We start from the raw sequence: 115,343 nt of genomic DNA, 5'->3' as shown, positions 1-115,343 counted from the left end.
TATACAGCCGAAGTTTTAAATACTGAATTTAAATATGTACTTGAAGGCGACATGCAGTATTCTGCACGTGTGAAATCTGTCTCTGATAGTATAGACGATTCTAAATGGAATGGTATTGCATTTAAGACCAGTGTCAACAGCTTGTACCTTGATCCACAAATAGGAGATATAGGATCTACTGAAATAATTCTCAGATGGCCTGCCGGTACTTATGCCTCACGAGTTGTGCTTACTCCGGCTAGCGGAACAGCTATTACTCATACCATATCCCAAGAAGAAGTAAATGCCGGAGTGATTAAGCTGACAGGGTTAAGTCCTGAAACTACTTATAGAGCAATTCTCTATGGACAAGAAAAGCAAAAGATCGGAGATAAGAGTGTAACCACATTGAAAGAAGGAACGAAATTTATAGGCCCTGACGATGATCTGATCGGTGAATTGGCTGCAGCAAACGAAGGAGCAGCATTCTTACTCTTGCCGGGTAATTATCTTACAGACGGAACAGTATTGAATATCACAAAAAGTGTTTCAATTTCTGGTGCGGACATAAATAATAAGCCTATAATTCATGCTCAATTTGACATTGAATCTATTAACTCTTTAGATCTAAAATCTTTGATCATGGATGGAACGAAGAGCGATAACACATTATTAGATAACCCTATTCGCTTTGCAACAATGTCCGGTACATATGGCAACATAACTATTGATGGCTGTGAAATACGAAATTATGAAAAATCTTTAGTTGCAGAAGTAAGCGGTATGCTTGGAGTTATCGAGTCTGTCAAGATTAATAATAGTATAATAACGAATATATTGACAAATGGTGCTGATGGGATCGATATTCGTAAAAGCTTATTGAAGAAACTTACGTTGACTAATAGTACATTTAATAATGTTGCTGCTGCCCGTGATTTTATCCGTGTCGATAATGACGGTTCTACGACCCATCCGGGAAATGTTGATATCAGTATAGAGAACTGTACTTTGTATAAAGTTTCGAATACTAGCGGTAAACGATTACTGTATGTTCGATTCAAAACAAATACAATAGCTGTAAAAAATACGATCATTGCTGAAACTGTTGCTACTTTCACAAACCAGAGTGCGACAAGCCAGCCGGAATGTTCAAAAAATAATTACTTCAACGCTCCTAACTTCATTGCCCCTGCAGTTCCTGCATCTGGAGTAAAATATGATATTTCAGGAAATCATACAACTCTTGATCCTCAGTTTGAAGATGCAGCTGCAGGCAACTTTAAGGTTAAAAATCCGAATGTAAATGTCGGAGATCCAAGATGGATTGATTAAATAATAATTTTGGTATCAGGCGTAGAGATGATCTCTATACCTGATACTGAAAACTAAATAATATATTTTGAATTGCTAAACTTATTTTTCTGCTGAGAAATACTTTTTTGGTAGAGTTTGAATAGTCCTAAAGTTTAGAAAAAGCAAAACCATAATAATGAGAAAACTAAAGATGATCCAATTTTTTATGCTGTCTTTATTGATAATAATTCCTCAATTGGGATATGCACAAAAAAACGACTATAAGTACGAGTATCTATACGAAAATATCCCTTTCAGAATGAACCATGTCGAAAGACCTGTGTTTCCGTCCAATGAGGTTTCTATAGCAGATTTTGGAGGGGTTTCTGATGGAATAACTTTAAATACAGAAGCCTTTGAGAGGGCTATGTCCTCTTTGTCTCAGAAAGGAGGAGGTACTCTTCATGTTCCTTCCGGAGTTTGGTATACAGGGCCTATTGTGTTCAGATCGAATATAAATCTTCATTTAGAAAAAGGTGCACTGATCCTTTTTTCTGCTAATTTTGACTTATATCCTCTTGTCAATACAGTCTTCGAAGGGCTTGATACTCGCCGTTGCCAGTCTCCAATATCAGGACGAAACCTTCAGAATATAGCTATAACAGGCAAAGGATCTATCAATGGCTCCGGAGAAGCATGGCGTCCGCTAAAAAAAGGAAAAGTAACAGACAGTCATTGGAAGAGGGTTGTTGCATCCGGAGGAGTAGTCAAAGATAAAAACTATTGGTTTCCTTCTAAAGGGTCTCTGAAAGGCTTGGAAATAAGTGACATGAATGTTCCGAGAAAAGATTTGACAGAGGCTGAGTGGCTCGAAATAAAAGATTTTCTTCGTCCGGTAATGGTTAGCTTTATCGAATGTAAAAATGTATTGCTCGAAGGAGTGTTATTTGAAAACTCTCCATGTTGGAATATTCATCCGCTTATGTGTGAAAATGTAATAGTAGACAATATATTTGTTCGTAACCCCGGATATGCGCAGAATGGAGATGGGCTCGATCTTGAGTCGTGTGTAAACTCTATTATTGTAAACAGTGTATTCGATGTGGGAGATGATGCTATCTGTATTAAATCAGGGAAAGATGAGGATGGTCGTCGTCGCAATCGCCCTACTGAAAATGTGTTGATAGATAATTGCAAAGTTTTTCAGGGGCACGGAGGTTTTGTTGTCGGTAGTGAAATGTCAGGTAGTGTAAGAAATATATCTGTTTCTAATTGTCAGTTTCTGGGAACTGATGTTGGGCTGAGATTTAAGAGTCGTCGCGGACGTGGAGGAGTGGTTGAAAATATCTATATTAGCAATATTAATATGTTTGATATTGCTACCGAATCGTTTCTTTTCGATTTATATTACGGAGGTAAGTCGGCAAGCGAATCTCTCGAAGATGGGGATATAGTTCCTGTAGATCTCGAAAAATCTGCTGTAGATGAAACTACACCATCGTTTAAGAATATCTATGTAAAAAATCTCACTTCGCGTAATGCTCGTCGTGCAATGTTTTTCAACGGCCTACCCGAAATGAAAATAGAGAATATTAATGTAGAGAATGTGACTATAACTTCCAATATCGGAGCAGAGCTTGTGGAATCGAAAGATATAAATTTCAAAAATGTAAAGATTTTACCAAAACAAGGGGCGGCTTTAATCTTAAAAAATATAGAAAACTTTAATCTTTCAAGCTTCGAGTATCCTTCATCACTCAAAGAAGTGGTTAACATAAGTGGTAAAAATAAGAATATTCAATTACCGAAAACTTTGAATAAGAATTTGATAAAAGAAACAAAATAAAAAAGGTTATGAAGGTAAGGTTGCTTATATTATTATTGTCTGTGGTCTCTATTGTAGCAATAGAGGCTCAGACAAAATATTATGTTCGTTTGGCCGATTCTGAAATTAAGCGTAATCCCGAGTCGTGGATGCTCGATTTTTCAGCAAAACCTAAATGGAACTACTGTCATGGATTAGAATTGCAGGCAATATTTCAAGTCTGGCAAAAGACTTTCGACCAGTCGTATTACGACTATGTATATAGCTTTGCCGATCTTATGGTTGCTCAGGACGGACAGATAAAAACCTATAAACCTTTAGAATATAATATAGATCGGGTAAACTCGGGTAAATTTCTTTTTCCTGTTTACGCATTAACAAAGCAGGAACGTTTCAAAAAAGCCATAGATCTGATGAGAGAGCAAATGCGTACCCATCCTCGTACATCGGCAGGAAGTTTTTGGCACAAAAAGATATACCCGCATCAGGTATGGCTCGACGGCCTTTACATGGCAGGTCCTTTTCTTGCCGAATATGCAAAAACATTCAATGAACCGGAACTATTTGACGATGTTGTCTTGCAAATCCTTGATGTGCATAAATATATGTATGATTCAGCTACAGGGCTTTACTATCATGGTTGGGATGAAAGCAAGCAACAGCGTTGGGCTAACCCTAAAACAGGCCTGTCTCCTAATTTTTGGTCAAGAAGTATCGGTTGGTATATGATGGCGATTGTAGATGTACTGGATTATCTTCCGGAAAATCATCAGGAGAGAGGCAAATTGATCGGATTGCTTGAAAACTTATCGTCTGCCATAGAAAAATACAGAGACGAAAATACAGGTATGTGGTATCAGGTAACAGACCAGATAGGCCGTAAAGGGAACTATTTGGAGTCAAGCGCATCGGCCATGTTTATTTATTCTTGGGTAAAAGGTGCTCAAAAAGGATACTTGGACAAAGACTATCTACAAAAAGGAGAAAAAGCCTATGGGCAGTTTGTAGATAGATTTATAAAAGAAAATGAGGATGGTACTATATCTCTCACCGATGGCTGTGCTGTTGCCGGATTGGGTGGTGATAAGAATTATCGTGACGGCAGTTACAAATATTATATTGGCGAACCCGTGAGAGACAATGATCCTAAAGCTGTAGCTCCTTTTATTATGCTGAGCATATTACTCGACAGATAAGCTAATGACAATAATTAATGACGCATTTTGCAGTGCAATATAAAAGAACTCCGAGTTACTCCTTTTACTCTGTGGTTTAAATTAAAAAATAGGAGCAAATGTGACATTAAATTCTTTTTACTATTTAATTGAAAATCCTAAGATGAAAATATTATCGGTTCTAACATTACTGCTTATTTCTTTATCAGCCTTTGGGCAGACTCCTGCTTTTCCCGGAGCCGAAGGAGGAGGAATGTACACTGTTGGTGGCAGGGGAGGAAAAGTCTATTATGTAAATACGCTGGAAGATACTATTGCCGGAAATAAAAAGACACAAGAGGGTTCTCTTCGCTGGTGCCTTAAACAGTCCGGAGCAAAAACAATACTATTTAAAGTTGCAGGTATTATACGGTTAAAAAATAAACTTCATGTTACGGATAGTACTACTATTGCCGGACAAAGTGCACCGGGCGATGGTATCTGTATTGCAGATTATCCGGTAAGGGTAGATGGCAACAATATTATAATTCGTTATATGCGATTTCGTATGGGAGATTTGCAGAAAGTAGAAGATGACGCATTATATGGATATAGGAATAAAAATATTATTATAGACCATTGTTCCATGAGCTGGAGTACCGATGAATGCTCTTCATTCTATGATAATGAAAACTTCACTATGCAATGGTGCATAATTTCGGAAAGCCTTCGTGCCTCTGTACACCGAAAAGGCAGTCATGGATACGGGGCAATCTGGGGAGGACAAAAAGCGTCTTATCATCACAATTTATTGGCTCATCACGATAGTCGCAATCCTCGTATGTGCGGGAGCCGTTATAGCAATCGTCCGGATCTGGAACTTGTAGATTTCAGAAACAATGTGATATATAATTGGGGCAGTAATAGTGGATATGCAGGCGAAGGCGGACGATATAATTTTGTAAACAACTACTATAAGCCTACAGCAACATCTTCTCACAAAGGGCGTATATTCGCTCCCAATGGCGATGATGGAAAAAATAAACAGGAAAAGGATACATGGGGTAAGTTTTTTGTAGAAGGGAATTTTTTTCCTGACAACGAAAAAGTTACTAAAAATAATTTATTGGGATTGCAACCCAATCCGTCGAGTAAAAATTTGATGGAATTAATATCTGTTATTCCTTTCAATGTGCCATATGTTACCACTGAGAGCGCAGAGGGGGCATATCAGAATGTTCTTCTCAAAGCTGGTGCAAGTTATAAAAGGGATAAAACCGATGCGCGGGTGATAAATGAAGTGAAAAAAGGGCTGACTCCTAAAAGAGCATCCGGAAAAGCTGATACCAGACCGGGAATGATAGATACACAGGGTGATGTAGGAGGTTGGGAAGACTATTCTTTCGATTCCTCACAGGTTCTTGTAGATTCCGATATTGATGGTATTCCTGATGGATGGCTCGAAAAGAACTATCCGGGATGTAAAGCAACTGATTTGAATAAAGAAGGCTATACTTACCTTGAGGTTTATCTGAATAGTCTTATCTCCAAATAATAAGGTCACAAAGACCTTTTGTTTTCTTCTTTTGTATAGCTTGGGCTATACTTTAATATTGTTGTGTAAAATATTTCTATTGTTTAAATTGTTGCCATGAAATATATATTTTCTTTCGTCATCTTATTTTCATTTTTGTTAGGTCTTTCAGCTCAGGAGAAGAATGAAGTTGTTGTAGACCGTAATGGAACAGGAGATTTCCGAAATATACAAGAAGCTATAAACTCTGTACGGACAGCCGACCCCAGAGGGCAAATTACTATTCGTATCAAGAAAGGAGTATATAAAGAGAAGTTGATTTTACCTCCTCACGTAACAAATGTGAGACTAGTTGGTGAAGATCGAGATCATACAATAATAAACTATGACGATCATGCCAATATAAATAAAATGGGGACTTTCAAGACCTATACTTTTCTGCTTAGTGGCAATGATATTATTTTAGAAAATCTTACTGTCGAAAACTCTGCTGAACCTCTAGGACAGGCAGTTGCCATTCATATAGAGGGAGACAGAGTTATATTCCGTAATTGCAAATTTTTAGGGAATCAAGATACTGTCTATGTTGGCAGAGATGGGGCTCGTCAGTATTTCGAGAATTGTTATATAGAAGGTACTACCGACTTCATTTTTGGCCCGTCTACAGCATGGTTCGAAGGGTGTACTATCCATTGTAAAAAAGATTCGTATATCACGGCAGCAAATACACCTCAGAATATAAAATATGGATATATTTTCAATAACTGCCAAATAACAGTTTCTGATGAAGTTAAGGCTATGTATCTGGGGCGTCCCTGGCGTGCTTATGCCATGGCATTGTTCATGAATTGTTCTTTGCCGCAAGAAATACTTCCGGCAGGTTGGGATAATTGGAAAAACCCGGACAATGAAAAAACTGTTCGGTATATGGAATACAACAACACAGGAAAAGGAGCCGATACTTCGCAGCGGGTAAAATGGTCACAGATACTTACTGCCGGCCAAATAAAAGAATATACAGTAGCCAATGTGCTTGGTGGTTGCGACAATTGGAATCCCAAAGCATTATTGAAATGAATAAAATGAAATTTGTTGTTTTTTTGTGCCTTATTTCTTGTGCCTGCTTACTCTCAGCTCAGGTACGCATTTTGTCTATTGGAGATTCTACAATGGCCGATTATGATGAGGCTAAGAATAGCGAAGAGAAGGAAAAAAGAGGATGGGTGCAGATGTTGCCGATGTTTTTTACCGAAGATGTAAGAATAGACAATGCAGCTAAAAATGGCAGGAGCTCAAAATCTTTTTATTTCGAATTTTGGGAAAATAATCTTTGTAATACGCTAAAAACAGGAGATTATGTTTTTATTCAGTTCGGACATAATGATGAGAAAAATGATGGTAAAGATACTGGTGAAGAAGATAAGAAAGAGCGAGGTACGGCTCCTTGGGGGCAATATGTGAAATATCTCTCGAAATATATTACAGAAAGTAGGGAAAAAGGAGCTATCCCGATTTTGATAACTCCTGTTGTGAGGCGTATGTTTGATGAGGAAGGCAAGACTCTTACCGAACGAGGCAAACATAATCTGGTACAATATGCCGAAGAGAAAAATGATTCGATACTCAACTACGCCCTTGCCATGAAATCCGTTGCCCAAAATATGGATGTTCCGTTGATAGATATGACTTCGCTTACTCAAAAATTGGTAGAGGAATACGGGCCTTATAAGTCGAAAGAAATTATTTACTGTGTCGAAGACAATACACACCTGAAAGCAATGGGGGGCATTGTATTCTCTCGGTTATTTGTAAAGCAACTGCTTCAGCAAGGAATACTCACACAATATATACAATTTCCTAAGACGCCTTATATTGCGCCACATCAGCTCGATTTAGGATTGCAATTAGTTACTATACCTTCGGTAAAGGTATTGTCCATAATGGGTTCTGAACTGCCTATCGAACAGCGTTTCAAACTGAAAGTAAATTCCCCGTTCTCCCTTTCTCTCTCTCCTAACGATGGATATAAAGATGAGTTGAATATTGTCTCCAAGACAGGAGATTTTTATTATCCTGTGTATGTTCACTTCATACCCGATAAGGCAGACGCTTACAATCAGAATTTACGCCTAACAATTAACAATGATCGACATAATAATATACATCTCAAAGGAAAAGGAGTAGCTGCTGATGGCAATAAAGCTATTGATGTGAAAATCCAGTCTCATTATTTTTTTGATAAAGATTCTGATATTGAAACCAAAAGAGATCTTATAGTTAATTCAGAATTAATCGGTTTAGAACCTGTTACCTCTACGGAGAAGGAGCCTTTTCTCTTGGAAACTCTACAGCAGGGAAAAAATAATGTAAATCTTAAGGGTGAAATAGATATGAATACGGCTAGATATGTCGAAATTTCACTTACAGCCAAGTTATATGACGTCTATTTAAATTATATCTCATTCGATCTCAAATCTTATAATGGAGATAAGATGCAATTTACAGTATTAGGCTCGGTCAATGATAATTTTTCAAAGCCGGATTCATATACCGTGATGGAGAATATGAGCGATAAGGCTCTTAAGACGTATTCATTTCATACAATGGTGAAACTATCGAAAGGAAAAACATATCGATTGCGAATATATCCATGGGATAGGGCTGGCATGTATAATAAGTTTCATTTAGATAATATTCTGATTAAAGGTCTTGGTAAATAGTATGAAAAAGTTTTCAGTATATTTTATTCTTACGTTCATCACTCTTTTTTCGAATGCTCAGACGAATTATGTTTCAGACGTATGGGTTTCGGATCTGGATAATGGAAAGTATAAGAATCCGGTACTCTATGCCGACTATTCCGATCCGGATGTTTGTAGGGTGGGGGATGATTATTATATGACAGCATCCAGTTTTAATTGTGTTCCCGGCTTGCCTATTCTTCATTCTAAGGATATGATCAATTGGCGTATTATAGGTTATGCTATCAACAAACTTACTCCTATCGATGTTTTTTCTAAAGTTATACATGGAGGCGGTGTGTGGGCTCCTTCGATTCGCTACCATAAAGGAGAATTCTATATTTTCTATGGCGATCCCGATCAAGGTATCTTTATGACTAAATCGAAAGATCCCGCAGGAGAATGGGAGCCTTTGACTTTGGTAAAGGAAGGAAAAGGATTGATTGATGCTTGTCCCTTATTCGATGATGATGGAAAAGTATATCTTGCCCATGCTTATGCAGGTAGTCGTGCCGGTATAAAGAGCCTGCTTGCAGTTACAGCTCTTTCTGCCGATGGAAAAAAGGCTGTTGGAGAATCTCGGATCGTATACGATGGGCATGATTTGGATCCTACGATAGAAGGGCCTAAGTTCTATAAACGAAACGGATACTATTATATTTTTGCGCCCGCCGGAGGGGTTGCTACTGGTTGGCAGCTGGCAATGAGATCAAAAGACATATTTGGCCCTTACGAACGTAAGATTGTGATGGAGCAAGGAAATACTTCTGTTAATGGCCCCCATCAGGGTGCTTGGGTAGATACCGAAAATGGTGAAGATTGGTTCTTTCACTTTCAGGATGTTGGAACAGTGGGGCGGGTTATGCATCTGCAACCGATGGTTTGGAAAAATGATTGGCCTGTTATTGGGATAGATGCTGATGGGGATGGTTGTGGTAATCCTGTCCTCGAATTTAGGAAGCCTGATATAAAAGGGAATCGCCCAATTGAGACCCCTATAGAGAGTGATGAATTTTCTGCAAATACTCTTGGATTACAATGGCAATGGCATGCAAACCCTCAATCATGGTGGTATTTTACAAATAAAGAAAAAGGCGTTTTAAGTTTATATTCTGTTCCTATTCCCGACAACTATAAAAATCTGTGGGATGTGCCCAATCTTCTTCTCCAAAAATTCCCTGCACCGGATTTTACAACATCTGTGAAATTGACATTGACCCCCGACTCCCGTTTTGTTGGAGAACGTACCGGATTGTTGATTATGGGAATGGACTATTCTCTTCTCTCTTTCGAAAGAACCGATGAGGGCTTTCTTTTGTCGCATAACGAGTGTCTCAATGCCGAAAAAGGAACAGAAGAAAAGATAAATGAATCGGTAAGTTTGAAACAAGCCACAGTCTATTTAAAAGTTCGAGTTGCAAATGGGAATACCTGTTTATTCAGCTATAGTACAGATGGAAGGCAATACAAGAATATAGGAAAAACCTTCAAGGCCAAAGAGGGCAAATGGATTGGAGCCAAAGTCGGAGTTTTTTGTACACGCTCATTTCCGAAAAATGATGGTGGTCGTGTCGATGTAGACTGGTTCAGAATAGTAAAAAATATGTAGAATTGTTTTTAGGTTAGGCCATTGGTGGGGGCTATTCATCGTAGCCCTTGCCTATTGGTTTATAAGAAAATAAACTATAAATGATTAGACTTTTAAATATATACTTTTTCGTTCTGTTAGGTTTCTTATTTTGTAAATCTCTTTCAGCACAGATCGTTTCTGTAGATGGTATACCTCGCGATACTTCATTTACAGTTCATAGTGCTTTTATCAAGGAGCGAAAAGTGAGGCCATATATCGAAATAGTGAAACCGTCGTTACCCAAAGGTGTTTTTGCTAAAGAAAATATTGATTATCGTACTCTTGCTCCTGATAGAGTTCTGCATCTGAATGTATACAGACCTGATGACACAAAACTATATCCGGCATTGCTTATGGTACATGGAGGAGGATGGGGTTCGGGTAGTCTCTCGTTGCAGGTGCCAATGGCTCAGCAGATTGCAACTAAGGGTTTCGTTGCTATTCCGGTAGAATATCGTCTGTCGCCCGAAGCTCTTTATCCTGCTGCTCTTCACGACCTGAAGGCTGCTGTAAGATGGGTTAAGGCAAATGCTTCCGAATACAATATAGATACTACTCGGATAGCTATTTCCGGGTGTTCGGCCGGAGGACAGCTTGCAATGCTTGTCGGTATGACAAATAGCTTACCCGAGTACGAAGATAGAAGTGAATATGCTGATTATTCGAGCAGCGTGCATGCAGTGGTTAATATAGATGGTATTTCAGATTTTCTTTCCGATGAACTGGAAGCCTCGAGAGTCTCTTTGTCGAAGAATAAAATACCTTCTGCGGTGAAGTGGTTTGGCGGTACTTTTGAAGACAAACAAGAAGCATGGATTAATGCTTCTCCTATATATCATATTACAGAAAAGTCAGCTCCTGTTTGTTTTATAAATAGTAGTATTCCTCGCTTTCATGCAGGACGCGATGCCGCTATTGAAAAGTTGTCAAAATATAAAATATATACAGCGGTATATTCCATTGATGATACTCCACATACATTCTGGCTTTTTCATCCTTGGTTTACTATAACGGTAGATTATATGACAGATTTCTTGAATAACGTGTTGGAAGTAAAAAAATGTAAATGAATATTTTCAGCCCTATCAGGCATGTTATATAACATTTTTATATTTTTTTAAATGATATTATATGGCTTATACATAGTGTATTATGTATTATTGTAAATATGTGTGTGCGCACACATATTTGTTTTTTGAATTATTCGTGATACATTTGCACTAAATATATTATGTGTGCGTACACACCATTCGTCGTTTCAGAGAATTTAGAATATATTAAAACATAAATAAGATACAAAAATGAAACAGTTTTTAGATGATAATTTCGTATTACAAAACGAAACAGCTCAACAGTTGTACCATCAACATGCAAAGTCTTTACCTATTATAGACTATCACTGTCATCTTGATCCGAAGTTGATAGCAGAGAACTATCAGTTTGATAATCTTGGAGAGATTTGGTTGGGCGGAGATCACTACAAATGGCGTGCTATGCGTACAAATGGTATCGACGAACGTTTTTGTACAGGTAAAGATACTAACGATTGGGAAAAATTTGAAAAATGGGCAGAAACAGTTCCATACACAATGCGTAATCCGTTGTATCATTGGACGCATCTCGAACTAAAAACAGCATTTGGAGTAACAAAGCTTTTGAAACCGGAAACAGCAAAAGAAATATATGACGAATGTACAGCAAAATTGCGTACTTCTGAATTTTCGGCTCGTGGTCTTATGAAACATTATAATGTAGAAGCAGTATGTACAACTGATGATCCAATTGATTCGCTAGAACATCATTTGGCTTTGAAGAAAGAGGGTTTCGAGGTGAAAGTATTGCCTACATGGCGTCCTGACAAAGCTATGGCGGTAGAGATACCAGAAGTGTTCAGAGCATATGTGGAAAAACTATCGGAAGTTTCCGGAGTTCCTGTAAGTAATTTTACAGACCTGATTGCTGCGCTACGCAAGCGTCACGATTTCTTTGCTAGTGTAGGATGTAAACTTTCCGATCATGGTATCGAAGAATTCTATGCCGAAGACTATACTCAGAGCGGAATAGACGAAATATTCAATAAAGTATACGGAGGAAAAGAGCTTACCCGGAGCGAAATCGTAAAATTCAAATCGGCAATGCTTGTTGAAGGTGCCATTATGGATTGGGAAAAAGGCTGGACACAACAATTCCACTACGGAGCAATCCGCAACAATAATACTCGCTTATTTAAGAAATTGGGTGCTGATACAGGTTTCGATTCTATAGGAGACTTTACAATAGCTAAGGCTATGTCGAAGTTTTTGAACAGACTGGATACTGATAATAAACTGGCTAAAACTATTATATATAATCTAAATCCACGAGACAATGATCTGATTGCAACTATGATTGGAAATTTCCAGGACGGATCGGTAGCCGGTAAAATTCAATTTGGTTCGGGATGGTGGTTCCTTGATCAAAAAACAGGAATGGAAGCACAGATGAATTCATTATCCAATCTTGGGCTATTGAGCCGGTTTGTAGGTATGTTGACAGATTCTCGCAGCTTCTTGTCATACCCTCGCCACGAATATTTCCGTCGCATTTTATGTAACCTTATAGGTACAGATGTAGAGCAAGGATTGTTGCCTTCTTCAGAATTACCGTTCTTAGGTAAATTGGTTGAAGACGTTTCTTACTACAACGCAAAAAACTTTTTTAATTTCTAAAGATCAATATTTTAAATAATAAAAACAATGAAAACAGTTATTGAAGAACGTTGGGGAACACATCCTAACGATGTGAAGAATTATGACACAACACAGTTGAGAAATGAATTTTTAGTTGAAAAATTGTTCGAGGCTGATAGTGTGCTTATGACTTATACACATAACGATCGCTTGATCATTGGCGGTGCATTGCCGGTAAAAGAAGCTCTTAAGCTTGAAACAGTAGACCTTATCCGTTCCGAATATTTTTGCGAGCGCAGAGAATTAGGGATTATCTGTATCGAAGGAGAAGGTGTTGTATCGGTTGATGGTAAAGATTACAAAATGGCATTCAAAGATGCCGTATATGTAGGACGTGGTTCGAAAGAAGTTATCTTTAAGAGTAATGATGGTGCTAAACCTGCAAAATATTATTTTGCTTCTTCTCCGGCACATAAAGAATATCCTACAGCACAAATTACGTCAGAAATGCGTCGTACAAGAGACTTAGGAGCTCCTGCAACATCAAACGAGCGCTTACTAAATCAACTTATATTGAGTGAAATAGTACCATGTTGCCAGTTGCAGATGGGTATGACAGAGCTGAAAGAAGGAAGCGTATGGAATACAATGCCTCCACATACACACTCTCGTCGTATGGAAGCATACTTTTATTTCAAAGTTCCTGAAAAACAAGCTGTATGCCATTTTATGGGACAACCTCAGGAAACACGCCATATCTTTATGGCCAACGAACAGGCAGTTATTTCTCCATCGTGGTCTATACACTCTGCGGCAGGAACAAGTAATTATACTTTCATCTGGGCAATGTGTGGAGAAAACCTTGATTATGATGATATGGACACTTTCACTGCTGATAAATTACGTTAAGACAAATTTGAATCTGTAAAGTAAAAAAATAAATGAAAAATATATATTTATTGTTATTAGCTGTTACTTTCATGTTTTCTTGTTCTACAGAAAAGAATGTAAAAGTAACAGTGGAAAACCCAAGTAACTTCGATCGTTTGACTGAGTTGGTAGAAATTCCGATCGATACCATTAAGGGTAAAATTCCTTTAACAGACAGCTTGGTATATGTCGTGAAAACAACAGCAGGAGAAGTTATCCCATCTCAGGCTACATTCGACCGTAAAATAATATTTCAGCCTCAATTGAAAGCGAATGAATCTAAGACATTCATTATTACTACAGGTGAAGCACAGAAATATGAATCTAAAACATACGGTCGTCTTATAACAGAACGTAAAGATGACTTTGCTTGGGAAAATGACCGCGTGGCTTTCCGTGCCTATGGGCCGGCTCTTATAGCTATAGACGGGCCAAGTAATGGTTTCGATGTTTGGTACAAACGTACAAACGAACTTGTGATAGACAAATGGTATAAAGACGACTTGGCTGGAGTTGCTTCTTATCACAACGATAATGGTGGCGGACTAGATGACTATAAGGTAGGTCATAGTTTGGGAGCAGGAGCAATGGCTCCGTTCATAAACAATAAACTATTATTGAATGAAAATTTTGCCAGCGAAGAAATTCTTGATAATGGTCCTTTGCGCACAACATTTCAGCTAACATATAAAGATCTGGATGTAAATGGTAATAAAGTGGCAGAAAAACGTATTGTTTCTCTTGATGCAGGATCTCAGTTGTCGAAAGTAGTACAGGCATATACTATAAAAGAACCGATGGATGTAGCAGCCGGATTCTCTAAAAGAGAAAAAGGTGACTCTATTATCTCTCAGGTAGAAAAAGGTTATCTTGTTTATGCTGAGCCTAAGACAGCAAAGGTCGAAGGTGTTTATCTCGGACTTGTTTTTCCTCAGGGATTTAACAAAACAGAGATTAATAGTTACGAATATACAAACCCTGTATCAAAGAAAACCGATAAATATTCACATGTTTTAGGTGTTACTACCCAACAGCCGAATATCCCGGTTACTTATTATACCGGATATGGTTGGGCTAAATTTGGATTCCCAACATTGCAGGATTTTGAAAAATACTTAGAGAACTTCTCTACCGCATTAAAAGAACCACTCAAAATTAAATACTAATTGGAACTCTGCCTGTGAGCAGCAGGTTTTTGCAGGCAGAGTTTTTTAAGGCTAACAAACATTTTAAATTATTATAGCAAACTATGAAAAAGGTAGTAACATTCGGAGAAGTGATGTTGCGTCTTGCAACTCCCGGATACCAAAGATTTATACAATCAACAAACTTAAATGCCACTTTTGGTGGAGGTGAAGCTAATGTAGCTGTATCTCTTGCTAATTATGGAATTCCTACAGACTTTGTAACTCGTTTACCTAAAAACGACATTGCAGAATGGTGTATTTCCGATCTTAGAAAATATAATGTAGGAGTAAGTAATATCCAAAGAGGGGGCGATCGTGTAGGTATCTATTTTCTAGAAACAGGAGCTGTAGCACGTGCTTCGAAGGTTGTTTATGACAGAGCTGACTCTGCGATTGCACAAGTTGAGCCGGGAATGATCAATTGGAGAGAAATCTTCAAAGATGCACAATGGTTTCACTGGACAGGAATCACTCCTGCATTGTCTCAGGGTGCTGCCGATGCTTGTCTCGAAGCTATCAAAATTGCTAATGAAATGGGTGTAACTGTTTCCACAGACTTGAATTATCGCAAGAACCTTTGGAAATATGGAAAAACAGCATCGGAAATAATGCCTGCTCTTGTAGAAGGTTGTGATGTTATTCTTGGTAACGAAGAAGATGCAGAGAAAGTGTTTGGAATTAAGCCTGAAGGTTTTGATGTTGCTCATACCGGAGGAGAAGTTGATGCTGCTGAATTTGAGTCGGTATGTACTCAGATGATGAAACGCTTCCCTCGTGCTAAAAAAGTGATAATTACTCTTCGCGGATCAATTAATGCTAATCACAATACTTGGGGAGGTTGTCTGTACTCAGATAAGCTATATCAGTCTAAACGTTACGATATAACTCATATCGTAGATAGAGTAGGAGGCGGAGACTCTTTTATGGGCGGTCTTGTTTACGGACTGATTTCTTACCCTAAAGACGATCAAAAAGCTCTTGATTTCGCTGTAGCTGCATCGTGTCTGAAACATACTATATATGGAGACTTTAATCTTGTAACGGTGGCAGAAGTAGAAAACCTGATGAAAGGTGATGGTTCGGGCCGTGTTTCGAGATAAGTATCTATTAATCTGTCAATAAACCTAAAAACAAAATAATTATGCAAAATCAATTTTCACTGAACGGTAAAGTAGCCTTAGTAACAGGGGCTTCTTACGGTATCGGATTTGCAATTGCTTCAGCATTGGCTGGTGCAGGAGCAAAGATAGTTTTCAACGATCGCAACGAAGAAGCGATTCAAAAAGGCCTTGCAGCATATAAAGAAGCAAATATAGATGCAAAAGGATATATCTGTGACGTTACTGACGAAGATGGCGTAAATGCAATGGTTGCTCAGATAGAAAAAGAAGTTGGAGTTATTGATATTCTGGTAAACAATGCAGGGATCATCAAGCGTATACCAATGCATGAAATGTCTGCTGCCGATTTCCGTCAGGTGATTGATATCGACCTTAATGGACCATTTATTGTATCTAAGGCAGTTATACCAAGCATGATAAAGAAAGGACATGGTAAAATTATCAATATCTGTTCTATGATGAGCGAGCTTGGCCGCGAAACTGTATCAGCTTATGCTGCTGCTAAAGGTGGTCTGAAGATGCTTACACGTAATATTTGTTCCGAATATGGTGAACACAATATTCAGTGTAATGGTATAGGCCCGGGCTATATAGCTACTCCTCAGACAGCTCCTCTTCGCGAGAAGCAAGCAGACGGTTCACGTCATCCGTTCGACTCATTTATTATAGCTAAAACTCCTGCTGCACGCTGGGGAACACCGGAAGATCTTGAAGGACCGGCAGTATTCCTTGCTTCGGATGCATCTAATTTTGTAAACGGACACATCCTTTACGTAGATGGAGGTATCCTTGCTTATATAGGTAAACAACCATAATAATAATTTTTCTAAAGGCAAGTAGGTACTCGTATTCAGCCATTGTTTTTTTATTGATCTTAGATTAAAATACATACCTGCTTGCCTTTTTTAATAAATTAAAATATAAAAATGGCACGATTTTCAAGAATAAAAGCCTGTCAGGTAATGGCAGAAACCGGAATGGTTCCTGTATTCTATCATAGCGACCTTGAAACATCCAAGCAAGTGCTTAAGGCTTGCTATAATGGAGGAGTAAGAGCTTTCGAGTTTACAAACAGAGGAGACTTTGCTCACGAAATATTTGGAGAATTGAACAAATGGGCAGCAAAAGAATGTCCTGATATGATATTGGGTATTGGCTCTATAGTCGATGCCGGAACAGCATCTTTGTTTTTACAACTTGGGGCCAACTTCGTAGTAGGACCCCTATTAAATCCCGACATCTTCAAAGTGTGTAACCGTAGGCAAGTAGCGTATATTCCCGGTTGCGGATCTGTATCCGAAGTAGGTTACGCACAGGAGTTGGGTGCCGAAGTTGTTAAAGTATTCCCGGGAGACGTGGTAGGCCCTGCCTTTGTAAAAGGGATAAAGGCTCCGATGCCTTGGTCTAACCTTATGGTTACCGGAGGAGTGACTCCTACCGAAGAGAATTTGAATAAATGGTTTGGTGCCGGTGTTACTAGCGTAGGTATGGGTTCCAATTTATTCCCTAAAGAAGTGATTGCTGCTAAAGAATGGGATAAAATAACCCAATTGTGTAAAGATGCGTTAGAGATAATTGCAAAGGCTAAAAATAAATAATGCTTAACCTATGAATAATACCGGAAAAAGTAAAATGACTAATTTCAGATGGACTATCTGTATCATGCTTTTCTTTGCAACTACAGTTAACTATCTGGATAGACAAGTATTATCCCTTACTTGGGATGAATTTATAAAGCCTGAGTTCCATTGGGATGAATCTCATTATGGAACTATTACTGCTGTATTCTCTATTGTATATGCCATATGTATGTTGTTTGCTGGCCGCTTTGTAGACTGGATGGGTAGCAAGAAAGGTTTCCTTTGGGCTATTGGTATCTGGTCTGTGGGAGCATGTTTGCATGCAGTGTGTGGAATAATTACAGAATCTTATGTTGGGTTGCATAGTGCTGCCGAATTGGCTGCGGCCACAGGCGATGTTGCTGTTGTTATAGCAACCATAAGTATGTATGCATTCCTGTTTGCTCGTTGTGTCCTTGCTTTAGGCGAGGCCGGAAACTTTCCTGCCGCGATTAAGGTTACTGCCGAATATTTCCCTAAGAAAGATAGAGCCTATGCTACTTCTATATTCAATGCCGGTGCTTCTATCGGAGCTTTGATTGCTCCATTGAGTATTCCTTTGTTGGCTAAACATTGGGGATGGGAGATGGCCTTTATAGTAATTGGTGCTCTTGGTTTTATTTGGATGGGTTTTTGGGTATTCTTATATGATGCTCCTGCAAAGAGTAAACATGTGAATGAAGCTGAGCTTGAGTATATCGAACAAGACAATGAAGCTGATGGTATTGTTAAGGGAGATGGACAGGAAGAGAAGAAAATTCCATTTTGGAAATGTTTCTCTTATAAACAGACTTGGGCTTTTGCCTTTGGAAAGTTTATGACGGATGGAGTATGGTGGTTCTTCCTTTTCTGGACTCCGTCTTATTTAAATACTCAGTTTGGAATCAAGACTTCGGAAGGTTTGGGGATTGCTCTTATCTTCACATTATATGCAATTACCATGTTGTCTATCGTGGGGGGTAAACTGCCAACGATTATAATGAATAAAACAGGACTTAATCCATATGCCGCCCGTATGAGAGCAATGCTTATTTTTGCTTTCTTCCCTTTGGTTGTATTGTTTGCACAACCATTAGGTACGATTTCTCCTTGGTTGCCTGTTATTATGATCGGTATTGGAGGGGCTGCTCACCAGTCATGGTCTGCTAATATTTTCTCTACCATTGGCGATATGTTCCCTAAAGGAGCTATTGCGTCTATCACCGGTATCGGAGGTATGGCAGGAGGTATCGGATCTATGATATTACAGAAGTCGGCAGGTAATTTATTTGTATATGCTGATGAGGCTCAAATGTCTTTTATGGGCTTTGAGGGCAAACCTGCGGGATATTTTATTATCTTTTGTGTTTGTGCTATAGCTTATCTTATTGGTTGGGTAGTAATGAAATCTCTCGTACCTAAATATAAACCAATAACAAATCTATAAGATTCCGTGTTTTAATATATTAGTTCAAAAAAATATCCGAAGGAAGCATATAGCCCACTTCGGATATTTTGTTTTTATAGATCTTATTTATTTTGCAATCTCGATCAGATCAACTTCAAATATAAGATTAGAGAATGGCTTGATTGTTCCCTGATCGCGACTACCATAAGCCAGATCGTAAGGAATATAAAGTATCCATTTAGAACCCACAGGCATTAGCTTGAGAGCCTCTGTCCATCCTTTAATAACCTGAGTTACTCCAAATGTAGTAGGCTCACCTCTGTCTAGGCTGCTGTCAAAAACTGTTCCGTCTACAAGAGTTCCTTTGTAGTGTACAGTTACCCGATCATTATCAGTCGGTTTCTCTCCTGTTCCCATTGTTATAGTTTTGTACTGTAAGCCGCTGGGAAGAGTAACTACTCCATCTTTCAGTTTATTTTCCGACATAAATTTGTCCCCTTCTTCTATCTGAGTTTTGTACTCTGCTTTTAGTTCTTCTGCTTTTTTTGCTTCTTGCCTTTCCTGAGCTTTTTGAGCTGCACTCTGAATCAATTGCTCTGAATTTTCTATAAGTGCTTTTTCGTTTTTCAAGCTTTTAGAGAAAGCTGATATGAAAATATTGGTATTGAATTCGCTCTCATTTTCAAGAACTTCTTTAGAAAAATTCTTTGTCATAGTAGATAGCTGACTTCCTATAGCAACACCGGTATTAAATGCTGAATTTTCTTCTTTCTGATTCATCGTTTGTTTAAATCCTGCTAAGAACTGTTCCAGATTTTGAGTATTGGCCTTATTTATCGAATCCAGTTTGAAATTCAATTCTTTTACTAATTTGCTCTTTTTTGCAGCATCTGCTTCGTTGGCTATTTTAGATTTATAGTCACTGTTTACTTGTGCAGTATCCGTTAAAACCTTCATCTGTGCCAAATAAGGGGTAAGTCCGTTTTGAACAAGATTGGCACCTAATGCATATGACAGAGAGTCTGCTTTAGTCTTTAAAATAACTTCTGCCGGAGCAACCTTTTGCATTTTGCCCTTTTTCTGAGCCAATATAGTTATCGGACTAAGCATTGCAAAAGCAGTGAATGAGAAAAGTAATAATTTTTTCATATTAATATTATTTACAAATTCGATTTATATCTTAGTTATAAGAGATTAAGTTTATTGTAAAGCATTGCAAAAATAGTATTTTTTATTCTTCTGTACCGATGTTCATGAAAACTTATTCTAAATTCTTGTAAAAACTTGAAAACTAATCACTACCTTTGCGCCTTCTTATTGGCAGACTCTCTTATGTCGAATATTCTTTGGGGTGGGAGCAAGCCAATGGGCTTTTTACCACAAATAGATATTTGAAATTTTTAATGAAAACATTTGAAGAGTTAGGGGTTGCCGCGAATATTCGCAAGGCGATCGAAGAAATGGGTTATGAGAACCCGATGCCGGTACAAGAAGAAGTGATTCCTTACCTACTGGACGAAATTAGAGACGTTATTGCATTGGCACAAACCGGGACAGGTAAAACTGCCGCCTTCGGACTGCCGGTACTACAAAAAATCGAAGTAAAAGAGAATGCTCCACAAGCATTGATACTTTGTCCTACACGTGAGCTTTGTCTGCAAATAGCAGGAGATTTAGCTGATTATTCAAAATATATCGACAATTTACGAGTACTTCCTGTATATGGAGGTTCGAGTATTGATAGCCAAATCCGTTCTTTGAAGAGGGGGGTTCATATTATTGTGGCTACACCGGGCCGTTTGATAGACTTAATCAATCGCAAAACGGTAGACTTGGCTAAAGTTAAATATGTAGTGCTTGACGAGGCTGACGAGATGCTCAATATGGGCTTTACCGAAAGTATTGATGAAATATTAGCGAAAGTACCTTCCGATAGGTCTATGTTGCTATTCTCTGCTACTATGCCAAAAGAGATAAGCAAGATTACAAAAAAATACATGGAGTCTCCAAAAGAGATAACTGTAGGACGAAAAAATGAAGGAACAAGCACTGTAAAACATGTATATTACATGGTACATGCGAAGGATAAATATTTGGCACTGAAACGTATTGCTGACTTTTATCCCAATATATATGGAATCATTTTTTGCCGTACCCGTCGCGAAACACAAGAGATAGCGGACAAACTGATTCAGGACGGATATAATGCAGATTCGTTGCACGGAGATCTTTCACAAGCACAACGTGACTATGTGATGCAGAAATTCCGTATAAAGAATATACAACTATTGGTTGCTACTGATGTTGCCGCACGCGGACTGGACGTAGACAGCCTTACTCATGTAATCAATTATGGCTTGCCTGACGACACAGAGTCTTATACACACCGTAGCGGACGTACCGGTCGTGCAGGAAAAACAGGTACTTCAATTGCCATTGTCCATGTAAAGGAAAAAGGTAAAATTAGGGAATTAGAAAAAATTCTTAATAAAAAATTTGAACAAGGAGTAATTCCTTCTGGTGAGGAGATCTGTGAAAAGCAGCTATTTAGCCTTGTAGACCGAATAGAAAAAGTGAAGGTGAATGAAGATGAGATATCTAATCTTTTACCTTCGGTTTACCGTAAGCTGGAATGGCTTGAAAAAGAAGATATCATTAAACGAGTTATGGCTTTGGAATTTAATCGTTTGATAGATTACTATCGCGATGCACAAGAAATAGAGTCCCCTTCCGATCGTTATGTAAAAGGAGAAGATAAGTTATATCCCCGTCGCAAAGATAGAGAAAGAGGTGATCGTGCATCAGGAGGTCGTGGAGCAGAGAAAGGTTATTCACGACTTTTTATAAATATTGGCCGTACCGATAACGTTAACCCTGCTACACTAATGGGGCTGGTAAATGACTTTGTTCCTGAGAAGGTTAATATTGGACGCATAGATATTATGCAGAACTTTTCTTTCTTCGAAGTTCCGGAAAGAGATGCACAAAAGGTAATAAAATCAATGAGCCGTCAGGAACAAAATGGTCGCCGTATTTCTGTTGAGGTTGCTCAAGGAGGTGGAGGCGGAGATCGTTCCGGAGACCGTAATAGAGGCGGGTTCTCTCCTCGCTCGGACAAAGACAGAGGCTTTAAAAGAGATTCTGATTTCAAATCTTCCAAACCAAAGTCTTCGGACAAGGGCGGGCACAGAAAAGGACGTAAGCCAAAATATTGATAGAAGAGAAAGGTCTTAAATAAATAGGCCTGAAGATAAATATTTGTCCTGCCTTAAAATAACATGGCCGGATTTATACTAAAATAATATAAGAGCCGATAGAAGTATTTTCTGTCGGTTTTTCTTTAGGTATTTCAGAATATATAAAAGAAATTGAAACGGTAGAAAGATCTGAGGCGAAATAGTCGCTTGGTTGATTTTCACTGAGAGCTTTAAAAACTGAGATACTCTGAAATGTATATCTAGCTTCATTTTTTATTAAATGAGAACTTCTGAGTCTGTTAATAAATATTCTTGATAAGCAATTTAAGACTTCTTATCCCATATAACTGATATTTGTTTTATATATTTGCTTGTTTATTGCGCCTGTAATAGTTTACAGCTAAATAATAGAGAAGTTATGAGCGAGCATCACAATATATCGGTACTTGAAAAAGTAAATTATCCGTCCGATCTTAAAAATCTGAGCATAGAAGAACTGGAGACACTTTGTTCCGATTTACGAAATTTTATAATAGATCAATTGTGTAACAATCCCGGACATTTTGGTTCTAGTCTGGGTACGGTCGAGTTGACCGTTGCTTTACACTATGTTTATAATACTCCTTACGATCGTATAGTATGGGATGTGGGACATCAGGCCTATAGCCATAAAATACTAACAGGGAGGAAAGACAAATTCCATACCAACAGGCAGTTTGGAGGGCTTGCAGGTTTTCCTAATCCTACTGAAAGCGAGTATGACGCATTTATTGCAGGTCATGCTTCTAATTCGATATCTGCGGCTTTGGGGATGGCTGTTGCTTCAGAATTGAAACATGAAAACAGACATGTAGTAGCAGTTATCGGAGATGGTTCAATGACTGGAGGACTTGCCTATGAAGCATTGAATAATGCAAATTCTCAGCCAAACGATATTCTGATCATTCTCAACGATAATGATATGGCTATCGACGATAATGTCGGAGGAATCCGTGAATATCTGGTGAAAATGACCACTTCGCCTACATATAACCGTGTAAGGAACGATGTCTATCAGAAATTTAAGAAAGGCAACCTTATCACAGAGAAAGGCAAGAACTTTATACTGCGGTTTAATAACAGTCTCAAGTCTTTACTGACAAAACAACAAAATCTGTTTGAAGGCTTTAATATTCGATATTTTGGCCCTGTAGATGGACACGACCTGAGAGGGCTTATACGTATATTACAAAATATAAAAGACCTGAAAGGTCCTAAAATGCTGCATATTCATACTGTGAAAGGCAAAGGCTTTAAACCGGCAGAGATTTCCGCTACAGTATGGCATGCTCCCGGCAAATTTGATAAAGAGACAGGGGTACGTATTGTTGCCAAATCAAAAGATCAGCCACAACTTTATCAGGATGTATTTGGACATACATTGGTCGAACTTGCCGAAAAAGATACTCGCATTGTGGGTATAACTCCCGCTATGCCAACAGGTTCGTCAATGACTTATATGATGAAAGAGTTTCCTGACCGATCTTTCGATGTCGGTATTGCCGAGGCACATTCTGTTACCTATTCAGCAGGATTGGCGAAAGAAGGGTTAATCCCATTCTGCAATGTGTATTCTTCTTTTATGCAGCGAGCTTACGATCAGGTGATTCACGATGTTGCGCTACAGAAGCTTCATGTGATAATGTGTCTCGATCGTGCAGGACTTGTCGGAGAAGACGGACCTACACATCATGGAGCATTCGACCTTGCATATATGCGTTGTGTGCCGAATTTGACAATCGCATCTCCTTATAACGAGCACTATTTGCGTCATCTTATGTACACTGCTGCATATGGAAATGAAGGGCCATTTGTTATTCGCTATCCGAGAGGGCAGGGTGAGCTTTTGGACTGGGAATGTCCGATGCAAAAAATAGAAATAGGAAAAGGAAGAAAGCTGAAGGATGGTAAGAATCTGGCTGTATTATCAATCGGGCCTATAGGTAATACTGCAAGTAAAGCTATTGCCGAGCTCGAAATACAGGGCTTTTCCATAGCTCATTACGATATGATATTTTTAAAACCTATAGATACAGCTTTGCTGAAAGAAGTCGCTGAGAATTATGATAATATAATGACTATCGAAAACGGTGTTGTGAATGGAGGCTTAGGCAGTGCTGTCTTAGAAAATTTTGCCGAAAATAATATTCAAAACATAAAAGTAACCAGAGTTGGGTTACCTGACGAATTTGTGACACATGGAGCAGTGAAAGAATTAAATAAATTTTGTGGGATTGATGTTCCCGGATTAGTTCGCAGAATGCAGGCTGTTTTGGTGGGTTCGAGTGTGACTGAACAGGCGAAAATAACGAATTAGCACTGATTTGAGATGAGGGTAGTAATAGCAGGAGCAGGAGCTGTAGGAACGCATTTGTCGAAACTTTTATCAGGAGAGAATCAGGATGTAGTATTGATGGATCCGGACAAGGAGAAACTAAATTTTTCCAGAAGCAATCTCGAAATGATGACTATGACAGGCTCATGCACATCTTTAAAAGACCTGACTGAGGTAGGTATCAAAGAAGCGGATTTCTTTATTGCCGTTACGCCTGATGAGTCCATTAATATTACTGCATGTATGCTTGCTACCAATATGGGTGCAAAAAAAACATTTGCACGCATCGATAATTATGAATATTTATTACCCAAGAATAGAGAATTCTTTGAAAAGCTAGGCGTGGATTCTATGGTATATCCTGAAATGCTTGCTGCCAAAGAAATTGTTTCGGCTCTTAAGCGTCCTTGGGTACGTCAATGGATAGAGCTTTGTGGGGGAGCGATTATTCTTGTTGGAATTAAAGTCCGCGAAAACTCTGAACTTGTAGATAAGCATCTTTACGACTTGGGGGCAGAAGATAAGAAATTTCATATAGTAGCTATAAAGCGCAACAATATCACTATCATACCTACAGGTAAAGACAAGGTGTTGGCAGGAGATATTGTCTTTTTTACTGCGACAAAAGACAATGTCGAAGATTTGTCTCTTATAACAGGGAAAGCTAATTTTGAGGTGAAAAATGTTATGATAATGGGAGGTAGCCGTATTGCTATACGTACCAGCCAGTATCTCCCCGATAATACCAATATTAAACTATTGGAATCGGACAAAGACAAGTCTTATCAGCTACTTGAAAGGCTTCCACGAAATGTGACGGTCTTTAATAATGACGGGCGAAACGCAGAATTTCTATTACAGGAAGGCATTAAAGAAATGGATGCGTTTGTTGCTGTTACCGGCAATTCGGAGGCAAATATTTTGGCTTGTATGGCTGCGAAACGGTACGGTGTGCGTAAAACAGTGGCAGAAGTAGAAAATATGGACTATATTTCGATGGCAGAAAACTTAGATATAGGTTCTATAATTAACAAAAGGCTGATTACAGTAAATAATATCTATAGATTTTTGTTGAGTGCTGATATCTCAAATGTTAAATCTCTTACTATTGCAAATGCCGATGTGGCAGAAATTATAGCCCGTCCTAATTCCCGTATAACTAAGAAAGAGGTTAAGAAGATAATATTACCTAAGAATGTAACATTAGGGGGATTGATACGCAATGGGGAGCCGATGATGATTGACGGGGATACGTTGATTGAGCCATACGACCATGTGGTTGTATTCTGTCTTGATGATGCTCTTCGCGATGCAGAGAAGTTCTTCCATTAGTTCTTCCACAACTTTATAAGCTATGGGTAGTTTCAATTTTCGCTTTATATTAAAAACACTTGGATTTCTTCTTATTATCGAATCCATGTTTATGATGTTTTCTACTGTTGTTTCGTTCTATCTTCACGAAGCCACGGGAGACCCTATGCTTATAAGTTCCACTATCACTTTCTTTGCCGGTATATTTATGCGTCTTGCCGGCACAGACGATTATCCAAAGCCTATAGGAAAACGGGAAAGTTTTCTTATGGTGGCTCTAAGCTGGATTGTACTATCGGCTTTCGGGATGCTTCCTTTCTATCTTAGTGGTTCTATAAATGAGGTTTGCGATGCTTATTTCGAAACCATATCCGGGCTTACTGCTACAGGGGCCACTATTCTTACCGATATTGAGAGTATGCCCAAAGGGTTGCTGTTTTGGCGTAGTATTACTCAATGGATGGGAGGACTCGGTATTGTGGTCTTTGTCGCCACTATTCTGCCAATGGGTGGTAACGCTTCTGTATTATATGACACAGAGGTTACAGGAATTGGATATGACAAATTTCGTCCACGTATCTCACAAATAGCAAAACGGCTTTGGGTAGTTTACATATTTCTTACTACAGCTCTTATTCTGTTGCTTTGGATGGGGCCAATGAATTTATTTGACTCTGTTTGTCACGCATTTACAACTATATCTACTGCCGGATTTTCTACTAAGAATAATAGTATTGCCTATTGGGACTCGGCCTATATAGAATATGTGATAACCGTATTTATGTTCATCGGTGGTATTAACTTTCCGCTGATCTATTTCTTTATGAAAGGTGATACGAAGAAATTACTGAAAAATGAAGAGTTCAAATGGTATGTGTTAATTATTATAATATTTGTATTCATTATAGGGTTCGGGCTCTACTTCTCGGGAAAAATGGAGGGTATAGAAAAAACTTTCCGTACATCTCTGTTTCAAGTAGTGTCGGTGCTTACAACAACTTGCCATTCTACAGAAAATTTTATGGATTGGGGACCATTCTATCAATTTATGGTCATCATATTTATGATTTTTGGCGCATGTGCCGGATCTACAGCGGGGGGGATAAAAATAGTGAGGGTAATCATTTTGTTCAAGAACTCCATAAATGAGTTTAAAAGACAGGTACACCCCAATGCGATATTACCAATCAGGCTGAACGGGAATGTAATATCCATAGATATAGTAACCAAAGTACTAGCCTTTATCTTCCTATATTTGGCTATTCTTATTGTTAGCTGTTTGCTTTTATCGTTGTCGGGTATGGGCTTCGAAAACTCTCTTGGAGCTGCCATTTCCTGTCTGGGCAATGTGGGTGGTGGATTGGCGGAGATTGGTCATACCGGAAGTTTCTCTGAAGTACCTGTAGCATCCAAGTGGTATCTCTGTTTTCTTATGCTGACGGGGCGCCTCGAATTATTTACTGTGTTATCTCTCTTTATGCCGGCTTTTTGGAAAAGATAAAGATTTCTAGTTATGATTATAAAATACCTTATACTTCTTTCTATTTCTATTACTCTCGTCTCAGTCGTTGCTTATTCACAACAACAGAAAGTTAGCTTTCTGTTTGCCGGAGATGCTATGCAGCATCAAGCTCAGTTAGATGTGGCTAAAACTACAAATGGATACGACTATTCAGCTTATTTTAAGAATGTTTCCGAAGAAATAAAAGAGGCGGATATTGCTGTTGTAAATCTGGAGACAACACTTCCCGGAAAAGCATTTACGGGCTATCCTATGTTCGGTTCTCCCGACGAATATGCATACGCTCTTAAAGAAGCCGGATTTGATGTTTTCCTCACTGCCAACAACCATATTCTGGATAAGAGGAAACGTGGACTTGAGCGTACTATAATGGTTCTGGATTCGATGAAAGTGAAGCATACAGGAACATTCCTCAATAAAGAAAAAAGAGAACTTTACTATCCATTGATGATGATAAAGAACGGCATCCGAATAGCCATGCTGAATTATACTTATGGAACTAATCATTTTGATCCTGTTCCCCCTAACGTAGTAAACTATATTGACAGAAAAATAATACTGAAAGATATTTCTCTGGCCAAAACGATGAAAGCTGATATAATTGTAGCCAATGTACACTGGGGGCAAGAATATGTACTAAAACACAACAAAGAACAGCAACAACTTGCCGATTTCCTTGTTAAGAATGGTGTGCAACTGGTAATAGGAGGGCATCCGCATGTGGTGCAACCTATCGATATAAGAAAAGATAGCCTTGGCATAAAGAATGTAATAGTCTATTCGATGGGCAATCTTATATCTAATATGAAGTTGACCAATACACGAGGCGGTATGATGGTAAAGATAGACATCAGCAAAGATGGCGATAATCCTGTCCGCATAGATTCTTGCGACTATTCTTTGGTATGGGTGCATAAGTTGATGAAGGATAAAGATACTCCTACTTTTTTCGAATTGCTTCCTGTTTCCGCCATAAACAATGAAGAAGGAAAGGAGAAGCTAGGCGAGAAAGATTTTAAACTAATGGAAACATTTACCTCTAATGCTGTAAATGCAATAGAGAGCTTGTGGGATAAAGAGTGAAGAAGATAACAGGCATCCGTATATTCAAAGTTCTGCTACTATTTTCCATTCTGATGAATATGTGCCTATTAGCTTATTCGCAGCATAGAATACGTTACAATGACGATCATCTTTCATCTGTTTATTGGGGCTCTGATAAAAATAATGGATTCCGGATTTCGGTTTCATTAGTTGCATTATTTACGTCCGGAGCTAATGATCGTAACGGGTTGCGTTTTGGGGCAGGGATAGAATTGTCTCAGACCGTTGATAATAAATGGACTTTCTCCATTGGTGCAGATGCCTATAAAGCTACACAACGATTTGGAGTTGGTACTTCGTATGCCGGAGTAAGATTTGACGAAGGGCGATACGGTACAGCCTACTATGTAAATAAATATTATCAGGGAGATAAACAAGTATCAGGTATTATCAGCCTACATTTAGATGAAGTTCGTATCAATTTTGAGGACGATATTCTTGCTTTTCCATTTACCGGATTTAGAGCGTATGACAGATATCGTACAGCAGCTTTGGAAGTCCGATATAAGCATTTTATACTGGGAACAAATGTGTATACAACAGACATAAATGGCATAACGGATGTTTCGCCACACAATAGTAGAGGAGTTTACAAAACAGGAAAACAGATTTCCAGCCCTGTATACATAGGATATGCAAGAAATGATTTGATTCTGCGCTACGGACTAAATAACAAAACCGGAGGGTTGGTTGGTCAAAATGGATGGCATAGATTATTCTTCAATACTCCCGACTTTGAATATGGTAATTATCACAATCATTTTCTACAGGTGGGTGTGGATAAGCCTTATACCATGTTTTAGAAATAACTTAATATGAAAAAAGTACATATTATATTTATATTACTATCTATAGTTTTGTTATACGCTTGTTCGTCAGCTCCAAAGAACTTTAGCTATTTCTATAAGAATAAGAATACAGGTTTGAATAAAAAGCTAAACCTTAACGGATATTATGTATCGGAACATGGATGCGATTCATCGTTCTTCTCTATGTATATGTTTTACGACAATGGACTTTTCTCTATTGCCACTACTTCTCATATAAGTACCGAGATGATAAGGTGTTTTGAGAGAGGAGGAACTTCAAATGTTTGTAAGTATCCGCTTTGGGGAATATACGAAGTGATAGGCGATACTGTAAGAACACAAGTAATAAGGCCCGAAGGTAATGGATGTGTTATTTTTAGAGATTATATTATTTTGCCGAATAAGAGGCTGGTGAATGTGAGCGACTATGTAGAGCCTCAATATACAAATCTCGGATATATGTCCAATTACCCTTCTTTCTCCAACAACCAGTGCCATAAAGCTGCGGATTTTTACCCAATGGAACAGAAAAGAGATTCTACGGCCTGTCCTTTCCTTAATAAAAAATGGTTTTGGACAAACTGAGAGTAGCTTCTTAGCCTGGAAAATTGGTTGTATACATTACTCTAATTTCTAAAACTTTATCTATAAAGAAAATATCTTTTTTCAAAAAGTATTAAAAGTAACAAGTGATAATCGAAGAAAAAGTGTAACTTTTGTCACTTTTTAGTTAAAATTATATATTGTGAAATCGGATAAAGAATTCATTCTAATGAAATTAATTATTGATTCACAATATCTTAAAAAATTGAATATATGAAGCAACAGGCCGACATGAGATTAGCTGTACTTATAGATGCAGATAATATTCCTTACTCGAACATAAAAGGGATGCTTGACGAGATTGCAAAATTTGGTAATCCTACCATAAAAAGAATATATGGAGATTGGACTAAACCTACCGTATCGGGATGGAAGCAACCTTTATTGGAGCATGCCATAACACCGATACAACAATATAGCTATACGACAGGAAAAAATGCAACTGATTCGGCTATGATTATCGATGCAATGGACATATTGCATAGTGACAAAGTAGATGGTTTCTGTCTTGTTTCCAGCGATAGCGATTTCACTCGTTTGGCTGTTCGCCTCCGGGAATCGGGTATGCTAGTGTTGGGAATGGGAGAGAGGAAAACTCCTAATCCTTTTATTGTAGCTTGCGACAAGTTTATCTATATAGAAATATTGGAAGATGATATTGCACAGCAAGATCCGGTTTCTTCTGAGGTTCCGGTGAATAAAAAATCGAATGTAGAACCGGTGAGTAAGGCGCTTCTAAACTTACTGAAAAGTACGGTGAGAGACCTTGCTGATGATGATGGTTGGGCATATCTTGGCGAAGTAGGTAATTTGATAATAAAGAAAAGGCCTGATTTTGACCCTCGAAATTATGGATTTCCGAAATTGACACCAATGATTAAAGCTCAGAAAAAGATCTTTGAAATAGATCAACGCGATGTTGATAATAAAAAACATGCAAAACTTATTTATGTAAGGGTAAAGGATTCGTAAATATATGAATAATAGTGTTCTATATTGTTTCAGAACTGTGTTTCTGTAATGATCTCAAATGTTATTATATTATAAAAAAAGTTTTGAAAGTATTCTGTAATTGGCTATACGACACATTTTTCGTATATTAGTAGATACTAGAAGCTAATCATTAAATATTTTTCAAAACAACTTATGAGTAATCAGTTAAGATCATTCACTCTACACAATTTTCGTACAATTCCTCAAATATCATCGCTTTCCGAAGAAATGATAAAGGAAATCGAGGTTGTAGGCAGAGTGTTACCGTTTAAAACAAACAACTATGTAGTAAATGAATTAATCGACTGGGATAATGTAGAAACAGATCCTATATTTACTTTAAACTTTCCTCGTCGGGGAATGTTGGAGAAGAAACATTATTCTACGATAGAGAAACTACTGGATGCAAATGCGGAAAAGGATGTGATTGATGAAAAAGTGAAACAGATTCGTTTATCCCTTAACCCTAACCCTGCCGGACAGGAACATAATGTTCCTTCTTTGGGCGAAATAAAACTAAAGGGTATTCAACACAAATATCCCGAAACTGTATTGTTTTTTCCTAGTCAGGGACAGACCTGCCATGCCTATTGCACTTTCTGCTTTCGTTGGCCTCAATTTTCAGGAATGAACGAGTTGAAATTTGCAATGAAAGAATCGGATCTTCTGTTAAAGTATCTGCGTATACACAAGGAGGTTACCGATGTTTTGTTTACAGGAGGAGACCCTATGGTTATGAACGCCTCTGTACTTGAGGCTTATATCAGACCATTGCTCGAACCTGAGTTCGGACACATCAGATCTATACGTATCGGTACTAAATCGCTGGCATATTGGCCATATAGATATTTAACAGATAAAGATAGTGACGATGTAATAAAGCTATTTGAACTTGTAGCTGCTTCGGGCAAAAGCCTTTCCATTCAGGCCCATTTCAATCATCCTCGCGAGCTTTCTACCGATGCAGTGAAGCAAGCAATATCCCGTATTCGCTCTACCGGAGCTCAGATACGGACTCAGTCTCCTTTGCTTCGCAATATAAATGACAAGCCTGAATTGTGGGCGAGTATGTGGCGCGAGCAAGTTGATCTTGGCTGTGTTCCTTATTATATGTTTATAGCCAGAGATACTGGCTCAAAGCATTATTTCGAGCTACCTTTGGATAAGTGCTGGCAGATATTTCGAAGAGCATATAGTAAGGTTAGCGGTCTTTGTCGTACTGTAAGAGGCCCAAGTATGAGTGACCATGCTGGTAAGATTCAGGTGCTTGGAGTACAGGAGGTAAGAGGTGAAAAGATTTTTGTGCTTCGCTTTATACAGGGACGTAATCCGAAATGGGTAGATGTCCCATTCTTTGCAGAGTATAATCCGAAAGCAACATGGTTTGATCAGTTAAAGCCTGCTTTTAATGAAGAGAGGTTCTTCTTTGAAGAGAAACGGGCAAAGCTGGAAGTTACAAAACCATTCTTGTTTGAATAAAGAGAAAGCGGTACTCATTACAAGTACCGCTTTTTAATTTATCTGATATCCAACTCTTCTACTGTATAGAATCGGTAGACACTATTTCTTCAATTATCTCTTCTTCCTGTATTTGAGGTAGGTTCTCTGAGGTTTTCTGTTCTTTAGATATTTGCTTTACAAGGGTATATTTCGAGCTTGATTGATCTGCGGCAGGATTCTCTACCTTGTCCACTTTAACCTCTAATACATATTCATAGCCCGGCTCATAATTAAACCCTTCAATATTACTGTAAAAGAACTCCCATTCTGCTTGTCCTTCTTTCTTTACTAAGAGGCATTTCATAGGGCCAACTCCTATACAGTCTCCTTGCTGAGATGCTATGATCAGCTTTTCTGTCTTTTCAGAACTGTTACATGATCCAAGAAATAGAATCATAGTAAATACGAATAAAATCTGTTTGTACATGATAAATGTGTTAATGTTAATACTTTGAATATAAACAATATATTGTCTTAAAAGTTTATCCAGTTATTATATATTCCACTTCATGAGCCTCTGTTAGTTGAGGTATTTCTAATTTACTCAACATTTTATCCAGTACGTTTTCTGGTAATGCGTATTCCCTGTTTTTGTTCTGCTCCCTCCATGTATTATACGGTTTCTCTACATATACAATCTTTACCTTTGCGTTATATGTTGTAAATAAGTCAACAAGCTGCATACGCATTAGCTTCGTTATGTTGGTTGCATTCCATATAAAATTCTGACCGTTTCTCAGGTATTTCCTTGCTTGCTCCTTAGCTTCTTGTACCACTCTGCCTGTTGCAGACCTGTCTGTTGGGCTATACTTATACTTGCGACGAATAGCATCGAGGCTTATTATTGGCATCTCCGACTTTAATGACTGTATGTAATGATCTTTTCCCATGCCCGGTAGGCCTGAAAGAAGAATCACCTCACTTTTGAAGTCATCATGTGGAACATATCCTATATATCCGTCTATAGTATTAAAATACTGGAACCTCGAATTAGGTGTCGCAAACTCGAGCGATTTGCCCCAACATTCCTGCTCGTTACAAAACAGCTGGAATAGTTCGAGAGATTCTATTAGCGACTCCTTAGTATCGCATATTCTTCCTTTGGCATCTGCCTCAGCCAATATTCTCAGGTGCTGAGTATTGAGCCTCATTGATATTTCCTGTATCTTCTTTGCCGGCTCATCCTTTTCTAGCAGCCAGAGAGGCAGTCCGTGGAATCGAACTAAAGATGCAATGTTCTCACGGATGTGAAAAGGGGTAGGGACATCCTTAAACAGAATTGTCCTAGCTGTGTACTCTCCTTTTCGGGCATGCCCGTTTGCCGATATATTGCCATACCCGTCATCTTGTGAAGTAGAGCGTTTCTCTACATCATGCAATAATGCAGCAGCCCATAATATCTCTTTATCTTGTTCAGATAGATGTTGGTATTCAGCGATCTTTACTAATTCGTCTAAGACCATACGGGTATGTATAGCAACATTTCCTTCTGCATGGTGCTCTTTGTGTTGAAGAACATCATGCATATCGGCAACCCATGAAAACTCCTTTTCGAGGGATGCCCATTCTTTATTTTGTGTTATTTTCCAAGTCATAATTTATATCTCCTTTCTTTATCGTTTCTCCCATATCAGCTTTGCACGCTGCCAATTTCTAGTCCAATGCTCATTTGTTTTAACATGCCCTTTCCGAACATACTTAAATACATTGCGTGGAAATTGGTCAGTTAGATATTCCTCTGTGTTGCGGGTAACAATACCCTCTCGTGTACAGCTATTCTCGGTGAGTATATCTGTTGATTCAAATACAGAGCACTCTTGTGCTAAGCTAAGAACCTGCTCTTGCAAGGTTTGTTGCGATAGATTTGTAACAGATTCGATCTTTAATTCCGGGACGGTGGGGAAATCAAATATTGAAGCATAGAACTTAACTTCTTCCCATGATAGCCATTTGTCCAGGCAGCGCACGGCAAATACGTAAAAATAAGACTCTATTTGCTTATATTCGATGGAATGTATTGCATATAGATTTTCTCCAAATATCTCAATGTCGCCTAGGTCTTGCTTGATTAATTGCCAGCGTTCTCGTATCTGATTTGTCCAAGCTGAGGTTGTTGGTGCTGCATGTGAACGAGCGAATACTCCAAAGCGATTGAGGCAGTTATTTTCCCCATCCAATTTTTCTGTATGAACGATTGTCTCTATTTGTTGGATATCGTTCCAGTATGTATGATTGATGCGGTCGTCGCTAGTTGTTCCCGGCGAAAAGGGGAAATGGTATGTACGACCATATTTCTGTGATAACATAATGTAATTGTTTTTAGTTGATAGAATACAATAATAGCAAGACCCGCAAATTATCTATTACGGTCTTGATAAATGCGGAAAGATTTCCGCTATGTAAACTAAACAATTACATGACATTTTGTTATATAAACGATTGTTATTAATCGCTACAAAGATAGTAATATTTACCCGCCTAAACAAATATGAGTGTATGCTATTGATTTACAGCGCCACTATTTGTCTTTGTGGCAGGTTGGGAATAGAGTATTCTAACAAAATGCTATCTTAAAAATGAAGCTGTAGTAGAAACTACAGCTTCTATAAATTATATGAGGTTTTGCTTCTGATCCATACTATTGAATCTGAATATCCGGATTTTCGTCAGGTTCTTCATCTGCCTCTTCTTCCTCTTTTGGTGCAGGCTTTACAAAGAAAGCACTTAACTCATAGAGAAAATACAAAGGAATAAATACTACCGATAGGGTAAAAGGGTCTCCCGAAGGGGTGATGATTGCCGATAATACCAATAGCCCTACAATGGCATGTCTTCTGAATCTTTTGAAGAACGATCTGTTCAGTAATCCTAGTTGAGAGAGTAACCACGATAAGAGTGGTAGTTCGAATACGATCCCCATCACAAATATGAGCATGAGAAAATTATCCATGTATGAGTCCAAAGAGATCTCATTTACAATGACTTCACTCAACTGATAGGTTGCCAAAAAGCGAAATGTCATCGGAAACACAAGCGAATACCCCACAACGCATCCCAAAAAGAACATGATGGTTCCGAAAAGAAATACCCAGCGTATACTTTTCTTCTCGTTCTCGTAGAGGGCAGGACTTATAAATCTCCATATTTCGAATGCCAGATAAGGAAAAGTCAGTATAAGAGCCAACCAGAAAGAGGTAGTCATATGTCTGAAAAACTGTGACGCAAGGTTTATATTTATTATATTGACATGAAAAGTGTCGTCACAGAAATCAGGTAAAAAAGGTACTGCTGAAGTTGCTACACAAAGGTATTTGTATAGAAAAAAATCGGCACGCGTAGGTCCCATTATTATACTGTCGTATATATATGGCATAAATGCAAATGCTATAATTGCAAAAATAAACAGAGCAGCGATAGACCGTATTAGTGTCCATCGAAATTCTTCTAAATGATCCCAAAAGGATAATCCTTGGTTGCTATCTTCCATAAAAGAGTACTATCTCAGTCTTTTTTAGTTGTAGTGTCGTTGTTTCCTTCTATGTCGTCTTCCATGCCTTTAACACCTTCCTTGAAGTTTTTGATACCTTTGCCAAGACCTTTCATCAGTTCAGGTATTTTTTTGCCTCCAAATAGTAGCAAAACAACTATGGCAATAATGATAATCTCGCCAGTGCCAAGATTTCCCAAAAATAATATTGTATTCATATGTTTTTGATTTTGTAGATTACTAGACCTATCAAAATAACATAAATAATGTCAGATATCAAGTCTAAATTCTATATTTATTTTTTGTTTAGTACGAAAATATTATATGTTTAACACAAATAAAAAGTCTACTTCCTCCGAAATTGCTTTGTCCTTATTTCAGAATGAGATGCTATTTTAACTAAAAAGTAACGAAAGTAACACTTTTTGCTCATTTTTTATTTGTCACGTTTGATACTTTCCTGAAAAAGGCACCTTCTCTATATAGATAAAGTTTAGTCTTATGATTCGTTTTTCAATTGCATTCTACTATTTTATCTTCTAGTCCCGATGTATAATATACTTTGTATTCTCCTTCTTCGTCGCAGATAAATAGTGCATCCAGTTTGATATTATTATCAGTTATCCACTCTAAAGACTTATCTAATCCTGCTACCAGAAATGCTGTGGCAAATGCGTCTGCTGTAATTGCATCCTGAGCTATGACTGTTGTAGATAATAAATTATGTTTTACAGGATAGCCTGTACTAGGATCTATAGTATGCGCTATTTTTTGCCCGTTTTCGGTATAAAACTGCCGATAGTTTCCCGAAGTAGCAATTCCTCTATCTGTAATCTGGAGAATAACTTGCAGATCTTGTCCGGGTATTGGATTATTTTCAGATGGGCGATCAATACCTATACGCCACGGTTCGCTTTCTGTGTTGACTCCTTTTAGCCGTATTTCCCCTCCTATTTCTACTAGAAAGTTGAGACAGCCTTTCTGCTCTAGAAATGATGCAACTATATCTGATGAATAGCCTTTTGCTATAGCATTGGCATTGAGCACCACATTTGGATGAGATTTAATGACTTTATTGCCTCTTATTTCCACTTTATCCATACCTATATGTTGTTTCAAAAGATGTATTTGTTCAGTATCGGGAATGCTACGTTTTTCGGCACTGAATCCCCAAGCCTTGAACAAAGGTTCGGCAGAAATATCAAAAGCTCCCTCTGTGATTGAACTAATAGCCTTAGCTCTACGAAATACGGAGCTGAAAAAATCATCGACAGCAACATCTTCATTCCTGTTTATACGAGATATGATAGAGTTGGGATCGTAAACAGATAGAGATTTTTCGAAAGTAGCCAATAGCAGATCTATTTCTGGCTGGAAGTTACGGTCGTTATCGTCCTGATAAAGGATACTGTAACTTGTACCCTCTGCAACACCTTGTATGTGATAGTAGAAAGTTCCGTTATCGGCCATTATCGGAAGCATCTGTTCTGTTTTTATTTATTGTTGCAATAAGGCATAGTGAGACTGATTCTGCACTATGCCTGAAGGCTTGATGATTATTTATTGTAGCTCTCTTTTACCAAAGGGCAATTAAGTAGATAGTCAAGACTCATTTTTACACTTTCTACAGGGGCAAAATTGTATTTCTCTACTTCTACCACAATATGTTTAGTTCCGGCAGCGTCAGTGTTTTTAAAGATTGCATCGAAGCCAACCATTCCGCTTTGTCCTAATTCCTTATTGTCTTTGATATGGAGAAGAAGGAAACGTCCTTTGTGTGCATTGAAGTAGTCTACAGGGCTGTATTGTCCTCTTACTACCCAGTACACATCCATTTGGAAGAATACATATTCCGGATTTGTATTTTCGAGCATATAATCATACATCAGTTTGTCTTCTATTTTGTTAAACTCGAAAGCATGATTGTGATATCCGAAAGTAAGTCCGTTTTCTTTACACTTCTTTCCTATTTCGTTATAGTATTCGCAATATGTTTGTAAATCTTTAAGCGTTTTAGGAGTAGCCATCCAAGGAGTTATTACATACTCCATTCCTGCTGCTTTGTGTGCTTTTATTGCTTCGTCCCACCATTTAAGGGCTTCGGTAAAGTCTTTATCTGCCAATTCTTTGTCAGATAACTGTCTGGCAGTATGAGAAGATAGGACCTTCATACCTGCCGCTTCTATATCGGCTTTGAATTCTTCGGGTGTTTTTCCATAAAACTTACCATCGGCATATCCGGCTGCTTCTACTGCCGTAAAGCCCATTTCTCCTACTTTCTTTATTGTACCTGCATAGTCCTTTTTTATATCTTCTCTGAGAGAATATAACTGTAAGGCAATATCTTTTTTGGGAGCCGCAGTTTGTTCAGCCTCTGCCTTTGGTTGGCAAGCTACAAGCATCATAAAAACTGAAGCTAAAATTAATGTTAATTTCATGATATTCTTTGTATAAGATTTGATTTTAAATGTAAAATCCATAGGAGAGTTTCTCCTCCTATGGATTTTGCTATATTTTAATAGAAAAAATTAGTTTTTAGTCAAGGATTTTAACCTTGATATTGCGGAACCAAACATCATCTCCATGATCTTGAAGACCGATATAACCTTCTCTGTCAGAACCTCCGCAGTTGTTTAGCAATTCGAATGCCAAAGGCCATTTTTCTTGGCTAAATTTGCTTGCTTGAAGCATTTCTGTCCATTGAGGAGTCCACAAGTGATATTCAACAACGTTTTCTCCGTTTTGTCCATGAACCACAGTTCCTTTAAAAACCATGATTTTAGCTTTGTTCCATTGACCAAATGGTTTTGAGTTTTGAGGTTTAGCAGGAATCATATCATATAATGATGCTGATTTTCTGTTTCCGTCTTTTCCCAATTTTGCGTCAGGGTGGTTTTCATTGTCTAATACTTGATATTCAGGAGAAGAGATGTAGATTGGCTCTAGTTTTGTTTCTCCTGTTTTAGCATCTTTTGTTTCAACTTCTTGAGCTAAGTAGAATATACCGGAGTTACCTCCTTTAGAAACTTGCCATTCCAATTCCAACTCAAAGTTTTTGAATTTATGAGCAAAGATAAGGTCTCCTCCGTCGTTAGTCTGAGCTTCTCCACCTCCCGATCCGTTAAATTTGATAGAGTTTTGGTCGATAGTCCATTTTCCCGGAACTGCGTCTTTTCCGTAGCCTCTCCATCCGTCAAATGTTTTACCATCGAAGATAGTGATAAATCCATCTTTATCTTTAGGGTATTTAGACAAGTCTACTTGAGCTTTGTCTAACACTGTATACTCAGGAGCTGCATTTTCGCTTTTTATTGAATCTGCACTGTTTTCTTGGTTCTCTGCTTTTTTTGTTCCGCCACAAGCCATGAATGCGCCTGCGATTAAACAACAACTTAAACTGTACGTTATTTTTTTCATTTTCTTATATCAATTAAATTAAACGTTTTTATAATTAAGGCATTTCCGGAAGTTTCCAACCATCACGATATGTGTGTTTGATCAACTCTTGAGCAAAAGCTTCTGCATTTACCGGATCTGTCATTGTTTTATCGAAAGTAGGGTGTCCATCTTTAATCTGGAATCCGTCTTTGATGACTGTACGTATTGTTGCACGAGGGTCTATGTTAGTAAATTTCATATTGGCACCATCCCAATGCAATTCTTGGTTCAGAGCTTGCAATCTTACTGCCAATACTCCCATAACTACCATCTCGTTGAATGGGCCTGCTTCGCTGAATGGCGATGCTGTTTCTACACGGTCGCGTGAGTCTTCTTTACATGCACGTACCCAATCCATATAGTGATCTCCATTTGGAACTTCTCTCAATACTTTTGGAGACTGAGGTGTGCGGCCTGATAGCAACCAAGGATCTTTTCCGTAGCAGCCACAGATCAAAGTGTCTTTTGTTCCGTAGAAAATTACTCCACCACCTGCATCGTTCATGTCTTTGCCGGCAGGGAATCCTTCAGGACGCATTGGTTTAAGACCTCCGTCATACCATGTTACTTCCACTTCTGGCATAGCTACTTTTGGCATGTTGTCGCGTGCAGGGAATGTAAATTTCACCATTTGCGCATTAGGAGCACAATCTGTTAACAACAATGTAGAGCTTCCCTGAACTTTGCTAGGGTAACCTAGTTTTAGTCCTTTAAATACAGGGTGTAGAATATGACAAGCCATATCGCCAAGAGCTCCTGTACCGAAATCCCACCAGCCGCGCCAGTTCCAAGGAGTATATACTTCATTGAAATCGCGATATTTGGCAGGTCCTACAAATAGATCCCAATTCAATGTTTTAGGTACTTTTTGCGATACTTCAGGACGATTTAGTCCCTGAGGCCATATAGGGCGGTCTGTAAATGTTTCTACTTTAGTTACTTCACCTATTTCTCCGTTCCATATCCATTCGCATACTTTGCGTACACCTTCTCCTGACGAACCTTGGTTACCCATCTGTGTAGCAACCTTGTGTTTTGCTGTCAGTTTGGTTAGTAGGCGGGATTCGTAAACAGTGTGAGTTAAAGGTTTTTCACAATACACGTGTTTTCCCATGGTGATGGCTTCTGCTGCCATAATAGCATGTGTATGGTCTGCACTGGCTATCATTACTGCGTCTGCAGATTTTCCCAGTTTTTCATACATTTTTCTGTAATCATAGAATGCTTCTGCTTTAGGAAAATGTTTGAAAACCCGGTCACTGTACTTCCAGTCCACGTCTGCCAACCCAATAATGTTTTGGCTTTCCATGCCTTTCAGGACACTGAATCCACGTCCTCCAACTCCAACACCCAGAATGTTTAGTTTGTCACTTGGTGCAACATGTCCGAAGTTTTTTCCTAAAACCGTGCTTGGAATAATAGTAAGTCCAATTGCGGCTTTTGCCCCTGTTTGCAGGAACTTTCTTCTTGAAATGTCTGATGCCATAATTTCTTTGTTTTTTTAGGTTAATTAATATCTTAGATTTAACGGTGGGTCTAACTTAGATCTCCTCTTACGATTTCCTCTTTTTCTTTATCCCAGTACATGGTTCTGCCTTCCAGATAAGCTCGTGTTCCCATGTGTGCTGTGATAGCTTCTTCGAATGCTGCATCTATTCCGCAAGATGGAATCTTGCTTGTGTCGCGTATGCACTCGATCCATTCTCTCATATGAAGGAATGTAGTGTCGTAACGTTTTCCTCCCAAATATGAGTATAGTAATCCGCGTTGGGCAAAATAGAGTTCGGTGGCAGAAGTGATAGCATCTACTTTACTTTTTCCCGGTACATATGTATAAAACGGTACATTCGGTTTTATGATTCCCTGATCTATTTTTTCTTTATATCTGGTAGATGCGCTGTCTACTTTTACTGTTAATGTGTCACCGACTTCCATAGATGCATCATGCCCCATTATTACTTTTCCTCTGCTGCGATTGCTGGCAAGAGTGGCACTATAAAGCATCGTTAGATTTTTGTCCGGAAACTCGAAGGTGGTTTGTAGTACATCGGGTACTGTACGTCCGTCTTTGAAGAAATATACCCCTCCCGAAGAAGTTGCGGAATGAGGTATGCCTACTCCCATCAACTGATTGACTGCATCATATTCGTGTGTCAGCAGGTCTCCGCTAAGCCCTGTACTGTAGTCCCACCAACAACGCCAACGGAAGAAACGTTCGAGGCTGAATTTACTTCTTTCGTCAGGTCCTACATATTTCGACAAATTATATTTTGTCATGTAGTCCATATATTCTTTTATGCGTGTTTCGTCTCCTTCAAATTGTTTCCAATCTATTGTCTGCGGATTGGCGGTAGGATCTATTTTGTACACCCAAGCTCCATTCGGGTCGTTTCTGTTTGTACATACTTCGATAAGAGTGATAGGGCCAAGTAAGCCTTTGTCTATTATCTCTTTTGCTTTTCTATAACTGTCTACTTGTCTGCCTTGGTGTCCTAGTTGAAATACAATGCCGGTTTGTTTAATAACCTCTCTCACCATGTAAGTTTCCGGTACTGTCCAAGATAAAGGCTTTTCACAATATACGTGTTTTCCTGCTTTGGCTGCATCCATTGCCATAGTGCTGTGCCAATGGTCGGGTGTAGCAATAATAACGGCATCGATATCGTCTGCTGCCAGCATCTCTTTATAATGGCGGTAGCGCTTAGGTGCAGTGCCATAAGTTCCATTCAGGCCTTCTTTGCTGATGTTGGCTCCTGCGGCCATTCCTTCTTCAGCAAACGTGTCGAAGATGTCGCAGACTCCTGTAAGAACGATATTTAGATCTTCTTGTTTCTTAAAATCTTCGTAACGGGTGTCGTTCTTATCTTTTTTAGCTGCATCAATCCTTGTTTGCAGAAACTCCGGAGTGGCAAAGCCGATAGCTCTTAAAAGCTGCTTTCCTCTTATTCCGCATCCGATAATACCTAAACGAATTTGTTTTCCGTTTGGTTGTAATTCTGCAATACTTGAAGTTTCGTTACTTACACTAAAAACATCTTTTACATCGAGTAAGGTTTTGTCGTGTTTTTGCTTCTTGTATACACCATAGGCCAATGCTCCCAAAACGGGAACAGTAGCAAGGGCTTTTATTGCGTTGCGTCTTCCTTCCGATTCGGGCAATGCGCTCTTGTTTGTAGATGTATTTTTATCTTCGTTCTTATTTATATCCTCTGGGACGTTTTTGTCATCAGGTGTCATATCCGTGTTAGCTTATTTACGTTTTTTTAATAATGGAGAGAAGTATCGGTCGAGGCCGATAATGTGCGAGGTAGGAAAATATATTAATACCATTAGTGCTCCTATTTCAATAACGTTTTTGTCTATCCATAGATAAGAACCTTCTGTAGGCATCATATATTGAGCTCCTATGAAAGGAGGATGGGACAGGAAGTATGATAATAAAAATATAATACCTCCGATGGACGCTATTCGTGCAAAGCAGCCTAGTATAAGCCCTAGTCCTACTGCTGCTAATCCATATATATTTATGAAATTAGAAGCGGCCAGTAGTGTCGGATTACCTGCTATTTCGTGAAAGAACCCTGAGAAAATTCCCTGAGAGTCCATTAGGTAGGGATAAGCTGTCCACCCCGAGTTTAGAATTTTAATCAACCCTTCATATAAGAAGTGCCAACCAATCAGAAGCCTTAGAATCACGAGCCATGTAGTTTGGCCACGTGAATACGATGTTAATTCATTCATGGATAAGTAAAAAGTTTTATTTCTATTTAAAATTGTTTAAAAAACAAATGGTTTATTCTTATAATTAAGACAATTACATATTAATTATGAGAAGAGTAAATCTTCTCATAACCTCATATAAAGATAATTGTTAATCATAAATTGGTCATAAACAATGTATTAATGTCTCTCAAGACAAAGTTCTTTTCCATGGAATCGGGGGTTGATTAAATGCGGAATAAAGCTAGGAATATTTTGAGTGAATTATTATTTTTTTTTGTTAAAAAAGGTTGTATTTGCTTTTCATAATACACTAAAAACTCTTAATGGCTAGCAAAGAGCCAGTAAAAGGTTATTTTCCGGAGTAAAATAGCTAATTGTAGAATCTACACGTTGTCGGCGGGGTACTTGATTCCTATCTGTTTTCTTATTTCGTCTACTATCTCTATTGTTATTAACGAATTTTCGTGACTGTTGATCTCCGATTCTCTTTTGCCTTGTTCTATAAGGTCGATAAATTCTGCAACTTCATAATAATATTCGTGCATTACATTCGGAGAACTTATTAACACTTCGCCTCCACGACGGTGCTTTACTGTTACTCTGCTTATGGTATTCATACGATCTGCAACTATAGTTGCTTCCTCTCCTTGTATTTCGGTAAATAGTGTAGAATCGGCAATTTTGGAATATAAAACAGTTGCATTCATTCCCTCGTATTCGAAATTTACAGCTCCTTGTGCGTCAACTCCTGTCGATAGCTTAAGCCCGCTTGCACTTATGTTTTTGGGCTTGCCAAAAAGTATCACCATAGGATATATGGTATATACACCCAGATCCATTACTGCCCCGTTTGACAGTTCGGGCTTGAAAGCATTCATAACTTCTCCTTCTTTCAATTTATCGTAGCGCGATGAGTATTGGCAGTAGCATGAAAAATAGCGTCTTATAGTTCCTATTTCTTGTAAATGTTTTTGTATAGACAAAAAATTAGGAGTTAATGTCGGCTTCATCGCTTCCATAAGAGTGACATTGTTCTTTAGCGATGTGTCTATCATCCTTTTTACTTCTTTGGCATTAGATGCAAAGGGCTTTTCGCACAATACATGCTTCCCATGCTCCATACACAAAATGCTCTGTTCTGCATGCAAGGAGTTAGGCGATGCGATGTATACAGCATCTATGAGAGGACTTGCCGCCATCTCTTCTAAAGAAGTAAATGTATGTGGAATATTGTGTTTAGCTGCAAAGTAATCCGCTTGTTCCTGTGTGCGGGAATATATAGCTACCGGTTCGAAGCGTGAGTCGAGACGTGCGCCTTCAAGAACTTTATCAACGATAAAGTTTGTACCAACGATTCCAAAACGGACTTTTGGTTGTGTTCTATTCTCGGATGCCTTCATTGTATCAAATTTTATATAAGGATATATTACAGTTGCTTATCATAATCCTCCCTTGTAAGAATCGTTAGTTCTTCTTTTTCACAATCCCATATGCTGACATAATTTTCAGATACTACATAATGAGTTTTCCATTTCGTGAATTTTGAATAAAGCATCAGGGTGCAGATGTCTGTCGGAGTTATAAATTCTCCTGTTTCAGAAGCGTGATAATGAACTGTTGCTATGGTTTCTTTATTATTGTCAAATTCTATCGGAATGAGGTTTCTATGTATCTGTTTCTTTTCTATCAGAGAGTTGTTCTTGCCGAAGGTGAATAAGTAATCGTTTCCGAAAAGCACTGTTCCTACTACTTTAGGTGCAGTGATAGCATATACTTTCTTTTCTCCGTTATATATCAAGGGAATCAGATTCAGATTTGTATTGTTGTAGGCTTTAAATAAGGTATCGGTTTGTACTTCTTCAAAAGCCTTTGCCCTGATGGTATATAATTCTTGTTCCTTATTACTGAACTCTCGTTCTTTGAATGCTATTGTTGCGGTTTCTACGACTATCATATCTCCAAAACTTACAACTCCTATAACCTTAGGCTTTTCTGCTTTAGAAAAGAATAAACATTTAGGTTTATCCTCATCCAGATATGCAAAATATCCACCTATGCGCCAAGGTTCTTTATAACTGGTCTTGAAGATGTCTGATCCATGCCATGCTGCAATTTCCAATCTGTAAAGCATCTTTCCTTCATCGGAAATTTCTTTGGCTCTGGTTTCCAAATCAGTTTGAGAAAAAGCACTTAACGAAGAGGCTAAGACAAAGACTGTTAGTATTAGTTTAGTCATTTAATCTCCCTCTTTTTCTTTATTATATATCTTAGGTAAAATGATAGAACAGTACAGGGTAAGCAAAGCTGCTATCAGCAATGTTACAGGCCATGCACTCATGTCTACAAACATAAGGTATGTAGAAACGGCCATCAATAACACTGCCAGAATTTGAATGTTGAACATGCGCTTACCCCTGAGGCTCTTACCCTTGTAAGGCGAGGTGAAAACCACAGCTGCAAATCCCGCTACTCCGACTATCATCATGTACTTAGCTATGATGGTATTGAAAGAATACATAGAAGCCGCAATGAGTATAAGTATTGCAGCTATTTGGAAAAAAATATTTTTTGTTTTTAAATTCATTTGCAAGTTAAGGTCATAAACCTTTTTTATTTTTATTCAATAATGAAGACATCTTCATTTTCTTTTTTCATCAGGTAGTTTTCACGGGCAAATTTCTCTATATGGTCTTTGTCCGATTCCAGTTCTTCGAGCTTTTTCTTATCTTCTACTGTTTTGTCCCGATAGTAACTGATCTGATTGTTCAATTCGCGTATCTTAGAGTCGTATCCTAGCCGGGCAAAGATATTGCTGTCGCTTATAAAAAATGCGAATACAATGATTACCAACATTATTAATAATTGTATTTTTGTATATCTGGAGTTGAGATATCTGAATATGGACTTAAGTATTTGCATATTCAAGGCGGATTTAAATGATTATAACTATAAGAAACTCTATTTGCAAAGATATATATTTGCAAGCATATTTGATATATCATGGAGTTAAAAGAAAATATAATAAAGAAGTATAAAAATTATATGTTGTTGGAGAAATCATTGTCTCCTAACTCTATTGATGCTTATCTGACCGATCTCGATAAATTGTCAATATTTCTTCGGAATGAAAATCTGACAGCAGAGAATGTGACGTTAGACCATTTGCAACAATTTATTGCGCAGCTTTACGATATTGGTATTAATGCTCGTTCTGTAGCTCGTATTATTTCGGGAATAAAATCATTTTATAACTTTCTTGTTCTTGACGGATATATGCAAAACGATCCGACCGAACTGCTCGAGACTCCCAAAATAGGGCTTAAGTTGCCTACTGTATTGTCTTTGGAAGAAATAGAAAACCTTTTTTCTGTGATAGACCATTCTACAAAAGAGGGGCAGCGAAACAGAGCTATACTGGAAGTTTTATATAGTTGTGGGCTTCGCGTTTCAGAACTTGTCTACTTGAAATTCTCAGATTTGTTTTTTGATGAAGGTTTTATAAAAGTGGAGGGCAAAGGAAGTAAGCAAAGACTTGTGCCCATATCTCATACAGCAATAAATGAAATAAATAAATATTTGTATTTCAGAAATGAAATGACGGTAAAGAAAGGCTCGGAAAATGTACTTTTCTTGAGTAATAGGGGTACTGCTATTTCCCGCATTATGATATTTTATTTTATAAAACAGTACGCTCAGATGGCCGGTATAAAAAAAGAGATAAGCCCTCATACATTTCGCCATTCGTTTGCTACACATCTACTCGAAGGAGGAGCTAACATAAGGGCTATTCAGATGATGCTGGGTCACGAAAAGATAACTACTACGGAAATATATACGCATATGGACAGGGAGTATCTGCGGCAGGAGATAATAGAGCATCACCCTCGCAATAATAGAAAATAATACTCGTTTATTATAATTATTATATTTTTGCAAATGCTAATCTAAAAACTATAAAAAGATATTTTATGAAAAAAAGATTTTTAAGAATGATTGTAGTATCTACTCTGTCGTTTAGCTTCTTGTTTTCTTCGTGTATAGGCTCATTTAGTCTTTCCAATCGTTTTTTGGACTGGAATAAGACTATTGATAGCAATAAGTTTGTAAATGCAATTCTGTTTGTTGTGTTTACTCCGGCTTATGCGTTAACAATGCTTGGAGATGTATTGTTGTTCAATTCAATTGAGTTTTGGACAGGAGAGAATCCTGTGGAAGCCGGTGTTATAAAAAAAGTACAGGGCGAAAATGGAATTTATACTGTAGAAACGTTGGAAAACGGTTATCGTATTCAGGATGAAAAAGGAGAAGAATCTCAATTTATTTACGATAAAGACACAAATACATGGAGTCTTGTTGCTAACGATAAAGTTACAAAACTTATCAAAATAGAAGACGACAAGAAGAATGCAGTAGTGTATCTGCCAAACGGACAGGAAAGTAGAGTTGAGCTATCTAATGAAGGTCTTTTGGCTTTGCGTCAGACTGTAGAGAGTTCAATATATTTCGCTGCAAAATAAATAAGAAGAAAGTATATAAAGGCCGCCCTGCATCATAGAATGTAGTGGCGGTCTTCTTCGTTAATCTTTGATTGGTTGCATAAAACAAAAAAAATCTATCTTTGTTATATTAATGGAAGAATAAGAAAAGTTATATGAATTATTTCAATTATAAAAGACGTGTTTCTTCGGAAACAAGGATTGGTAATACTCCATTGGGGGCAAATAACCCCATACGTATCCAGTCGATGACAAATACAAACACGAACGATACTGAGGCCAGCGTCGATCAGGTTATACGGATTGTGCAGGCAGGAGCAGATTATGTTAGGCTGACAGCACAAGGTGTTCGGGAGGCTGACAATCTGAAAAACATAAAAGAAGAAGTCCGAAAACAAGGCTACAATACCCCCCTCATTGCTGATATCCATTTCAACCCTCGTGCGGCTGAAGCAGCAGCTAAAGTTGTGGAAAAGGTTCGTATAAATCCCGGAAATTTCGTAGATAGGGTTAAAACCTTCGAGACCTTCGAATATACTGACGAAGAATATGCTGCTGAAATAGATAAGATAAGGAGTAAACTTGTTCCTCTTTTAAATATCTGTAAAGAAAACAAAACAGCGATACGTATAGGAGTAAATCATGGATCTCTTTCAGATCGTATAATGAGCCGTTATGGAGATACGCCGGAAGGTATGGTCGAGTCATGCATGGAATTTTTGCATATCTGTCTCGAAGAGAATTTCAGAGATATTGCTATTTCGATGAAAACTTCTAATACAGTCGTTATGTCGAAGGCCGTTCGTCTGTTGATAGATCGTATGGAACGGGAAGATTTGAACTTTCCATTGCATCTGGGAGTTACAGAGGCTGGTGACGGAGAAGATGGGCGTATTAAGTCTGCTGTTGGTATAGGTTCTTTATTGTCTGATGGCATTGGAGATACAATTAGAGTTTCTTTAAGTGAAGATCCTGAATTTGAGGTGCCCGTTGCCCGCAAGCTGGTGGCGTATGTTATGCAAAAAGAGAATCATCCTGAAATAAAAGCCGTAGCTTCTGAAAAATATTCTCAATTCTCTACCGACAGAAGAGAGACTTATACTATATCTAATATTGGAGGTGATAATGTTCCTGTTGTTGTATCGAATCGCTCTCATGGTAATTTCGAATTTAATAGTCATTTTCTGCCCGATTATATCTATGTAGGCAAAGACCTTCCTGTAGAGGCTCCACGTGCAATACCTTCCATAATAGATTTTGCAGGATGGAAGAAAGAGAAGAATACGTATCCATTGTTTGATGTTTCTAACTGGCAAGAAATAAAAAATACTGACGCAGATATTAAATTCCTGTTTTTGTCATATCCTCAGTTGAATGAAGAGATAATTTCTTTGCTGAAAGAGTGCAGAAATATAGTCGTAATACTTTCTACAGACCATATAAATGGGATAGGGGAGCAGCGTGCATTTGTTCATACATTGATGAATAACGACTGTGATACACCTGTCATTTTCAATCGTCAATACAAAGAAAATAAAGCGGAAGACTTGCAGATAAAAGCTTCTGTCGATTTGGGTACTTTATTTTTGGATGGATTTGGTAATGGAGTCATGCTTGAGAATGAAGGTGATATAAACCTGAAAAATGTGGATGCTTACATGTTTGGAATTTTGCAGGCTTCGCGCGTCCGCACCAGTAAAACGGAGTATATATCTTGTCCGAGCTGTGGTAGAACTTTGTTCGATTTGCAAACGACTGTAGCTTTGGTTAAAACAGCGACCTCCCATCTCAAACATTTGAAAATAGGGGTAATGGGCTGTATTGTAAATGGACCCGGTGAAATGGCCGATGCAGACTATGGTTATGTGGGGGCAGAAAAAGGGAAAATATCTCTTTATAAGAAAAAGAACCTGATAGAAAAGAATATTCCATCCGAAGAGGCTGTGCAACGTCTTGTTCAGTTGATAAAAGATAATGGAGATTGGGCTGAGCCCGAAACTGAATAATATAAATGAAAAGAGCAGTTGAAGTCCTCTTCTGCTCTTTTCATTTTCTCGTAACAATAACTTAACAGATTACAGAGCTATAAATTAACATATAGGTTTATTTTTGCTGAATTTCGTCATATTTGAATAACTTAGTAAGGAAATAATGGAAGGAAAAAATAGTTATACAGGGCTAACAAGCAGCCAAGTAAAGGAAAGTCGGCAGAAGCACGGAGCTAATATCCTGACCCCGCCTAAAAAAGAGCCTTTATGGAAATTGTTTCTGAAAAAATTTGAAGACCCTATTATTCGTATTCTGCTTATTGCGGCATTCCTGTCTTTGGGAATATCTATTATTCATAACGAATATATAGAGACTATCGGCATTTTTTGTGCTATATTATTGGCTACAGGAGTGTCTTTCTGGTTCGAATTGGATGCTAATAAAAAATTCGATGTACTCAATCAGGTAAATGATGAGGATATGCTAATGGTCATGCGTAACGGGAGCATAGGGCAGGTAGCAAAAAAAGATATTGTAGTAGGAGATATTGTATTACTCGAAATAGGGAATGAGGTTCCGGCCGATGGGGTTCTACTTGAAGCTGTTTCTATGCAGATCGACGAATCTTGTCTTACAGGCGAATTGAGTATAGATAAGACTACCAACCCCGAACACTTTGAAGAAGGGGTGACATATTCTTCAAATTGGGTATTGAGAGGCACTAAAGTTATTAATGGACATGGTGTTTTTGAAGTAACGAAAGTCGGTGATGCAACTGAATTTGGAAAAGTAGCCGAAAAAGCGACAGAAAAAGTAGAAGGAGAAACTCCACTCAATCGTCAGTTGGATTCGTTGGCTAAATTTATTGGAGTTATAGGTCTTATTCTTGCTGTACTGACGTTTTCCGTCCTTGTCATAAGAGACGTCTTTCTCGATCCTACAGTTATTGTATCTTTAGATCAGTTGGCATTGCTTGGAGCAGTTATGCTTGGTGTTGTAGTTGCACTGATAAAGGTGTGGATGCCTATTATATATGACGGAATTAGTCTTACCGGTAGGAAGCTAGAGCTACCTAAGTCGGTTGCGGAAGGAGGTTGGTTGAGATGGCTACTTACCGGTGCACTTATCACTGTCATTATAGCATCTATCGGATATCTGTTCGATGTAGATCCTTTAAATGGCGATTCATGGATTAATCTTAACATTGCAACAGAAATATTACAAGCCTTTATGGTGGCAGTTACACTCGTTGTTGTTGCTGTTCCCGAAGGGTTGCCAATGAGCGTTACTCTTAGTTTGGCTCTCAGTATGCGTAGGATGCTCAAAATGAATAATCTGGTGCGTAAAATGCATGCTGTGGAAACAATGGGAGCAACCACTGTTATCTGTACCGATAAGACTGGAACTCTTACTCAGAATCAGATGCAGGTAGCCGATACCAATTTTTATGGAATATCCGACCAGCTTCTGACCGATAGTGAAGTAAGTCGTCTTATAATAGGCAATATATCTGTCAATTCCACAGCTTTCCTCGATTTTTCAAACAAAGAAAAGGTTACGGCGTTGGGCAACCCTACCGAAGGGGCATTATTACTATGGTTAAACAAAAGTAAAATTCTCTATAGCAATATTAGAAGTAAGGAGGATATAATAGATCAGTTGCCGTTTTCTACCGAGCGTAAATTTATGGCCACCTTGGTTTATTCTCCAAAACTTAAACACAAGGTGCTTTATGTGAAGGGAGCACCCGAAGTCGTGTTGGCTAAAAGTGATGTTGTTGTCGCTACCGAAGGGGATATTCCTACTGCCCAATTTAAAGAAACTGTAGATACCCAGTTGCTGAAATATCAGAACCAGGCAATGCGTACACTTGGTTTTGCCTATAAATATATTCCTGAAGATGATACGCGTTCAGTCGAAGAACTTGCCGTCGGTGATCTTAAATTTCTGGGTATTGCAGGAATTTCAGACCCTGTACGTCCCGATGTGCCGGAAGCAGTTCAGCGTTGTCTCAATGCCGGTGTAGGTGTTAAGATCGTTACAGGAGATACGTACGGTACAGCAAAAGAAATAGGCCGGCAAATTGGTATCTGGAATGATGATGAAGATTCGGACGAAAATATAATAGGAGGTGTAGATTTCGAAAGTCTTTCTGATGATGAGGCATTTAAAAGAGTACAGAAACTTAAGATAATGTGTCGTGCTCGTCCTACCGATAAACAGCGTCTTGTTCATCTCTTGAAGCAAAATGGAGAGATTGTTGCTGTTACCGGTGATGGTACTAACGACGCTCCAGCCCTGAACTATGCCGATGTTGGCTTGTCGATGGGATCAGGTACTTCCGTGGCAAAAGAGGCTAGTGATATAACTTTGCTCGACGACTCTTTCAGCAGTATAGCTACTGCTGTAATGTGGGGACGCTCTCTCTACAAGAATATTCAGCGGTTTATATTGTTTCAGCTTACCATCAATGTTGCTGCATTGCTCATCGTTTTCCTCGGATCTATATTTGGTCAAGAGCTTCCGCTGACAGTGACTCAGATGTTGTGGGTGAATCTTATCATGGATACATTTGCTGCCGGAGCGTTGGCTTCTCTTCCTCCCGATCCTAATGTGATGAATAGTAAACCACGTAAGAATAGCGATTTTATAATCAAACCTTCCATTGCCAAACATATTTTATTCACAGGTATTGCATTTGTAATTCTGCTTTTGGCTATGATGTATTATTTCGCTGATCCTGAATCTTTGAACTCGTTCTTCAATTATATCCCTGAAGAGGACAGAGAACGTTACTTCTTGTCATATTTCTTTACAGTGTTTGTTTTGTTGCAATTCTGGAATATGTTTAATGCAAAAGCGTATGCTACAGGAAAATCAGCTTTTGCTGGTTTGAATAAGAGTGTCGGCTTCGAATTGGTAGCTTTGATTATTCTTGTCGGACAGATACTGATTGTTACTTTCGGTGGCGATGTATTTCGCACTATGCCTCTGACAATCCAAGATTGGGGGATTATTATCGGGGGAACATCTCTCGTCTTTTGGATAGGAGAGGTTATAAGGCTTATCAGAAAGAAATGATATGAATATTAAATATAAAAAGGGCAGAAGATTATATCTTCTGCCCTCTTCATTGAAGCGTTACTTATTGGGATAACTTATTGATAATATCTTTAGCGTTATGTAGCATTTCTGCGTATGGTTGAGTAGGCTTAATTGTATTGAATTTGGCAACTTCTATATTTAGTTGATTCAGTTTTTCAAGAGATTCCTGAGAGTTTGCTTTTGTAAACTCATTGCGCAAAATGCGTATCTTTTCAGCATCCTGTATGCCTTCTATCAGTCGTTCGAAACGAACAGAGGTTCTGGCATTCGGGTAAACAATATATGTATCTCCGGCAGGCCATGTTCTGAATCTGGAATCAGTCAGAGGTTTTTCTACCCACGAATTATATGCCCAACGTAAGTAGCCATCATATCCTGCTGCAACCGAGTACCATGCACTGTACACAGCCTCAGGATAATCTGAAAAAGTGAACACATTCGGGAATTTATCACTACAACAGACATAATAATTAGTGATTAATCCTTTTTTTCTGCGCGAAGCAATATCTGCGGAGTCTACCTTGGCATCTGCCGCTACACACATATCTTTTATATATGGATATTTTTTATAGCTTTTATGATTGTCGGCAAATGCTATTCCAAAATCAGGAGCATTGTTTGCCAAAAACTTAAGTGTGGCTTCCATCTCTTTAGGAGCACGTTCGTCCATTGCTATATTTGTTATATTGAGCCATCCTTTGCCTTGGAGATGTTTATTGAAATCGGACAGAAAAGGCTTCCACATGTCCTCAAACATTTTTGTACCCGGATTGGCTTTTACTGTTTTCACTTCATTTGTTACAGCATCTTTATAGTGCAGTTCATTGTTCCAAGGAACTAAAGAGTAACAATTTATACCTTTCTTAATTCCTAAATCTATCATAAAGCTTACCCATTTGTCGAATATGGTATAGTCGTACGTCCAACTTCCATCTGCGTTTTTTGTCCAGATTATCATGTCTTCGTACGGATCGTATGTCTGTACGTTCCACGGATCTTTATTCAACGTAGTGGTGATAACCTTTTGCCCTGCGTCGGCAAGCATTTTGTATAAAGGTTTCATAGCATCAAAATGCTCCTCACTCCATACTTTTAGCCCTTCTGTCCTTGCAACAGCTGATGGATGTTGCCATAGGTCGAGATAGTATTCCCAGTCTGAGGCAGGGGGTAATACTTTATCCTGAATATTCAACTCTAATTCTATTTCCTGAGCAGCTTGCCCTTTCCCATATATCTTTATTTTGCTTTTGTATGTTCCTGCATTAGCTGTTGCCGGAATGTTGACAGATATCCACACTGGACGTACTGTTTTTGCTTCAATGTCGAAACATTCGATATTGTCGAGCATGTCAGCAGTTAACGATGCCGGAAAGTCTTCCGGCTTTCTATAGCCGCATCCCGGTTCGAATATATCTGTCATTACGTAACGGACAAATCGGGCTTTAGCTATATTTGAAGCAAGTACAGACGTTTGTGACTTGAAATCGCCTATTTCGCATTCTACCTGCTTAATGCTATCTGTGCTCCAAAGTAATAGTTGGGCTGAAAGTCTTTCGCCTTTCCATCCGGTGATACTATGGGTTGCTTTCTTTGTAATATCAGGAGCTATTGATTTAGGAAACTTCGTGTCTATACTGGCAAAAGATAAATTAAGACCGACAGGCACTTTACTCCAGTCTGAAAGTGTATCGACTGTAGGATCTGCCATTTCTTTGAATGTATCACAATTTTTAGCAGGTCTTGTTTCTGCGCATCCTATCAAAATGGCAAATAGAATTACGAAGCTGCTAATCTTGACCATAATAAAAGTTCTTCTTTTCATGTTTTTAGGTTAATTGTATATGTTTTAAGGTTGTATTATAGGTAAATGAACATTAACAAAATTAACGATATTATTCTAACTGGAAAGAATTTATAGTTGAGTTTCTTCCTTTTTTGTGTTCTGTTAACTCTTATGTGAGCATTACTATAATGGCTGAGAAATATGTCTCAATTGTGAAACGCGAAAATTAAGGTTGAAGCGCATTTTTTTAGACTTATATATCGACTGATTCCTAAAATATGCTTATATTTGCACGCAATAAATTTCAAAAGCTCTTTAATATATGTCTTTTATTGCAGATAAAGTAGTCATGGATGGATTGACATTCGACGATGTATTGTTGATCCCCGCTTATTCAGAAGTTCTCCCTCGCGAAGTCGATCTCTCGACAAATTTCTCACGCAACATTAAATTAAACATTCCATTTGTTTCAGCTGCTATGGACACAGTCACAGAAGCTAAGCTTGCTATTGCGATAGCACGGGAAGGTGGTATTGGTGTTATTCACAAAAACATGTCTATAGAGGCTCAGGCGCAGCAGGTTAGATTTGTGAAGCGTGCTGAGAATGGTATGATTTCAAATCCTGTGAGTATATTGCGTGACAAAACCGTAGGGCAGGCGTTAGCTATGATGGCCGAATACAAAATCGGTGGTATTCCTGTTGTAGATATGGACAATCGTTTAGTTGGTATTGTTACCAACCGAGATTTGCGTTTCCGTCGTGATATGTCGGAACTTATTGACAGTGTGATGACAAAGGATAAAATTATCACTACACGTCAGTCTACCGACTTGGAAGCAGCGGCTGATATCTTGCAACAACATAAGATAGAAAAACTGCCTGTTGTTGACAATGACAATAAGCTGATAGGCTTAATAACATACAAGGATATAACCAAAGCTAAGGATAAACCTTTTGCATGTAAAGATGAAGGCGGACGTTTGCGAGTAGCTGCCGGAGTAGGTGTTACCTCTGATACGCTTGATAGAGTAGATGCTTTAGTTAATGCCGGAGTAGATGCTATAGTCATAGATACTGCTCATGGTCATTCTAAAGGAGTTGCCGATATGCTGCGAAAGGTGAAAACCGCTTATCCTCAAATTGATATTGTGGTAGGAAACGTAGCAACAGGCGAAGCTGCAAAATATTTAGTGGATGCAGGTGCTGATGCAGTAAAAGTTGGTATCGGTCCGGGTTCTATCTGTACGACACGTGTTGTTGCCGGTATCGGAGTTCCACAGTTGACTGCTATTTACGATGTGGCCAAGGCTCTGAAAGGCACAGATGTTCCTTTGATAGCAGATGGGGGATTACGTTACTCTGGAGATATAGTGAAAGCATTGGCTGCCGGAGGTTATTCTGTAATGATGGGGTCTTTGTTGGCTGGAGTAGAGGAATCTCCGGGCGAAACTATTATCTTCAATGGTCGTAAATTCAAATCATATAGAGGAATGGGTTCGCTAGAAGCTATGGAGAAAGGATCGAAAGATCGTTATTTTCAAGATATGGAAGCGGATATTAAGAAGCTTGTTCCGGAAGGTATTGCTGCCCGAGTACCATTCAAAGGATCTTTGTATGAGGTTGTATATCAGATGAAAGGCGGATTGCGTGCAGGTATGGGATATTGTGGAGCAAAGAATATAGACGAACTTCATAATGCTAAATTTACTCGTATAACTAATGCCGGAGTTGCTGAAAGCCATCCTCATGATGTTGCTATTACGAGTGAGGCTCCTAACTATAGTAGAGGAGAGTAACTAAGATATAAATACACGAGGAAAACTCTGTATATTGAAAAATATACAGAGTTTTTTATTTTACAATATTTTAAAACTTTACAAAGTCTAATTTCTTGTATCTTTGTGGATAATATATAAGTATATTACTCAATTATGTATAGAAAATTATTATTGATACTTTTTCTTTTCCTCTATTCTTTAGTTTCTTTTTCCCAAAAGGAAGAGGATATCGTTTTTAAAATAAATGGTAAGCCTGTTTGTATTTCTGAAGTTCGCAGTGCGTATGAAAGAGGAAATAAATACGCTGATACTAAAGAATCTGTATCAGATTTTCTTCAGTCATATATTAAGTTAAAGCTGAATGTCGAGGAAGCTCTTGCCCAGCATTTAGATACAGCATATGCTTACGTTAATGCGTATGAGTCTTACCGATCGCAAGTAGCCGCCCCATATATGGTCGATACGGTATATGAAGTGCAGTATATCAAAGATCTATATCAGCGATCTTTAGAAAATATTGAGATTAATCACATTGTTTTTCCTTTCGAAAAAGATGTTGTTTTTCCTGCCGATACCTTATCAGTATATAAAGAGGCATTAGCAGCGAGAGAGATAATATTGAAAAAAGGCTTTGGAACCGATGCTTTCCATCCTAAGAATGCCGGATCAAAAATTTTTCTTGGAGCTGAGAAATATAATGGGTACGCAGGATGGATTGCTCCATTTATGCTTTCCTATAAGGTGGAGAATGCTGTGTACAGTTTGCCTTTAAATGCAGTGAGCTTTCCTATAAGATCTGCAAAAGGGTATCATATAGTGCAGGTGTTGAAAAAACGCCCTGCCGTAGGATCTGTCGAAGTAGAGCAGGTTGTGTTCAACTTCCCTCATATTCCACCTCTAAAACATCATATAGACAGTGTAGGAACTGTTGCCCGACGTGAATATTCTAATATTAAATCAGGGAAAAACACTTTTCAGGATCTTTGTGACGAATTTACGAGAGTATTTCAGACAAGTAAAAAAGGATGCTATTTAGGTATAATCGGCATAGATGCAAATTTACCAATGTCTTTTATTGGAGCTGCTTTTAACCTTGATAAAGCCGGAGATATCAGCGAACCGATAATGTCCGATTACGGTTTTCACATTATCCGCTTATTAAGGAAATATCCTATGGGCAGTTACGATCAGATGAGATATGCCCTGAAAGACAGGGTGATCAAGAGTGATAAGGTACAGGATCTGAGCGATGACAGAAGAAAAAAGCTACTTGATAAATTCAAAGTAAATATTAATCAGCCTGTTTATGCAAGCTTGAATAATATTGCTGCAACTATATCTCCTCGCGACTCCTTATTTTTTTCTTCAGTGACCAATGGGAATGATATATTGGTGGATATTGATGGTAAGAAGAAATATCAGGTTAAGGCATTTGTCAAATATCTAGAGATAAGGCGGAAAGAAGTTAATGTTGATCCTACCGAATTGCAAATCCTACAGATAACAGAAGCTTCTCCGTATAGCCTTTCTACGGATATCCTTAAAGAATATTTCGACAGTTTCTTATTTTTGGTATTGTCCGATTATGCAGAAGCAACTCTTGGGGAAAGAGAGCCTGAATTTTATAATACAATGAAAGTCTTTTCAGAAGAGTTATTATCTTACGAAGTAAAGAATAAAAATGTATGGAAACGCTCTGCTTCTGACGAAGCCGGACTATCCGATTATTTTATACAACATCGTAATAAATACTCTTTATCACAAAAGAAATATAAGGGCTTGGTTCTTCATGTACAGAACGATAATATGCTTGAAAAAGTTAAAAACTTTGTAGGAAGAAAAAAAGTAAATAATAAGCTTATAGAAGATATACGGACTCGTTTCAATACAGACTCTGTTCAGGTCAAAATAGAAATAGGTTCATGGATAAAAGGTGATAATAGATATGTTGATAATATGGTTTACGGAGAGAGCGAGCCTATTCCTTATAAGGGTTATCCGAAGTTTCTTGTCATAGGCAGGTTTATAGATAAACCCGAAGACTATACGGATGTTCGCAGTGAAGTTGAGGTAGATTATCAGGAAGAGCTCGAGAAGAACTGGGACAAGTATCTTGAGGGAAAATATAAGGTTGAGATTGATGAATCTGTATTGAATAAGATAGGATGAGAAAGAGATTGGTCATATATATATTAGGCGGAATTATTCTTGCTTCTTCATGCAAAAAAGAAAATGCAGATGTAGATAGGGAACAATCTCCAGTTGTATCAGTAAAAGATAAAATACTCTATCAGGCAGATTTGGACGAAGCTCTACCTTCCGGACTAACCGGAGAAGACAGTATAAATGCTGCACATTCGTACATAGAGGCATGGATCAACGACCAGTTAATGTATGATAAAGCTTCTCAGAATATTGTAAATAAAGAAGAAATTGAGACTTTGGTGCAGAACTATCGAAAATCTTTAATTACAAATATGTATCAGGAGCAACTTCTGAAAGAGCATTTTTCCAAATCAATCTCAGAAGAAGAAATAAAGGCTTATTATAATGAAAACAAGGAAAAATTCAAGCTGGAGAATAGCATTATAAAAGGATTATTCCTTAAGATTCCTAAAAGTTCGGCGCAGCTCCCAAATTTCCAGAAATGGTATAAGCAAGGCACTGAGGCTTCGATAGAGAATATAGAGAAGAATACATTGCAGAATGTAGTTGGTTATGATTATTTTTACGACAGATGGGTAGGTTTCGATGATATGATGTCGAATTTGCCTGTTGTAATAAGTGATGAGGAACAATTTCTGAGAACGAATAAGAATATAGAGGCACGTGACTCTTCGTTTGTTTATCTTGTTAATATAAAAGAATATAAGTTGGCAGGAGCAGAGGCCCCGTTAGATTATATAAAAGGAGTTTTGGAAGAAATATATATAGAGCAACGTAAGGCTACTTATCTAAAACAGGTACAAAAAGATTTGTATGATAAGGGGCTTTCTTCCGAAGAAATTAAGTTTTATAACAAATAGAATATTACATCTTTTTTTGCGTTAAGAGAAAAAGTAATACATTATCACTATATTTACGCGATTTTTTAATTGAGAATACAAAATGATAAAGAAAACCGGAAAATTTATTTTATTAGCAATATTATTGGGCTCAGGTCTTTTTTGCAAGGCTCAGAATAATATTATAGATCAGATAATCTGGGTTGTAGGTGATGAGGCCATCTTGAAATCGGATGTGGAAGAAGCCCGGTTAGATATGTTGGCCAGAGGAGTACGCCTCGAAGGAGACCCTTATTGCTTTATACCGGAGCAACTAGCTGTTCAAAAACTTTTTCTCGACCAGGCAAAAATAGATAGTATTGATGTGCCGGCTTCAGAAATATCAAGAGGTGTTACCAGATACGAAAACATGTATATTTCTAATTTTGGATCGAAGGAAAAGGTAGAAGAATATATGCGGGCTCCTTTATCTCAATTGAGAGAGAGATGGCGCGAGGATATACGTAATAACGAAATGGTCTCTACCGTTCAAAAAAATATTGTAGGTAAAAAAAATACGCTGACTCCATCAGAAGTTAGACGATATTATGCTCAGTTGCCTAAAGATAGCTTACCTTATATTCAGACAACAGTTGAAGTACAGATATTAACTCAAGAGCCTGTAGTTCCCATAACAGAAATAGATAAGGTAAAAGAGCGATTGAGAGATTTTACCAATAGGGTGAATGCTGGGGAAAGTTTTTCGTCGCTGGCTATCATGTATTCCGAAGACGGATCTGCACCTAATGGTGGAGAAATGGGGTTTAGTGGACGTGCACAATGGGTTCCTGAGTTTGCAAATATGGCTTTCTCTCTTTCAGATCCTAAAAAGGTTTCTAACATTGTTGAAACTGAATATGGATTCCATATTATTCAGATGATAGAGCGCAGAGGAGATTTGGTTAATGTTCGCCATATCTTATTACGTCCTAAAGTTCCGGCAGAACAAATGGAGAAAACTAAAGCCCGCTTAGATACTATTGCAGAAGGTATTAAAGATAAAAAATACTCTTTTGAAGATGCAGTTGCTTATTCTTCTTACGATAAAGATACTCGTGGTAATAATGGATTGATGGTGAACAGATCAGAGTCGTCCAATTATGGTACACCTCGTTTTACAATGGAAGAATTGCCTGCCGAAGTTGGTAAGGTAGTAGACAAGATGAAAGTCGGAGAAATCTCGGCTCCTTTCAAGATGATGCAAAAAAACGGAAAAGAGGCAATGGCTATAGTAAAACTACGTACACGCGTTGATGGACACGTTGCTAACGTCTCAGACGACTATCAGGCTTTGAAAGAAATAGTGGAAAATAAGAAACATCAGGAAATATTGAAGAAGTGGTTGCAAAACAAAATTAAAAATACGTATGTACGTATAGATGATAATTGGGTTAACTGTGATTTCCAATATACCGGATGGATTAAAGAATAGGATAAATCTCTAAAAACGAGTGTTTCAGAAACTAATAAAATATCTTATGCAAAGGCATAGAATACCTCTTGTGAGTGTTCTATGCCTCATTGCTCTTTATGCCTCTGCTCAGACAATACTTTCGTCTCAAAGAGAATATAGCATAGATCAGGTACCTCAGAAGCCTCAAACATCTTCTCAGGCTAATCAGTCTTCCCAAAAAGTTCAAAAGCAAAGTAAAGTAACTCCGAAAGTTATTGAACTTGTTCATACTAAGACTCTCTCTAAGAGGTTGAATGCAGATTACCAGGTGCTAAAAGATAGTGTTATTCTCTTTCACGAAGGTGCGTATTTGTATAGCGATAGTGCTTATTGGAACGAAACCCTAAATTCGTTCGAAGCCTTCGGACGAGTTCGTATGGAACAGGGCGATACTCTGTTTTTATATGGGAAATATATGCATTACGATGGCAATACAAGGCTGGTCAAAGTGCGTAAAGAGGTTGTGTTGGAACATACGCCTCAGGGAGTTACATTGTTTACTGATAGTCTGAACTATGACCGCATGATGAATGTCGGATATTATTTCGATGGAGGTATGCTTGTAGATTCTTTGAATGAGCTTACTTCATACTGGGGACAATACGAGCCTGATATGCATATGGCGACATTTAGGGATAGTGTTATTCTTACCAATCCGAAATTTAAGTTGTATTCCGACAGATTGAAATATGATACAGAAGAAAAAACTGCCCTTATATCTACTCCGAGTACAATCGTGTCCGATAGTGGTGTTATATATACGAGTAAGGGGTGGTATAATACTCAGACCGAAAATTCTTTGTTGTTAGATCAGTCTACTATTGTGAATAAAGAAGGAAACAGGCTTCTGCGTGGCGATTCTATCTATTATTACAAGCAACAGGGATATGGAGAGGTATTTGGTAATATGTTCTTGCAAGATACAGCTAAGCATGTAATCCTTAGAGGGCATTATGGATATTATGACGAATTAAGTGATTTTGCCTTAGCCACAGACTCTGCTTTTGCCATAGAATATTCGCAAGGAGACAGTCTCTTTATTCATGCCGATACACTCAAATTAATAGCGATTAGAGATACTATTGTGCATGGAAGAGGTGATTCTTTGAAGATAATTCATCCGGTGATAGCTGACTCTTTAGTACGTGTAGGAGTAGGTGTTACAATAGATTCTTTAGGGATGGAACTGAGTGACTCTTTAGCAATACCTGAACTAGAGTTGAAGGATAGAGCTCTCTTAGTCGATACTATGCCTATCACGAAAAACGGCTCTGCGGCACATCACTTAGGTGATACAACGATAAATGTATATAGAGAAATAAAAGCATATTATGGAGTCCGATTCTACCGGAGCGATATGCAGGGAGTCTGTGATTCCTTACAATTCAATACGAAAGACTCTGTCCTTCATATGTATCGGGATCCTATTTTGTGGAATACGAATAGGCAACTCTCCGGAGATACGATAGATATATTTATGAACGATAGTACGATAGACCGTCTTCACGTAAAACGTTCCAGTTTCTCGATAGAACAAAAGGATTCAATTCATTTTAACCAGTTGAAAAGTCGTTCTTTGAAAATATTCTTTAACAATAAGAAAGTAAATAGGGTATTGGCAGAAGGAAATGTGGAAACTGTAGCTTTTCCCGAAGAAAAAGATGGCTCTCTGTCTATGGTGTTAAACTGGTTGGAAAGTAGTTACTTAGAAATATTTATGAACGATGGTGCTTTCAATAAACTGATTGCATGGCCAAAACCTGTGGGCAAAACTACGCCTTTTCATCTCTTGGCTCCCGATCAACTTCGACTGAAGGATTTCTATTGGTACGATTATCTGCGCCCTCTTGATAAGCACGATATATTCCGCAAGATAGAAAAGAAAGCGAGTGATATTAAACCGAAACGTTCGTCGGTATTTACTACCCCGACAGGGGATGATTTTCAGTTCTAAATTATGAGTGATATTATACACCTTTTACCAGATTCAATAGCTAATCAGATTGCAGCAGGAGAGGTTATTCAGCGACCGGCTTCTGTAGTCAAAGAGCTAGTTGAAAACTCTATAGATGCCGGAGCAGACAGTGTTCAGTTGATTATAAAAGATGCTGGTCGTACACTGATACAAGTCATCGACAATGGTAAAGGTATGTCTGCTACAGATGCACGCATGGCCTTTGAAAGACATGCGACTTCTAAAATCAGATCGGCAGACGATTTATTTAACCTTCATACAATGGGGTTTAGAGGTGAAGCCTTACCATCTATTGCTGCTATATCTCAGATTGATTTGCGTACTCGCCGGAATGAAGATGAATTAGGGACAAGGTTGCAAATATCAGGGTCTAAAGTTGAGTCGCAAGAATGTATAGCATGTGCTGTAGGTAGTAATTTCTCTGTAAAAAATATATTCTTTAATGTACCTGCTCGCCGTAAGTTCTTGAAGTCGAACGATACCGAACGTCGTAATATTCTTACCGAACTTGAAAGAATTGTACTCGTAAACCCTGAAGTTGAATTTTCCTTTGTGGACAATGATATAGAAGCTTTATGTTATCCTGCATCTAATCTTCGTCAAAGGATAATAAATGTAGTGGGGAAGAATTTTAATCAGCAACTTATATCAATAGATATTGATACGTCACTGGCTAAAATAACCGGATATATAGGAAAGCCGGAATCGGCAAGAAAAGCTAGGGCATTACAATATTTCTTTGTGAATGGACGTTATATGCGCCACCCGTATTTTAATAAGGCTGTTATATCCGCCTTCGAACCTCTGATAGCACCAGGCGAGAATCCTAATTACTTTATTTATTTCGAAATTGATCCTTCTACTATAGATGTTAACATACATCCTACAAAGACAGAAATCAAGTTTGAAAATGAAAAACCAATTTGGCAAATTCTTTCTGCGGCAGTAAAAGAGGCTCTAGGAAAATTTAATGAAGTTCCTTCTATTGACTTCGATACAGAAGGAGCAATTGATATTCCGATTCATGATCCTTTAAAAAATGTGAGTCAGCCTCGTGTAAATGTTAATCCATCTTACAATCCTTTCAAGTCTCCAAGTGGAAGTTCTGGTTATCAGCGACCAAGCCTCGACTGGGAAAAATTCTATGAAGGGTTCGAGAATGATAGAGAAGAAGCCCCACAAGAGCTGGAAGATATTAATATATTTAGTCATCCTTCTTCCGAAAACGGTCTGAATAAGATTATAGATACAGTAGTGCCTGATATCGTTGTCCATTATCAATATAAGAGCAGATATATTTTGACTTCTGTCAAGTCCGGATTGATGCTGATAGATCAACACAGAGCACATATACGTATCTTATTCGATCAGTTTCTGTCGCAGATAAGACAAAATAGAGGTGTCTCTCAGCGTGCGTTATTTCCTGAGATAATAGAGTTTTCACCATCGGAGGCAGCAATGATACCATACCTAATAGAGGATTTGGAGGCTGTTGGTTTTGATCTTAGCAATCTGGGAAATAACTCTTATGCGATTAACGGAACCCCTTCGGAGATAACAAATATTGATCCTATACAGCTTGTGCGAAATATGATAGGTAAAAGTATAGATTCCGGGAGCGATGTAAAAGAAGAAATTCAGGAATCTTTAGCTTTGGCAATGGCAAATGCTGCTTCTATACCATATGGGCATAAATTGACAGAAGAGGAGATGAATAAACTTGTCGATCAGTTATTCAGTTCCCCTACCCATAAATATACTCCTGATGGAAAGACTATTATCTCTTTGCTAGAGGACGATGTAATTGACAGAATGTTTAAATAAGACTAATTTAATGAGAGTTCAATAAAAAAGGATGGGATGCTGATTATCAGCATCCCATTCTTTTCCGTATATAGATTAGCACTACTTGCTTAGTAGTTTTTTTACTGTTTCAGATATTGCCTTGCCGGCAGCAAGTCCTGCAAGAGCTTTGGAGGCTACCCCCATTACTTTTCCCATATCAGCAGGAGAAGAAGCTCCTACTTGTGCTATGATTTCGGCGATTTTCACATCAAGTTCCTCTTGAGTCAGTTGCTTAGGCAGATACGCTTCTATTACACTAAGTTCTGCTAACTCATTCTCAGCAAGGTCTTCTCTGTTTTGCTTGTTGTATATTTCAGCACTATCACGGCGTTGCTTAGCCATTTTCTGCAGTATCTGGATAGCAGCTTCGTCAGATAGCTCTTCGCTAGCTCCTTTAGCTGTTTTGGCTTCGATGAACTCTTTTTTCATTCCTCGCAATGCTTCCAGTTTTATCTTATCTTTTGCGCGCATTGCGTCTTTAATATCTTCACTTACTTTATCAAATAAATTCATATTTTGTTGTTTTTATATATTTCAATCATTGAAGAGATTACCTGTATTTCGTGTTTCCGGCTTATAATCGCCGGGATTGAACTTGTCATCTCTTTTGAATACCGGATTGTTTTCAAGAGCATCTACTATCTTATCGTTATCAAGTTCCTCTGTTGATAATATAATTGGCTTTTGTCCAAAAAAAGAAGACCGTACAGCTACACCTTGTATTCCGTCTTTTCCGTAATGTACTTCTATCATTTCGTTTATACGACGCTTTTCTTCTTCTTCCTTTCTGATGCGTTCTTCTTCCTCTTCTTCGTTGATTTCTTCTACATTCTCAATACCCGGTATACTGGACATTCCAAATCCTGTAGCTAGAAGTGTAATTTTTACTTTATCGCCTAAAGCTTTGTCTGTAGCAGTACCCCATATAACTTCTATCTCTGCTCCAAATCGTTTCATAAAGTTGGCCACTCCCTCCATTTCTTCTACAATGAGAGGAGCTTCTTCACTTGAATAAATATTGAATAGTATTTTCTTAGCAGCAAAAACATCATTATTATTCAGCAATGGAGAATGCAGGGCATTGATAATAGCATCTTCTACACGATTTTCTCCTTCTCCGAATCCACTACTCATAATAGCTACACCGCCATCTTTAAGTATTGTTTTTACATCTGCAAAGTCAAGATTGATATGACCATGTACTGTAATGATTTCGGCGATACCTTTAGCTGCAATAGTGAGTGTATCATCAGCTCTTGCAAAAGCATTGGGAATTGTCAGGTCTGCATAGATGTCGATAAGCCTTTCGTTGTTGATAACAAGAAGAGCATCTACATTTTTTGCTATATCTTCAACACCCTTCAGGGCTTGTATTATTTTTTTTCGTCCTTCGAATACAAATGGAATGGTAACAATACCTACAGTAAGTATTCCTAAGTCTTTAGCTATACGAGCAACTACAGGTGCAGCTCCTGTTCCTGTTCCGCCTCCCATACCTGCGGTGATGAATACCATCTTAGTTCCATCGCTCAGAAGCCTTTGCAGGTCTTCTTTGCTTTCTTCGGCAGCAGCTTTTGCTACTTCGGGGCGGTTGCCGGCTCCCAATCCTTCTGTCGTTTTACGGCCTAGCTGAATGCGGGTCTCTACAGGAGATTCGCATAGTGCCTGATTGTCGGTGTTGCACAGTGCAAAAGAAACATCATGTATTCCTTCGTTATACATGTGGTTTACAGCGTTTCCTCCACCTCCACCTACTCCGATAACCTTTATGATCGTTTGGGTCTTTCTTGGAAATTGAAAATCCAGAATTTTATCATCCATATTATATAGATATTATTTTATTTTAAAAACAGGACGTGAATGGCTTACTCTTCGTCTTTGAACATTGTTCCTCCAAAGTTTTGTATCTTTTCGAAGAAGTTAAAGAAAGATGTCTGCTTTCCGTCATCATGTTTTTTTCCTTTCTTTCCTTTAGGTACATCTTTTGATGGTTCGGGTTGCTCTTCACTTTCTTGTGTTTTTACACTATGTTCCTCTTCCTTCTGTTGCTGAACCGGTTGTGGAGGTATTACTTGTACAGGTTCTATTACAGGAACTTTGTTCTCTGCTTTTTCACAGTTTTCGTTAGCAAAAAGCAGTAGGCTTAAGCCTTGTGTATAAATAGGATTTTGTACCAACTCCGCAGCATTATTGATATATACCCGTTTTGCGATAGCTCGTTTTACAGGCATTTGTGCTTTTTCGGCAAAGTAATCAACTAATCCGTTCATTTGAGCAGCTCCTCCCATAATTATAATTCCGGCTTCGAGCTGATCTGCATACCCCGATTCTTTTATCTGATTGATAACATTCAGAATTATTTCATCTTGTCGTAGCTGTATAACTTTATTGAGCTCTCTTAAATCGACTTCCTGCGAAAGTTCTCCTGCCGCTTTGTTTTTGTCTTTACCTAATTTGCCGTATCTGATTTTATAGGTTTCGGCAGAGTCAAATACAAAACCAAGTTCTTGTATGTCTTTTGTGATAGTACGGCCACCGAAAGGGATAACTGCCATATATCTTAGCAGGCCACCTTTGTATATCGATAATGTTGTAGTCCCTGCTCCGAAATCGACAAGAGCGCAACCTAGTTGTCTGTCGTGTTCGTCGAGCACTAAAGCTCCTGCTGCTACAGGGCCTACTATGAAGCCCGCTATTTCTATCTGGGCTTTGTCTGTAATACTCTTTATCAGATTAGCTTTTATATTGGGTCTGCCTATGATCAGTCTATAATGACCTTCTACGCTCGATGCTATTTTATCTATGGGATCTACTTCATATTTTCCATCCAGATAATATTCAGGAGCTAAAACACTGTAGTTGGTGAAAAAGTCCGGCTTATTGAGTTTCGCTTGCTGTTCCATATTGTCGAGTATAGCGAAAGTAACAGGAGTTGCTTCATCTAAGAGCTTACTCTCCTTGTGTTCTATTGCTCTCAAGGATTTTCCTGATATGGAAACATATGCTTTTCCAATCTTCCTGCCTACTTTATTTTCGAGCAGACTGATCAGCTTCTTTATCTTTCCGGCAGCTTCATCTATATTATAAATTACCCCATACTTAACGCATGAATCGGAAGGCACACTCTCCGATGCAAGTATAGAAATCACACCCTGTTCGTTTTTCCGGCCGAGTACTCCTACTATCTTAGAAGTTCCCAGATCGATCCCTACAATAAACCCTGATTGTTCCATATATTTCTATCCTTTATAGGCCGATTCAAAAGAATCAGTCGTAACTGTATTTTTATTAACGCCTTGTGCAGACTACTTGTTTGTCAAACTTTAAATTTATGACGGAATATTTATTCCAACCGGTTTCGTTCAATCCATTCTCGTAGAAGGTCATTAGTTTTTCCAGTCTTTCTTCATATTCAGTCAAACTACCTAAAATAATCTCATGGTCGCCAACACGAGGTATAAGTTTTATATCTTTGTTAGGAAGTACAACAATTTGCTCTATCTGTGCATTCCAAAACTTATTATTGTACAAAAATAATGCAAATTTATATAAATCCCTCTTTGCAAAGTTCTCATTTATTATTCCGGTAGCTATCGGAAGGTATGCTGTAAATCTTTGAGAGAGGGGCATCTTTTGCCCTTCGTTGTCAATATAATAGTTCTCTCCACTATTGCTTATTACTCTTAGTATGGGTTTGCGTTCTTCTATCGAGGCCTTTATTGCTCCATTGTTGGTAATAAATACATCTGCTTTTTTTACTAAATGATTTGAGAGTATGGCTTCTTCTATAACGTTTGTATTTACATCTTTTAATTGCTTTCCGGTAGGGTCGAGTCCTTTTTCCTTTATATATTTTTCAATATCTTTAGCATCAATAAACAGGTCTTCTTCCGAACCGTTCTTTATTTCTACCTCAAATTTCGAGCATAAGCCATCCTGAGGCATTCCCTGAAAATAGAAAGCCGAGAATACTAAATAACCGACCAATAGGCATATACCTATTATGACTAATGCTTTTTTCATTTTTAATCGTTATAATATTCAATAATCCTGTATTCAGACATTCTGTAAGGACCGTTCTTCAATATCTTTGTTTTCTTTATCCAGCTGCCATGTTCATCATATTCGAACGTATGCTCTGAATTGGTTGTATTGCCTTTGTAGTTTTTGGTTGCTTCCCGTATCTGATCTCCTTCTTTGTTGTATTCGTATTCTGCAATGAATTTACTTCCATCTTTTTCTTTATTTACCCACGAAACAACCTGGCCTTTATCGTCATATTTATATTCTCTATTGAGCAGATCTTTTCTTGTTCTCTTTATTTCATTACCCCATTTGTCAAGCTTGGAGGTGATGGTATATGTTCCTGTAGATTTGGAGTATGTATCTTGTATCATAGTGTCCTTATTGGGATATGAATATGTATCCGAATGCTGAATAACGGAACCTAACGAGTCGCACTGGGTCTCTTTTTTCAATCGTTTTTGTTCATCATAGGTGAAAAATGTAATTCCAGTCTTCTTTGCCACTCCTGTTTCCTTATCTTCAATGAAAGATTCTCTTTGTGTACGTAGTCCGTTTTCATCAAATGTAGATACAACATGTCCACTCGGAAAACGATCAGTTTTTTTTCTTATGTTTCGAGTCATTACTAATTGTCCATCTTTTCTGTATTCTTCTATTCTTTCAACAAATAGGGTGTCTAACAGCCCTCTAAAGTCTGTTGCCGTTGTGATAATACGTACTGTTTTTACAGGACCTCTTAGGCCATTTTTTTCTGCTTCTGTGTACTTTACCTGTGCAGATAAAGAAATAATACAAGATGTTAGAAGGATAAATAAAAATACTTTTTTCATAAAGTTTTGTTTTTTAGTAGTTTCTGTATAGGTTCTAATAATTGATCTATATCTCCTGCCCCAATGGTGAGAAGAACGTCAATATCTTCCTTCTTTTCCAGTAAAGATAATAGATCTTCTTTATGACAGAGTGTTTTTGGACAAGTCACATTGTCTAATATAATTTGGGAAGTTATTCCTTCTATTGGCTTCTCGCGTGCGGGATAAATATCCAGAAGAATTAGTTCGTCTAATAAGGACAGACTTTTTGCAAACTCTGATGCAAAATCACGGGTTCGTGTATATAGATGAGGTTGAAAAATCCCTGTTATTTTGCGGTCAGGGTATAATTCCTTTACAGAGGTTATGCTAGCTGCCAATTCTTGAGGATGGTGCGCATAATCATCTATCATTACTATTTTATCTGTTTTCAGATGGAAATCGAAGCGGCGTTTAGCTCCCTGAAAAGTCTTCATGCCATGACGTAGTTCGTCTGCTGTAGCACCAATAAGCCAAGCTAGTGCCATTGATCCTATTCCATTCTCTATATTTATTTTAATAGGTACTCCAAGTTCTATATTATGTATTGTTTCTTTAGGTGTAACAAAATCGAAGCGAATTTCTCCGTTTCCTATTTTAATATTTTGAGCATGGAAGTCTCCATTATTTATCGAATAGGTATATATCTGTACATGTTCTTTTGTTTTAGGAGCCAACTTTATGTTATGTTTCATTACCAATGCACCTCCCGGCTGTATAAGACTTGTAAAATGCTCGAAGCTTTTCAGATACTCTTCTTCTGTGCCATATATATCCAAATGGTCAGGATCGACAGATGTTATCAAAGCCATGTGAGGGTGTAGCCAATGAAAAGAACGGTCGTATTCGTCCGCTTCTATTACAGTATATTCACTCTTATCTGATAGCATGAGGTTGCTATTGTAATTCTTCAGAATACCTCCGAGGAATGCATTACAGTCGATATGAGATTGCTTCAGTATATGAGCAAGCATGCTTGATGTTGTAGTCTTTCCATGAGTGCCGGCACAACATAGAGCTTTACTCGACTGAGTAATTGTACCCAATACTTGGGCACGCTTTTGCATTGTGAAATTATTTTCTCTGAAAAATCTTGCCTCTTCATTGTCTGAAGGTACGGCCGGAGTATAGACAACTAGAGTAGTAACACAATCTTTGCAATAATCGGGGATCAATTTTATATCATCGGTGTAGTGAATCTCAGCACCTTCGGCAGTAAGATTCTGTGTTAAGAGAGTCTCTGTACGGTCGTATCCTGCGACTTTCTTCCCTTTTGAAATAAAGTATCTGGCAAGATTACTCATACCTATACCTCCTATTCCGATGAAATATATTGATTGTATATCCATTATTTTTGTATTAGTTTTATAGCTTCGTCTACAATGCGATTTGCTGCATTGGGATGAGCTAGTTTAAGAATATTTTCTGAAAGCTCTTTCAGTTTAGCTTCATTATTGATAGTATTTAATGCCGTATTTGTAAGATTTTCTACAGCATCTACATCTTTTATCAATATAGCTGCATTTTTGTTAACCAATGCCATTGCATTTTTTGTCTGATGATCTTCTGATACATTCGGAGATGGGACAAGAATAGTTGGTTTCCCTAGCAGGCTAAGCTCTGCGATGGAGCTTGCTCCTGCCCTGGATATAACTAAGTCGGCAGCTTTATAGGCAAGATCCATCCTGCTTATAAATTCATGTATATGGATGTCTTTCGGGTTGCCTTTGCTTGCAATATCCATATTCAACTCGAAAGAATATAATTTACCGCATTGCCATAAAACTTGAATGCCTGCTTCACTTATTACATCGGTGCCTTGCAACATGCTTTTGTTCAATGTTCCGGATCCAAGACTACCTCCTATGAGTAATATTGTTTTTTTTGAAGGATCAAGGTTAAATTCTTTATATGCTTCTTCTCTGCTTATATTGCCTGATAGTAGTTCTTCCCGACAGGGATTTCCTGTTATTACAATTTTCCCTTTTGGAAAGAAATGTTCCATGCCTTCATATGCAACACATATTCTGGATGCCTTTTTCCCCAGAAGCTTATTAGTTATGCCTGCATAAGAGTTTTGTTCCTGAATCAGTGTAGGTATTCCTAGCGAATTGGCCTTGTATAGGGTGGGGCCGCTTGCATATCCGCCAACTCCGATAACAATATCCGGGTTGAATCCTTTAATAATAGCTTTTGCTTTTTTTAGGCTTCTTCGGAATTTCAATATTGTACTAAAATTCTTGAATGGATTTTTCCTATTTAGCCCTGAGACCTCAAGACCTACAATTTCATATCCTGCTGTAGGGACTTTATCCATCTCCATGCGCCCTTCTGCACCTACAAATAATATTTTAGAATCGGGATATCGTTCTTTTATTGTGTTTGCAATGGCTATGGCCGGAAAGATATGACCTCCTGTACCGCCTCCACTAATTATTACTCTCATTTGTTTAGTCTTTAATTTGTCGGTTCTTCTGTTGGCTCAAAGTCTACATTGGCAATACTTTCATCAACATCTTCATGATCCTGATCGTTTAATTTCGAAGAGCAAGCCAGAATGATGCCAAAGTAAGCACATGTTATAATCGTAGATGTTCCTCCCCGACTAACCAAAGGTAGCGGCTGTCCTGTTACTGGAATCAAATTTACTGCTACCGCCATGTTGGCGAGGGCTTGTATCGTGAGAATCAGTCCTGCTCCCAGAATAAGATAACGAGGAAATTTCTTTTCGCATTTCGATGCCAACACTCCGCATCTGATCATAAGAGCAACATATAATAATAAAACAAATAAACCACCCAGAAGTCCCATCTCTTCGAGAATAATGGCAAAAATGAAGTCGGAGTACGCTTGTGGCAGAAAATCCCTTTCGGTTCCACTACCGGGAAGCCCTATTACTCCTCCGTTTGCAATGGCTATTTTGGCATGTGATACCTGATAGTTTTCATCTGTTATTTTGTAAGCTAAAGTACCATCTTCTTTCAGGTCGTTGATAGAAACTTTGTCATCGTGTCTTTCTATTCGATTTTTCCATGTTGTTAACCGATCCGGAAGATATTTTTTCGCTATTTCATCGGGCATCAAAGTGAGACTTCCCAATATGAGTACGACTCCCGCTATGCCTGTAAGAGCAATAAGCCCAAGCTTTTTAATACTTACTTGTCCTATAAACATCATAAGAAAGCATACTCCAAACAAAAGGCAAGCTGTAGACAGATTCTCGGGAGCTATAAGCAGACATAAAGCCCCTATGCCAATAATCAGAGTTTTGAATATCCAACCTTCATTGTCAGCTTTCATCTTGCTGAGAAAGAATGCAACAAACCCAATAGCCGAAATTTTAGCGAACTCGGAAGGCTGTATTGTAAAGGCTCCTATTCCCAGCCAGCGTTGAGCTCCATTTACATCTTCTCCCATAAACATCGTTATAATCAGTAAAATAGCAGATATGGGAAGTCCCAGGAGAAGAATAGAAAAGAACCTGCTGGGAACTCTTTGCAGAAACATAACTACAGCGAACCCAATCAATAGAAATGCGGCGTGTCGCAGGATTGGCCCCCAGTGACTATGCTGACGATAAGCAATCGTACTCGTAGCACTGAATACTTCAAGTAAAGAGATAATACATAAGGCAATGAATATGCACCAAATGACTTTGTCTCCTTTGAAAGCTTTTCCTAAAAAATTGAATTCCATATCTTATTTAATTATAAACAGGTTTTGTAATCTTAAAGTTTCCTTACGCACTCTTTAAATTGAATACCTCTGTCTTCATAATTTTTGAATAAGTCGAAACTTGCGCAACATGGTGAAAGAAGGACTGTATCTCCCTCTTCGGCAAGAGTATAAGCTTTTTCTACTGCCTCCTTCATCGAAGCCGTATCTTCTGTTCTTGCAACTTTGCTATCGAAGAATTTATGAAGTTTACTATTGTCGGCTCCAAGATAAACCAATGCACGGGCTTTATCTTTCACAAGCTGTTCTATTTCGGTATAATCATTACCCTTGTCTGTACCTCCTAGAATAAGTACAACCTTTGTTTTTATACTTTGCAAGGCATACCAACATGAGTTTACGTTGGTCGCTTTAGAGTCGTTTACGAACTGAATACCTCTTACTTTGGCTACCTTCTCTAAACGGTGCTCTACTCCTTTAAAATCACTTAGCGATTGGCGTAGATTTTCGTCGGTAATATCCAGTAATTTAGCTGTAATGCCCGAAGCTAAAGAGTTGTAGAGGTTATGTGTTCCTTCCAATGCCAATAAGTCCTGTTCCATAACAAATGTGGATTTGGGAGTGTTTATAATTATCTTATTATCTTCAGAGTAAGCGATTGCATTTCCTGTTTTATATTCGGCAAAAGTATAACGTCTGCCAGAAGATGTAAGTTTTTTAATTTCTTTACTTACTACAGGATCTTCTTCCCAGAATATAAGTGCATCATGCTCTGTTTGGTTTTGTGCAATACGCATTTTTGCATCCACGTATTTTTGCATGTCGTGATCGTATCTGTCGAGATGATCGGGTGTAATGTTAAGTAAAATAGCTATATCAGCCTTAAAACTATACATGTTTTCTAGCTGGAAACTGCTTAGTTCTAAAACATAATAATCGAAGCTTTCTTCTGCTACCTGACGGGCAAAACTTCTTCCGATGTTTCCACCCAATCCTACATTCAATCCTGCCGATTTAAGAATATAATAAATTAGGCTTGTTGTGGTAGTTTTACCATTACTACCTGTAATACAAATCATTTTTGCAGAGGTATACCTTTTCGCAAACTCCATTTCCGACAAGATTGGAATCCCTTTGGCTATTGCCTGTTGAACAAGGGGAACATAATTAGGAATACCGGGGCTTTTTATTATCTCGGTAGCTGCAAGGATAAGATCTTCTGTATGTCCTTTCTCTTCGTAAGGGATATTATACTGGTCAAGCTCTTGTTTATACTTCTCCTGCAAAGGGCCATTGTCGGATAAAAATACATCGAAGCCCTTGGCTTGTGCAAGTATCGCAGAGCCTACACCACTTTCTCCTCCTCCTAATATAATGATCTTGTTCATATAACTTGTTATCGCATTTTTAGGGTTGCTAATGTTAAGACTGCAAGGATAATACCTATGATCCAGAACCGGACTACTATTTTTGATTCAGGAATAGGACCGATTGGCTTTTGAAAAATAGCCTGTATGCCGGCATTTCCTGCTTTTTGGAAATGGTGATGCAATGGTGTCATTTTGAAAATGCGTCGTCCTTCTCCATATTTCTTTTTTGTCAGTTTGAAATAGAATACCTGCATCATAACCGAAATACTTTCTACAAAGAATATTCCGCATAATATAGGCAACAATAACTCCTTGTGAATCACTACTGCGAATACCCCGATAATACCTCCTAATGTAAGACTCCCAGTGTCGCCCATAAAGACCTGAGCAGGGAATGCGTTGTACCAGAGGAACCCTACTGTAGCCCCAATAAACGCAGCCGCAAATATAACCAACTCCTGGCTACCGGGTATAAACATAATGTTGAGATATGAAGCAAAACCCATATGCCCCGATACATAAGCGAGAATGCCGAGAGTGACTCCTATAATGGCAGAACTTCCTGCTGCCAGTCCGTCTAAACCATCCGTAAGATTTGCTCCGTTAGACACAGCTGTTACAATGAATATTACTATTATTACAAATAATACCCATGCAGCAGGCTCAGCATAATCTCCCATAAATGAAACAAGGCTTTCGTAGTCCAGATTATTGTTTTTTACAAAAGGAATTGTTGTCTGGGTAGATTTTACACCTTCTTCGATATAGCTTACACGCTCTATAATATTGTCCTGATTGCGATATTCTACATTTTCACGGATAATAACGTCGGGGCTGAGGTAGAGTGTTAACCCTACAATGAGACCTAAACCCACCTGTGCTATTATTTTAAATTTGCCGTGCAAACCTTCTTTATCTTTTTTGAATACTTTGATATAATCATCCAAAAAGCCCAATGTACCGAGCCAAACAGTGGTTATAAGCATCAATATAATATATATATTATCTAAACGGGCAAGAAGCAGAGCCGGAACAAGTATGGCAATTATTATAATAATACCCCCCATAGTGGGTGTTCCTTTCTTACTGAGCTGCCCTTCCAATCCCAAATTTCTGACTATTTCTCCTATCTGTAACTTCTGCAATTTATCGATGATGCGTCTGCCTATCACTGTAGATATAATAAGCGATAAGACTAGAGCAAATGCTGCCCTGAACGAAACATAACGAAACATTCCTGCTCCGGGAAAGTCTAATTTGTCCAGATAGTCGAATAAATAATATAACATTATATATATCTAAGTTTTAATTGTTGAATATGTTTCTAACTATTTCTCTATCATCGAAATGGTGTTTCACACCTTTCACATCCTGATAGTCTTCGTGTCCTTTTCCTGCAATTAGAATAACGTCTCCGGCTTTGGCCAGAGTACAGGCTGTCTTTATCGCTTGTTCGCGCTCAACGATCAAAAGAGTTTTTTTCATTTGCTGACTATTAAGTCCATCTGCCATATCGTTTATTATTGCCTGAGGTTCTTCGAAGCGAGGATTGTCTGATGTAAGAATAACCTGATCGCTTAGTCGTACTGCTTCACGAGCCATTATAGGGCGTTTTGTTTTGTCTCTGTTCCCTCCACAGCCTACTACAGTTATTACACGTCCATTGCCATCAAGTACTTCGTGAATAGCTTCCAGAACGTTAGTCAAAGCATCGGGAGTATGAGCATAATCGACAATAGCAGTAAAATCGTCCGAAGAACGAATTGTTTCGAATCTTCCTGCTACGGGTTTCAGTGTGCTGAGAATTAATAATGCCTGATCAGGATCCTGATGAAGTAGGATTGTTGCCCCATATACAGCCAATAAATTATAAACATTGAATACTCCTACAAACTGAACTTGTAATTCTTTTCCGTTAAACTCTACAGCTGTTCCGTCAAAGTGTTTTTCTATGATCTTCGCTTTGAAGTCGGCAAGAGAGCGTACTGAGTATGTGTACTTTTTGGCTTTGGTATTCTGCAACATTACTAAGCCACTCTTGTCATCTGCATTAGTAAGGGCAAATGCGGTGTCAGGAAGATTGTCGAAAAATGCTTTTTTAGCTTTCAAATACTCTTCCATTGTTTTGTGATAGTCCAAATGGTCTTGGGTTATATTCGTAAATATTCCTCCTTCAAATTTCAGACCACTGATACGCTTTTGGTGTATGGCATGTGAACTAACTTCCATGAATGCATATTCGCACCCCTCATCTACCATTTTTTTCAACATCTCGTTCAGAGAGATAGGGTCTGGGGTAGTATGTGTGGCGTGGAAGGCAACTCCATCTATATAATTGGCTACTGTAGAGAGCAAACCAACTTTATATCCTAGCTTACGAAACATCTCATATAGTAAGGTCGCTGTTGTTGTTTTTCCATTTGTACCTGTCACTCCAACTAATTTCAGCTTAGTGGATGGATCTTCGTACCAATGTGTTGCTATTTTTCCTGCTGCATCGGCGCTATCCTTTACCTTTACATAGGTGATACCGTCCTTTGATGTATCAATTTTATCTTGATATATAATGGCTTTTGCTCCTAGTTCTAGCGCATTGTTCACATATTGATGTCCATCTACCTGTACGCCTTTTAATGCTATAAAGACAGAGTTGACAACAGATTTGCGAGAATCGGTAAAAATCCCTGATATTTCTGGATTGTCATTTCCTTTTATTTCAACTACATCTATGTTTTTAAGTAAATCTTGTAATTTCATATCTGTATTCTTTTATTAGTTTAATTCGATAGAGATTGTACTGCCTTTTATAACTTTGCTTCCTGCTGTAATAGATTGGCGCTTAACTTTTCCAGCTCCGCTTAGGTTTACTTTCAATCCTGCATTCTCGAGTAAGTATATCGCATCGCGTGCTCCCATACCTATAACACTTGGCACAAATCCTTGTTTTATAGTTACATTATTTTCGAGAAGAATCTTGTTGTCAAGAGAATCTTGTTTTGCCTTTATCCAATCAACCTTCTCCAGAAGGGAATATGATTGATCCAGCTTCTTTAATACTAATTCCGTATTTTTCAAAGACCCACTCTTTACTGCCGGTATTAACGAGTTTACTGTATCTTTTGATGCTTTTACAGGAGTGGAAACCAGATTGCGATTGAAGATTCCTTCTGCTATATTTTTAAATACGGCACCCGGCATCAGTCCTCCGGATGGAGAGCCTACTGGTCTGCGTATGCCCACAAAACAAGTGTATTTAGGTTTGTCGGCAGGAAAGTAACCACAGAAAGAAACATAATATCCTTCATAGCCCCCTCTTGCTGCAATCATTGCTGTCCCTGTTTTTCCTGCAATAGGAAATAAGTCAGAGCTCACGGCTTTCCCTGTTCCGTTTGTTACTACTCCTCTGAGGATTTCTTGTATCTCACTTAGGGTTTTGTCGGAACATAGAGATGGATTTATAACTTCAGTTTCAAACTCCTCTTTTATCTTGCCATCTTTCATGAATGCTTTTGTGAGGAATGGCTTTATCATTTTTCCATTATTGGCTATCCCATTATAGAACATTAGCATGTAGATAGGCGGTATTTGCGTTTCGTAGCCAAAAGACATCCATGGCAGAGTTGTCTTTGACCATATATTGAACTTGTCGTCTGGAAAACGTATTACAGAAGTCCCCTCTTTACCTTTCAAAGGGACATCCCATTCTATTTTCTTTGTGATACCCAGATCGTGTATATGTTTTACATACTTCTGAGGATCGTTTTCGTATCCTTTCAGTATCATCTTTGATATTACAACGTTGGATGATATATGCATCCCTTCGGCAATAGTCATATAATCTTTTCGTCCTCCGGTTCGCCAGTAGTGATCACGTACAGTCCGTCCTTTATATTCGAAGAGTCCATTGCCTACATATACAGAGTCGTTTGGAGTTATTACTCCATCTTCTAAGGCAACCATTAACGAGACTGTTTTGAATGTCGATCCCGGCTCAGACATATATGAAAAAGCATTTGGGTTGCCTTCTGCATATACCCCTTCCGATATTCTGTCGAGGTTTGTTATGGCTTTTATTTCACCGGTCTCCACCTCCATTACAATGGCTACGCCTGACTCTGCCTTTGTTTCAGCCAGCTTGCTATACAATGCTCTTTCAGCCAGATCTTGTACATCTACATTCAGAGTGGTTTTTATGTCTAAGCCATCAACAGGCTCCTCCAATACTACATCTATCCATCTTCCTTGTACACGTTGACGGGTCTTAACTCCCGGTATGCCTTTGAGGATGGAATCATATTTGAGTTCAAGGCCACTTGCTCCCCCTGCTTCAAAATCTTTGAAAATAGAACCAACAGTTCTGCCTGCCAGCCTTCCAAAAGGTTTCATCCGCATAGTTTTTTCTTCGGTGAACAGACCACTTCTATTGCTTCTTTGATTTAGGAATGGATAAGTCTTTATTTCTTTCAGGTCAATGTAGTTGATATCGGGACGTATGATTCTTACATAACGGCTGCGGACTTTGACTTTTTTATTTGACCCGTTTTTTCTGTTGCGTTCTATTTCGGCAAGTTCTTTTCTGCTGAGTTGCCATCCGTCCATTATTACTTTTTTATACTGAGCCGCATTTCTGTCAGGAAACTTCTTAGCTAAAGATTGTGATAGCGGAGTCACATATTTCATCAGCGTATCTTTTGCTATTCCCTCCGACATGAAGTCGATATATACCCCATATAAAGGTTCGCTTGTGGCCAGAAGGCGGTCATCGTCGGCATATATATTTCCTCTGTTGGGGCGTATCTCTCTGTCTTTTTTTACAGTCTCCTGACGTCCCAGTTCTCTCCATGCAGATCCTTCTGCATATTTTATTTTGAAGATACAGACAATGACTGCAATGAAAATCATGGACAATAGGAATACCAACCAACCATAACGGCTGACTGCTACATTCTTCATTGCTCCTTCAGATTTTTTTGCCATATATATCTTAGTCTTTTATTCTTTGATTTTGTAAGTAGGGTCTTTTGTCAGTTTAATTTCGACTCCGTTTTTCAGAACCAGTTCTTCTACTTTCGATTCTCTGCTTACTCCCATCAGTTGAGAGGATATGGTAAGAGATTCGTATTTAGCATCTTTTAGCTCGTATTGAAGCGATTCTATTTTCGCCATTTTTTCGATACAGCTGTATCTGTTGCTTATATATAAAACAATTATGATGAAAACAGTAGCGATGAATCGGGCATTTTTCCAGAAGAAATCTTCTGTGAGGACTGTTCCTCCCAGAATATACATTATTTTCTTTTTTATGTCTTTTGCTTTCATCCTTTGCTGTATTGCTATCAAATTTTTTCTACTATCCTCAACTTTGCACTCCTCGAGCGAGGGTTTATGTTCTCTTCATCTTTGGAAGGTATGATTACCTTGTTGTTTATGAGTCGGAAAGGAGTTTCAAAGTTTCCGTAAAAGTCTTTTTCTATCTTTCCTTCAAAGTTACCTGTTTTGAAAAAGTTCTTTACCATACGATCCTCGAGCGAATGATACGTTATTACAGATAGCCGGCCTCCCGGTTTCAATATTTCGAGAGCCTGTTCCAGCATTTCCCTCAATGCTTCCATTTCTTCATTCACTTCGATGCGTAACGCCTGAAATGCTTGTGCCAGCATCTTCTTTTCTTTTTCGCCTCTGGGTATAAGCGGTGCGAAGGTCGTTAGGAGGTCGCTTATTTTTTTATAAGACTTTTCCTTTCTTGTCTTTACTATTGCAGAAGCAATGCGTCTCGACTGTTTCAGTTCTCCGTACAGGTAGAATATATCAGCCAACTGTTCTTCTGTATAGTTGTTTAATATGTATGCAGCGGTCTTTCTTCCGTTCTGGTTCATGCGCATATCCAAATCACTATCTTCGAAGCGGAAAGAGAATCCACGTCCTTCGTCGTCGAAATGATGAGACGATACTCCTAAGTCGGCAAGAATGGCATCTACTCCGTCTACATCATGGTACTTTATGAAGTTTTTTAGAAATCTGAAATTGCCACGAATAAAGGTGAATCTACTGTCGTTTTGTATATTGTCTATCGCATCTTCATCCTGATCGAAGGCGTATAGATGTCCTTTATTATTCAGGCGAGAAAGTATTTCTCTCGAATGGCCTCCTCCTCCGAATGTAACGTCTACGCAAGTACTGTCAGGGCGAATATTCATTCCGTCCACACTTTCTTTGAGTAGTACAGGTACATGATACATTTGTTCCATAATGGTTAGTCGTTTTGTGGGTCATTGTTCATCAATGCCTGAATTCGGGAGCTAAAGGCATCTGCATCTATCAGAGTTTGTTCCAGAGAATCGTTATTCCATATTTCGATTGTGTTGTCTACACCAAGGAATCTCACATCAGAGGTAACACCTATCATCTGACAATACCGTTTCGGAATGAGAATCCGTCCATTGGCATCCATTTCGAGACGTTCAGCATCAACAACGAATTGTCTGAAAAGAGCTTGCTGCTCTTTGTCCCACCTGTTTAGCCGTGAGCGTAATTTTGCAACTTCGTCGTCCCATACCTGCAGAGGATAGAGCACAAGGCAGTCCTGAAATATATCTTTCCTGAGTATCAATGTGTTTTGGGCAGAAGATTGTAATATCTTCCTAAAAGCTGCCGGTACAAAAATTCGGGCTTTTGCATCGATTTTGGCTTCTATATTTCCTAGAAATTGCAACATTAATACTTTGTATTTTAACAATATACGCTAAACGATGGTAAAGGTATAAAAATAAAACACTTTTCCCCACTTTTCCCCACTTAAAAATGCCGAAAAACTTATCAACAGCCTGTTAGTAAGTTATTAACAGTGTTAGTGTGCTAATTATTAGATTTTTATGTAAAGATATCAACAGGTTATTAACAAAAGGGGCGGGAAGTCTTATGCATTCTTTCTCAGATAGTTCGGATTGAGAGCTTACCCGGTTTTAATAAATATGGTGTTTTCAGGTAACTTTTATCTAATAACTCTAGATAAGAGCACTTTATGTATAAGTATTTCTCTATGATTATGACTGAGATAGTTCTCTGATAAAATCCTCTATTGTCAGTAGTTTTTGTTCGCCGCTGGTCATGTTTTTGAGAGTTACTTTGTTTTCCTGTATCTCATTTTCCCCTATTATAGCAACATAAGGTATATTATTGGAATCGGCATAAGACATTTGTTTCTTCATCTTTGCTGCTTCCGGATATATTTCTGCAGAGATACCAACTTTGCGTATTTTTGCAATTACAGAGAAGATGTGGTTTTCTTCATTCTCCCCAAAGTTGACAAACAGTACTTTCGTGTTTTGTATCGAGTTTTTGGGATAGAGGTCGAGCTGGTTGAGTACGTCGAATATGCGGTCGGCACCAAAAGAAATTCCGACCCCCGACACTCCCGAAAGTCCAAAAATACCTGTCAGATTATCGTAACGTCCACCTCCGGTAATACTTCCTATTTGCACATCGAGAGCTTTCACTTCTATAATAGCTCCTGTGTAGTAGTTCAGCCCACGGGCAAGGGTGAGATCGAGATCAAGTTCGGAGCGAATACCCGTTACTTTCAGTTTGTTTAGTATAAACGCAAGTTCCTCTACACCCTCTTGACCTATCCGAGAGTCTTTTAAAACTTCTTTCAGAATTACAAGCTTTTCTTCATTAGTGCCTTGCAGCATAATAATGGGTTGTAGTTGCTCTATGGCTTTTGCTGATATCGCTTTAGAAGCCAGCTCTTCATTTACTTTATCCAATCCTATTTTGTCAAGCTTGTCGATAGCAACAGTGATGTCTACAATCTTATCCAATTCTCCTATTATTTCGGCAATACCTGATAGTATCTTTCTGTTGTTTAGTTTTATACATACCCGAATGCCAAAGCGATTGAATACTTCGTCTATTATCTGGATCAGCTCTACTTCATTGATAAGAGAGTCTGACCCCACAATGTCTGCGTCGCATTGGAAAAATTCGCGATAGCGCCCTTTTTGGGGACGATCGGCACGCCATACCGGTTGTATCTGGTATCTGCGGAACGGAAATGTAATCTCGTTGCGGTGCATTACCACGTAGCGTGCAAACGGCACAGTAAGATCGTAGCGGAGACCCTTTTCGCTGAGTTTTGTAGCTAGGCGGGTAACGTTTCTTTCTGTTAGTTCTTCGTCTGAAATGCCTTTGAGATAGTCTCCCGAATTAAGTATTTTGAACAATAGCTTATCTCCTTCTTCTCCGTATTTTCCCATCAGTGTTGATAAATTCTCCATTGCAGGAGTTTCAATTTGCCGAAAACCGTACAACTTATATACTTCGCGGATGGTGTCGAAAATATAGTTGCGTTTCGCCATTTCTTCTGGCGAAAAATCTCTTGTTCCTTTAGGAATTGAAGGTTGTGACATAGCTTTAGTATTCAAAATATTATTGGAGTACAAAGGTAAAAATATCTTACGAGTTACAAAGTATCAGCTTTTAAGATTTCTATATTCTGATTTTAACTAAAAAGTGACAAAAGTGACAGTTTTATACTTTTTCTTAAATATTACTCTTTGAGACTTCATAGAACAATTCGAAGTCGCTTTGACAAAAGAATTGACTCTATATCATTGATAATTTAATCTTTGTGTTATTCAATGTTTATTTGCCGAACTATAGTTCTTTCTATTTATTATCTCAGTTGGCTGTTCCTACGGCAAAGATACTAATCTTTACACCCTCGCTTTTGAGAATCTCTTTTGCACACGACTCTAGGGTAGATCCTGTTGTAATCACATCATCTACTAGCAAGATATGCTTGTTCTGAAAGCTCTCAATATTTGTCAGAGTGAAAATATCCTCAACATTTTTCCAACGGTCGAAACGAGAATTTTTTGTCTGCGATTGATTATTCACCGTTCTGGTGAGAGTACCGCTATCTATAGGGATCTGCGTTATTTCAGATATTCCTTTACATATCTCGAGAGACTGATTATATCCCCTTTGTTTTTCTCTTTTCGGATGCAAAGGAACGGGAATAAGAAGGTCTATAGATGAAGCAAAATCACTGTCTTTTATATTTTCGCCACATAACTTTCCTATAAAAACCCCTATTTCGGGATTACGGTTGTATTTAAGTTCATGTATAATATTCTGAATGCTGCCTCCTTTTAGAAAATAGGCATAGGCGGCAATACGCTTGAAGGGAATTCGCCCTGCAAAAAATTGCTCGAGACGATTGTCCGGTTGCAAATGGAAGTTCGTCTTAGGCAATAAGATAAGACAATTGCTGCAGATATGAGTTTCTCCTTCCGACAATCTGTCTTTGCATACAACGCACAGGTCGGGGAAAAAGAGGCTCAAAAAGTTATGAATTATACTCTTCATAGTCGCCTCCTAATAGCTTATCCACACATTTGATACTCATATCCATAGAAAAACCACGCCCAAGAGCAAAACGGATAAGTTTGGTCTTTTTCTCGTATTCTGTTTTTGCTTTTACAGATTTGACCTTAATGGAAAGGATGTACATCAGTTGATTTTCAAATTCATCGCCTGACAATTCGTCGAGTATCGGATTGTAGACAGAATCAGGTATATTTCGTTTACGAAGCTCGTATATGATCTTAGTGCGCCCCCATTTATTGAATTTCAGTTTGTCGTTAATAAATCCTCGGGCAAAGCGAGCGTCATCCAGAAATTTTTCTTTTTTCAGCCGGTCTGTAATTCTTTTAATGGCATCATCGGGCAATCCCCATGCTACAAGCTTTTTGCGGATATCATATTCGCATCGTTCGGCTCGTGAACAATAGGCTGCTATTCGGTTGAGTGCCTGTGGTTCGGTTATTGTCCTTTTGTTTATTGAATCTTTCATTTCCAAAGTTCAACTAATCTGATCGTTTCTGAAAAACATAATTTTAACTAAAACCTTACAAAGTTGTACATTATCAAGTCCCTCTTCATCTCTCCAGAGGGGAGATCCAGCTGACACAAGAAATATACCTCCTATACTAACTGCTGACTGATTACTGTTAGCTGATCAGTATTGGCTTCGCTAAGCCTCTCTTTCGGAAAGGTTTGGAGGGACTTCCCTTATAGATAAAGTTTTGTTGCTTTCACCATCCTGTCATTTCGGCTTAGATCTTGAAACAGAGCTATGTCGGAAAATCCTTTATCTTTTAGCATTTCCAACACTTCGTGTCCTTTTGCTCTGTTTATCTCAAAATAGAGCTTTCCCTGAGGCTTCAGTATATCGAGAGCAATCTCGGCTATGCGTTCGTAAAACAACAAAGCTTTGTCGTTGGGTACAAAAAGGGCCAGATGAGGCTCGTAGTCTAACACGTTTTGTTCCATCTCTGCTTTCTCACTTTCGAGGACATAAGGCGGATTGCTGACTATTATATCAAATTTTTCGTCTCGTGGATATTTCTTAAGAACATCTATAGCTCGAAAATAGATATTTGTTTCATTAGTTTTAGAATTTCGTCCGGCTACCTCTAGTGCATTTTGAGAAATATCCCATGCAGACACTTTAGCTTCCCTGAGATGCTTTGCCAAAGCAATAGCGATAGCGCCGCTACCTGTTCCTATATCTAGTACCGATAGATTAGGTTGCTTATTTTCATTTAGTATAAGTTCAATAAGTTCTTCCGTTTCGGGACGAGGAATCAGTACATTCTCATTTACGGAGAATGGTAGTCCGAAAAACTCTGTTTCTCCCAGAATATATTGTATCGGTTCGTATTGTTTCAGCCTGTCTACAATGGTGTGGATATATTCCTGCTGCTCTTTTGTCAGAGCATTGCCTTCCAGCATTGCCTTCGAATAGGTTTTTCCTGTGATGTGTTCTATAATGATGCGTGTATACCCCGGAATTTCGTCTCCGGGATAATACGCTTCAAGTGATTTTTTTATATAGTCGACGAGTAAGTGCATGTTTATTCTGCTTCCTCATCATATTTCTGAAACAAAAAGTCGTTGTACGGGTAACGCTCTATATGTATAGCCTTTACCCTGTCGTATACCTTTGTTTTCAGTTCTTCTAGGTTGACCTTCTCCTTTGCCGATATAAATATACAATCATCGTGCATCTTGTTCATCCACGACTTTTTCAGTTCGTCCAGCGATATGTTCTCTCTAGTCATTGGAGTCAGATCGTCTTCGTCTTTTGGCTTGTAGGTGAATGCATCTATCTTGTTGAAAACAAGTATTGTCGGCTTTTCCGTTTTGTCGATATCGAGCAGGGTGCTGTTTACTACCTCTATCTGTTCCTCGAAGTTTGGATGAGAAATATCTACAACATGCAGAAGCAGGTCAGCCTCTCTAACTTCGTCTAATGTCGATTTGAACGATTCTACCAGATGTGTAGGCAGTTTTCGTATAAATCCCACAGTATCGGAAAGTAGGAATGGCAGATTGTCTATTATCACTTTTCGCACGGTAGTGTCCAGTGTCGCAAATAGCTTATTTTCGGCAAACACCTCCGATTTACTCAGGAGGTTCATCAATGTAGATTTGCCCACATTGGTATATCCTACAAGGGCTACACGCACCATCTTTCCCCTGTTCTTCCGTTGCGAAGCCATTTGTCTGTCTATTCCTTTCAGGTCTTCTTTCAGCTTTGCTATTTTCTCTGTAATTATACGGCGGTCTGTTTCCAACTGTGTTTCTCCCACACCACGCATCATTACACCCCCTCCGCGCTGGCGGTCGAGATGCGACCACAGACGAGTAAGGCGTGGCAACATATACTGATACTGAGCCAGTTCTACCTGCGTTTTGGCATAGGCTGTCTGAGCCCGCATGGCGAAGATGTCGAGGATAAGACTTGTTCGGTCAAGTATTTTTACCTGTAGCTCTTTTTCTATATTTCGTATTTGCTTAGGAGACAACTCGTCGTCGAATATCACAAGGTCAATCTCGTTGTCCTCCATATGCTGTTTTATTTCCTGTAATTTCCCCGTGCCTACAAAGGTAACCGGATTTGCATAATCCAGTTTTTGGGTGAAGCTTTTCACAGGGGTTATTCCTGCTGTTTCGGCAAGGAATGCAAGCTCATCAAGGTATTCCTTTATCTGATCCTCATTTTGCTGAGGAGTGATAAGTCCTACAAGGATTGCTTCTTTATTTTTTGATTCTGATATTATAAAATCTTTCATATAAAAGTCTGATAAGTATAAATGTATTGGTATTGAAAAAGTTAAAGATAGAAATTATTTTTCCTATAATTTCTATTTCGGAGAATGATGATTAATTTTCATTTGTTTGTAGATTTTATGATGAAAGAGGAAAAAAAAGAGCCTGTTTTGTAGACAGGCTCTTCGTATATTTTTCTGTGCAACAGACAGAATAAGAAATTAAGCTTTAGTGTTAACTCTTTTTTCTTTGATTCTGGCTTTTTTACCTGTAAGACCACGTAGGTAATACAATTTAGCACGACGAACTTTACCCACTTTGTTAACTACAATGCTGTCAATAAATGGAGATTCGATAGGGAAAATTCTTTCTACGCCAATGTTATCAGACATTTTACGAACAGTAAAACGTTTTTTTGTTCCATGTCCACCGATCTTGATAACTACTCCGCGATACTGCTGCACACGCTCCTTGTTACCTTCTTTGATACGGTAAGCAACTGTAATCGTATCACCACTTTTGAATGAAGGAAACTCTTTTCCTGTGGCAAATGCTTCTTCAGCAACTTTAATTAAATCCATGACTATATAATGGTTTTGTTGTTAATATACGCAATATACACGAGTATCTCCCGTCAGAGATTACGCAAAGCGGATGCAAAGGTAAATATATTTTTGAAATACACAAAAGTCTTAGGTCTCTATTTTACACGCTGTTATTACTTTTTTAAAATACATATACCATTCCCATTCCATATTCATTCTTGCCGATGGATGGTACTATAGCCAGTTGACTTTTTTGCTTACCTGCATTCGGGTACAAAACGGAGTTGATAACAGGCAGTAATAAATAGCTTGCCTCCACGCTAAGCATCCCTATTCCGGCGCCCATAGCGACATCGCTCACCCAATGTCTTTTGTTCAGCACGCGTAGCGTACCTGTAGCAGAAGATACCAGATATCCACTGATAGCTATATAAGGAGATATCCCGATATATTCCCGGAATAATATATGTGCTCCCACAAAACTGGTTGCAGTATGGCCTGAAGGGAAAGAGTTTCGTGCCGAATTGTCGGGGCGTGATACATTTGTTGTACTCTTCAATATATTTACCGTTCCGGCCATTAGCAAATGTGATGTTGCCATAATCACTGTTACATCCTTTAGGTTGTGTTGTCCCTTTATACCTATCAGATTTAGTCCATAGACCGAAATAGCCGGTACAAACTGAAGATAATCGTCATATATCATTGGATGTGTATAATGTTCCTCCACTTCGTGGTTGGTGCTTCTGTCCAGTTCCTTCATCAAATGATTTTCCTGTGCCATTATTCCGTAAGCGAGAAAAGTAACGGGTATAATTAATCTGGGGTACATCGATTTGAAGCATCTTTGTTCGGTTTCGAAATCGACATTGATTTTGTTCTGGTATTTTAATGGTTCGGTATTTGGCTGTGAAAAAATGATCTTGGGAGTTAGTGTACTGTCTAATGAAACGCTACTCTGTAGAGGTTTGGTTTTGTAGATATTTAATAACCTCTTTTCCTGTGCATAGAAAGGTATAACATTCTTCAGTATAAGTAAAATGATGATAAGAGTTTTCATCTTCTATTTCTCCAATATAATATGTTTTTGCATCAAAGCCGCATAATAGATCAACCGTAAACTATAACGTATAAGATACGAACTTTTGTATACGATAATTCATATTAAATTAGATTTTTCTGAAAGTGGGTAGGGATCGCATTTTGTTCTGTTTCTGCAAATAGCTCAATTATAATTATGACTTTGTTAATCTATGTTTAATTAATGGATACAATCCTTTTAATAAAACATATTCGTTTTATTTTTGTGGAGGAAGGTATCATATATCTTTTCAAAACTATTCATAACAGATCACAATGAAGATAAAATATATATTTGCGACTTCTATCGCAATCTCGTTTTTTTGTCTGTCGATAAAGGCGTTGGATAATAAAAGAATTACCCCTTCTTTATATAAAGAGGCGGACAGAATTTCTATGACCAAATGGGTGGATTCTATCTATAATCAGATGAGTACCGATCAACGCATCGGACAGCTATTTATGCCCGTTGTTCTCAGTTCCGACAATCAGACCAATAGGGATAAGATCGTTTCTCTGGTAGAAAATCAACATGTAGGAGGACTTCTGTTTTCGAAGAGTACACCCGTAGAGCAGCTTAATCTGACAAATGTAGGACAGAGCGTGTCGAAAGTTCCGTTGATGATCTCTCTCGATGGCGAATGGGGATTGTCGATGAGACTCTCAAACACAACTCAGTTTCCCCGAAATATGATGCTAGGAGCTATTCAGAACGATTCGTTACTATACTATTATGGACTGGAAGTAGCTCGTCAGTGTCGCCTGATGGGTATTCATGTCAATTTTGCTCCTGTACTGGATGTCAATAGCAATCCTGATAATCCTGTGATAGGTAACCGTTCTTTTGGTGAAGACCCGGAGCGTGTAGCCCGACTGAGTATTATGTATTCCAAAGGACTGGAAGCCGGTGGCGTGATGGCTGTCGCAAAGCATTTTCCAGGACATGGAGATACATCTACAGACTCTCATAAGGTGTTGCCCGTTATCCAGAATGACAAAGACAGGTTGGAGGATGTTGAGCTAAGACCTTTTAAGGAATATATAAAAGAAGGACTTTCAGGTATGATGGTTGCTCACCTGAATATTCCTGCTTTGGATGCAGGCAATCAGCCAAGTTCCCTTTCGTCGGCTATAGCCACAGATTTGCTGCAAACTGAGTTGGGCTTCTCCGGCCTTATCTTTACCGATGGATTGCAGATGAAAGGTGTTTCGGGAGAAGAGAATTATTGTGTGAGAGCCTTATTGGCAGGTAATGATATTCTTCTGGGACCTGTCGATCCTGTCAAAGATTATGAATCGGTAAAAAAGGCTGTAGCAGATAGTGTTTTGAGCGATTCTTTACTGGAAGCGAAATGCAAAAAGGTTCTTATGTATAAATACATACTGCATATAAATGAAGCAAGCAGTCTGCCTACTGACAATTTGTTGCAGAATCTTAATAATGCGAACGCTGATTGGATCAATAGAGAGCTGAATAAGGCTTCGGTAACACTGTTGAAAGACGATGAAAATATAATTCCTCTCAAAAAGCTAAATAAACGGAAAATTGCTGCTGTAGCTATCGGAGAAAATGCTGATAATACATTTCACAATATGCTGAAAAACTATGCGGATGTATCTTGCTTTACAGCCTCAGACGCCAATGCACTGCTAAAGTTGAAAAAGGATATTGAACCTTACAATACAGTGATCGTTTCCGTTCATACTACACGGACAAATGCAGATGCCGCTATCAGGACGGTCACTCAAGGGAAAGAGACGATTCTTACGTTCTTTGTAGTCCCATATCGTATGGCCACTTATGCTGCATCTGTAAAAGCTGCCGACGGAGTGCTTTTGGCCTATGAAGGAACAGATCTGGCTCAGGATTATGCTGCTCAGGCCATATTCGGGGGGAATAAGACAGATGGTAAAATTCCGGTATCAGTGAAAGGCTTATTTAAAGAAGGTAAGGGATTGAAAACAAAAAAAGTAAGACTAAGTTACGAAGTGCCTGAGGCATTGAATATTCCGTCTTACAGATTCAATGCAATAGATACAATCGTGAATGAAAGTATAAATGCTCAAGCTTTTCCTGGATGTCAGGTTCTAGTTGCTAAGAGTGGAGTAATTATATACAACCGCTCGTTTGGTTCGTTTGAATATGATGGCAAGAGAAAAGTTACAAATAGCGATATTTACGATATTGCATCTATGACCAAAGCGTCGGCTACCGTTCCTGCTATTATGAAACTGTACGATGAGTCGGAAATAAAACTGAGCACTCCTTTGAGTACATACATTAAAGCACTCAAACATACGAATAAGGTCGGAATTACTGTGCGTGAAGCTCTGTTGCACGAAACAGGCCTGCCTTCATTTATTCCGTATTATATGGATGCAATCGATAAATCCAGTTACGAGGGACGCTTGTTTAACAGAACAAAAACACCTCTTTACTCTGCTCAATTTGACGAAAGTACATGGGCTCGTGTCGATTATAAATTTAAACCAAATCTTGTTTCTTCTATTCCCAAAGCAGGCTTTTTGCCCTTAGCCGAAAAGATGTATGTGAACAAAGCCTATCAGGATACGATTGTGAAAGCTATTGCGGATTCTAAGCTGCGTAAGAGGAAAACATATTTCTATAGTTGTCTTAACTTTATGTTGTTGAAAGAGGTTGTTGAAGATATTGCAACGGAAGATTTGAATACCTTTCTACAAAAGAGTTTTTTCATGAAATTGGGTGCAACAACGACTACCTATAATCCGTTGAGTAAATTTGATAAGAACCGTATTGTTCCTACAGAAAAAGATGATTTTTTGCGTAAACAACTTTTGCAAGGATATGTGCACGATGAAGGAGCGGCATTTATGGGCGGCGTATCGGGTAATGCAGGATTATTTTCTAATGCAAACGATCTGGCAAAGCTCTATCAAATGTGGTTGAACAAAGGAACATACGGAGGAGAGAGGTACCTTTCTGAAAAAACCTGCCAGCTTTTTACTACAACCAAGAGCTCGTCTTCGCGTCGGGGACTGGGCTTTGACAAACCCGAAATGCGCACTAATAAGTCAGGACCTACATCTATCAGTACACCGGCGAGTACATACGGTCATACAGGATTTACCGGAACTTGTTTCTGGGTAGACCCCGATAATGATTTAATTTATATATTTTTGTCGAACAGAGTGAATGAAAAACGTACTCATAAGCAATTGATGACATTGGGTATACGCCAACGCATTCAGGAAGAAATATATAAAGCTCTGAGAAAAAGTAAAAGTACAGAAGAACTAACAGATAATAAATCTAATACTGAAACAGAAGATGAACAAACTGACACTGAATGACAATGTGCGGACGTTTCTTGACGGAGAAAATAAGGAAGTCTGGAATCTAATCATCGAGAACAAAATTGAAGAATTATTGCTTGTGTTTCCTCGGGAAGAAGCTGAGGCGGCTATTCTTGATAAGATTATGATAGAACTATTTTCGACAGGAAAGAGTGAGGCTTTAGAAACATATAACCTATCTATAATAAAGCAAAATAACGGCTCTCTTATAAGGAACCTTATACGTCTTGTTTTTGCTTTAGATATTAATGGCAACTATGAGAGCCTTCGCCTTCAGGTTGTGGATAGGCTGTTCGAATCTATTCCTTCTGTGGTAGATATTATTCAGGAAGAAGGTCGTGGCTATCCTGCCCGAAAAGTTCACGAAGTGCTGATTAGTGAGGCTGTTGATCTGCGAAACAGTTTGCAGTCGTTAAGCTATTATTATACTCAGAAAGATGATGCAGATGCTTTGCATTTTGCTGTTGTAATGAGACTTAAAATATCGTTGACTATTATGGGTAACTATAAGAATGTAATAGGGCACGATATGATAGAAGCAGCTAAAGCTAAAGAAAAGATAGGAGAAAGGGAAGCTGCTCTAGGTTTCTATAATGCTGCTCGCGAAAATCTTAAGAACGAACTTCATTGGTTTATCGAGAGCCCCGAAATGGGACCTAACGAAGAGGATAGGGTGATGCTGCAGTCGCTGAAAGAGGCTTATCTTTCTATCGACCGACTGAATGCTACATCTACCTATGCAGAGGCTTGTGCAGTAATAGATGAAATCCTGAGCCGTGAATATGTGGAGTTCGATTTTGACGAAGAAGACGATGATGAAGAGTAACTCTGTATTTTATTGTTTTATCCTATTGTTCGTACCGCTATTTACAATAGCACAGGACAAGACCGTTTCGCTTGAGCGTTATCTGCAAAAACAAAATCTTATAAATGTTAGCGCTCAGGATAAGACAATAAAATATGATTTAAAATATGCGACTACCGATAATTTTACAAAAACAATCCTCTACGACAGCTTGTTTAATATATACCTGCATCCATTAGCAGCCCAAAAGCTTATTGATGCGCAAAAGTATTTGAAGACGCTCTATCCCGGATATAGTCTTCTTGTATACGATGCCGTTCGTCCGTTGAGTGTGCAAAAAAAAATGTATGAGGTTGTACAGAATACCAAATATGCTGCTTATGTAGCTAATCCTGTTCGTACAGGGCTTCACAATTATGGCATGGCTGTAGATCTCACCGTTTGCAATGAAAAAGGAAAACCGTTGGATATGGGTACTCCTTTCGATTTTTTTGGACGGGCAGCAGGAATAAACAAAGAGGCTGAGCTTGTAGCTCAGGGTTTGCTGACAAAGCAGCAAGTGAAAAATAGGGGTTTATTGCGAAAGGTGATGATTCATGCAGGTTTCCTTACTATCAGGGGTGAGTGGTGGCACTTCAATGCTGTTTCGCTAACCGAAGCCCGAAAGTTTTACAAAGTAATAAAATAGCTGTTATGAAAAGAAATTATTACATGTTGCTCATCGTTTTTATTATGAGTCTCTCTGTGCATAATGCTTCTGCTCAGTTTGTGGTTGCTCTGGACACAATAAGAGGAAGAATTGATTTTTGTACCCGCCCGGGAGATTTGACTACTATGCAGCTTGTATCCAACGATTCTGTTTTTTATATGTATCCTCCCGACAGGGAAATCGATCCTTGGCGCTATGTTGGTTATTATCTGCCATCGAGGGAGGTCAAGAGTGGTTATATAAGAGGTACAGACCTGATGCGCATAGACGATTATGAGATGATAGAAGTCAGTCGTTTGTCTTCTCAAGGAATAATTTCGTTCGAAGGAAATGATGTTCGTGTAAATATATCAGTGTCAGGCGTTACGTCGAAAGATACTTTTTTGCAGAAAGGGACTGATGGGTTATATCGTGTAAAAGGCCGGATTGTAAAAGGCATTGCCAGAGGCGACTCACCAAGACTTCGCTATCAAAGTATTTCGGTTTCTATTAAAGGACGTACGGTAGTTTTTCCTAAAGGCGTCTATGATTATTTGCTCGAGCCAGAGATAGACAATATGGCTGTTTATTATAACAGCGAAAAAGGAATTGTTTACCTGTTGGCAAATAATGGAGGGACTAAAGCTTATTACAATGTACTTTGGCAGGTGACAGCAAAAGGAGTTGGCTCTCCTTATATCTTTGATCCCAGCTTGAGAGTTTCCCAATTCATAAAAAGATAAATAATACAAAGTATTTATTGATGTATTTTGTGATTAGATGAGCAGGGACAAATACGGCCCCTACAGATACAAATACGACAGTAAACTTTTTTATAACTTAAGGCTAAAGGCTCTGTAAGGTTTCTTCCATAAGAAGTTAAATCTTTCCGGGGCTTTTAGCTTTATAATGTTTTTTTATAATTTCGAAGATCTAATCTATAAAAACAGTCTGAATGACAATCTTTCTATGTAAGATGCTCAATACTCTGAAAAGTAAAAATATATTCTTTCTTTTATTTCTTTTCTTATCCGTTTTCTCTGAATCTTTAGCAGATAATAGTTTCGATTATAGGCAACTTACCGATCGTTACAATCAGATGAGCCAGTCTATATCCAATATCGTAAAAGATAAAGATGGTTTTATCTGGATTGCATCCCGATCGGGTATTAGCAGATACGATGGACGTAATGTAAAGCATTATAGCTTGTCGGAGAGTGAGATTATGCAGGATAAAGATGGTAGAGAGGTTCAGATCCGTAAAGCTTATAACGGACAATTATGGGCTTTTACCGATAGTGGAAAGATATTTTATTACGATTCTTTTTCCGATTCTTTCGTCTTTGCCTTACAAACTCAGACTATATTTATCCACGATCTGTATCTTGACGAAGAGGGTTTTATCTGGATAGCGTCTCTAAAGGGATTATTGAAATATAATAGCAAAGATACTGCTGCGAACCCTATACTGACTAACGAAGATCTTTCTATAAACTGTATTGTGTCTTTCTCTTCTGCTTTGCTTGCAATAGGAACTACTAAGGGTGTATATTTTATAGATAAAAATTCCGGAAAGGTAGACGATAAAGCCATTTTTGACGGTCACAACATAATGAGTATTTACAAAGACGAAAAGAGACATTATTTATGGGCAGGGAGTTTTAGTTCCGGTCTGTTTGTCTGGGATCTTGTAAAAAAAGAGAATCTTGACTTGCCGTATATAAACAACATACCCTCGGTTCCTGTAAAAGCAATAAGGGAATGGATTGGTAATTCTCTTCTGATCGGGCTCGACGGTCGTGGAGTATATAAAGTAGATATGGATGCTAAAACCTCAGGGTCTTATTTGTCTAACGATGACAGAGAAGGGAGTATTCTTCGGGCAAACAATGTGTATGATATTTTAGTTGATGACAAGAATATTTGGGTAGGTACCTATACTGGTGGGGTAACAATCGTAAAAGAGCCTGAAATATTTGAATGGATAAGACATATCCCCTTTAATAATCAGTCTGTTAAAGGAACTCATATATATGCTATTCTCGAAGACAGAGATGGAGATGTTTGGTATGCAACCAATCTGGGAGTAAGCTTCCACGATACGAAGAAGAACCAATGGACTCATTTCCTTGAAGAAGAAAACAGTTTTCTTACCCTCTGCGAAGATAATAACGGTCGGATTTGGACAGGGGGCTACAGTACCGGCTTATATTGTATCGACAAACATAGAGGAGTTTTACGTTACATTCCATATTTTCAGAAAAAGACACAGTTAGAGTGTATATATGCCTCCGTAAAAGATAATGATGGAGACATGTGGTTTGGCTGTCTGTATTCTTCTCTTGCCAGGATGTCTTTGGTGGATGGCAAAGAAGTTTTTTCCTACTATGACATAGAGCAGGTTAAGTCCATAAAGGTAATTGATCGCAATAATCTTTTTGTGGCGACTTCTAACGGTTTTGTTATTTTGAACAAACATACGGGCGAGAAAAAACGCTACTTTAATAGTCCGGCCAAATATGATATAAAAAGTAATACTTTTGTCTACTCATCAGTAATGATTGGTGATGAAATCTGGTTTGGTACCGATGGGGGAGGGCTCAACTGTATGAATCTGAAGACTGATAAGGTTGATAATTTCTCTACTTACAATGGACTTCCATCCAACTATATATACGGAATACTGGAAGATAGGCAGGGGTTGTTATGGGTAAGTAACAGTAAAGGGATATTTTGTTTCGATCCTGCTCAGAAAAGGTTCTTGTATAATATAAGCAATCTTCCTATAAAGGAATTTCTTTTTATGTCTTTCACCGAATTTAAAGATGGTCGTATGGCATTTGGAGGAACAGATGGGGCGCTGATATTTAATCCGAAAGATATAAAAAGAGCAGAACTGAAAGCAAAACTACTGTTTACCGATTTTAGACTATTCTATCAGTCAATTACGCCAAAAGATGCACCCGAAATATTACCCAAGCCTATCAATGAGCTGAATGATATTACATTAGATTACGATCAGAGTTCTTTCTCCTTTGGCTTTATTGCTATAGATCTCTATAATCCGGATAATTATGTTTATAAATATATTTTAGAAGGATTCGACAAGGATTGGATACCGCGCGGAAGTGCATTGACTGCCGATTATACCAATATTTCTCCGGGAAAGTATACATTCAAAATTCAATGTATAAACAAAAATGACGGACAAATACTGGCCGAAAGGAAGATAAATGTTATTGTAAATGAGCCTTTCTGGAATACTATCTGGGCATGGATCATTTATTCTTTGGTATTTGTGTCATTAGTTTATTGGGCATGGAGTTTTTACAGAGAAAGAATGTTGAAACAGCAATCGAAGGAACGAATTAATTTCTTTATAAATGTTGCACACGACATTCGCACTCCATTGTCTTTAGTACTAGCTCCTTTGTCCAATCTGGAAGAAGAACATAAAATGTCAGATAAGGGAAAAGCATATCTGCAATTGGCAAAACAGAATGGGGAGAAACTCTTCTCTTTGGTTACTCAGTTGTTAGATTTTCAGAAAGAGGAAATAAATCCTTCCCGATTGAGCCTTTCCATCTGCGATTTGAAAAACTATGTGAACAATAAGCAAAAGCAATTTTCTCCTTTGGCTCAAGATAAGGGTATTGCCATTCATCTAGAACTTCCGGCTGATGGTATTTATATAGAGACTGACATAAAAAAGCTGGACAGAATAGTTGACAATCTACTTTCGAACGCTCTTAAATACTCGAAAGAGGATTCAGGTATTTATTTAAGGCTGAGAAATAATGATAAAAAGATCAGCCTCGAGGTCGAAGACTTTGGTATTGGTATTTCGAAGAAAGAACAGAAGAAAATATTTAAACATATATACAGAGCCGAAAATGCTGTCAACTCTAAAGAAATAGGATCGGGTATAGGGCTTATGTTTACGCATAAGTTGGTGAAACAAATAAAAGGAGAGTTAGCTTTTATAAGTGAGGAAAACAAGGGAACTACCTTTTGCTTGTCTTTCCCTATCAAGGATTTGGGCTTTGTCTCTCCTCATACCGGTATAGAAGAGGATACCTATGCGGATAAAGAATTCTATTCAGCGTCGAAACGTCACTTTACAGAATCTTACCGCATTCTCCTTGTAGAAGATAATGATGATATGCGTAACTACTTGACAAATATATTGTCTGATGAGTATAAGCTATACAGTGTTTCTTCGGCAGAGCGAGCGTTGGAGTTTCTCAAGAATAATATGACAGATTTGGTTGTCTCTGATATTATGATGGATGGTATGCATGGCGATGAGCTGTGTCGTATTCTGAAAAACAATATTGAGACATCTCACATTCATGTTATTTTGCTTACTGCCATTGCCGAGAAAGATAAGATGATTCACAGTCTCCAATATGGAGCTGATGACTATATAACAAAGCCATTTGATAGTCAGGTGTTGAAAATGAAAATTCACAACTTTCTTCAAACCCGAAAAAAATTGCAGCAATATTATCTTACAAAAAATAATCTGGCCGAATCAACAACCTTAGAAGATAGCGCTGTGGATATTGAGGTCGGCACAACAAATATCGATGAAGAATTCTTAAATAAGTGTATTCAAATAGTCGTAAAGAATATGGCAAACAGTAAATTTACGGTCAATGATCTCTGTGCAGAAATTGCGATGAGTCGTACACTTGTTTATGAAAAGCTAAAAGCCCTGACGAATCAGTCTCCTAACGAATTTATTCGGGTTATCAGACTAAAGCAGGCAAAAGAGTTGTTAATTTCTAAAAAATATACTATTCAAGAGGTTGCATTACAAACAGGTTTTTCCGATACTAAATACTTTAGTACAGTTTTTAAAAAATATTATGGAACCAATCCAAGCAAAATAGTGGATTGATTAATCTTTTTGTTATCATCTGTTTATTAGTCTGTTATCTGTCTGTTAAACTGTCTGATCTTGTTAAATGATAGTTTTCAAACCTCAATCTGTCAATTTTTAAACCCTCTTAAAGAACATTATATCTAATATTGTTGCCTGAATGGTTATTCATATAGCCTTTTGTTTTATTATTTTAACTCTCAAACTAATACCAATGAAAAGAATGAAAGTATCACTCTTGCTGTTTTCTCTTCTAGTATTGCCCTGTTCCTTTGCAATGGGTAATATAGATGTAAAAGCAACAGAAACTGTTCAACAAAACTCATGGAAGATATCGGGTACGGTGATTGATGTTGAAGGAGAACCTCTTATCGGGGCTTCCGTCCAAATTAAAGCAACATTGAAAGGTACCATTACCGATGCTGATGGGAAATTTACGATTGATGTTACTCCTAATACGGTTCTTGTTATAAAATACATTGGGTTCGTTACTCAGGAAGTAAGAGTATCGAATCAGAAGACATTAAATATTACGCTCGAAGAAGAAGTGAATCTGCTAAAAGAAGTTGCAGTTACGGCTTTGGGCATCAAGCGTGAGAAGAAGGCTTTGGGATACTCGGTGGGTGAAGTGAAAGGAGAAGAGCTGGAAAAGGCAAAGGAAACAAATGTTATCAATGCTTTGGCTGGAAAGGTTCCGGGGTTGGTTATCAGCCAGACAGCTGGCGGCCCATCGGGTAGTTCTCGTGTTATTATTCGTGGTAGTACCGAACTTACAGGAAATAATCAGCCTTTGTATGTTGTAGATGGCGTTCCGTTAGACAATACTAATTTTGGTTCTGCCGATACGCATGGAGGATATGATTTGGGAGACGGTATTTCAAGTATTAACCCCGACGATATAGAAAACATATCGGTGCTCAAAGGCCCTGCCGCTTCGGCTCTCTATGGTAGTCGGGCTTCCCATGGTGTAATTCTGATTACAACAAAAAAAGCAGGAGGTAAGAAAAGGCTTGGTATAGAGTTTAATTCAACTACTACTATCGAGCATCAACTTACTAAGTATAATAATCTTCAAACAACTTACGGACAGGGTACAGAAGGTCGTATAAACGGGATCGATGACAAGCATAGCTCTAGTCGCAACTGGGGGCCTAAAATCGATGAAGGGTTATATCTAACGTATTTCGATGGAGTAAAACGTCCTTATAAGTTTATCGAGAACAACATCGACGGCTTTTTCCGAACAGGTGTTACTACTACCAATACTGTAATCTTTAATGCCACACAAGATAAAACCGGTGTAAGGCTATCATATACAAATATGTTGAATTGGGATATAGTTCCTAATACAGATATGAGTCGAAATACGATTAATATACGTGCAAATACACAGATTGCAAATAAGCTGGATCTCGATCTGAAAGCTAATTATGTGCGTGAAGATGTGAATAACCGTCCGGCATTATCCGGCGACCGCACCAATGTGGGTAAAAACCTAATGACGCTTGCCACTACTTTCGATCAAAGATGGTTGAAAAATGCTTATAAAATGGATAATGGAGAGTATTACGATTGGAACAACCACGATGTATATAATCTCAATCCTTATTGGATTGTAAATGAGATGAATAATAACTCTGATAAAGATAAGTTTTCGGGAACAGGAGTGTTAAGCTATAAATTTAATGATAAGTTTCAGGCTCGTGTAACAGGTGGAGGAGAGATTAACCTCTTTACTTTTCAAGACTATGCTCCATATTCAACACCCGGAAGAGAGACCGGATATTTGAAGAATAATACTTTCAAGAACTATACATACAACACGGAAGCTCTACTTACCTATAAAGATAAATTCGGACTTTTTGATGTAGGGGCTAATGTAGGGGGAAATATCTTTTTTGTAAACAATCGTACCGAATCTGTTACAGCAAAAGATATGCGTATGCGTGAGGTTGTTGCACTTCAGAGTTTTCTTTCCAAAGAAGTAGTAGAAGATGTATATCGTAAACAGATCAACTCTTTATTTGCGATGGTGAATGTAGGATATAACAATTTCTTGTATCTCGATGCTACCCTTCGTGGAGACAAATCATCGACTCTGCCTTCCAGTAAGAATACATATATATATCCTTCTGTATCTACATCATTCCTCTTCACTGAGGTGTGGAAACTAAATAAAGATATATTCCCTTATGGCAAACTGAGAGCTTCGGTAGCTCAGGTAGGTAGTGATACAAGCCCTTACCGTTTGGCACTAAACTACTCTATGATAGATAAGGCATATGGAACTTATCCTTTGGGTACTATTTACAACTCGGAAGTTCCTAATCCTAATCTGAAGCCTACTCGGACAAATTCTGCTGAATTCGGGATTGAAATGAAATTCTTGAAAAACAGATTAGGCTTCGATTTCACTTACTATACACAAAATAGTAAAGATCAGATTATGCGTTTGAATACGTCTATCGCTTCGGGTTACGATGCCAAGATTGTAAATGCTGGTGATATAGAAAATAAAGGAGTCGAAATAGTTTTAAATACTCGTCCTGTCGAAACAAATGACCTTTCTTGGGATTTGAATTTCAATTTCTCAAAGAATGTAAATAAGGTAAAAAGCCTTGCTTCCGGGCTCGATCGCTTTACACTGGCTGAGGCAGCTTGGCTAAATGTAACTGTAGATGCAGTAGTCGGAGAGAACTACGGAGCTATTATGGGAAAAGATTACAAACGTAGTCCTAAGGGCGATATTATAATAAACGCCTCTACCGGACTACCCGAAATATCTGATCAGGTTTCTGTATTGGGCAATGCTACATGGGATTGGACAGGAGGTGTTAACACAAATCTGAGATATAAGAGTTTCTCATTGTCTGCCATAATTGATGTAAAATGGGGTGCAGATCTTTACTCAATGTCAGCTCGTTCATTCTACAGCACAGGAAAATCGAAAGAAACACTTGTCGGACGCGATGGTTGGTACAGATCGGAAGAGCAACGTCTCGAAGCCGGAGTATCTGAAGTAGACTGGGCACCAACAGGAGGATATGTTGCTAAAGGCGTTATAGAAACAGTAGATGGTGCAGGTAATAAGTCTTATGCTCAAAACACAAAATTGGTAGATCCCGAAGAATACTGGAAACATATTTCTACTTATGCGCCTAGTGCTTTTGTGTACGACAACAGCTATATAAAAGTCAGAGAAATAACTTTCTCATATCGTCTGCCTCGAAAAATAATTCAAAAATTTGCCGATGATGTTTCTGTTTCATTCGTGTCTCGTAATCCATTTATTATTTATAAAAAGATAGATAATATAGATCCTGATTCCAATTATAATAATAGTACGGGTATGGGATTGGAGTTTGGTTCTCTTCCATCTCGCAGAAGCTTTGGGGTTAATGTTAATGTAAAATTCTAATAAGGAAAGCTATGTTTAAAAATATAAATAAAATACTGTTGGCAGGCGTCTTGAGCCTATTGCTGCTCTCATCGTGTAACAACTTCGATGATCTGAATACCAACCCGACAAAGTCTCCTGTTATAGATCCGAACAATCAGTTGGCATATGCCCAACTTCTTACAGGAGGTGATTGGTTGACTATGGAGCCTTATAACTTTTATTTTTCCAGCTTTGTTCAACATGTGCAGGGTGAGTGGAATGTAACCAATTATGGAGGTCAATATCGCCGGAGTAACCCTATTATGTCTCAGACATGGACTCGTATATATGGTCTGTCTATGAAAAATCTTGTAGATGTAATTGATAAAACAAAAGACGACCCCTCTTATACCAATGTGAGATCAATAGCTCGCATCTTCAGAGTTTATTATTCTATGATTTTGACCGATATGTATGGAGATATTCCCTACTTCGAAGCAGGAAGAGGTGCTTCTCAAGATATCTCAAGTCCGGTATACAATAAGCAGGAAGTTATTTATGATGATTTTCTGAAGGAAATGAAAGAAGTAGAAGCTGCTCTGAGTGCAGCAGGTGGCACTGTAACGGGAGATATAATATACAGTGGAGATATTACCAAATGGAAACGTTTTGCCAATTCGTTACGCCTTCGTGCAGCTATGCGTTTAACAAAGGTAAATCCCGAAAAAGCACGTAAAGAAGTGATTGAAATCTTAGGATTGGCCTCGGGTTTGCTTACTATAAACGATGATGCTCTTACTACATATAATGATATTTTCGATTGGGAGACAACTGAAATTCGTCGCAATGCAATGTCGCAGATTTGGAGAGGGCGAGATCCATACCCTACACAATGTATTTGTTCTACTCTATGGAATTATTTGAAAGATACGAGCGATCCACGTCTTTTGAAGATTGGGCGTAGCTATGATGAAACGGCTTTAGCTTCAGGGAATCCGTTTAATAGAATAGACCTTACAGATGAGATTATTACAACAAAAGGGTTAAGCCAGTTTCAACCGCCAAATCCGGGCTATTTCTGGTACGATAAATGGCCGAGTGGTTATTGGAGTACTTCTACTCAGAAGTGGCAGGATAAATCTTGTCGTCCTCAATTGAATAATGCATTTCTAAAAGGCGATGCTCCGGGTGTTCTGATGACATATGCCGAAGTTCAGTTACTCCTTAGTGAAGCTAAAGTAAGATGGAGTGGCGATATCCCGAGTTCGACAACGGCAAAACAATATTATGAAAACGGAGTAACCGCAGCAATGAAACTTCTGGCAAAATATAAGATAAATGCAATCTCTGATGCAGAAATTTCTACATATCTGACAACGAATCCATATCCGGCAACAGTAAGCGGACAAATGAAGTCTATCAATGAGCAACTATGGATACTGCATCTGACCAATGGTCCTGAAGCATTTGCCAACTGGCGCCGTTCTGGCTATCCTGTGCTGAAATCTTCTCACGAATATGGAGCTATAACTATCGAATCTCAGACTATACCCCGCCGACTAAACTATCCATTGTCTGAAGCATCGTACAATAAAGAAGCATATAATGCAGCTTTGGAAGCTATGGGCGGAGTTGATAGTTGGAATGCCAGAGTGTGGTGGGACAAGCAGTAAAAAATGATAATCTAAAAAATGATACTATAATGAAAAAGTTAATATATATAATAATGATGATTATCGGTATGAGTTTTTTCTCTGCCTGCGATTCGGATGTAGATCTGCCTGTAATGACAGAAGAGGAATATCCTCGTATAATGGGACGATGGCCAGATAAGACTGGGAATGAATTAGGCGTTTTTGGTGCTCAGGTAGGTGTCGATTTCAGCATAGTCATGCAATTCACTCCTTCCAATCTGTGTGAAGGAATCTGGTATCTCGATGGGGTAGAATATTGCAGAGGTACAGTTTTCGAGTACCATTCTGGTCAGCCTGTTAAACATAACTTGAAGCTGGTTGTGACTACTCCGAAATATACAACTTCCAGAGAAGCAATATTGAATGTAACGAACTAATATCTATAAGTGTAAAAAAATATAAAGATGATTTTCAAAAACAAAAATATAACAGCAGTTTTAGTCGTGGCCTCATTCTTCTTTACAGGTCAGTATATGTCGGCACAATATATTTATCAGGATGCTAAACAACCTGTTGAAAAGCGTGTCGAAGACCTTCTTGGAAGAATGAGCTTGGAAGAGAAAGTTGCACAAATGAACCAGTATGTAGGCTTGGAGCATATGAAAAAAGCAGCTTTTGAGATTTCTCCCGAAGAAATGAAAAAGAGCCATGCGATGGGATTCTATGCAGATTATCCTCCTGCTAAAATAGAAGAGATGACAAAGCAAGGAATGGTAGGTTCGTTCTTGCATGTTGTATCTGCCGAAGAGGCTAATTATCTACAATCATTAGCCTTGCAGAGCAGATTGAAAATTCCGCTCATTATGGGAATTGATGCTGTACATGGCAATGGTATGGTACGAGGAACAACTATTTACCCAACTTGTATAGGACAGGCTGCTTCGTTCAATCCTGCTTTGGTTGAAAAAATGTCGCATGAGACAGCTTTGGAAATGAGAGCTACAGGAACTCACTGGACTTTTACTCCAAACGTGGAAGTAGCTCGCGATGCCCGTTGGGGTAGAGTAGGAGAGACGTTTGGTGAAGATCCATTTCTGGTTTCTAAGATGGGAGTGGCAACTATAAAAGGGTTTCAGAATGAAAGTAATGCAGGAGCTGATTTTGTCTTGGCATGTGCAAAGCATTTGATAGGAGGAAGTCAACCTCTGAACGGTGTCAACGGGGCTCCATTCGATGTGTCGGAACGTACAATGCGCGAAGTGTTTCTGCCTCCTTTTCAGGCTTGTGTAGATGCTGGAGCAGCAACGGTGATGACTGCCCACAATGAATTGAACGGAATACCTTGTCATGGTAATAAATACCTGATGGATGATATCTTACGAAAAGAATTAGGGTTTAAGGGTTTCATAGTTAGTGACTGGATGGATATAGAGCGTATGCAAGACTATCATAAAGTGAGTGAGACGTTGAAAGATGCGTTCTTCCTTTCAGTCGATGCCGGAATGGATTTGCATATGCATGGCCCTGATTTTTACTTCGATGTCATAAAGCTTGTTCAGGAAGGTAAACTAACAGAAGCTCGTATCAACGAGTCCGTAAGGAAAATTTTGGAGTCTAAATTCCGCTTGGGATTATTTGAAAATCCTTATGTGAATGTAGCCAATGTTAATAAAATACTATATAATAAGAATCACCAACAAACAGCATTGGATTTAGCTCGTCAGTCAATAGTTCTTCTCAAAAACGAGAATAACCTGTTACCGCTCGACAGTAAAAAATATAAGAAAGTTCTTGTTACAGGGCCTAATGCCAACAACCAGTCCATATTAGGCGATTGGGCTCTGGAACAGCCCGAGGCTAATGTAGTGACAATCTATCAGGGGTTGAAACAAGTACGTCCGGATGTGAAATTTAATCTCTGCGAATTTGGCTGGAATCTGCGTACTATGAAACAAGAACAAGTTGATAAGGCTATTGGTATGGCAAAAGATAACGATTTAGTAATAGTTGTTGTCGGAGAAAATTCTATGCGTTACCAGTGGAAAGATAAAACATGTGGAGAAAATAGCGACAGATATGATATTAATCTGGTTGGTCTTCAGCAAGAGCTTGTAGAGGGTTTGTACAATATGGGAGTACCTGTAGTTGTGGTTCTGGTAAACGGTCGCCCTTTGTCTACCGAGTGGATTGCTAATAATGTTCCAGCATTGCTAGAGGCATGGGAACCGGGCTCTTTGGGAGGACAGGCTACAGCCGAGATTCTTTTCGGTGACGTAAATCCTTCAGCAAAATTGCCAATCACAATTCCTCGTCATTCGGGACAAATTCAGACTTATTATAATTATAAATTCACCTCGAAATGGTTTAAATATGCAACAGGAAATTCTACTCCATTATTCGATTTCGGATATGGACTTAGTTACACTTCTTTCAAATATGGAGAAATGAAACTGTCGGCGAAGGAGATTGCTAAAGATGGCTCTGTTGTAGCTTCTATAGATATAACTAATATCGGTAAAAAGCAAGGAGATGAAGTTGTGCAACTCTATATAACCGATAACTATAGTTCGGCAACACGTCCTGTAAAAGAATTGAAAGATTTTGCCCGTATATCGCTGAACCCCGGAGAGACTAAGACTGTAGAGTTTAATATAACTCCTGACAAACTTTCGTATTATGATGCTAAAATGAATTATGGAGTAGAAGCTGGTGCTTTTACAGTTCATATAGGATCATCTTCTCGCACAGCAGACTTAAAGAAAGAAGAATTTATTGTACGCTAAAAATAGAATACACATGAAAAAGATATTAATATTTGCGCTATGTATATTTTCGATGACTATAACATCGGCATGTAGCGATGATGATGATAATACTCCGACTGGCAGTAACGAAATACCCAAACTTAATATTGACAATCTAAGAGAGTCGCCTCTCAAGATGGGTGCTGCTGTAAATATTACTCATTTGAAGAATGATGCTAAATATAAGGAGATACTCATTAAAGAATTTAGTAGTATAACGGCAGAAAATGCGATGAAAATGACTGTTGTCAGTAAAGGTAAAGGCTTATACTTTTTCGATGATGCTGATTATATAGTCGATTTTGCTAAGCAAAACAATATGAGGGTTCATGGTCATACTCTCATCTGGTATAGGGAAACTCCGGCATGGATACAGTCTTTTTCAGGCAACAAAGAAGCATGGAAAACTCTGATGAAAGAATATATACAGGATGTTGTTACACACTTTAAGGGTGAAGTTACCTCATGGGATGTTGTTAATGAAGTTTTACTCGACGATGGAACATATCGCCCTTGTGTATGGCTTACAAATATAGGAACAGAGTATATAGAATTAGCATTTAAATATGCTCACGAAGCAGATCCTGACGCAATTCTATTTTATAATGAGTACGGACAGGAATATAGTCATGCTAAGAATGTAGCTATTAATAAACTGGCAGATGAGCTGATTGCTAAAAATGTTCCTATACACGGAATTGGTCTGCAAATGCATACAGATATTAATAAACTGGAAGGTAGAATAGAATATGCTGTTCGGGCTGCTGCCGCGAGAAATTTGAAAGTACATGTCTCCGAGTTGGATGTTTCAGTAAATCCGGATAATATAGAGACACTTACTTTTACCGATGAGTTGGCTAAAAAACAGCAGGATATATACAGGTATGTAACTAAAGCTATGATGGATATACCTGTCGAATTACAATTCGGAATCACTATGTGGGGAGTAACTGATCAGTATTCGTGGCGCTACAGTTCGCCGGACTGGGTGTTGCCTTTTAGCAAAGACTATGAGCGTAAGCCGGCGTATGATGGTATTTTACAAGGCTTGTATAAATAAACGTGTAGATATGAAAAGAATTTTATTTACAATATTTACTCTATTACTGGCAGCTACTTCTTTTGCAAAAGAGATTCCGTTGGTGTCCAATATCTATGCTCGCGAAAATATTAGCCTGAATGGCAAATGGAATTATGTTGTAGATCCTCTCGAAAATGGATATTATGGATATAGACTCGAAGTGTTGAAAAATGGCTTTTTCAAAAACAGAAAAGCTCAGAACCCGCAAGAATTGGTAGAGTATAATCTTGACACTTCACCCATCATGGATATTCCATCCGACTGGAATACAAAAGACGATCAGCTTTTCTTTTATGAAGGTACCGTTTGGTTCAAGAAAGACTTTGAAGTGTCAAAAGAGGCCGGCAAAAAATATGTCTTATATTTTGGAGCTGCAAACTATGACACTAAGGTATATGTAAACGGCACAAAAGTAGGAGAGCACATAGGAGGTTATACTCCTTTCAATTTTGATGTGACTGACGAAATAACCAATGGTAATAATTTTGTAGTTGTAAAAGTCGATAACAAACGCCATAAGGATAATGTCCCTACTGTCAATATGGATTGGTGGAACTATGGAGGAATTACTCGCGAGGTAATGTTATCTGTGCTGCCTGAAACCTATCTTGAAGATTATTTTATCCAGTTGCCAAAAGGTGTGACAAATTTAATCACGGGATGGGTTAAGTTGAATAATCCTCTTGCCGGGCAAACAATCACCATAGATATACCCGAACTGAAAATAAAGCAAAAGCTGCTTACAGATACTGACGGAAAGGCGGTTTTCGAAATAAAGTCCAAGCCTGTTTTATGGACTCCCGAAAACCCTAAATTGTATGATGTAGCACTACATTCTGAGAATGAGAATATTTCAGATAAGATTGGTTTTCGAACTATAGAAACCAAAGAGAAGCAAATACTTCTTAATGGTCAGCATATTTTCTTACGGGGAATCAGTATTCACGAAGAAGCTCCTTTCTATCAAGGACGTGCATGGTCGAAAGAGCATGCTGTAACACTCTTGTCTTGGGCTAAAGAAATGGGTTGTAATTATGTGCGTCTGGCACATTATCCTCACAATGAAAATATGGTACGTGAAGCCGAACGTCTCGGGCTAATGGTGTGGTCTGAGATACCCGTCTACTGGACGATCTCTTTCGATAGAGAAGAAACATATCAGAATGCTCAAAACCAATTACGTGACATGATTTATCGTGACAAGAATCGTGCAGCAGTTATTATTTGGTCTATTGCCAATGAAACTCCACATGGCGATGCTCGCGATAAATTCCTGAGCAGGCTTTCATCTTTTGCCCGTCAGCAGGATAATACAAGGCTGATAAGTATGGCTATGGAAGTGACTGAGGCTCCTAACAACATAAATAAGCTTGATGACAATATGAATGAATTTGTAGATGTTGTCAGTTTCAATCAGTACTTAGGCTGGTATAGAGGTACTAACGAGTCGTGTAAGGATATGAAATGGGAAGTTCCGTATAACAAGCCGGTAATTATCAGTGAATTTGGAGGAGATGCTCTACAAGGCATGCACGGCCCTAAGACACAACGATGGACAGAAGAGTATCAGGAGGAACTTTATATACAAAATCTTGAAATGTTAGATAAAATAGAAGGGCTTTCCGGTCTTTCTCCTTGGATATTAGTAGACTTTCGTTCTCCAAGGCGCCAATTGCCCGGCATACAGGATTTTTATAATCGTAAAGGTGTTATATCTAATTGGGGTATAAAAAAGAAAGCATTTTTTGTAATGCAGGATTTTTATAATAAGAAAAAAGAAGAATACAAAACGAAGTAATTTAACAGTATAGGTTATGAAGAAGAGCTTTATTCTATTTTGTTTCCTTATTTCAGTTGTGGGGATAAGCCGTGCGCAAGAATCTCTTAAGTCTGATCGTTTTAATCCTGAAGGATACTCATTGATCTGGCAAGAAGAGTTTAACGATCTTTCTTCAGACAATGGAAAACCTGCAATGCCTAATACAACACGTTGGAGTTACGAAACAGGAGATCATGGATGGGGAAATAACGAAATTCAGCATTATGTGGCAGGGGTATCTGGCATAGATACTTGCACTATAGTTTCTGATGGAACTTTGAAAATTATTGCAAAAAAGAAAGGACGTGGGGTTATATCCGCCCGCCTGAATACTCTTCAAAGCTGGACTTACGGATATTTCGAAGCTCGTCTTAAACTACCTGTAGGAAAAGGAACATGGCCTGCTTTCTGGATGCTCCCCCGAGATTTTAAAACGTGGCCTGAAGATGGAGAAATAGATATTATGGAAGAAGTAGGAGTTCGTCCAAACTGGACATCTTCAGCTATTCATACTGCTGCGTATAACCATAAAAAAGGAACTCACAAAACCGGAGAACAATATGTTCCTACAGCCGAATCTGAATTTCATATATATGGACTGGAATGGACACCTGATTATATTAAAGGCTATGTTGATGGTAAAGCACATTTCATTTATCACAATAATAAAGCCGGAGATAAAACAATGTGGCCGTTCGATAAGCCATTCTATCTTAAGCTGAATTTGGCTTGGGGAGGAGATTGGGGTGGAATGAAAGGTGTAGATGAAACAGCTCTGCCTGCTACATATGAGGTTGATTATGTAAGAGTTTATCAAAAAAGATCTGTTCCGATGATTACACTCAACAATGGAGTGCAAATGCCTGCACTCGGTTTTGGAACACACGCTCTTAATGGATCTGAAGCCCGTAATAGTGTTGCAAATGCAATTTCATTAGGATACCGAATGATTGATACCGCCAATATATACGCTAATGAAGAAGAAGTTGGTGAGGGAATCAAAAAAAGTGGAATTGAACGTAAAGATCTTTTCATTACCACAAAGCTATGGGTAGATGATATGGGATATGAAGCGGCTAAAAAAGGCTTTGAAGCATCTTTACGAAAACTTGGAACAGATTACATAGACCTGTATCTGATTCATCGACCAAGACCACATAAAGATATAAAAGGATCGTGGAAAGCGATGGAAGAGTTTTACAATGAGGGTAAGATAAAAGCGATTGGGGTTAGTAATTTCGATACCGATCAACTTAAAGAATTATTGTCTTATGCAAAAGTAAAACCAGCGGTGAATCAAATAGAGACTCATGTCCTTTTTCAGCAGTTTGCAGCCCAAAGAGATTTAAATAATATGGGAATACAGATGGAAGCATGGTCTCCGTTGGTCGGTGGTCGTGGCGATATTTTCAATAATCCTATTCTTACAGCCATTGGTAAAAAGTATAATAAAAGTAATGCTCAGATAGCTATAAGATGGATTATTCAGCGAGGTATAATTACTGTTCCCCGTACATCAAATTTAGCTTACATGTCTGAAAACTTAGATGTGTTTGACTTTGAGCTTGATGCTGCTGATATGAAGCAGATTTCAGATCTTGACCTGAATAAGACACAATTTCCGGAATGGGAATGAAGTAGCTAAAGAATAAAACAAATGCCTTCTTTTAGCAAGTAATGAAAATAACATAAATATGAAAAGCATGAAAAAAATACATTTAATACTAACCGGATTATTACTGTTTGGATTAATCGCTTGTAGCGATGATGACGATAATAGCGACAGTCACAAAGTAGGAAGCGCTGTACAGTTTGATGCTTCTATATCAGAAATGTCGAAACTGAAAACAGCAGATGGATTATGGACTTCGGGTGATGAAATAGGAGTCTATATGATGAGAAGCGGTACTACTCTTGTTGTAAATAATGCCCGTAATTCTCAATATACAGCGGATGCGTCCGGTAGATTATCTCCTGTAGCAGATCCTATATATTATCCTGCTGATGAAAGCAAAAATGTTGACTTTGTAGCATATTATCCTTACAAAGAAGTAAGTAATTTTCTATACGATGTTAATCTTAAAGACCAGAGTCAACAATCCAAAATAGATCTTTTGTACAGCAACAATGCCTTAGATATAAATAACGGAGTTACATCTGTCGATCTCAATTTTTCGCATAAGCTGACTAAACTCATATTTAATATTTCTGTCGGACAGGGTTTACCTGCATCCAGCCTAAACAATATGAAAGTCAATATAAACGGGTTGAATACTGCTGCCGATTTTAATTTGGCTACAGGGCGGATGAGTAATATTCGGACAAAAGAAATTATAACAGCATCGACAGCACCAGATGGAACAGTTTCTCAGGCTATTGTGTTGCCCGAATCAGATGTGTTATATAATCTTGAATTTGTTTTGTCTAATAATACCTCTTTCGAGTGGAAGACAACTGTTCCTGTCTCTTTTACCGAAGGGAAAATATATTCGTTCGATGTTACAGTGGGCACCAGCCAGATCGAGATTTCGGAAGGAAGTATTTCTGATTGGCTTGGTACAGGCGATGATCCTACTCTCGGAAACGGTAAGCCTGTCGTTGTAGCAAAGTATAGTGTGGGCGATGTTTATCCTAAAGAAGGAACACCTACAGGTATAGTTTACGAAATTAGTAACGGAGGAAAAAATGGCAAGGTTGTTTCTCTACAGGAAAAGCAGGCCAGATGGGGAGATAATACAAAAGATGAATCGGCTGATGGTGTATTGCTCATCAGAGATGCAGACAATGGAAAAGATGCGACTAAGAATTTGATAGCGAAGCGTAAAAACGCAGCAAATTTTGCAAATGATTATACTGTTTTCTATTGGCTATATAATAGCCTTAATGGTGCTGATGAGAATGGAGCATGGTATGTTCCGTCTAAAAACGAATTGAAAGAGCTCTATGCAGCAATTAGCGGATTGACTTATGCTGAGATTGAGAATAGCTGGACGGATGGTGCTGCTATGCCGGGATTCGATTCAACCGCTAGCCAGAATTCCCGTACGGCATTCAATACCAAGGTCACAAATGCAGGAGGAACAGCTTTCAATTTCTATGGACAATATTGGGCAGTAACAGAAATAAGCAGTAATGTAGTCTGGTCGGTACATTTTCAGACGAGCGTATTGCAAAACTCAAAATCGAAAGGAGATGCCTACGGAAGACTTCGTCCTATCCTGGCATTCTAATTACTTCATGAAAATAAAATACAAATATATGAAATCAATACGATTATTATTAATAGGATTACTCTTCTTAGGTTTTGCTTCTTGCGGTAACGAGGATGATTTTTCAGCCGGAGAAGAAAAGAGCCTCGAATCGAAAGGTGAAATTAACTTTTCAATGAGCTTTGATAATCAAACAAAAGTATCTACTGGTACTGATTTTAAAAGTAAATTTGAAGATGGAGACGAAATAGGAGTGTTTATCATTAAAAGTGGTGAATCCTTGAAGTCGTCCGGTAATTATGAAGACAATCGGAAATTGACTTATAATGCCGGAGAATGGACATTAGATGGTGATAAGATATATTCACCAGTCGATGGTTCTACTCTTACTTTTTATGCTTATTATCCATATGTGTCAGGTGCTGATCCTGTAAATATGATATTTACCGTAGACAATAACCAAAAAGATGAAAGCATATATAATGATAGTGATTTGATTTTAGCTAAAGCCGAAAATCAAATGAAAACTACTGTTAATCTACAATTTTCTCATGCCTTGTCTCTTGTACAGGTGGAAATTGTTAAAGGTGCAAATATGGTGGCTTTTGACAACTCTTTAACAGTAATACTACGCAACTGTTCTTCTTCTGCAAATGTTAATTTGGTAAATTCTTCTGCAACATCTGTTGTCTCTGCAACGCAGGATATTGCAATGCTTCGTGTCGAAAAAGAAACATCTGCTTCTACTTATACATATCGGGCATTAGTACCGGCTCAGACAATAGGTGTGGGAAAGGAAATATTTTCTTTTATACAAGAAACTACTGGCAAAGAAATAAACTTTAATTACAGTACTGAAACTGCAACTACCCTTACGGGAGGTAAAGTGTCGAAGTGGAAAATTACTCTTACAGGAGATCCTTTACCCGAACATAATTATAGTGTCGGAGATGTCTATCCTTTCACAGGAACTCCTCAGGGTATTGTTTTTGAAGTCTATAATGGAGGAAAAAACGGTAAGGTGGTTTCCTTAACCGAAAAGCAAAACAGATGGGGAACTTCACCTAAGGACGAATCTACTGATGGTGTAGCTTTGATAAGGGATATTGATGATGGAAAAAGTGCAACACATAGCCTTATTAATGTGCGAAAATCTGCTTCTAATTTCTCTACAGATTACGCAGTCTTTCATTGGTTGTATAGCGAAATGAACGAAAGTGATGTGAATGGACAGTGGTATATACCTTCTAAGAATGAATTGAGATCTCTGTATGCAGCTATCAGCGGTATTGCATATGCCGATATAGAAACTTCGTGGATAGATGGAGGGGCAATGCCTAATCTTAATTCTACTGCGGCTATTGCTGCTCGTACTGAATTTAATACAAAGCTAACAAATGCAGGTGGCGTTATATTGAACCTGACAGGACAGTATTGGGCTTCTACAGAGATAGATAACCAAAAAGTATGGTCTGTACATTTTCAGACAGGGATTTTACAGAATTCAAAATTCAAATACGATACATGGGGTAGGGCTCGGGCGATAATGCAATTTTAAGGGGTTCCGGGTTATCTGCAACAAGAGGCAAAACCGATATTAGTTGGTTCTGCCTCTTTGTATTTTAGAGCTTAGCTATTTATGAGTACTTAGTTACCGATGCTAAAATTATATTTTCAGAAATACATTCTTCTTATATAAGAAATATAGAAACAGCCAACACACTGCAACATAACCACAACTTAGTATCAGATTGCCTATATTTTCACTAAACAAAGATGCCAGACCATTGAAGAAATAAGACGATATGCCTTTAAAGGAAATTATTTGCTGCCCCAGATAGATGACAAGCGAGTTCATGCCTATTATTTTGAAAAAGGAAAATCCTTTTTTTATATTCTTAATATCAATAATCCAGTAAAATAATGTCAGCATAAGTAAGCTGATTCCTGCTGAAACAAGAGTGAATGAACTAGACCACAAAGCTTTGTTTATAGGCTCCCAAATGCTCAGAACTACTCCGGCAATTATGAAGCTTGTTCCAAGCAACGAGAATATACAAACCTTTTTGTTCGGATTATATTTGTCGTTTTGTAATATATCACCTGCTAACATTCCCAATAGCGCAGTGGATATAGCAGGAATGGTAGACATTATTCCCTCCGGATCAAAAATCCCGGAGCGTAATAGTCTGCCGGGAAGAAGCATCCTGTCTACCCAGCCTACAATAGAGGCTTCGGGCGTATATATATTAAGACCCACTTCGGCGTCGGGAGCATACACATTTCCTATAACAAGGCTGTAAATGGCAAGTATAATAAAAGGAAGAGCTACTATCAGTTTCCTGTTAGACACGTGCATATAAATCAGCGAAGCAAACATCCATGCTATTCCTATTCGCGCCAATACGCTTGCATATCGCATATGTTCGAAGTCGAATTTGAGAAGGCCGTTATATACACATCCGAGTAGTATCATCCAGAATACCCTTGTGAATATGTGTTTGTATATTTGACTATCTGATTGTTTCTTTTCTCTTCTTTTTATTAGCGATAGTGGAAAAGAGCATCCTGCAATGAAAAGAAACGTAGGAAACACCAAGTCCATTATTCTCAATCCATCCCATTTGGCATGGTGCATTTGTTCAGACAACCACCCTAGTGCTGCCCCTCCGAATAGTTGTTCCAAACAGGCTATAATTGCAGGAATACCCATTATAAAGGCCATGTCAAAACCTCGTAGGGCATCTAAAGAGTCGAGTCTCTTAGAAGAGATCTTTACTTCGGTTTGCATTTTACGATTTTTATTAGGTTACATTATACAACAAATATAATTCTTCTTTTTTCTTTCTTATAGCGTTACCCCTGATTTGAATATAGCAATTTCTTTAAATCCTGTCTCCTCGTGTTTCAGATGTTTACCGTTGCATACGTCGACCGTAAAGTTGATGAATTCGTCCAGAATCGTCTGCATACTTTTTCCTTCGAGCAGAGATCCGGCATTGAAATCGATCCAGTTTTGCTTGAAATTGTATAGTTTACTGTTTGTGGATATCTTCATTGTAGGTACAAATGCTCCGAATGGAGTTCCCCTACCTGTGGTAAAAAGTACAATCTGACATCCCGACATGGCCAGCGCCGAAGCCGCCACAAGGTCGTTTCCGGGAGCATTCAGCAGATTCAGCCCATGTTTGGTAACCGGCTGTCCGTAATCTAACACATCCACTACCTCCGAGTTTCCTCCTTTCTGAGTACAACCCAAAGATTTGTCTTCAAGAGTTGTTATTCCCCCTGCTTTATTTCCCGGAGAAGGATTTTCATAAATCGGCTGGTCAAACTTTCGGAAGTAATGCTTGAAATTGTTGATCAGTAATACCGTATTGTCAAATACTTCTTTTGTTTCAGCCCTGTTCATTAGTATTGTTTCAGCACCGAACATTTCAGG

At 38.3% G+C, this 115,343-nt stretch carries 88 protein-coding genes and 1 pseudogene (1 of these 89 running past the window's edge); 48 read left to right on the top strand and 41 right to left on the bottom strand.

All coding sequences use genetic code 11. From position 1 onward, the window contains the following. The 15 genes from BGC7_RS13675 to BGC7_RS13605 all read left to right on the top strand — a co-directional run. Window positions 1-1,311: the 3' portion of a DUF4957 domain-containing protein gene (locus BGC7_RS13675; RefSeq protein ID WP_082206760.1), read on the top strand. It extends 252 nt beyond the left edge of the window; 1,311 of the gene's 1,563 nt are visible here — the last part of the coding sequence; its start codon lies beyond the left edge, outside the window; its stop codon occupies window positions 1,309-1,311. A gap of 187 nt (window positions 1,312-1,498) precedes the next feature. Next, a complete protein-coding gene (locus tag BGC7_RS13670; RefSeq protein WP_242034363.1) occupies window positions 1,499-3,118 on the top strand; it encodes a glycoside hydrolase family 28 protein in 1,620 nt (539 codons plus the stop codon). A gap of 8 nt (window positions 3,119-3,126) precedes the next feature. Beyond that, entirely contained in the window at window positions 3,127-4,293 is a 1,167-nt protein-coding gene (locus tag BGC7_RS13665; RefSeq protein WP_050702162.1) for a glycoside hydrolase family 88/105 protein, read from the top strand. A 142-nt stretch (window positions 4,294-4,435) separates the two neighbouring features. Further along, the gene (locus tag BGC7_RS13660) at window positions 4,436-5,806 is read left to right on the top strand and encodes a pectate lyase family protein (protein ID WP_050702161.1); all 1,371 of its coding nucleotides are present in this window, start codon (window positions 4,436-4,438) and stop codon (window positions 5,804-5,806) included. A gap of 96 nt (window positions 5,807-5,902) precedes the next feature. Continuing rightward, on the top strand, window positions 5,903-6,862 hold the full coding sequence (locus tag BGC7_RS13655; RefSeq protein WP_050702160.1) for a pectinesterase family protein: 960 nt from the start codon (window positions 5,903-5,905) through the stop codon (window positions 6,860-6,862). Next, window positions 6,859-8,505 (top strand): rhamnogalacturonan acetylesterase, encoded by a 1,647-nt coding sequence (locus BGC7_RS13650; protein ID WP_157258732.1) that lies wholly within the window; start codon window positions 6,859-6,861, stop codon window positions 8,503-8,505. Before BGC7_RS13655 ends, BGC7_RS13650 begins: the two co-directional genes overlap by 4 nt. A gap of 1 nt (window position 8,506) precedes the next feature. Continuing rightward, window positions 8,507-10,135, top strand: coding sequence for a glycoside hydrolase family 43 protein (locus tag BGC7_RS13645; protein ID WP_050702158.1), 1,629 nt, complete (start codon window positions 8,507-8,509; stop codon window positions 10,133-10,135). Between the two features lie 80 nt (window positions 10,136-10,215). Continuing rightward, entirely contained in the window at window positions 10,216-11,226 is a 1,011-nt protein-coding gene (locus BGC7_RS13640) for an alpha/beta hydrolase (protein WP_082206756.1), read from the top strand. Window positions 11,227-11,457: 231 nt separating this feature from the next. Then, a complete protein-coding gene (gene uxaC, locus BGC7_RS13635; protein ID WP_050702157.1) occupies window positions 11,458-12,864 on the top strand; it encodes a glucuronate isomerase in 1,407 nt (468 codons plus the stop codon). Between the two features lie 27 nt (window positions 12,865-12,891). Continuing rightward, window positions 12,892-13,734 carry a 5-dehydro-4-deoxy-D-glucuronate isomerase gene (gene kduI, locus BGC7_RS13630; protein WP_050702156.1) on the top strand — a complete coding sequence of 281 codons (843 nt, stop codon included), beginning with the start codon at window positions 12,892-12,894 and terminating at the stop codon, window positions 13,732-13,734. Window positions 13,735-13,766: 32 nt separating this feature from the next. Then, the gene (locus tag BGC7_RS13625) at window positions 13,767-14,921 is read left to right on the top strand and encodes a DUF4861 domain-containing protein (RefSeq protein ID WP_050702155.1); all 1,155 of its coding nucleotides are present in this window, start codon (window positions 13,767-13,769) and stop codon (window positions 14,919-14,921) included. Window positions 14,922-15,004: 83 nt separating this feature from the next. Further along, complete coding sequence (locus BGC7_RS13620) at window positions 15,005-16,042, top strand: sugar kinase (RefSeq protein ID WP_050702154.1); 1,038 nt, start codon at window positions 15,005-15,007, stop codon at window positions 16,040-16,042. Between the two features lie 41 nt (window positions 16,043-16,083). Further along, a complete protein-coding gene (locus BGC7_RS13615) occupies window positions 16,084-16,878 on the top strand; it encodes a gluconate 5-dehydrogenase (protein ID WP_050702153.1) in 795 nt (264 codons plus the stop codon). Between the two features lie 111 nt (window positions 16,879-16,989). Then, on the top strand, window positions 16,990-17,661 hold the full coding sequence (locus tag BGC7_RS13610) for a bifunctional 4-hydroxy-2-oxoglutarate aldolase/2-dehydro-3-deoxy-phosphogluconate aldolase (RefSeq protein ID WP_050702152.1): 672 nt from the start codon (window positions 16,990-16,992) through the stop codon (window positions 17,659-17,661). Between the two features lie 10 nt (window positions 17,662-17,671). After that, window positions 17,672-19,108, top strand: coding sequence for an MFS transporter (locus BGC7_RS13605; RefSeq protein ID WP_050702151.1), 1,437 nt, complete (start codon window positions 17,672-17,674; stop codon window positions 19,106-19,108). A gap of 87 nt (window positions 19,109-19,195) precedes the next feature. On the opposite strand, the gene BGC7_RS13600 is transcribed toward BGC7_RS13605, so the two are convergent. Continuing rightward, window positions 19,196-20,218 (bottom strand): FKBP-type peptidyl-prolyl cis-trans isomerase, encoded by a 1,023-nt coding sequence (locus BGC7_RS13600; RefSeq protein WP_050702150.1) that lies wholly within the window; start codon window positions 20,216-20,218, stop codon window positions 19,196-19,198. A 254-nt stretch (window positions 20,219-20,472) separates the two neighbouring features. On the opposite strand from BGC7_RS13600, the gene BGC7_RS13595 reads away from it, so the two are divergent. The 9 genes from BGC7_RS13595 (at window position 20,473) to BGC7_RS13555 (ending at window position 32,461) form a co-directional block, all read left to right on the top strand. Then, window positions 20,473-22,284: a DEAD/DEAH box helicase gene (locus tag BGC7_RS13595; RefSeq protein ID WP_050702149.1), complete on the top strand. Its 1,812-nt coding sequence runs from the start codon at window positions 20,473-20,475 to the stop codon at window positions 22,282-22,284. 400 nt (window positions 22,285-22,684) lie between these two features. Continuing rightward, entirely contained in the window at window positions 22,685-24,622 is a 1,938-nt protein-coding gene (gene dxs / locus BGC7_RS13590; protein ID WP_050702148.1) for a 1-deoxy-D-xylulose-5-phosphate synthase, read from the top strand. Window positions 24,623-24,634: 12 nt separating this feature from the next. Beyond that, entirely contained in the window at window positions 24,635-25,972 is a 1,338-nt protein-coding gene (gene trkA / locus BGC7_RS13585) for a Trk system potassium transporter TrkA (protein WP_050702147.1), read from the top strand. Window positions 25,973-25,994: 22 nt separating this feature from the next. Next, window positions 25,995-27,452: a TrkH family potassium uptake protein gene (locus BGC7_RS13580; RefSeq protein WP_050702146.1), complete on the top strand. Its 1,458-nt coding sequence runs from the start codon at window positions 25,995-25,997 to the stop codon at window positions 27,450-27,452. 12 nt (window positions 27,453-27,464) lie between these two features. After that, window positions 27,465-28,556 carry a CapA family protein gene (locus BGC7_RS13575; protein ID WP_087880078.1) on the top strand — a complete coding sequence of 364 codons (1,092 nt, stop codon included), beginning with the start codon at window positions 27,465-27,467 and terminating at the stop codon, window positions 28,554-28,556. Then, window positions 28,553-29,380, top strand: a complete 828-nt coding sequence (locus BGC7_RS13570; protein WP_157258731.1) for a polymorphic toxin type 23 domain-containing protein — start codon at window positions 28,553-28,555, stop codon at window positions 29,378-29,380. The genes BGC7_RS13575 and BGC7_RS13570 overlap by 4 nt, the downstream gene beginning before the upstream one ends. A gap of 12 nt (window positions 29,381-29,392) precedes the next feature. Then, entirely contained in the window at window positions 29,393-29,971 is a 579-nt protein-coding gene (locus BGC7_RS13565; RefSeq protein WP_050702144.1) for a hypothetical protein, read from the top strand. Window positions 29,972-30,202: 231 nt separating this feature from the next. Continuing rightward, window positions 30,203-30,961, top strand: a complete 759-nt coding sequence (locus BGC7_RS13560) for an NYN domain-containing protein (protein WP_050702143.1) — start codon at window positions 30,203-30,205, stop codon at window positions 30,959-30,961. Between the two features lie 174 nt (window positions 30,962-31,135). Then, a complete protein-coding gene (locus tag BGC7_RS13555) occupies window positions 31,136-32,461 on the top strand; it encodes a KamA family radical SAM protein (RefSeq protein ID WP_050702142.1) in 1,326 nt (441 codons plus the stop codon). Between the two features lie 58 nt (window positions 32,462-32,519). On the opposite strand, the gene BGC7_RS13550 is transcribed toward BGC7_RS13555, so the two are convergent. The 15 genes from BGC7_RS13550 to BGC7_RS13480 all read right to left on the bottom strand — a co-directional run bounded on the left by BGC7_RS13550 (window position 32,520) and on the right by BGC7_RS13480 (window position 45,983). After that, window positions 32,520-32,879 (bottom strand): DUF4377 domain-containing protein, encoded by a 360-nt coding sequence (locus BGC7_RS13550; RefSeq protein WP_050702141.1) that lies wholly within the window; start codon window positions 32,877-32,879, stop codon window positions 32,520-32,522. A gap of 85 nt (window positions 32,880-32,964) precedes the next feature. Continuing rightward, window positions 32,965-34,077, bottom strand: a complete 1,113-nt coding sequence (locus BGC7_RS13545; RefSeq protein WP_050702140.1) for an AAA family ATPase — start codon at window positions 34,075-34,077, stop codon at window positions 32,965-32,967. An 18-nt stretch (window positions 34,078-34,095) separates the two neighbouring features. Beyond that, complete coding sequence (locus tag BGC7_RS13540; protein WP_050702139.1) at window positions 34,096-34,788, bottom strand: RNA ligase family protein; 693 nt, start codon at window positions 34,786-34,788, stop codon at window positions 34,096-34,098. A 332-nt stretch (window positions 34,789-35,120) separates the two neighbouring features. Continuing rightward, window positions 35,121-35,969, bottom strand: coding sequence for a twin-arginine translocase subunit TatC (tatC, locus tag BGC7_RS13535; RefSeq protein ID WP_050702138.1), 849 nt, complete (start codon window positions 35,967-35,969; stop codon window positions 35,121-35,123). A gap of 14 nt (window positions 35,970-35,983) precedes the next feature. Then, window positions 35,984-36,187, bottom strand: a complete 204-nt coding sequence (gene tatA / locus BGC7_RS13530; RefSeq protein WP_050702137.1) for a twin-arginine translocase TatA/TatE family subunit — start codon at window positions 36,185-36,187, stop codon at window positions 35,984-35,986. A 295-nt stretch (window positions 36,188-36,482) separates the two neighbouring features. Further along, window positions 36,483-37,451, bottom strand: coding sequence for an FAD:protein FMN transferase (locus BGC7_RS13525; protein ID WP_050702136.1), 969 nt, complete (start codon window positions 37,449-37,451; stop codon window positions 36,483-36,485). 74 nt (window positions 37,452-37,525) lie between these two features. Continuing rightward, window positions 37,526-38,407: a sugar phosphate isomerase/epimerase family protein gene (locus BGC7_RS13520; protein ID WP_050702135.1), complete on the bottom strand. Its 882-nt coding sequence runs from the start codon at window positions 38,405-38,407 to the stop codon at window positions 37,526-37,528. 97 nt (window positions 38,408-38,504) lie between these two features. Next, window positions 38,505-39,386, bottom strand: coding sequence for a 3-keto-disaccharide hydrolase (locus BGC7_RS13515; protein ID WP_050702134.1), 882 nt, complete (start codon window positions 39,384-39,386; stop codon window positions 38,505-38,507). Between the two features lie 34 nt (window positions 39,387-39,420). Next, window positions 39,421-40,893, bottom strand: a complete 1,473-nt coding sequence (locus BGC7_RS13510) for a Gfo/Idh/MocA family protein (protein ID WP_050702133.1) — start codon at window positions 40,891-40,893, stop codon at window positions 39,421-39,423. Between the two features lie 50 nt (window positions 40,894-40,943). Further along, window positions 40,944-42,644 carry a Gfo/Idh/MocA family protein gene (locus BGC7_RS13505; protein ID WP_050702132.1) on the bottom strand — a complete coding sequence of 567 codons (1,701 nt, stop codon included), beginning with the start codon at window positions 42,642-42,644 and terminating at the stop codon, window positions 40,944-40,946. A 12-nt stretch (window positions 42,645-42,656) separates the two neighbouring features. Continuing rightward, window positions 42,657-43,148, bottom strand: coding sequence for a DoxX family protein (locus tag BGC7_RS13500; protein ID WP_050702131.1), 492 nt, complete (start codon window positions 43,146-43,148; stop codon window positions 42,657-42,659). Window positions 43,149-43,513: 365 nt separating this feature from the next. After that, window positions 43,514-44,530 (bottom strand): Gfo/Idh/MocA family protein, encoded by a 1,017-nt coding sequence (locus BGC7_RS13495; RefSeq protein ID WP_050702130.1) that lies wholly within the window; start codon window positions 44,528-44,530, stop codon window positions 43,514-43,516. 26 nt (window positions 44,531-44,556) lie between these two features. Further along, entirely contained in the window at window positions 44,557-45,366 is an 810-nt protein-coding gene (locus tag BGC7_RS13490) for a hypothetical protein (RefSeq protein WP_050702129.1), read from the bottom strand. Then, window positions 45,367-45,714: a hypothetical protein gene (locus tag BGC7_RS13485; protein ID WP_242034335.1), complete on the bottom strand. Its 348-nt coding sequence runs from the start codon at window positions 45,712-45,714 to the stop codon at window positions 45,367-45,369. A gap of 32 nt (window positions 45,715-45,746) precedes the next feature. Next, window positions 45,747-45,983, bottom strand: coding sequence for an FtsB family cell division protein (locus BGC7_RS13480; RefSeq protein WP_255351476.1), 237 nt, complete (start codon window positions 45,981-45,983; stop codon window positions 45,747-45,749). Window positions 45,984-46,130: 147 nt separating this feature from the next. On the opposite strand from BGC7_RS13480, the gene xerD reads away from it, so the two are divergent. The 4 genes from xerD (at window position 46,131) to BGC7_RS13460 (ending at window position 52,696) form a co-directional block, all read left to right on the top strand. Next, window positions 46,131-47,033 (top strand): site-specific tyrosine recombinase XerD, encoded by a 903-nt coding sequence (gene xerD, locus BGC7_RS13475; protein WP_050702126.1) that lies wholly within the window; start codon window positions 46,131-46,133, stop codon window positions 47,031-47,033. A gap of 65 nt (window positions 47,034-47,098) precedes the next feature. Continuing rightward, complete coding sequence (locus BGC7_RS13470; protein WP_050702125.1) at window positions 47,099-47,647, top strand: DUF3332 domain-containing protein; 549 nt, start codon at window positions 47,099-47,101, stop codon at window positions 47,645-47,647. A gap of 134 nt (window positions 47,648-47,781) precedes the next feature. Next, window positions 47,782-49,632, top strand: coding sequence for a 4-hydroxy-3-methylbut-2-en-1-yl diphosphate synthase (locus tag BGC7_RS13465; protein ID WP_050702124.1), 1,851 nt, complete (start codon window positions 47,782-47,784; stop codon window positions 49,630-49,632). A 145-nt stretch (window positions 49,633-49,777) separates the two neighbouring features. Beyond that, window positions 49,778-52,696, top strand: a complete 2,919-nt coding sequence (locus tag BGC7_RS13460) for a calcium-translocating P-type ATPase, PMCA-type (RefSeq protein ID WP_050702123.1) — start codon at window positions 49,778-49,780, stop codon at window positions 52,694-52,696. 64 nt (window positions 52,697-52,760) lie between these two features. On the opposite strand, the gene BGC7_RS13455 is transcribed toward BGC7_RS13460, so the two are convergent. Next, complete coding sequence (locus tag BGC7_RS13455; protein ID WP_242034334.1) at window positions 52,761-54,542, bottom strand: DUF4091 domain-containing protein; 1,782 nt, start codon at window positions 54,540-54,542, stop codon at window positions 52,761-52,763. Window positions 54,543-54,825: 283 nt separating this feature from the next. Between BGC7_RS13455 and guaB the strand changes: the two genes are divergently transcribed. The 6 genes from guaB (at window position 54,826) to mutL (ending at window position 64,579) form a co-directional block, all read left to right on the top strand. After that, the gene (guaB, locus tag BGC7_RS13450) at window positions 54,826-56,301 is read left to right on the top strand and encodes an IMP dehydrogenase (protein WP_050702122.1); all 1,476 of its coding nucleotides are present in this window, start codon (window positions 54,826-54,828) and stop codon (window positions 56,299-56,301) included. Window positions 56,302-56,436: 135 nt separating this feature from the next. Beyond that, window positions 56,437-58,452 (top strand): foldase protein PrsA, encoded by a 2,016-nt coding sequence (locus tag BGC7_RS13445; protein ID WP_050702121.1) that lies wholly within the window; start codon window positions 56,437-56,439, stop codon window positions 58,450-58,452. Further along, window positions 58,449-59,309: a peptidyl-prolyl cis-trans isomerase gene (locus tag BGC7_RS13440; protein ID WP_050702120.1), complete on the top strand. Its 861-nt coding sequence runs from the start codon at window positions 58,449-58,451 to the stop codon at window positions 59,307-59,309. The genes BGC7_RS13445 and BGC7_RS13440 overlap by 4 nt, the downstream gene beginning before the upstream one ends. A gap of 82 nt (window positions 59,310-59,391) precedes the next feature. Continuing rightward, window positions 59,392-60,759, top strand: a complete 1,368-nt coding sequence (locus BGC7_RS13435; RefSeq protein ID WP_082206751.1) for a peptidylprolyl isomerase — start codon at window positions 59,392-59,394, stop codon at window positions 60,757-60,759. Between the two features lie 46 nt (window positions 60,760-60,805). Beyond that, a complete protein-coding gene (locus BGC7_RS13430) occupies window positions 60,806-62,734 on the top strand; it encodes an OstA-like protein (protein WP_050702119.1) in 1,929 nt (642 codons plus the stop codon). A 3-nt stretch (window positions 62,735-62,737) separates the two neighbouring features. After that, window positions 62,738-64,579: a DNA mismatch repair endonuclease MutL gene (gene mutL / locus BGC7_RS13425; protein ID WP_050702118.1), complete on the top strand. Its 1,842-nt coding sequence runs from the start codon at window positions 62,738-62,740 to the stop codon at window positions 64,577-64,579. 81 nt (window positions 64,580-64,660) lie between these two features. On the opposite strand, the gene BGC7_RS13420 is transcribed toward mutL, so the two are convergent. The 22 genes from BGC7_RS13420 to BGC7_RS13315 form a co-directional block, all read right to left on the bottom strand. Continuing rightward, window positions 64,661-65,113 (bottom strand): GatB/YqeY domain-containing protein, encoded by a 453-nt coding sequence (locus tag BGC7_RS13420; protein ID WP_050702117.1) that lies wholly within the window; start codon window positions 65,111-65,113, stop codon window positions 64,661-64,663. A gap of 21 nt (window positions 65,114-65,134) precedes the next feature. Then, window positions 65,135-66,421, bottom strand: coding sequence for a cell division protein FtsZ (ftsZ, locus tag BGC7_RS13415; RefSeq protein ID WP_050702116.1), 1,287 nt, complete (start codon window positions 66,419-66,421; stop codon window positions 65,135-65,137). A 44-nt stretch (window positions 66,422-66,465) separates the two neighbouring features. Then, window positions 66,466-67,833 (bottom strand): cell division protein FtsA, encoded by a 1,368-nt coding sequence (gene ftsA, locus BGC7_RS13410; RefSeq protein WP_050702115.1) that lies wholly within the window; start codon window positions 67,831-67,833, stop codon window positions 66,466-66,468. Window positions 67,834-67,888: 55 nt separating this feature from the next. Continuing rightward, window positions 67,889-68,623, bottom strand: coding sequence for a cell division protein FtsQ/DivIB (locus BGC7_RS13405; RefSeq protein ID WP_050702114.1), 735 nt, complete (start codon window positions 68,621-68,623; stop codon window positions 67,889-67,891). A 2-nt stretch (window positions 68,624-68,625) separates the two neighbouring features. Then, window positions 68,626-69,456: a hypothetical protein gene (locus tag BGC7_RS13400; RefSeq protein WP_050702113.1), complete on the bottom strand. Its 831-nt coding sequence runs from the start codon at window positions 69,454-69,456 to the stop codon at window positions 68,626-68,628. Then, the gene (gene murC / locus BGC7_RS13395; protein ID WP_050702112.1) at window positions 69,453-70,823 is read right to left on the bottom strand and encodes a UDP-N-acetylmuramate--L-alanine ligase; all 1,371 of its coding nucleotides are present in this window, start codon (window positions 70,821-70,823) and stop codon (window positions 69,453-69,455) included. Before murC ends, BGC7_RS13400 begins: the two co-directional genes overlap by 4 nt. Continuing rightward, entirely contained in the window at window positions 70,823-71,920 is a 1,098-nt protein-coding gene (gene murG / locus BGC7_RS13390; RefSeq protein WP_050702111.1) for an undecaprenyldiphospho-muramoylpentapeptide beta-N-acetylglucosaminyltransferase, read from the bottom strand. The genes murC and murG overlap by 1 nt, the downstream gene beginning before the upstream one ends. Window positions 71,921-71,931: 11 nt before the next feature. After that, entirely contained in the window at window positions 71,932-73,170 is a 1,239-nt protein-coding gene (locus tag BGC7_RS13385; RefSeq protein WP_050702110.1) for an FtsW/RodA/SpoVE family cell cycle protein, read from the bottom strand. 32 nt (window positions 73,171-73,202) lie between these two features. Continuing rightward, window positions 73,203-74,537 carry a UDP-N-acetylmuramoyl-L-alanine--D-glutamate ligase gene (gene murD / locus BGC7_RS13380; RefSeq protein WP_050702109.1) on the bottom strand — a complete coding sequence of 445 codons (1,335 nt, stop codon included), beginning with the start codon at window positions 74,535-74,537 and terminating at the stop codon, window positions 73,203-73,205. Window positions 74,538-74,545: 8 nt separating this feature from the next. Further along, window positions 74,546-75,808, bottom strand: coding sequence for a phospho-N-acetylmuramoyl-pentapeptide-transferase (mraY, locus tag BGC7_RS13375; RefSeq protein WP_050702108.1), 1,263 nt, complete (start codon window positions 75,806-75,808; stop codon window positions 74,546-74,548). 16 nt (window positions 75,809-75,824) lie between these two features. Further along, complete coding sequence (locus tag BGC7_RS13370) at window positions 75,825-77,276, bottom strand: UDP-N-acetylmuramoyl-L-alanyl-D-glutamate--2,6-diaminopimelate ligase (protein ID WP_050702107.1); 1,452 nt, start codon at window positions 77,274-77,276, stop codon at window positions 75,825-75,827. 15 nt (window positions 77,277-77,291) lie between these two features. Next, on the bottom strand, window positions 77,292-79,496 hold the full coding sequence (locus BGC7_RS13365; protein WP_050702106.1) for a penicillin-binding protein: 2,205 nt from the start codon (window positions 79,494-79,496) through the stop codon (window positions 77,292-77,294). A 15-nt stretch (window positions 79,497-79,511) separates the two neighbouring features. Next, window positions 79,512-79,838, bottom strand: a complete 327-nt coding sequence (locus tag BGC7_RS13360) for an FtsL-like putative cell division protein (protein WP_050702105.1) — start codon at window positions 79,836-79,838, stop codon at window positions 79,512-79,514. Between the two features lie 17 nt (window positions 79,839-79,855). After that, window positions 79,856-80,767 (bottom strand): 16S rRNA (cytosine(1402)-N(4))-methyltransferase RsmH, encoded by a 912-nt coding sequence (gene rsmH, locus BGC7_RS13355; RefSeq protein WP_050702104.1) that lies wholly within the window; start codon window positions 80,765-80,767, stop codon window positions 79,856-79,858. A 5-nt stretch (window positions 80,768-80,772) separates the two neighbouring features. Next, on the bottom strand, window positions 80,773-81,234 hold the full coding sequence (locus BGC7_RS13350; RefSeq protein WP_050702103.1) for a division/cell wall cluster transcriptional repressor MraZ: 462 nt from the start codon (window positions 81,232-81,234) through the stop codon (window positions 80,773-80,775). 328 nt (window positions 81,235-81,562) lie between these two features. Further along, on the bottom strand, window positions 81,563-82,927 hold the full coding sequence (hisS, locus tag BGC7_RS13345) for a histidine--tRNA ligase (protein ID WP_050702102.1): 1,365 nt from the start codon (window positions 82,925-82,927) through the stop codon (window positions 81,563-81,565). 271 nt (window positions 82,928-83,198) lie between these two features. Continuing rightward, entirely contained in the window at window positions 83,199-83,888 is a 690-nt protein-coding gene (locus BGC7_RS13340; protein WP_050702101.1) for a ComF family protein, read from the bottom strand. Beyond that, a complete protein-coding gene (locus tag BGC7_RS13335; RefSeq protein ID WP_050702100.1) occupies window positions 83,869-84,375 on the bottom strand; it encodes a regulatory protein RecX in 507 nt (168 codons plus the stop codon). The genes BGC7_RS13340 and BGC7_RS13335 overlap by 20 nt, the downstream gene beginning before the upstream one ends. Before the next feature lie 218 nt (window positions 84,376-84,593). Beyond that, window positions 84,594-85,436: a peptide chain release factor N(5)-glutamine methyltransferase gene (gene prmC / locus BGC7_RS13330; RefSeq protein ID WP_050702099.1), complete on the bottom strand. Its 843-nt coding sequence runs from the start codon at window positions 85,434-85,436 to the stop codon at window positions 84,594-84,596. Window positions 85,437-85,438: 2 nt separating this feature from the next. Continuing rightward, complete coding sequence (gene hflX, locus BGC7_RS13325) at window positions 85,439-86,659, bottom strand: GTPase HflX (RefSeq protein ID WP_050702098.1); 1,221 nt, start codon at window positions 86,657-86,659, stop codon at window positions 85,439-85,441. Between the two features lie 198 nt (window positions 86,660-86,857). Next, a complete protein-coding gene (rplS, locus tag BGC7_RS13320) occupies window positions 86,858-87,217 on the bottom strand; it encodes a 50S ribosomal protein L19 (RefSeq protein WP_050702097.1) in 360 nt (119 codons plus the stop codon). Window positions 87,218-87,362: 145 nt separating this feature from the next. Further along, the gene (locus BGC7_RS13315; RefSeq protein WP_050702096.1) at window positions 87,363-88,241 is read right to left on the bottom strand and encodes a phosphatase PAP2 family protein; all 879 of its coding nucleotides are present in this window, start codon (window positions 88,239-88,241) and stop codon (window positions 87,363-87,365) included. A gap of 296 nt (window positions 88,242-88,537) precedes the next feature. Between BGC7_RS13315 and BGC7_RS13310 the strand changes: the two genes are divergently transcribed. The 14 genes from BGC7_RS13310 (at window position 88,538) to BGC7_RS13245 (ending at window position 113,459) form a co-directional block, all read left to right on the top strand. Continuing rightward, window positions 88,538-91,594: a glycoside hydrolase family 3 N-terminal domain-containing protein gene (locus BGC7_RS13310; protein ID WP_050702095.1), complete on the top strand. Its 3,057-nt coding sequence runs from the start codon at window positions 88,538-88,540 to the stop codon at window positions 91,592-91,594. Next, a complete protein-coding gene (locus BGC7_RS13305) occupies window positions 91,572-92,423 on the top strand; it encodes a hypothetical protein (protein ID WP_050702094.1) in 852 nt (283 codons plus the stop codon). The genes BGC7_RS13310 and BGC7_RS13305 overlap by 23 nt, the downstream gene beginning before the upstream one ends. Continuing rightward, a complete protein-coding gene (locus BGC7_RS13300) occupies window positions 92,413-93,090 on the top strand; it encodes a M15 family metallopeptidase (RefSeq protein ID WP_050702174.1) in 678 nt (225 codons plus the stop codon). Before BGC7_RS13305 ends, BGC7_RS13300 begins: the two co-directional genes overlap by 11 nt. A gap of 5 nt (window positions 93,091-93,095) precedes the next feature. Further along, window positions 93,096-93,833 (top strand): hypothetical protein, encoded by a 738-nt coding sequence (locus BGC7_RS13295; protein WP_050702093.1) that lies wholly within the window; start codon window positions 93,096-93,098, stop codon window positions 93,831-93,833. A 212-nt stretch (window positions 93,834-94,045) separates the two neighbouring features. Further along, a complete protein-coding gene (locus BGC7_RS13290; protein WP_082206746.1) occupies window positions 94,046-97,993 on the top strand; it encodes a hybrid sensor histidine kinase/response regulator transcription factor in 3,948 nt (1,315 codons plus the stop codon). Window positions 97,994-98,198: 205 nt separating this feature from the next. Next, window positions 98,199-101,393, top strand: a complete 3,195-nt coding sequence (locus BGC7_RS13285; protein WP_369799098.1) for a SusC/RagA family TonB-linked outer membrane protein — start codon at window positions 98,199-98,201, stop codon at window positions 101,391-101,393. A gap of 11 nt (window positions 101,394-101,404) precedes the next feature. Next, on the top strand, window positions 101,405-103,027 hold the full coding sequence (locus BGC7_RS13280; protein WP_050702090.1) for a SusD/RagB family nutrient-binding outer membrane lipoprotein: 1,623 nt from the start codon (window positions 101,405-101,407) through the stop codon (window positions 103,025-103,027). A gap of 29 nt (window positions 103,028-103,056) precedes the next feature. Continuing rightward, on the top strand, window positions 103,057-103,425 hold the full coding sequence (locus BGC7_RS13275; RefSeq protein WP_242034332.1) for a hypothetical protein: 369 nt from the start codon (window positions 103,057-103,059) through the stop codon (window positions 103,423-103,425). Window positions 103,426-103,521: 96 nt separating this feature from the next. Continuing rightward, a complete protein-coding gene (locus tag BGC7_RS13270; protein ID WP_050702173.1) occupies window positions 103,522-105,771 on the top strand; it encodes a glycoside hydrolase family 3 N-terminal domain-containing protein in 2,250 nt (749 codons plus the stop codon). A 13-nt stretch (window positions 105,772-105,784) separates the two neighbouring features. Continuing rightward, a complete protein-coding gene (locus BGC7_RS13265) occupies window positions 105,785-106,852 on the top strand; it encodes an endo-1,4-beta-xylanase (RefSeq protein WP_082206742.1) in 1,068 nt (355 codons plus the stop codon). Window positions 106,853-106,862: 10 nt separating this feature from the next. After that, window positions 106,863-108,671 (top strand): glycoside hydrolase family 2 protein, encoded by a 1,809-nt coding sequence (locus tag BGC7_RS13260; protein ID WP_050702172.1) that lies wholly within the window; start codon window positions 106,863-106,865, stop codon window positions 108,669-108,671. Window positions 108,672-108,687: 16 nt separating this feature from the next. Then, on the top strand, window positions 108,688-110,328 hold the full coding sequence (locus BGC7_RS18210; protein WP_082206740.1) for an aldo/keto reductase: 1,641 nt from the start codon (window positions 108,688-108,690) through the stop codon (window positions 110,326-110,328). Between the two features lie 67 nt (window positions 110,329-110,395). Continuing rightward, entirely contained in the window at window positions 110,396-111,922 is a 1,527-nt protein-coding gene (locus tag BGC7_RS13250; RefSeq protein ID WP_157258730.1) for a fimbrillin family protein, read from the top strand. 28 nt (window positions 111,923-111,950) lie between these two features. Further along, window positions 111,951-113,459, top strand: coding sequence for a fimbrillin family protein (locus BGC7_RS13245; RefSeq protein ID WP_157258729.1), 1,509 nt, complete (start codon window positions 111,951-111,953; stop codon window positions 113,457-113,459). A gap of 108 nt (window positions 113,460-113,567) precedes the next feature. On the opposite strand, the gene BGC7_RS13240 is transcribed toward BGC7_RS13245, so the two are convergent. Further along, window positions 113,568-114,692: an acyltransferase family protein gene (locus BGC7_RS13240; protein ID WP_050702085.1), complete on the bottom strand. Its 1,125-nt coding sequence runs from the start codon at window positions 114,690-114,692 to the stop codon at window positions 113,568-113,570. Between the two features lie 57 nt (window positions 114,693-114,749). Continuing rightward, window positions 114,750-115,343, bottom strand: a pseudogene (locus BGC7_RS13235) (UxaA family hydrolase); the annotation flags it as partial.

It is taken from the genome of Dysgonomonas sp. BGC7, assembly GCF_001261735.1.
Lineage (GTDB): Bacteria > Bacteroidota > Bacteroidia > Bacteroidales > Dysgonomonadaceae > Dysgonomonas.
Note: the sequence above shows the minus strand (reverse complement) of the source record. Positions and strands in the feature narration are given on the sequence as shown.

Excerpts from the sequence above, each read along its gene's own strand:
- BGC7_RS13300 (WP_050702174.1), top strand. The coding sequence starts at position 92,413 with ATGAAGAGTAACTCTGTATTTTATTGTTTTATCCTATTGTTCGTACCG.
- BGC7_RS13435 (WP_082206751.1), top strand. The coding sequence starts at position 59,392 with ATGATAAAGAAAACCGGAAAATTTATTTTATTAGCAATATTATTGGGC.
- BGC7_RS13575 (WP_087880078.1), top strand. The coding sequence starts at position 27,465 with ATGATTATAAAATACCTTATACTTCTTTCTATTTCTATTACTCTCGTC.
- BGC7_RS13350 (WP_050702103.1), bottom strand. The coding sequence starts at position 81,234 with ATGTTGCAATTTCTAGGAAATATAGAAGCCAAAATCGATGCAAAAGCC.
- BGC7_RS13265 (WP_082206742.1), top strand. The coding sequence starts at position 105,785 with ATGAAAAAGATATTAATATTTGCGCTATGTATATTTTCGATGACTATA.
- BGC7_RS13665 (WP_050702162.1), top strand. The coding sequence starts at position 3,127 with ATGAAGGTAAGGTTGCTTATATTATTATTGTCTGTGGTCTCTATTGTA.
- BGC7_RS13670 (WP_242034363.1), top strand. The coding sequence starts at position 1,499 with ATGCTGTCTTTATTGATAATAATTCCTCAATTGGGATATGCACAAAAA.
- BGC7_RS13595 (WP_050702149.1), top strand. The coding sequence starts at position 20,473 with ATGAAAACATTTGAAGAGTTAGGGGTTGCCGCGAATATTCGCAAGGCG.
- BGC7_RS13610 (WP_050702152.1), top strand. The coding sequence starts at position 16,990 with ATGGCACGATTTTCAAGAATAAAAGCCTGTCAGGTAATGGCAGAAACC.
- guaB (WP_050702122.1), top strand. The coding sequence starts at position 54,826 with ATGTCTTTTATTGCAGATAAAGTAGTCATGGATGGATTGACATTCGAC.
- BGC7_RS13615 (WP_050702153.1), top strand. The coding sequence starts at position 16,084 with ATGCAAAATCAATTTTCACTGAACGGTAAAGTAGCCTTAGTAACAGGG.
- BGC7_RS13275 (WP_242034332.1), top strand. The coding sequence starts at position 103,057 with ATGAAAAAGTTAATATATATAATAATGATGATTATCGGTATGAGTTTT.
- BGC7_RS13480 (WP_255351476.1), bottom strand. The coding sequence starts at position 45,983 with ATGTTGGTAATCATTGTATTCGCATTTTTTATAAGCGACAGCAATATC.
- BGC7_RS13445 (WP_050702121.1), top strand. The coding sequence starts at position 56,437 with ATGTATAGAAAATTATTATTGATACTTTTTCTTTTCCTCTATTCTTTA.
- BGC7_RS13520 (WP_050702135.1), bottom strand. The coding sequence starts at position 38,407 with ATGAAATTAACATTAATTTTAGCTTCAGTTTTTATGATGCTTGTAGCT.
- BGC7_RS13310 (WP_050702095.1), top strand. The coding sequence starts at position 88,538 with ATGAAGATAAAATATATATTTGCGACTTCTATCGCAATCTCGTTTTTT.
- uxaC (WP_050702157.1), top strand. The coding sequence starts at position 11,458 with ATGAAACAGTTTTTAGATGATAATTTCGTATTACAAAACGAAACAGCT.
- BGC7_RS13290 (WP_082206746.1), top strand. The coding sequence starts at position 94,046 with ATGACAATCTTTCTATGTAAGATGCTCAATACTCTGAAAAGTAAAAAT.
- BGC7_RS13460 (WP_050702123.1), top strand. The coding sequence starts at position 49,778 with ATGGAAGGAAAAAATAGTTATACAGGGCTAACAAGCAGCCAAGTAAAG.
- BGC7_RS13295 (WP_050702093.1), top strand. The coding sequence starts at position 93,096 with ATGAAAAGAAATTATTACATGTTGCTCATCGTTTTTATTATGAGTCTC.
- mraY (WP_050702108.1), bottom strand. The coding sequence starts at position 75,808 with ATGTTATATTATTTATTCGACTATCTGGACAAATTAGACTTTCCCGGA.
- kduI (WP_050702156.1), top strand. The coding sequence starts at position 12,892 with ATGAAAACAGTTATTGAAGAACGTTGGGGAACACATCCTAACGATGTG.
- BGC7_RS13360 (WP_050702105.1), bottom strand. The coding sequence starts at position 79,838 with ATGAAAGCAAAAGACATAAAAAAGAAAATAATGTATATTCTGGGAGGA.
- BGC7_RS13510 (WP_050702133.1), bottom strand. The coding sequence starts at position 40,893 with ATGGCATCAGACATTTCAAGAAGAAAGTTCCTGCAAACAGGGGCAAAA.
- prmC (WP_050702099.1), bottom strand. The coding sequence starts at position 85,436 with ATGCACTTACTCGTCGACTATATAAAAAAATCACTTGAAGCGTATTAT.
- BGC7_RS13370 (WP_050702107.1), bottom strand. The coding sequence starts at position 77,276 with ATGAAATTACAAGATTTACTTAAAAACATAGATGTAGTTGAAATAAAA.
- BGC7_RS13500 (WP_050702131.1), bottom strand. The coding sequence starts at position 43,148 with ATGAATGAATTAACATCGTATTCACGTGGCCAAACTACATGGCTCGTG.
- ftsZ (WP_050702116.1), bottom strand. The coding sequence starts at position 66,421 with ATGGATGATAAAATTCTGGATTTTCAATTTCCAAGAAAGACCCAAACG.
- BGC7_RS18210 (WP_082206740.1), top strand. The coding sequence starts at position 108,688 with ATGAAGAAGAGCTTTATTCTATTTTGTTTCCTTATTTCAGTTGTGGGG.
- BGC7_RS13655 (WP_050702160.1), top strand. The coding sequence starts at position 5,903 with ATGAAATATATATTTTCTTTCGTCATCTTATTTTCATTTTTGTTAGGT.
- BGC7_RS13245 (WP_157258729.1), top strand. The coding sequence starts at position 111,951 with ATGAAATCAATACGATTATTATTAATAGGATTACTCTTCTTAGGTTTT.
- BGC7_RS13430 (WP_050702119.1), top strand. The coding sequence starts at position 60,806 with ATGCAAAGGCATAGAATACCTCTTGTGAGTGTTCTATGCCTCATTGCT.
- tatA (WP_050702137.1), bottom strand. The coding sequence starts at position 36,187 with ATGAATACAATATTATTTTTGGGAAATCTTGGCACTGGCGAGATTATC.
- xerD (WP_050702126.1), top strand. The coding sequence starts at position 46,131 with ATGGAGTTAAAAGAAAATATAATAAAGAAGTATAAAAATTATATGTTG.
- BGC7_RS13280 (WP_050702090.1), top strand. The coding sequence starts at position 101,405 with ATGTTTAAAAATATAAATAAAATACTGTTGGCAGGCGTCTTGAGCCTA.
- BGC7_RS13305 (WP_050702094.1), top strand. The coding sequence starts at position 91,572 with ATGAACAAACTGACACTGAATGACAATGTGCGGACGTTTCTTGACGGA.
- BGC7_RS13340 (WP_050702101.1), bottom strand. The coding sequence starts at position 83,888 with ATGAAGAGTATAATTCATAACTTTTTGAGCCTCTTTTTCCCCGACCTG.
- rsmH (WP_050702104.1), bottom strand. The coding sequence starts at position 80,767 with ATGGAACAAATGTATCATGTACCTGTACTACTCAAAGAAAGTGTGGAC.
- BGC7_RS13560 (WP_050702143.1), top strand. The coding sequence starts at position 30,203 with ATGAAGCAACAGGCCGACATGAGATTAGCTGTACTTATAGATGCAGAT.
- BGC7_RS13315 (WP_050702096.1), bottom strand. The coding sequence starts at position 88,241 with ATGAAAACTCTTATCATCATTTTACTTATACTGAAGAATGTTATACCT.
- BGC7_RS13270 (WP_050702173.1), top strand. The coding sequence starts at position 103,522 with ATGTCGGCACAATATATTTATCAGGATGCTAAACAACCTGTTGAAAAG.
- BGC7_RS13335 (WP_050702100.1), bottom strand. The coding sequence starts at position 84,375 with ATGAAAGATTCAATAAACAAAAGGACAATAACCGAACCACAGGCACTC.
- BGC7_RS13565 (WP_050702144.1), top strand. The coding sequence starts at position 29,393 with ATGAAAAAAGTACATATTATATTTATATTACTATCTATAGTTTTGTTA.
- BGC7_RS13440 (WP_050702120.1), top strand. The coding sequence starts at position 58,449 with ATGAGAAAGAGATTGGTCATATATATATTAGGCGGAATTATTCTTGCT.
- BGC7_RS13385 (WP_050702110.1), bottom strand. The coding sequence starts at position 73,170 with ATGGAATTCAATTTTTTAGGAAAAGCTTTCAAAGGAGACAAAGTCATT.
- BGC7_RS13505 (WP_050702132.1), bottom strand. The coding sequence starts at position 42,644 with ATGACACCTGATGACAAAAACGTCCCAGAGGATATAAATAAGAACGAA.
- BGC7_RS13420 (WP_050702117.1), bottom strand. The coding sequence starts at position 65,113 with ATGAATTTATTTGATAAAGTAAGTGAAGATATTAAAGACGCAATGCGC.
- BGC7_RS13495 (WP_050702130.1), bottom strand. The coding sequence starts at position 44,530 with ATGAAGGCATCCGAGAATAGAACACAACCAAAAGTCCGTTTTGGAATC.
- BGC7_RS13400 (WP_050702113.1), bottom strand. The coding sequence starts at position 69,456 with ATGAAAAAAGTATTTTTATTTATCCTTCTAACATCTTGTATTATTTCT.
- BGC7_RS13465 (WP_050702124.1), top strand. The coding sequence starts at position 47,782 with ATGAATTATTTCAATTATAAAAGACGTGTTTCTTCGGAAACAAGGATT.
- BGC7_RS13545 (WP_050702140.1), bottom strand. The coding sequence starts at position 34,077 with ATGACTTGGAAAATAACACAAAATAAAGAATGGGCATCCCTCGAAAAG.
- BGC7_RS13555 (WP_050702142.1), top strand. The coding sequence starts at position 31,136 with ATGAGTAATCAGTTAAGATCATTCACTCTACACAATTTTCGTACAATT.
- hflX (WP_050702098.1), bottom strand. The coding sequence starts at position 86,659 with ATGAAAGATTTTATAATATCAGAATCAAAAAATAAAGAAGCAATCCTT.
- dxs (WP_050702148.1), top strand. The coding sequence starts at position 22,685 with ATGAGCGAGCATCACAATATATCGGTACTTGAAAAAGTAAATTATCCG.
- trkA (WP_050702147.1), top strand. The coding sequence starts at position 24,635 with ATGAGGGTAGTAATAGCAGGAGCAGGAGCTGTAGGAACGCATTTGTCG.
- ftsA (WP_050702115.1), bottom strand. The coding sequence starts at position 67,833 with ATGGAACAATCAGGGTTTATTGTAGGGATCGATCTGGGAACTTCTAAG.
- rplS (WP_050702097.1), bottom strand. The coding sequence starts at position 87,217 with ATGGATTTAATTAAAGTTGCTGAAGAAGCATTTGCCACAGGAAAAGAG.
- BGC7_RS13490 (WP_050702129.1), bottom strand. The coding sequence starts at position 45,366 with ATGACTAAACTAATACTAACAGTCTTTGTCTTAGCCTCTTCGTTAAGT.
- BGC7_RS13645 (WP_050702158.1), top strand. The coding sequence starts at position 8,507 with ATGAAAAAGTTTTCAGTATATTTTATTCTTACGTTCATCACTCTTTTT.
- BGC7_RS13580 (WP_050702146.1), top strand. The coding sequence starts at position 25,995 with ATGGGTAGTTTCAATTTTCGCTTTATATTAAAAACACTTGGATTTCTT.
- BGC7_RS13240 (WP_050702085.1), bottom strand. The coding sequence starts at position 114,692 with ATGCAAACCGAAGTAAAGATCTCTTCTAAGAGACTCGACTCTTTAGAT.
- BGC7_RS13260 (WP_050702172.1), top strand. The coding sequence starts at position 106,863 with ATGAAAAGAATTTTATTTACAATATTTACTCTATTACTGGCAGCTACT.
- BGC7_RS13365 (WP_050702106.1), bottom strand. The coding sequence starts at position 79,496 with ATGGCAAAAAAATCTGAAGGAGCAATGAAGAATGTAGCAGTCAGCCGT.
- BGC7_RS13470 (WP_050702125.1), top strand. The coding sequence starts at position 47,099 with ATGAAAAAAAGATTTTTAAGAATGATTGTAGTATCTACTCTGTCGTTT.
- mutL (WP_050702118.1), top strand. The coding sequence starts at position 62,738 with ATGAGTGATATTATACACCTTTTACCAGATTCAATAGCTAATCAGATT.
- BGC7_RS13405 (WP_050702114.1), bottom strand. The coding sequence starts at position 68,623 with ATGAAAAAAGCATTAGTCATAATAGGTATATGCCTATTGGTCGGTTAT.
- murG (WP_050702111.1), bottom strand. The coding sequence starts at position 71,920 with ATGAGAGTAATAATTAGTGGAGGCGGTACAGGAGGTCATATCTTTCCG.
- tatC (WP_050702138.1), bottom strand. The coding sequence starts at position 35,969 with ATGGAAGATAGCAACCAAGGATTATCCTTTTGGGATCATTTAGAAGAA.
- BGC7_RS13620 (WP_050702154.1), top strand. The coding sequence starts at position 15,005 with ATGAAAAAGGTAGTAACATTCGGAGAAGTGATGTTGCGTCTTGCAACT.
- BGC7_RS13605 (WP_050702151.1), top strand. The coding sequence starts at position 17,672 with ATGAATAATACCGGAAAAAGTAAAATGACTAATTTCAGATGGACTATC.
- BGC7_RS13455 (WP_242034334.1), bottom strand. The coding sequence starts at position 54,542 with ATGAAAAGAAGAACTTTTATTATGGTCAAGATTAGCAGCTTCGTAATT.
- BGC7_RS13525 (WP_050702136.1), bottom strand. The coding sequence starts at position 37,451 with ATGCTTCCGATAATGGCCGATAACGGAACTTTCTACTATCACATACAA.
- hisS (WP_050702102.1), bottom strand. The coding sequence starts at position 82,927 with ATGTCACAACCTTCAATTCCTAAAGGAACAAGAGATTTTTCGCCAGAA.
- BGC7_RS13515 (WP_050702134.1), bottom strand. The coding sequence starts at position 39,386 with ATGAAAAAAATAACGTACAGTTTAAGTTGTTGTTTAATCGCAGGCGCA.
- BGC7_RS13625 (WP_050702155.1), top strand. The coding sequence starts at position 13,767 with ATGAAAAATATATATTTATTGTTATTAGCTGTTACTTTCATGTTTTCT.
- BGC7_RS13250 (WP_157258730.1), top strand. The coding sequence starts at position 110,396 with ATGAAAAAAATACATTTAATACTAACCGGATTATTACTGTTTGGATTA.
- BGC7_RS13540 (WP_050702139.1), bottom strand. The coding sequence starts at position 34,788 with ATGTTATCACAGAAATATGGTCGTACATACCATTTCCCCTTTTCGCCG.
- BGC7_RS13285 (WP_369799098.1), top strand. The coding sequence starts at position 98,199 with ATGAAAGTATCACTCTTGCTGTTTTCTCTTCTAGTATTGCCCTGTTCC.
- BGC7_RS13600 (WP_050702150.1), bottom strand. The coding sequence starts at position 20,218 with ATGAAAAAATTATTACTTTTCTCATTCACTGCTTTTGCAATGCTTAGT.
- BGC7_RS13660 (WP_050702161.1), top strand. The coding sequence starts at position 4,436 with ATGAAAATATTATCGGTTCTAACATTACTGCTTATTTCTTTATCAGCC.
- murC (WP_050702112.1), bottom strand. The coding sequence starts at position 70,823 with ATGGATATACAATCAATATATTTCATCGGAATAGGAGGTATAGGTATG.
- murD (WP_050702109.1), bottom strand. The coding sequence starts at position 74,537 with ATGAACAAGATCATTATATTAGGAGGAGGAGAAAGTGGTGTAGGCTCT.
- BGC7_RS13550 (WP_050702141.1), bottom strand. The coding sequence starts at position 32,879 with ATGATTCTATTTCTTGGATCATGTAACAGTTCTGAAAAGACAGAAAAG.
- BGC7_RS13640 (WP_082206756.1), top strand. The coding sequence starts at position 10,216 with ATGATTAGACTTTTAAATATATACTTTTTCGTTCTGTTAGGTTTCTTA.
- BGC7_RS13650 (WP_157258732.1), top strand. The coding sequence starts at position 6,859 with ATGAATAAAATGAAATTTGTTGTTTTTTTGTGCCTTATTTCTTGTGCC.
- BGC7_RS13485 (WP_242034335.1), bottom strand. The coding sequence starts at position 45,714 with ATGAATTTAAAAACAAAAAATATTTTTTTCCAAATAGCTGCAATACTT.